The organism is Streptomyces sp. NPDC052701, from assembly GCF_040678355.1.
Classification (GTDB): Bacteria; Actinomycetota; Actinomycetes; order Streptomycetales; family Streptomycetaceae; genus Streptomyces.
In genome coordinates, this window is the sequence record NZ_JBFATO010000026.1 from 1 (window position 1) to 104,741 (window position 104,741).

At 73.8% G+C, this 104,741-nt stretch carries 85 protein-coding genes, 3 pseudogenes and 1 riboswitch; of the genes and pseudogenes, 27 read left to right on the forward strand and 61 right to left on the reverse strand.

The window, feature by feature from the left end; translation table 11 throughout:
- Positions 1-414 precede the first annotated feature (414 nt).
- A complete protein-coding gene (locus AB0L29_RS25015) occupies positions 415-864 on the forward strand; it encodes a PTS glucose transporter subunit IIA (RefSeq protein WP_365829991.1) in 450 nt (149 codons plus the stop codon).
- A gap of 78 nt (positions 865-942) precedes the next feature.
- Complete coding sequence (gene ptsP / locus AB0L29_RS25020; protein ID WP_365829992.1) at positions 943-2,613, forward strand: phosphoenolpyruvate--protein phosphotransferase; 1,671 nt, start codon at positions 943-945, stop codon at positions 2,611-2,613.
- Positions 2,614-2,681: 68 nt separating this feature from the next.
- Here the strand turns inward: ptsP and AB0L29_RS25025 are convergent, their stop codons facing one another.
- Positions 2,682-3,572, reverse strand: a complete 891-nt coding sequence (locus AB0L29_RS25025) for a hypothetical protein (protein WP_365830067.1) — start codon at positions 3,570-3,572, stop codon at positions 2,682-2,684.
- A 203-nt stretch (positions 3,573-3,775) separates the two neighbouring features.
- The gene (locus AB0L29_RS25030; RefSeq protein ID WP_365829993.1) at positions 3,776-5,743 is read right to left on the reverse strand and encodes an acetoacetate--CoA ligase; all 1,968 of its coding nucleotides are present in this window, start codon (positions 5,741-5,743) and stop codon (positions 3,776-3,778) included.
- Positions 5,744-5,955: 212 nt separating this feature from the next.
- On the opposite strand from AB0L29_RS25030, the gene AB0L29_RS25035 reads away from it, so the two are divergent.
- Entirely contained in the window at positions 5,956-8,322 is a 2,367-nt protein-coding gene (locus AB0L29_RS25035) for a glycoside hydrolase family 31 protein (protein ID WP_365829994.1), read from the forward strand.
- A 2-nt stretch (positions 8,323-8,324) separates the two neighbouring features.
- Here the strand turns inward: AB0L29_RS25035 and AB0L29_RS25040 are convergent, their stop codons facing one another.
- The gene (locus AB0L29_RS25040; RefSeq protein ID WP_365829995.1) at positions 8,325-8,861 is read right to left on the reverse strand and encodes an NUDIX domain-containing protein; all 537 of its coding nucleotides are present in this window, start codon (positions 8,859-8,861) and stop codon (positions 8,325-8,327) included.
- A gap of 739 nt (positions 8,862-9,600) precedes the next feature.
- On the opposite strand from AB0L29_RS25040, the gene AB0L29_RS25045 reads away from it, so the two are divergent.
- Complete coding sequence (locus tag AB0L29_RS25045) at positions 9,601-10,350, forward strand: MIP/aquaporin family protein (protein WP_365829996.1); 750 nt, start codon at positions 9,601-9,603, stop codon at positions 10,348-10,350.
- A gap of 21 nt (positions 10,351-10,371) precedes the next feature.
- Positions 10,372-11,892, forward strand: a complete 1,521-nt coding sequence (gene glpK, locus AB0L29_RS25050; protein ID WP_365829997.1) for a glycerol kinase GlpK — start codon at positions 10,372-10,374, stop codon at positions 11,890-11,892.
- A 106-nt stretch (positions 11,893-11,998) separates the two neighbouring features.
- Here the strand turns inward: glpK and AB0L29_RS25055 are convergent, their stop codons facing one another.
- The 4 genes from AB0L29_RS25055 to AB0L29_RS25070 all read right to left on the reverse strand — a co-directional run bounded on the left by AB0L29_RS25055 (position 11,999) and on the right by AB0L29_RS25070 (position 16,819).
- Positions 11,999-12,604: an ATP/GTP-binding protein gene (locus AB0L29_RS25055; RefSeq protein WP_365829998.1), complete on the reverse strand. Its 606-nt coding sequence runs from the start codon at positions 12,602-12,604 to the stop codon at positions 11,999-12,001.
- A gap of 472 nt (positions 12,605-13,076) precedes the next feature.
- Positions 13,077-13,472: a DUF742 domain-containing protein gene (locus AB0L29_RS25060; RefSeq protein ID WP_365829999.1), complete on the reverse strand. Its 396-nt coding sequence runs from the start codon at positions 13,470-13,472 to the stop codon at positions 13,077-13,079.
- Between the two features lie 9 nt (positions 13,473-13,481).
- Positions 13,482-13,916 (reverse strand): roadblock/LC7 domain-containing protein, encoded by a 435-nt coding sequence (locus AB0L29_RS25065; protein WP_365830000.1) that lies wholly within the window; start codon positions 13,914-13,916, stop codon positions 13,482-13,484.
- On the reverse strand, positions 13,913-16,819 hold the full coding sequence (locus AB0L29_RS25070; protein WP_365830001.1) for a nitrate- and nitrite sensing domain-containing protein: 2,907 nt from the start codon (positions 16,817-16,819) through the stop codon (positions 13,913-13,915). Before AB0L29_RS25070 ends, AB0L29_RS25065 begins: the two co-directional genes overlap by 4 nt.
- A 419-nt stretch (positions 16,820-17,238) precedes the next feature.
- Between AB0L29_RS25070 and AB0L29_RS25075 the strand changes: the two genes are divergently transcribed.
- Positions 17,239-17,880, forward strand: coding sequence for a hypothetical protein (locus tag AB0L29_RS25075; RefSeq protein ID WP_365830002.1), 642 nt, complete (start codon positions 17,239-17,241; stop codon positions 17,878-17,880).
- Positions 17,881-18,078: 198 nt separating this feature from the next.
- Here the strand turns inward: AB0L29_RS25075 and AB0L29_RS25080 are convergent, their stop codons facing one another.
- The 4 genes from AB0L29_RS25080 to AB0L29_RS25095 form a co-directional block, all read right to left on the reverse strand.
- Positions 18,079-22,713: a hypothetical protein gene (locus AB0L29_RS25080; protein ID WP_365830003.1), complete on the reverse strand. Its 4,635-nt coding sequence runs from the start codon at positions 22,711-22,713 to the stop codon at positions 18,079-18,081.
- Between the two features lie 70 nt (positions 22,714-22,783).
- On the reverse strand, positions 22,784-23,665 hold the full coding sequence (locus AB0L29_RS25085; RefSeq protein WP_365830004.1) for a hypothetical protein: 882 nt from the start codon (positions 23,663-23,665) through the stop codon (positions 22,784-22,786).
- 139 nt (positions 23,666-23,804) lie between these two features.
- A complete protein-coding gene (locus tag AB0L29_RS25090) occupies positions 23,805-25,331 on the reverse strand; it encodes a hypothetical protein (protein ID WP_365830005.1) in 1,527 nt (508 codons plus the stop codon).
- Positions 25,332-25,433: 102 nt separating this feature from the next.
- The gene (locus AB0L29_RS25095) at positions 25,434-26,129 is read right to left on the reverse strand and encodes a GntR family transcriptional regulator (RefSeq protein WP_365830006.1); all 696 of its coding nucleotides are present in this window, start codon (positions 26,127-26,129) and stop codon (positions 25,434-25,436) included.
- Positions 26,130-26,310: 181 nt separating this feature from the next.
- Here AB0L29_RS25095 and AB0L29_RS25100 point away from each other — a divergent pair, with 181 nt between their 5' ends.
- The 5 genes from AB0L29_RS25100 to AB0L29_RS25120 are packed head-to-tail and all read left to right on the forward strand — an operon-like array spanning position 26,311 to position 30,388.
- Positions 26,311-27,612, forward strand: coding sequence for an MFS transporter (locus tag AB0L29_RS25100; protein WP_365830007.1), 1,302 nt, complete (start codon positions 26,311-26,313; stop codon positions 27,610-27,612).
- Positions 27,609-28,121 carry a DUF1445 domain-containing protein gene (locus tag AB0L29_RS25105; RefSeq protein ID WP_365830008.1) on the forward strand — a complete coding sequence of 171 codons (513 nt, stop codon included), beginning with the start codon at positions 27,609-27,611 and terminating at the stop codon, positions 28,119-28,121. The genes AB0L29_RS25100 and AB0L29_RS25105 overlap by 4 nt, the downstream gene beginning before the upstream one ends.
- 19 nt (positions 28,122-28,140) lie before the next feature.
- Positions 28,141-28,899, forward strand: coding sequence for a 5-oxoprolinase subunit PxpA (locus tag AB0L29_RS25110; RefSeq protein ID WP_365830009.1), 759 nt, complete (start codon positions 28,141-28,143; stop codon positions 28,897-28,899).
- Positions 28,896-29,522, forward strand: a complete 627-nt coding sequence (locus AB0L29_RS25115) for an allophanate hydrolase subunit 1 (protein ID WP_365830010.1) — start codon at positions 28,896-28,898, stop codon at positions 29,520-29,522. Before AB0L29_RS25110 ends, AB0L29_RS25115 begins: the two co-directional genes overlap by 4 nt.
- Positions 29,519-30,388 carry a biotin-dependent carboxyltransferase family protein gene (locus AB0L29_RS25120; RefSeq protein ID WP_365830012.1) on the forward strand — a complete coding sequence of 290 codons (870 nt, stop codon included), beginning with the start codon at positions 29,519-29,521 and terminating at the stop codon, positions 30,386-30,388. The genes AB0L29_RS25115 and AB0L29_RS25120 overlap by 4 nt, the downstream gene beginning before the upstream one ends.
- Positions 30,389-30,447: 59 nt before the next feature.
- Here AB0L29_RS25120 and AB0L29_RS25125 read toward each other — a convergent pair.
- The 3 genes and pseudogenes from AB0L29_RS25125 to AB0L29_RS25135 all read right to left on the reverse strand — a co-directional run bounded on the left by AB0L29_RS25125 (position 30,448) and on the right by AB0L29_RS25135 (position 33,627).
- A pseudogene (locus AB0L29_RS25125) lies at positions 30,448-31,332 on the reverse strand (hypothetical protein).
- A gap of 183 nt (positions 31,333-31,515) precedes the next feature.
- Positions 31,516-32,934 (reverse strand): HEAT repeat domain-containing protein, encoded by a 1,419-nt coding sequence (locus AB0L29_RS25130; RefSeq protein ID WP_365830013.1) that lies wholly within the window; start codon positions 32,932-32,934, stop codon positions 31,516-31,518.
- Between the two features lie 300 nt (positions 32,935-33,234).
- A complete protein-coding gene (locus AB0L29_RS25135; protein ID WP_365830014.1) occupies positions 33,235-33,627 on the reverse strand; it encodes an ankyrin repeat domain-containing protein in 393 nt (130 codons plus the stop codon).
- A 310-nt stretch (positions 33,628-33,937) separates the two neighbouring features.
- On the opposite strand from AB0L29_RS25135, the gene AB0L29_RS25140 reads away from it, so the two are divergent.
- Together AB0L29_RS25140 and AB0L29_RS25145 are read left to right on the forward strand one after the other, a co-directional pair.
- Complete coding sequence (locus AB0L29_RS25140) at positions 33,938-34,132, forward strand: hypothetical protein (protein WP_365830015.1); 195 nt, start codon at positions 33,938-33,940, stop codon at positions 34,130-34,132.
- Between the two features lie 49 nt (positions 34,133-34,181).
- Complete coding sequence (locus AB0L29_RS25145; RefSeq protein WP_365830016.1) at positions 34,182-36,038, forward strand: hypothetical protein; 1,857 nt, start codon at positions 34,182-34,184, stop codon at positions 36,036-36,038.
- Positions 36,039-36,210: 172 nt separating this feature from the next.
- Here the strand turns inward: AB0L29_RS25145 and AB0L29_RS25150 are convergent, their stop codons facing one another.
- Positions 36,211-37,719, reverse strand: coding sequence for a PLP-dependent aminotransferase family protein (locus tag AB0L29_RS25150; RefSeq protein WP_365830017.1), 1,509 nt, complete (start codon positions 37,717-37,719; stop codon positions 36,211-36,213).
- A gap of 101 nt (positions 37,720-37,820) precedes the next feature.
- On the opposite strand from AB0L29_RS25150, the gene AB0L29_RS25155 reads away from it, so the two are divergent.
- The 4 genes from AB0L29_RS25155 (at position 37,821) to AB0L29_RS25170 (ending at position 41,299) form a co-directional block, all read left to right on the forward strand.
- Positions 37,821-38,486, forward strand: a complete 666-nt coding sequence (locus AB0L29_RS25155) for a hypothetical protein (RefSeq protein WP_365830018.1) — start codon at positions 37,821-37,823, stop codon at positions 38,484-38,486.
- Complete coding sequence (locus AB0L29_RS25160) at positions 38,483-39,250, forward strand: glycerophosphodiester phosphodiesterase (protein WP_365830019.1); 768 nt, start codon at positions 38,483-38,485, stop codon at positions 39,248-39,250. Before AB0L29_RS25155 ends, AB0L29_RS25160 begins: the two co-directional genes overlap by 4 nt.
- 49 nt (positions 39,251-39,299) lie before the next feature.
- Positions 39,300-40,646, forward strand: a complete 1,347-nt coding sequence (locus tag AB0L29_RS25165) for an MFS transporter (protein WP_365830020.1) — start codon at positions 39,300-39,302, stop codon at positions 40,644-40,646.
- A gap of 278 nt (positions 40,647-40,924) precedes the next feature.
- Positions 40,925-41,299 (forward strand): RNA polymerase-binding protein RbpA, encoded by a 375-nt coding sequence (locus AB0L29_RS25170; RefSeq protein WP_003977404.1) that lies wholly within the window; start codon positions 40,925-40,927, stop codon positions 41,297-41,299.
- A 232-nt stretch (positions 41,300-41,531) separates the two neighbouring features.
- Here the strand turns inward: AB0L29_RS25170 and fxsA are convergent, their stop codons facing one another.
- From fxsA to AB0L29_RS25190, 4 genes are all read right to left on the reverse strand, one after another.
- On the reverse strand, positions 41,532-42,107 hold the full coding sequence (gene fxsA / locus AB0L29_RS25175) for an FxsA family membrane protein (protein WP_365830021.1): 576 nt from the start codon (positions 42,105-42,107) through the stop codon (positions 41,532-41,534).
- An 86-nt stretch (positions 42,108-42,193) separates the two neighbouring features.
- Positions 42,194-43,000 carry a polyprenol monophosphomannose synthase gene (locus AB0L29_RS25180; RefSeq protein WP_365830022.1) on the reverse strand — a complete coding sequence of 269 codons (807 nt, stop codon included), beginning with the start codon at positions 42,998-43,000 and terminating at the stop codon, positions 42,194-42,196.
- A gap of 597 nt (positions 43,001-43,597) precedes the next feature.
- The gene (locus AB0L29_RS25185; RefSeq protein WP_365830023.1) at positions 43,598-45,202 is read right to left on the reverse strand and encodes an amidohydrolase; all 1,605 of its coding nucleotides are present in this window, start codon (positions 45,200-45,202) and stop codon (positions 43,598-43,600) included.
- Positions 45,203-45,249: 47 nt separating this feature from the next.
- Positions 45,250-45,690 carry an Lrp/AsnC family transcriptional regulator gene (locus AB0L29_RS25190; RefSeq protein ID WP_018548954.1) on the reverse strand — a complete coding sequence of 147 codons (441 nt, stop codon included), beginning with the start codon at positions 45,688-45,690 and terminating at the stop codon, positions 45,250-45,252.
- A 267-nt stretch (positions 45,691-45,957) separates the two neighbouring features.
- On the opposite strand from AB0L29_RS25190, the gene AB0L29_RS25195 reads away from it, so the two are divergent.
- The gene (locus AB0L29_RS25195; RefSeq protein WP_365830024.1) at positions 45,958-46,404 is read left to right on the forward strand and encodes a hypothetical protein; all 447 of its coding nucleotides are present in this window, start codon (positions 45,958-45,960) and stop codon (positions 46,402-46,404) included.
- Between the two features lie 452 nt (positions 46,405-46,856).
- Here AB0L29_RS25195 and AB0L29_RS25200 read toward each other — a convergent pair whose 3' ends face one another.
- Positions 46,857-48,029: an acyl-CoA dehydrogenase family protein gene (locus AB0L29_RS25200; RefSeq protein ID WP_365830025.1), complete on the reverse strand. Its 1,173-nt coding sequence runs from the start codon at positions 48,027-48,029 to the stop codon at positions 46,857-46,859.
- Between the two features lie 329 nt (positions 48,030-48,358).
- On the opposite strand from AB0L29_RS25200, the gene AB0L29_RS25205 reads away from it, so the two are divergent.
- Positions 48,359-49,597 (forward strand): glycoside hydrolase family 18 protein, encoded by a 1,239-nt coding sequence (locus AB0L29_RS25205; RefSeq protein ID WP_365830026.1) that lies wholly within the window; start codon positions 48,359-48,361, stop codon positions 49,595-49,597.
- Positions 49,598-49,647: 50 nt separating this feature from the next.
- Here AB0L29_RS25205 and AB0L29_RS25210 read toward each other — a convergent pair whose 3' ends face one another.
- The 3 genes from AB0L29_RS25210 to AB0L29_RS25220 all read right to left on the reverse strand — a co-directional run bounded on the left by AB0L29_RS25210 (position 49,648) and on the right by AB0L29_RS25220 (position 52,016).
- Complete coding sequence (locus tag AB0L29_RS25210; RefSeq protein WP_365830027.1) at positions 49,648-50,304, reverse strand: TetR/AcrR family transcriptional regulator; 657 nt, start codon at positions 50,302-50,304, stop codon at positions 49,648-49,650.
- A gap of 66 nt (positions 50,305-50,370) precedes the next feature.
- Positions 50,371-50,511 (reverse strand): SCO1431 family membrane protein, encoded by a 141-nt coding sequence (locus AB0L29_RS25215; RefSeq protein ID WP_365830028.1) that lies wholly within the window; start codon positions 50,509-50,511, stop codon positions 50,371-50,373.
- 143 nt (positions 50,512-50,654) lie between these two features.
- Positions 50,655-52,016 carry a peptidase C39 family protein gene (locus AB0L29_RS25220; RefSeq protein WP_365830029.1) on the reverse strand — a complete coding sequence of 454 codons (1,362 nt, stop codon included), beginning with the start codon at positions 52,014-52,016 and terminating at the stop codon, positions 50,655-50,657.
- 267 nt (positions 52,017-52,283) lie between these two features.
- On the opposite strand from AB0L29_RS25220, the pseudogene AB0L29_RS25225 reads away from it, so the two are divergent.
- Positions 52,284-52,905, forward strand: a pseudogene (locus AB0L29_RS25225) (hypothetical protein).
- 429 nt (positions 52,906-53,334) lie between these two features.
- The gene (locus tag AB0L29_RS25230) at positions 53,335-55,197 is read left to right on the forward strand and encodes an AAA family ATPase (protein WP_365830030.1); all 1,863 of its coding nucleotides are present in this window, start codon (positions 53,335-53,337) and stop codon (positions 55,195-55,197) included.
- A 25-nt stretch (positions 55,198-55,222) separates the two neighbouring features.
- Here AB0L29_RS25230 and AB0L29_RS25235 read toward each other — a convergent pair whose 3' ends face one another.
- From AB0L29_RS25235 to AB0L29_RS25280, 10 genes are all read right to left on the reverse strand, one after another.
- Positions 55,223-56,308 carry a hemolysin family protein gene (locus AB0L29_RS25235; protein ID WP_365830031.1) on the reverse strand — a complete coding sequence of 362 codons (1,086 nt, stop codon included), beginning with the start codon at positions 56,306-56,308 and terminating at the stop codon, positions 55,223-55,225.
- Positions 56,305-57,639 carry a hemolysin family protein gene (locus tag AB0L29_RS25240; RefSeq protein ID WP_365830032.1) on the reverse strand — a complete coding sequence of 445 codons (1,335 nt, stop codon included), beginning with the start codon at positions 57,637-57,639 and terminating at the stop codon, positions 56,305-56,307. The genes AB0L29_RS25235 and AB0L29_RS25240 overlap by 4 nt, the downstream gene beginning before the upstream one ends.
- 249 nt (positions 57,640-57,888) lie before the next feature.
- Positions 57,889-58,344, reverse strand: coding sequence for a PH domain-containing protein (locus tag AB0L29_RS25245; RefSeq protein WP_365830033.1), 456 nt, complete (start codon positions 58,342-58,344; stop codon positions 57,889-57,891).
- Positions 58,345-58,366: 22 nt separating this feature from the next.
- On the reverse strand, positions 58,367-59,224 hold the full coding sequence (gene hisG / locus AB0L29_RS25250) for an ATP phosphoribosyltransferase (protein ID WP_365830034.1): 858 nt from the start codon (positions 59,222-59,224) through the stop codon (positions 58,367-58,369).
- Positions 59,225-59,269: 45 nt separating this feature from the next.
- On the reverse strand, positions 59,270-59,542 hold the full coding sequence (locus AB0L29_RS25255) for a phosphoribosyl-ATP diphosphatase (RefSeq protein WP_190059787.1): 273 nt from the start codon (positions 59,540-59,542) through the stop codon (positions 59,270-59,272).
- 34 nt (positions 59,543-59,576) lie between these two features.
- Positions 59,577-60,062: a 6,7-dimethyl-8-ribityllumazine synthase gene (gene ribH / locus AB0L29_RS25260; protein WP_365830035.1), complete on the reverse strand. Its 486-nt coding sequence runs from the start codon at positions 60,060-60,062 to the stop codon at positions 59,577-59,579.
- 32 nt (positions 60,063-60,094) lie between these two features.
- Positions 60,095-61,384: a bifunctional 3,4-dihydroxy-2-butanone-4-phosphate synthase/GTP cyclohydrolase II gene (locus AB0L29_RS25265; RefSeq protein WP_365830036.1), complete on the reverse strand. Its 1,290-nt coding sequence runs from the start codon at positions 61,382-61,384 to the stop codon at positions 60,095-60,097.
- Positions 61,381-62,022, reverse strand: coding sequence for a nicotinamide mononucleotide transporter family protein (locus tag AB0L29_RS25270; protein ID WP_365830037.1), 642 nt, complete (start codon positions 62,020-62,022; stop codon positions 61,381-61,383). The genes AB0L29_RS25265 and AB0L29_RS25270 overlap by 4 nt, the downstream gene beginning before the upstream one ends.
- The gene (locus AB0L29_RS25275) at positions 62,019-62,624 is read right to left on the reverse strand and encodes a riboflavin synthase (protein ID WP_365830038.1); all 606 of its coding nucleotides are present in this window, start codon (positions 62,622-62,624) and stop codon (positions 62,019-62,021) included. The genes AB0L29_RS25270 and AB0L29_RS25275 overlap by 4 nt, the downstream gene beginning before the upstream one ends.
- A 143-nt stretch (positions 62,625-62,767) precedes the next feature.
- Positions 62,768-62,898, reverse strand: a riboswitch (FMN riboswitch).
- A 936-nt stretch (positions 62,899-63,834) separates the two neighbouring features.
- Complete coding sequence (locus tag AB0L29_RS25280; protein ID WP_365830039.1) at positions 63,835-65,064, reverse strand: ROK family transcriptional regulator; 1,230 nt, start codon at positions 65,062-65,064, stop codon at positions 63,835-63,837.
- Positions 65,065-65,191: 127 nt separating this feature from the next.
- On the opposite strand from AB0L29_RS25280, the gene AB0L29_RS25285 reads away from it, so the two are divergent.
- Positions 65,192-66,403: an MFS transporter gene (locus AB0L29_RS25285; RefSeq protein WP_365830040.1), complete on the forward strand. Its 1,212-nt coding sequence runs from the start codon at positions 65,192-65,194 to the stop codon at positions 66,401-66,403.
- Here AB0L29_RS25285 and AB0L29_RS25290 read toward each other — a convergent pair.
- Positions 66,363-66,821 (reverse strand): thioesterase family protein, encoded by a 459-nt coding sequence (locus AB0L29_RS25290; protein WP_365830041.1) that lies wholly within the window; start codon positions 66,819-66,821, stop codon positions 66,363-66,365. The genes AB0L29_RS25285 and AB0L29_RS25290 overlap by 41 nt on opposite strands.
- Before the next feature lie 164 nt (positions 66,822-66,985).
- On the opposite strand from AB0L29_RS25290, the gene AB0L29_RS25295 reads away from it, so the two are divergent.
- On the forward strand, positions 66,986-68,377 hold the full coding sequence (locus AB0L29_RS25295) for a solute carrier family 23 protein (protein WP_365830042.1): 1,392 nt from the start codon (positions 66,986-66,988) through the stop codon (positions 68,375-68,377).
- A 4-nt stretch (positions 68,378-68,381) separates the two neighbouring features.
- Here AB0L29_RS25295 and AB0L29_RS25300 read toward each other — a convergent pair whose 3' ends face one another.
- Entirely contained in the window at positions 68,382-69,515 is a 1,134-nt protein-coding gene (locus tag AB0L29_RS25300) for a glycoside hydrolase family 6 protein (RefSeq protein WP_365830068.1), read from the reverse strand.
- Positions 69,516-69,718: 203 nt separating this feature from the next.
- On the opposite strand from AB0L29_RS25300, the gene AB0L29_RS25305 reads away from it, so the two are divergent.
- Entirely contained in the window at positions 69,719-70,417 is a 699-nt protein-coding gene (locus AB0L29_RS25305) for a DUF5995 family protein (protein WP_365830043.1), read from the forward strand.
- A gap of 156 nt (positions 70,418-70,573) precedes the next feature.
- On the opposite strand, the gene AB0L29_RS25310 is transcribed toward AB0L29_RS25305, so the two are convergent.
- The 9 genes from AB0L29_RS25310 to rpe all read right to left on the reverse strand — a co-directional run bounded on the left by AB0L29_RS25310 (position 70,574) and on the right by rpe (position 81,153).
- The gene (locus AB0L29_RS25310) at positions 70,574-72,271 is read right to left on the reverse strand and encodes an NAD(P)/FAD-dependent oxidoreductase (RefSeq protein ID WP_365830044.1); all 1,698 of its coding nucleotides are present in this window, start codon (positions 72,269-72,271) and stop codon (positions 70,574-70,576) included.
- Positions 72,272-72,317: 46 nt separating this feature from the next.
- On the reverse strand, positions 72,318-73,106 hold the full coding sequence (locus AB0L29_RS25315; protein ID WP_365830045.1) for a carbon-nitrogen hydrolase family protein: 789 nt from the start codon (positions 73,104-73,106) through the stop codon (positions 72,318-72,320).
- A 572-nt stretch (positions 73,107-73,678) separates the two neighbouring features.
- Positions 73,679-74,875, reverse strand: coding sequence for an MFS transporter (locus tag AB0L29_RS25320; RefSeq protein WP_365830046.1), 1,197 nt, complete (start codon positions 74,873-74,875; stop codon positions 73,679-73,681).
- Between the two features lie 139 nt (positions 74,876-75,014).
- A complete protein-coding gene (locus AB0L29_RS25325) occupies positions 75,015-75,467 on the reverse strand; it encodes an Lrp/AsnC family transcriptional regulator (protein WP_365830047.1) in 453 nt (150 codons plus the stop codon).
- 10 nt (positions 75,468-75,477) lie between these two features.
- Positions 75,478-76,944: an amino acid permease gene (locus AB0L29_RS25330; protein WP_365830048.1), complete on the reverse strand. Its 1,467-nt coding sequence runs from the start codon at positions 76,942-76,944 to the stop codon at positions 75,478-75,480.
- A gap of 471 nt (positions 76,945-77,415) precedes the next feature.
- A complete protein-coding gene (locus tag AB0L29_RS25335) occupies positions 77,416-78,858 on the reverse strand; it encodes a GuaB1 family IMP dehydrogenase-related protein (RefSeq protein ID WP_365830069.1) in 1,443 nt (480 codons plus the stop codon).
- A 108-nt stretch (positions 78,859-78,966) separates the two neighbouring features.
- Entirely contained in the window at positions 78,967-79,320 is a 354-nt protein-coding gene (locus AB0L29_RS25340; protein ID WP_365830070.1) for a barstar family protein, read from the reverse strand.
- A gap of 24 nt (positions 79,321-79,344) precedes the next feature.
- Entirely contained in the window at positions 79,345-80,388 is a 1,044-nt protein-coding gene (locus AB0L29_RS25345; RefSeq protein ID WP_365830049.1) for a sugar-binding domain-containing protein, read from the reverse strand.
- 78 nt (positions 80,389-80,466) lie between these two features.
- Positions 80,467-81,153, reverse strand: a complete 687-nt coding sequence (gene rpe / locus AB0L29_RS25350; protein WP_365830050.1) for a ribulose-phosphate 3-epimerase — start codon at positions 81,151-81,153, stop codon at positions 80,467-80,469.
- Positions 81,154-81,368: 215 nt separating this feature from the next.
- On the opposite strand from rpe, the gene AB0L29_RS25355 reads away from it, so the two are divergent.
- Complete coding sequence (locus tag AB0L29_RS25355; RefSeq protein WP_365830051.1) at positions 81,369-83,516, forward strand: MMPL family transporter; 2,148 nt, start codon at positions 81,369-81,371, stop codon at positions 83,514-83,516.
- Here the strand turns inward: AB0L29_RS25355 and AB0L29_RS25360 are convergent.
- Together AB0L29_RS25360 and fmt are read right to left on the reverse strand one after the other, a co-directional pair.
- The gene (locus AB0L29_RS25360) at positions 83,497-84,915 is read right to left on the reverse strand and encodes a transcription antitermination factor NusB (RefSeq protein ID WP_365830052.1); all 1,419 of its coding nucleotides are present in this window, start codon (positions 84,913-84,915) and stop codon (positions 83,497-83,499) included. The genes AB0L29_RS25355 and AB0L29_RS25360 overlap by 20 nt on opposite strands.
- Before the next feature lie 108 nt (positions 84,916-85,023).
- Positions 85,024-85,956 carry a methionyl-tRNA formyltransferase gene (gene fmt, locus AB0L29_RS25365; protein WP_365830053.1) on the reverse strand — a complete coding sequence of 311 codons (933 nt, stop codon included), beginning with the start codon at positions 85,954-85,956 and terminating at the stop codon, positions 85,024-85,026.
- A gap of 326 nt (positions 85,957-86,282) precedes the next feature.
- Here fmt and AB0L29_RS25370 point away from each other — a divergent pair, with 326 nt between their 5' ends.
- A complete protein-coding gene (locus AB0L29_RS25370; RefSeq protein WP_365830054.1) occupies positions 86,283-86,828 on the forward strand; it encodes a hypothetical protein in 546 nt (181 codons plus the stop codon).
- Between the two features lie 155 nt (positions 86,829-86,983).
- On the opposite strand, the gene AB0L29_RS25375 is transcribed toward AB0L29_RS25370, so the two are convergent.
- The 14 genes from AB0L29_RS25375 to pyrR form a co-directional block, all read right to left on the reverse strand.
- Positions 86,984-89,128: a primosomal protein N' gene (locus AB0L29_RS25375; RefSeq protein WP_365830055.1), complete on the reverse strand. Its 2,145-nt coding sequence runs from the start codon at positions 89,126-89,128 to the stop codon at positions 86,984-86,986.
- A 412-nt stretch (positions 89,129-89,540) separates the two neighbouring features.
- A complete protein-coding gene (metK, locus tag AB0L29_RS25380; RefSeq protein ID WP_365830056.1) occupies positions 89,541-90,749 on the reverse strand; it encodes a methionine adenosyltransferase in 1,209 nt (402 codons plus the stop codon).
- A 238-nt stretch (positions 90,750-90,987) separates the two neighbouring features.
- Complete coding sequence (coaBC, locus tag AB0L29_RS25385) at positions 90,988-92,190, reverse strand: bifunctional phosphopantothenoylcysteine decarboxylase/phosphopantothenate--cysteine ligase CoaBC (protein ID WP_365830057.1); 1,203 nt, start codon at positions 92,188-92,190, stop codon at positions 90,988-90,990.
- A 123-nt stretch (positions 92,191-92,313) separates the two neighbouring features.
- Complete coding sequence (gene rpoZ / locus AB0L29_RS25390) at positions 92,314-92,586, reverse strand: DNA-directed RNA polymerase subunit omega (RefSeq protein WP_003988945.1); 273 nt, start codon at positions 92,584-92,586, stop codon at positions 92,314-92,316.
- 77 nt (positions 92,587-92,663) lie between these two features.
- Positions 92,664-93,221 carry a guanylate kinase gene (gene gmk, locus AB0L29_RS25395; protein WP_365830058.1) on the reverse strand — a complete coding sequence of 186 codons (558 nt, stop codon included), beginning with the start codon at positions 93,219-93,221 and terminating at the stop codon, positions 92,664-92,666.
- A gap of 58 nt (positions 93,222-93,279) precedes the next feature.
- Positions 93,280-93,603: an integration host factor gene (locus tag AB0L29_RS25400; RefSeq protein ID WP_003977346.1), complete on the reverse strand. Its 324-nt coding sequence runs from the start codon at positions 93,601-93,603 to the stop codon at positions 93,280-93,282.
- A gap of 266 nt (positions 93,604-93,869) precedes the next feature.
- Entirely contained in the window at positions 93,870-94,715 is an 846-nt protein-coding gene (gene pyrF, locus AB0L29_RS25405; RefSeq protein ID WP_365830059.1) for an orotidine-5'-phosphate decarboxylase, read from the reverse strand.
- The gene (locus AB0L29_RS25410; protein ID WP_365830060.1) at positions 94,712-95,818 is read right to left on the reverse strand and encodes a quinone-dependent dihydroorotate dehydrogenase; all 1,107 of its coding nucleotides are present in this window, start codon (positions 95,816-95,818) and stop codon (positions 94,712-94,714) included. The genes pyrF and AB0L29_RS25410 overlap by 4 nt, the downstream gene beginning before the upstream one ends.
- 51 nt (positions 95,819-95,869) lie before the next feature.
- Positions 95,870-99,178, reverse strand: a complete 3,309-nt coding sequence (gene carB, locus AB0L29_RS25415) for a carbamoyl-phosphate synthase large subunit (protein WP_365830061.1) — start codon at positions 99,176-99,178, stop codon at positions 95,870-95,872.
- Positions 99,171-100,325, reverse strand: a complete 1,155-nt coding sequence (carA, locus tag AB0L29_RS25420) for a glutamine-hydrolyzing carbamoyl-phosphate synthase small subunit (RefSeq protein ID WP_365830062.1) — start codon at positions 100,323-100,325, stop codon at positions 99,171-99,173. Before carA ends, carB begins: the two co-directional genes overlap by 8 nt.
- Positions 100,322-100,891 carry a hypothetical protein gene (locus tag AB0L29_RS25425; RefSeq protein ID WP_365830063.1) on the reverse strand — a complete coding sequence of 190 codons (570 nt, stop codon included), beginning with the start codon at positions 100,889-100,891 and terminating at the stop codon, positions 100,322-100,324. Before AB0L29_RS25425 ends, carA begins: the two co-directional genes overlap by 4 nt.
- Positions 100,888-102,174 carry a dihydroorotase gene (locus AB0L29_RS25430; protein WP_365830064.1) on the reverse strand — a complete coding sequence of 429 codons (1,287 nt, stop codon included), beginning with the start codon at positions 102,172-102,174 and terminating at the stop codon, positions 100,888-100,890. Before AB0L29_RS25430 ends, AB0L29_RS25425 begins: the two co-directional genes overlap by 4 nt.
- Positions 102,171-103,160, reverse strand: a complete 990-nt coding sequence (locus AB0L29_RS25435; protein ID WP_365830065.1) for an aspartate carbamoyltransferase catalytic subunit — start codon at positions 103,158-103,160, stop codon at positions 102,171-102,173. The genes AB0L29_RS25430 and AB0L29_RS25435 overlap by 4 nt, the downstream gene beginning before the upstream one ends.
- A 103-nt stretch (positions 103,161-103,263) precedes the next feature.
- Complete coding sequence (pyrR, locus tag AB0L29_RS25440) at positions 103,264-103,824, reverse strand: bifunctional pyr operon transcriptional regulator/uracil phosphoribosyltransferase PyrR (protein ID WP_365830066.1); 561 nt, start codon at positions 103,822-103,824, stop codon at positions 103,264-103,266.
- A 275-nt stretch (positions 103,825-104,099) separates the two neighbouring features.
- Here pyrR and bldD point away from each other — a divergent pair, with 275 nt between their 5' ends.
- The gene (gene bldD / locus AB0L29_RS25445) at positions 104,100-104,603 is read left to right on the forward strand and encodes a transcriptional regulator BldD (RefSeq protein ID WP_030166512.1); all 504 of its coding nucleotides are present in this window, start codon (positions 104,100-104,102) and stop codon (positions 104,601-104,603) included.
- 48 nt (positions 104,604-104,651) lie between these two features.
- On the opposite strand, the pseudogene AB0L29_RS25450 reads toward bldD, so the two are convergent.
- A pseudogene (locus AB0L29_RS25450) lies at positions 104,652-104,741 on the reverse strand (SpdA protein); the annotation flags it as partial.

A 104,741-nucleotide genomic window follows, 5' to 3' on the forward strand; every position in this document is an offset into this window, starting at 1 on the left:
GGCGTTGACTTTTGGCACGCTGTTGAGTTCTCAAGGAACGGACGCTTCCTTCGTACTCACCCTCGCGGGCTTTCCTCCGGGCGCTTCCCTTCGGTGTTTCCAACTCTACCAGTGTTTCTCCGTCTCTCTGACCACCGTCCTGCGGACATGCAGAAGACGACCCCGAGATAGGATCTGACAAGTTGGGTTGCTGCCGGGCGAGCCCGCCTGATCGCGTCGCTCATCCCCAAGCAGGAGTACGACTGTACAGGGGGCTGCAGAGTCGGTGCAAATCTGCAAGAGGGGTGGTCTAGACCTCTAGTCGGCAGCTATCGTGCGGAACCCGTCCTACCTGTGACATACGCTGCTGCTCAGTGTGCCGTCCGGGACGGGCAGTGACAGCCCATACAGATCTCCACCCCTGGGAGGCTTCCCATGACCACCGTGACGTCCCCGCTGGCAGGACGCGCCATCGGACTGGCAGCCGTGCCGGATCCGGTCTTCTCCGGGGCCATGGTCGGCCCGGGTACCGCGATCGACCCCGTACGCGAGCCCTCCGAGGCCGTCGCGCCCGTCGACGGAGTCATCGTCTCCCTGCACCCGCACGCGTTCGTCGTCGTGGACGGGAGCGGGCACGGCGTGCTCACCCACCTCGGTATCGACACCGTGCAGCTCAACGGCGAGGGCTTCGAACTGCTCGTGAACAAGGGCGACACCGTCACGCGGGGTCAGGCCGTCGTGCGCTGGGACCCGGCCGCCGTCGAGGCCGCGGGCAAGTCCCCGGTGTGCCCGGTCGTGGCGCTCGAGGCCACGGCCGAGGCCCTCTCCGAGCTTCGTGAGGCCGGCGACGTGAAGGCCGGCGACAGTCTCTTCCTCTGGAAGTGACGTCAGTGCCGTCGCAGGACGGCCAGTAGGACAACCAACGCGGCGGCAGGCCCCGCCGCACTAGCGGAGACGGGTGAGATGGAAGCAACGCTGCGAGGCGTCGGTGTCAGCCACGGTGTGGCGATCGGTGAGGTTCGGCACATGGGAACGGCGGTGCTCGAACCGCCGGCCAAGCAGATCCCGGCGGAAGAGGCGGAGCGTGAACAGGGGCGCGCCCGCAAGGCCGTGGAGGCTGTGGCGGCCGACCTGACGGCGCGCGGCAATCTGGCGGGCGGTGAGGCCCAGGCGGTGCTCGAGGCACAGGCCATGATGGCCCAGGACCCGGAGCTGATGGCCGACGTGGACCGCCGTATCGCGGTCGGCAGCACGGCCGAGCGCGCGGTGTACGACGCCTTCGCCGCGTACCGCGAACTGCTGGCGGGCGCCGGGGAGTACCTCGCCGGCCGCGTGGCCGACCTCGACGACGTGCGGAATCGTATCGTCGCTCGTTTGCTCGGGGTGCCCATGCCGGGCGTCCCGGACAGCGACGAGCCCTATGTCCTTGTCGCCCGTGATCTCGCGCCCGCCGACACGGCGCTGCTGGATCCCGCTCTGGTCCTCGGCTTCGTCACGGAGGAGGGCGGTCCGACCAGCCACAGCGCGATTCTGGCGCGGGCGCTCGGCGTGCCGGCCGTCGTGGCGCTGCCGGGTGCCGGCGAACTCGCCGAGGGCACGGTGATCGCCGTCGACGGCAGCACCGGCGAGATCTTCGTCAGCCCCAGCGAGGAGAAGAAGGCGCAGCTTCAGGCGGCGGCCGCCGAGCGCAAGGCGGCGCTGGCCGCCTCCGCCGGGCCGGGTGCCACGGCCGACGGGCACAAGGTGCCGCTGCTCGCCAACATCGGCGGTCCCGCGGATGTGGCGGCCGCCGTCGAGGCCGGTGCCGAGGGCGTCGGCCTGTTCCGTACCGAGTTCCTCTTCCTGGACGACAACGAGAAGGCGCCGTCCGAGGAGAAGCAGGTCGCGGCCTACCGGCAGGTTCTCGAGGCGTTCCCCGAGGGCCGTGTGGTCGTGCGGGTGCTGGACGCGGGCGCGGACAAGCCGCTGGACTTCCTGACGCCGGCCGACGAGCCGAACCCGGCGCTCGGTGTGCGTGGTCTGCGGACGCTGCTCGATCACCCCGAGGTGCTGCGCACGCAGCTGACGGCACTCGCCAAGGCGGCGGAGGGGCTGCCGGTCCACCTCGAGGTCATGGCCCCGATGGTGGCGGACCGCACCGACGCGAAGGCTTTCGCGGACGCCTGCCGTGAGGCCGGGCTGCCGGCGAAGTTCGGTGCAATGGTCGAGATCCCGTCGGCGGCGCTGCGGGCGCGCTCGATCCTGCAGGAGGTCGAGTTCCTGTCGCTGGGGACCAACGACCTCGCGCAGTACACCTTCGCCGCCGACCGTCAGGTGGGTGCGGTCTCCCGTCTGCAGGATCCGTGGCAGCCGGCGCTGCTCGACCTGGTCGCGCTGTCCGCGGAGGCGGCGAAGGCCGAGGGCAGGAGCTGCGGTGTCTGCGGCGAGGCTGCGTCCGACCCGCTGCTGGCGTGTGTGCTGACGGGTCTGGGCGTCACCTCCCTCTCCATGGGTGCGGCGTCGATCCCCTACGTCCGGGCGACGCTGGCGAAGTACACGCTGGCGCAGTGCGAGCGGGCGGCGGCCGCGGCCCGGGCGGCCGACAGTGCCGAGGACGCGCGCACCGCCGCTCGGGCGGTGCTGTCGGGCGAGTAGTCGCCCGTGGCCGGGCGACGGCCGGACCGGGAGGGGCGCTCCGCCTGGCGGGGCGCCCCTCGCGCGTTTCAGTGGTGGTGCCCCGGTGCCGGCCCCTCGTCACCGAGGTCGGGTGGCTCGCAGTAGTCGACGTTGGACTCCGGGGAGATGAGGTCCCCGGAATCGGCGTCGGTGCAGTAGGCGTCGAAGACCTCCCCGGCGGTGAGGGGGCGCAGGCCGTGGCCGCGCAGGCGCCAGCCGTAGATGCGGTCCGGGGTGCCGGGGGCGGTGGTCCGCATGACGAGGCCGCCGGGGCTGTCGGTGGCGAGGCCGACGGCCAGGACCGTGGTGAATTCGAGGGCCTCGGCCTCGTCCAGTTCGGTGATGCCGCCGCTGTCGTCGGCGTGGAGGACGGAGACGAGGGCTTCGGGGGGTCCGGAGACACTGCAGACGAGGTGCCGGTCGCCCGGTGGGGCGGTGTCGAGGATGCGTGCCAGGAGGCCGGCGGCGCGGGTGAAGGCCGCGCGGCCGATGTCCTCGCCGCAGGAGCCGCAGGTGCCGAGGCGGGCCAGGAGGGTGGCCGCGTACTCCCAGGTGACCTGGCGGACGGCCTCGTCGACGAGGTCCGGGAGGAGGTCGGCCAGGGGCCGGCCGTCGTAGGGGACGGTGGGGCCGGTCGCCGCGAGTTCCGCGGTGAAGCGTGTGCGGCTCGACGGGAGGTCGGGATCGATGCCGGTCTCCCTGCAGAACTCGGCGTACTCCTCCGGGTCGAAGAGGGCCACCGTGGTGTGGTTGCCCTGGGAGGCGCGGGTCCTCAGGAGGGCCTCCACCTGTTCGAGGTAGGTGGTGTGGTCGTCGAAGGTGAAGCTGCGGTAGCGCCGCATGGCGCGGAAGTCGTGCTCGTCGGTCAGCAGGCCGATGGTGCCGGCGATCTCGCGGCTCAGAGCGCGTCGTGTGCTCCGGTGGTCGGTGTGCGCCATGTTCTCCCCCTGTGCGCAGTCGATCAATGCTCACTCACAGTAACCGGCGGCACTGACAACGACGTCCGGGTGAGGTGGCCGTGAGCACGGTGGCCGTGAGTGGTCCGGCGCCGCGCCGAACGTGGTGCGGCCGGTCCCGGACCCGGTGGACGGGTGCGGTCCGGGACCGGCCGCGGGGGTCGTTCCCCGCCGACGGCGGGTCGTCAGGCGCGCTTGCGGGCGAGGTCCTCGTAGAAGTGCAGCAGGTCGAGGTCGTCGATGGAGCCCGGGTTGACCGCCTTCTCCAGGGGGGTGCCCTGGAGGAGGCGTTTGACCGGGACCTCGATGCGCTTGCCGGTGAGGGTGTGCGGGATGCCGGGCACTTCGATGATCTCGTCGGGGACGTGCCGGGGTGACAGCTGCTCGCGGATGGCCCGCTGGACGCGGTTCAGCAGCGCCTCGTCGAGGGCGGCTCCGGGGGCCAGGTGCACGAACAGGGGCATCCAGTAGCCGCCGTCGGGCCGTTCGACGCCGATGACGAGGGATTCCTTGATCTCGGGGAGGCGTTCGACGACTTCGTAGATGTCGGCCGAGCCCATGCGGACGCCCTGGCGGTTGAGGGTGGAGTCGGAGCGTCCGTGGATGACGACGGATCCGCGCGAGGTGACGGTGATCCAGTCGCCGTGCCGCCACACGCCGGGATAGGTGTCGAAGTAGCTGTCGTGGTAGCGGCTGCCGTCGGGGTCGTTCCAGAAGTAGATCGGCATGGACGGCATGGGATTGGTGACGACGAGTTCGCCGACCTCGTCGACCAGGGGCCTGCCGCTCGGGTCCCAGGACTGCAGGTCGGTGCCGAGGCAGGGGGCCTGGAGCTCGCCGGCGTAGACCGGGAGGGTCGGTACGGCTCCCGCGAAGCAGGAGCACACGTCCGTGCCGCCGCTGACGGAGGCGATCCACAGGTCGTCGCGGACCTCGTCGTGCAGCCAGCGGAAGCCGTCGGGGGGCAGGGGCGAGCCGGTGGTGGCGACGCACCGCACCGCGGAGAGGTCGAAGTCGCGGGAGGGGTGCACGCCCGCCTTGCGGCAGGCCATGACGTAGGCCGCCGAGGTGCCGTAGAGGGTGGCCCCGGTGCGTTCCGCGACGCGCCACTGGGCGCCGGTGTCCGGGTGGCCGGGGCTGCCGTCGTAGAGGACGATCGTCGTGCCGGTGAGGAGGCCGGAGACGAGGAAGTTCCACATCATCCAGCCCGTCGACGTGTACCAGAAGAACCGGTCCTGCGGGCCGAGGTCGCAGTGCAGGCCGAGCTGCTTGAGGTGTTCGACGAGGATGCCGCCCTGGGACTGGACGATGGCCTTGGGCAGACCGGTCGTGCCGGAGGAGTAGAGCACCCACAGGGGGTGGTCGAAGGGGACCTGTTCGAAGACGGGCTCCGTGTCGGCGGCCGTCAGGGCCGACCACTCCAGGGCGCCTTCGGGGGCCTGGGTGCCGAGCAGGGGGATGTGGACGACGGCGCGCAGGGTGGGCAGTTCGCGGCGCAGTTCGGCGACCGTGTCGCGGCGGTCGTGCTGCTTGCCGCCGTAGCGGTAGCCGTCGACGGTGAACAGGACGACCGGTTCGACCTGCCGGAAGCGGTCCAGGACGCTGCGGGCGCCGAAGTCGGGGGCGCAGGACGTCCACACGCCGCCCACGGCGGCCGTGGCCAGGAGGGCGACGACGGCCTGCGGGATGTTGGGGAGGTAGCCGCTGATCCGGTCCCCGGGGCGTACGCCGAGGGCGCGCAGTGCGGCGGCGAGGGAGCCGACCTGGCGGCGCAGCTCCGCCCAGGTGACGGGGCGCGGCTCGTGGGTCTCGTCGACGTGCAGGAGGGCCGGCTCGTCCGCGCGGGTGGCCGACGCGCGCAGGGCGTGCTCGGCGTAGTTCAGGGTGGCGCCGGGGAACCACTGTGCTCCCGGCATGGCACGGTCGCCCAGCACACGCGTGCTGGGGGTGGAGAAGCGGACGTCGAACCACTCGGTGACGGCTTTCCAGAACGTGTCCGGTTCCTCGACGGACCAGCGCTGCAGGGCCGCGTAGCCGCCGTCGGCGGGGGCGCCGTGGTGCTCGGCGGCCCAGGTCTGGAACCTGGTGATCTGCGCCTGGGCGATGCGCTGGGGATCTGGCTGCCAGAGCGGCTGCGGGTTCACGGTCGACATGGGGCGGCTCCCGGACTGTGCGCGTCGTGTGCGTCCTGCGCGCACGGGCTGGGTGTGCGCGTGACGCGGCTGACACGGACGATGCCATGTGATCGTCTTCTGCACCAGGGAGCGCCCCACATAGTCCGGGTCGTGAAGATGTGGCTCCGGCATGGGTGAACGGCAGTTGAACGATGCTCCCGCCTGGGTCGGTCAATGGCAGGGTGAGCAGCATGGACGGTCGTGACCTGGTGCGTTCGGTGAAGGCGGTTGGTTCGGTGGGGGCGGCACTGGGGGTGCGTACCGTGCGGGCCGCGTGGCGCAGGAGGCGTGCCGACGCCGCCGGGCTGCCGGAGCGGGGGAGCGAGCGCGCGCGGGTGCCCGGGACGGTGCGGGAGGCGGAGCCGGGCCCGGGCGGGGGCGTCGTCCGGTTCGGCCGTTCGGAGCTGCGGATCCTCGTCGCCGTGAACGGGGCCGTCTTCTGGGGGTGGGACGGGGCGGCTCCCGAGCCGTCGTACGCGCTGGCGGGGCGCTGTCCGGAGCCGGATCCCCGGGCGGTGCTGGAGCCGGACACGGACGGCGGCTGGCGGGTCGTGGCCGAGCGGGTGACGGTCACCGTCTCGCGGCACGGCGCGATCGAGGTGTGCACGCCCGGGGGTGTGTGCCTACGCCGTGATCTCCCGCCGCGCTGGTGGGAGCCGGCCGGCGGTGGACCGGCACGCTGGATGCAGCGGTCGGAGGTGGCCGCGGACGCGCGGTTCTTCGGGCTCGGGGGGCGCGCGTCGGGCCCTCGGCTGCGGGACGGTACGTACCGGCTGTGGAACGCCGGTCCCGGCCGTGCCTTCGGGCCCGGTGACGATCCGCTGCACCTGACGATGCCGGTGCAGTTGGTGGTGGCCGACGCGGGCACGCACCTGGTGTTCCACGACAGCTCGTGGGACGGCACGGTGACGCTGCGGGAGGGCGAGGAGGGCGCCGGCTCCGGGCACGACCGGGCCGGGACGAGCGAGCTGCGGATGGAGGGCGGTCCGCTGCGCTGCTGGGTGATGGCGGGCACTCCCGCGCGCGTGCTCCTGGCGTGGGCCTCGCTCACCGGGGCGCCCGCGCTGCCGCCCGCCTGGGCGCTCGGGCACCATCACGCGCGGTGGGGCTTCGGCAGCGAGGAGGAGGTGCGGCGGGTCGTCGCGGGCTACGAGGAGCACGGTCTGCCGCTCGACGCCGTCCACCTGGGCGTCGACCACCACGACGGGCACCGGGTGTTCACCGTCGACACCGACCGTTTCCCGAAGCTGCCGGTGCTCGCGCAGGAGCTGCGGCGGGACGGGATACGGCTGGTGTCGATCGTGAACCCCGCCGTCGAGGCGGCGCCGGGCAACGCCGTCCACGACGGCGGCGCGGCCCGGGACGCCTTCGTGCGGGACGCCTCGGAACGGGTCGTGCGGGGGGTGGCGTGGCCCGGGGAGGCGGTCTTCCCCGACTTCACGGACGCGCGCGTGCGCCAGTGGTGGGGCGGGCTGTACGAGGAGCGGCTGGAGCAGGGGTTCTCGGGCTTCTGGCACGACATGGACGAGCCCACGTCGTTCGCGGCCTTCGGCGAGTCGACGTTGCCGCGGTCGGCCCGGCACGCCCTGGAGGGGCGGGGCGGGGACCATCGCGAGGCGCACAACGTGTACGCCCTGTGCATGGCCAGGGCCGGTTACGAAGGGCTGCGGAAACTGGCGCCCAGGGAGCGGCCGTTCCTCCTCTCGCGCTCCGGGTGGGCCGGTGTGCAGCGCTACGGCGGCACCTGGTCGGGGGGTGCGGCGACGGGCTGGCCGGGGCTGCGGGCGTCGCTGGCGCTGGTCCTGGGGCTCGGGCTGTGCGGCGTGCCGTACTCGGGTCCGGACGTCGGCGGCTTCGACGGGGATCCGTCGCCCGAGCTGTACCTGCGGTGGTTCCAGCTGGGCGCGTACCTGCCGCTGTTCCGTACGCACGCGGGTCCGCGGGCGGGGCGCAGGGAGCCGTGGGAGTTCGGGCCGGAGGTGCTGGAGCACGCGCGCGGGGCGCTGCTGGAGCGCCGCCGGCTCCAGCCGTACTTCATGACGCTGGCGCATCTGGCCCGGCGTACCGGGGCGCCGTACGTGCGGCCGCTGTGGTGGTCGGCGCCCGAGGAGCGGGCGCTGCGCGACTGCGAGGACGCGTTCCTGCTGGGCGACTGCCTGCTGGTGGCGCCGGTGCTGGAGCCGGGCGTGGAGCGGCGTGCCGTTCGGGTGCCGCGGGGGCGCTGGTACGACACGGCGACGGGACGCGTGCACGAGGGGCCGGCGCAGGTGGTCGTGGAGGCGCCCTTGTCGCGGATCCCGGTGCTCGCGCGCGCGGGAGCCGTCCTGCCCGTGCGCGGGGAGGACGGCGGGCTGGAGCTGGAGGTGTGGGCGCCCGCCCGGGGCAGGACCGGGGGCGGGCTGGTGGTGCCGGACGCGGGCGACGGGTGGGACGAGCCGGAGACCGAGCGCTACACCGCCCGCTGGGAGGGCCGGCGGCTGGTCGTCGAGCGCGAGGGCGGGGACGGTGCGGGCGAGCCGCCCCACCCGGTGCGCGTCCGAGGGCTTCCGGAGGGCTGAGTTCAGATGTACCGGCCCTCGAACCAGGCCCGTACGGCCAGGGTGTGCAGGGGGAAGGCGAGCTCCTGCGGTCTGCGCAGCAGGTGCCAGCCGTCGGTCTCGTCCGTGGCGGCGGAGGGGGGCAGGCCCTCGGCGGGGCGTTCCGGGAGGAGCCCGAACAGCAGCAGGTGTCCGTCGGGGGAGCTCATCGCGTCGACGAGCCGTACGTCGCGGCTCGCCGCCTCGATCCCGGTCTCCTCCCGGAGTTCGCGGACGACCGCCCGCCGCCAGTCCTCGCGGTCGTCGATGTAGCCGCCGGGCAGGGCGGTGCCCCCGCGCGCGGGGGCGACGGTTCGTGTGACGACGACCAGGGCGGTGCCCTCCGTGTCGTACACGGGCATCAGGGCGACCGCGACGGGCAGCGGGTTGCGGTAGGCGACGGCGCCGCACGCCGGGCAGGTGCGGGGCCAGCCGGAGACGTCCTCTCCGTAGGGCGTGCCGCAGCTCGAACAGTGGGAGTCCGGCGCGGACTTGGGGTGGGAGTGCTGAGTTTCGGACACGCGGCGGACTGTATCCGATGACGGAAGCGGGGTCTGCGGCAGGCGGCGGTGCACGGCCGTGCGGTGGTCGTGGCCGGATTTCGTCGTGTTTCGTCGTGGGGGTGGCCGCCGGTGAACCGCCGGGGCGCCGGGGCGCCGGGCAGGGAGGATCGCGTTCGAACAGCGGTGTCTGTTCGCACGGCGGTGTGCGCGCCGGACCACCGTCGGACCGCCGCCCGCCCGGCCCCGCCGGGGAGGCCGCGAAGGCGCTGCGCCGGGCGAGCCGGGTAGCGGGGCGGGCGGGCCCGGGCAGGAGGTCCGCCGCGGCTCACGGGCGGCGTCCGCGCCCGCCGGGCACGCGGTGGCGGAGCCGGGCGGGGTCCGAGCGGCTGCCCGTGCGGGCCGCACCAGGTCCGGCTCGGCAGGCGCCGAGCGGCCGCACGTGCGAACCTGAGAAAAAAGCGGCCGTCCGTCCGCTCCTCAACCGTTGGCGTCGGCGACCTTGACGCCCCCTGGGCGCCGGTGAACACTTCCGGTGTCAGCCGACATCGCCGTACATACGCGGCGTATTCCGGCACCGCGCCGCAAGGGCCCTCGAGCGCCGAGACCGACTCCCACGGGCGTTCGGCTGCGACGGCACGCTCGTCACGGACGCCGGGCGGGGCGCGGGACCTCCCTGCCTTCGGCCGAAGCCGCCGTGGGAACGCACCCTGCACGAGGGCCGGGGCCGTTCGCCCCGGGCCAGGGCCTAGGAGCCGCCATGAACAACGGAGACATATTCGTCGGCGAAGTCATCGGTACGGCGATCCTCATCCTGTTCGGCGCGGGCGTCTGCGCCGCCGTCACCCTCCGGTACTCCAAGGCGCGGGCGTCGGGCTGGATCGTGATCGCCTTCGGCTGGGGGTTCGCCGTGCTGGCGGGCGCCTACACCGCCGCTCCCCTGTCCGGAGGGCACCTCAATCCGGCCGTCACCCTCGGCATCGCGATCGACACCGGCAAGTGGGACAAGGTCTGGATCTACATGCTGGGGCAGCTGCTCGGCGCCATGCTCGGTGCCGTGCTGTGCTACCTGGTGTACTTCGCCCAGTTCCGGGCCAACATCAGGGAGACGGGCACCACGGAGGGCACGGAGGAGGAACCGGTACCGACGCTCGGCATCTTCTCCACCATCCCGGAGATCCGGAACCCGGTCGCCAACCTGATCACGGAGATCATCGCGACCATCGCGCTCGTCCTGCCGCTCCTCGCCTTCGGCCTCACCGAGGGACTCGGCGCGTCCGGCAGCCTCGTGCTGATCGTCGCCCTGCTGGTCGTGGGCATCGGCCTCTCGCTCGGCGGACCGACCGGCTACGCCATCAACCCCGCGCGCGACCTCGGCCCGCGCATCGTGCACACCTTCCTGCCGATCCCGCACAAGGGCACCTCCGACTGGGGCTACGCCTGGATCCCGGTCGTCGGCCCGCTGATCGGCGGAGCGCTCGCGGGCCTCCTCTACAACGCAGCCTTCTGACACCCAGCCCAAGGGACAGCCATGACGGACAACGCCGACAAGTACGTCGCCGCGATCGACCAGGGCACCACCTCCAGCCGCTGCATCGTCTTCGACCACAACGGCGCGATCGTCGCCGTCGACCAGCGCGAGCACCGCCAGATCTTCCCCAAACCCGGCTGGGTGGAGCACGACGCCACCGAGATCTGGTCCAAGACGCAGGCGGTGGTCGCCGGAGCGGTCGCCAAGGCCGGACTGCGCGCCGAGCAGCTCAGCGCGCTGGGCATCACCAACCAGCGCGAGACCACGCTTCTGTGGGACCGCGCCACGGGCAAGCCCGTGCACAACGCCATCGTGTGGCAGGACACGCGCACCGCCGCCCTGTGCAGCCAACTGGGCGGTACGGACGGGCAGGACCGTTTCCGCGAGCAGACGGGACTGCCGCTGGCCACCTACTTCTCCGGGCCCAAGGCGGCCTGGCTGCTCGACAACGTGCCGGACCTCAGGGCGCGCGCCGAACGCGGCGAGATCGCCTTCGGCACGATCGACTCCTGGCTGATCTGGAACCTCACCGGCGGCACGGACGGCGGACGGCACGTCACCGACGTGACCAACGCCGGGCGGACCATGCTGATGAACCTGGAGACCCTCCAGTGGGACCCCTCGATCCTCTCGGCGATGAACATCCCCGAGGCCATGCTGCCCGAGATCAGGTCCTCGGCCGAGGTGTACGGCACCGCCGTGGGCCAGCTCGCCGGTGTGCCGGTCGCCTCCGCGCTGGGCGACCAGCAGGCGGCCGTGTTCGGCCAGGCCTGCTACGACGTGGGCACGGCGAAGAACACGTACGGCACGGGCAGCTTCCTGCTGCTCAACACCGGCAACCGTCCGGTGCCGTCGAAGAGCGGGCTGCTGACCACGATGGGCTACAAGATCGGCGACGAGGCGCCGGTCTACTGCCTGGAGGGGTCGATCGCCATCACGGGCGCGCTGGTGCAGTGGTTCCGGGACCAGCTCGGCATCATCCGTACCGCCGACGAGATCGAGCCGCTGGCGGCGAGCGTGGAGGACAACGGCGGCGCGTACATCGTCCCCGCGTTCTCCGGGCTGTTCGCGCCGTACTGGCGCTCCGACGCGCGCGGTGTCATCACCGGGCTCACCCGGTACGTCACCAAGGCGCACCTCGCGCGGGCGGTGCTGGAGGCGACGAGCTGGCAGACGCGTGAGGTCGTGGACGCCATGTACCAGGACTCCGGGGTGCGGATCACGACCCTGAAGGTGGACGGCGGCATGACGAAGAACAACCTGCTCATGCAGCACCAGGCGGACGTGCTCGACGTGCCGGTGGTGCGGCCCAAGGTCTCCGAGACGACCTGTCTGGGCGCCGCCTACGCGGCCGGGCTCGCCACGGGCGTGTGGAACGACCTGGACGAGCTCAAGACGCACTGGCGCAAGGACGTCGAGTGGACACCGGCCATGGAGGCGTCGGTGCGGGACCGCGAGCACCGCAACTGGCGCAAGGCGGTGGAGAAGAGCTTCGGCTGGGAGGAGGACGACGACAGGTAGGCCCCGTCGCCGGACGCGCGCGTGCGGTGCGCACCGCCGGCCCGCACCCCGGCCGGCGGGACAGGGGCCGCGGTGCGGGCGCAGGGCGGTGACGGCCCGGGGAGCGTCAGGTGGTGACGGCCCGGCGGCGGCCGGCCGTGTAGGCCATCGCGTGCTGGACGACGCCGATGAGGACCTCCTTGACCGACTCCCGGTCGCGGGCGTCGGTCGTCAGCAGCGGTACGTCCGGATCGAGGTCGAGGGCCCGGCGGACGTCCTCGGCCGGGTAGCGGGCGGCTCCCTCGAAGCAGTTGACGGCGACGAGGAAGGGGATGGAGCGCCGCTCGAAGTAGTCGACGGCGGCGAAGGAGTCCTCCAGGCGGCGGGTGTCGGCGAGGACGACGGCGCCGAGCGCGCCCTCGGAGAGTTCGTCCCACATGAACCAGAACCGCTCCTGGCCGGGTGTGCCGAAGAGGTACAGCACCAGGTCCTCGCGGAGCGTGATGCGGCCGAAGTCCATGGCCACGGTGGTGGTGCGCTTGTTCTCCACGCCGCTGAGGTCGTCGACCGGGCGCCCGGCCTCGGTGAGCAGTTCCTCGGTGCGCAGCGGCCTGATCTCGCTGACGGCGCCGACCAGCGTGGTCTTGCCCACGCCGAAGCCGCCGGCCACCAGGATCTTGAGCGTGACGGGCTCGACCGGGGGCTTGCCGCGCTCAGAACGCCCGAAGATCATCGGTCTCTTCTCCTGCTTGATGGGGGTCGGGCGACGGCGGGCCGTATCCTCCGCCGCCGGGGGTCGTGTCGACGAGGACGTCGTCGTGGGCATGCCGGGGGGACCCGGCGAGGGCGTGGAGGACGGGGGCGCCCCGCGCGGTGGCCGGCGACGGGACGCCAGGCGGCCCGGACGGCCCGGACGCGGGGCGGCTCCGGCGGCCCGGTGCGGCGGGCGAAGGGGCCCGGGCTGTCCCGGCGCGGGCGCGGGAGCCGTCCGGGAGGACGCGCGGGCCCGCCGCCGCGGCCTCGGAGGCGGGGGTCCCCGCGCTGCGCGGCCGCCGGGGCCGGCGGGGAGCCGGAGGGCGGCCCGGCAGGGGCCCGTGCGTGCCCGGCCGGCCGTCCGGGCGCGGCACGACGACGTCACGGAGCGTGCCGCCCCGATCGGCCCGGAACCGCCGGCCTGTCACGTCAGTACCCCGCTTCCACGCCGCTCACAGCGCTCGGAGGCCGTTGATCACGTCGCGCAGAATACTCTCGTCCGGCAGCTCGGCCGGGGGCACGGGCCGGTTCACGTGGACCCATTCCGCGTCGACGAGGTCTCCGACGAGGACCCGCACCACCCCGATCGGCAGGTCGAGTTCGGCGGCGAGTTCGGCGACCGACTGCGGGGTGTCGCGGCACAGCTCGACGATGTCCACGTGCTCCGGGGACAGCGTGGGGTCCGCTTCCGGATCGTCCGCGTGGGGTTCCGTGACGACCACCGCGATCAGGTCGAGGCGGTGCTGGCCCGCGCTGGTGGTGCGGCCACGCGTCATGGCGTACGGACGGACGACCGGCCCGGCCTCGTCGTCGAACCAGTGGCTTCTTCCCTGACCGTCAGCGCTCATGCCATCCCACTACCCGCCCTGGGGCAGATCGGTGCGCGGAGCCGTGCCCAGGTGCACGCCGACCCGCTTCACGAGGAGGGTCATCTCGTAGGCGACCTGGCCGACGTCGGAGTCGGCGTCCGACAGGACGGCGAGGCAGCTGCCGTCGCCCGCGGCCGTCACGAACAGGAAGGCGTCGTCGAGTTCGACGACCGTCTGCCGGACGCTGCCGGCCTCGAAGTGGCGTCCGACGCCCTTGGCGAGGCTGTGGAACCCCGAGGCGACGGCGGCCAGGTGCTCGCTGTCCTCCCGGGTCAGGTCCTTGGACACTCCCGTCGGCAGGCCGTCCCCGGAGAGCACGAGGGCCTTGCGGATGCTCGCGACGCGGTCCACCAGGTCGTCCAGGAGCCAGTTCAGCTCCCTGTTGTCGGTTGCGGTGTGGCCGGTCGCCTTCGGTGCGGTCATCGACCGTCCCCCTTAGTCGTTCCTTGTGGTGCTGTGCCGCTGTGGGCGTCGTCGCCCGCGGCGTTCTCCGCGCGGCCGCGCTGCCAGCCCCGCTGGAGGGAGGCCATGCGGCTGCGCACTTCCTCGGCGTCCCGCTCGTCGGGCTCGGCCCGCTCCCCGGTGAGCCGGCCGGGGCCCCGCTTGAGCTGCGGGGCGAGGCTGGCCTGCCGTACGCGCCGGGGCAGCGGCGCGGTACCGGAGGCGGGCTCCTGCGGTGCCGGGCCTTCTCCGGGACGTGAGCCGGGTTCCCGCGGGCCGCTCGACGCGATCGCTCCGTCCTCACGGGCGCTCCCGGGGGAGGCGGGGCCCTCCGGCCCGCCGCGGCCGCTCACGGGCTGCCCGCCGCGACGGCGGGAGGGTTGCGGGGCCGGGGATTCCGGCCCGGTCCGGCCGCCGAGCCGCCCGCGGGCGGACTCGGCGTCGCCGCGGACCGGGAGCGACGGTGCGGCCTGCGGCGGCGCGGCCTCCGGCTGCGGGCGGCCACCGTCCGTGGCGGCCTCCCCGTCCGTCCTTCCGTCCGCCCGTCCGTCCGTCCTCTCGCGCCGGGGGCGCTGCCGGGTGACCGGGCGGCCGTGCGAGCTGACCAGCTTGGGGGTGCGGCGGCGCGGCAGCGGTACCGGCGCGCTCACCTGGTCCTCCGGGTCGGCCCCGTCCGGTGCGCCTTGGGCGTCGGAGGGGCGCTGGTGCGGCTGGCGGTGCCTGGGGGCGCCGTCCTGGGCACGGGTGCGGGGCCGGCGGGGGCGGAACAGGCCGCCGTCCGCACCGTCCTCCAGCTCGTCGGAGAAGTCGCCGAGGGCGTCCAGGTCGACCGGAGCCTCCAGTTCGACCGGCCCGTCGAGGAGTGGGGCGGGCAGGCCGGGCAGCGCCACGGGCACCTGCGAGAGCGCCGCACGGCGGCTGTCGGCCGACCCGCTCTCCTTGGTGGGCCGGGGTCGGTCGAGGCGGAAACCGATGCCGTTGGTGTCCGGCGCGTCGTCCGTGAGCAGCGCGTCGGGGATGAGGACGACGGCGGTGGTGCCGCCGTACGGGGAGGGCTGCAGGGAGACCCGGACGTTCTGCCGCTGGGCGAGGCGGCTGACGACGAACAGTCCGAGCCGGTCGGTGTCGGTCAGCTCGAACTCGGGTGTCTCGGCGAGCCGGAGGTTCGCGTCCAGCAGCGCCTCGGCCGTCATGCCGAGGCCCCGGTCGTGGATCTCCAGGGTGAAGCCGTTGGCGACGCGCTCGCCCAGGACCTGCACGGCGGTGTGCGGCGGGGAGAACACCGTGGCGTTCTCCAGGAGTTCGGCCACGAGGTGGGTGAGGTCGGCGACCGCCGGTCCGGTGACGGCGATGCGGGGCAGACGGCGGACCTCGATGCGCTCGTAGTCCTCGACCTCGGCGACCGCGGCGCGCACGACGTCCATGAGCTGGACGGGTTTGCGCCACTGGCGGGAGGGCGCGGCGCCGGAGAGGATCACCAGGCCCTCGGCGTGCCGGCGCATGCGGGTGGTCAGGTGGTCCAGGCGGAACAGGTCGGCGAGTTCCTCGGTGTCCTCGGTCCGGCGTTCCATGGCGTCGAGCAGGGTGAGCTGCTTGTGCAGCAGGACCTGGCTGCGGCGGGCGAGGTTGACGAAGACCTCCGAGACGCCGGCGCGCAGTTCAGCCTGTTTGACGGCGGCTTCGACGGCGGCGCGCTGCAGGGTGTTGAGGGCCTGGCCGACCTCGCCGATCTCGTTCTTGTCATACTCCAGGCGCGGGACCTCGGTCTCGACGTCGACCTGTTCGCCCGCCGACAGGCGGCGCATCACGCTGGGCAGCCGCACACCGGACGCCTCGTGGGCCTCCAGGCGCAGCTGCCGCAGGTCGCGGATGAGGGTGCGGCCGATGCGCACGGACAGGAAGAGGGAGAACAGCACGGTGAGCAGACCGAGCAGACCGGCGACGACGGCCTTGGTGATGACGGACATCGCGACCGGGCGGACCCGGTCCTGGTAGCGGTCGGTCGCCTGGTCGTTGAGCGTGACCAGGTCGCCCAGCACGCTCTCGGCGGCGGCGTCCCAGCTCCGGGCGGTCACCGTGCGCGGGGGCTCGGAGCCGACGGAGGCGATGACGGCCTGTTCCTCCACGCGCAGGGGGGCGGTGGTGGCGCCCTTCCAGAAGCGGGTGTAGCGCTCGCGCTCCGCCGGCGGCAGGACCGGCAGGCTGACGTCGTAGAGCAGGTTGCGCTGGGCAACGAGGTAGGAGATGTCCCGGACCTCGTCGCGGGAGAGTTCGCCGACCACGAGGGCGGAACCGAGCAGGGCGTCCTCGCGGGCGAGCAGTTCGCGGGCTCGGGCCAGGTTGACGAGGGCACGGTTCTGCTTGTCCATCTCGACGCTGTCGACGCCGTCGAGGGAGGCGAGCAGGACGTAGCACGGGTCGATGAGCCGGTTGTACAGGTCGAGGGCCTGGGCCCGGGTGAGGGAGCCGTCCTCGACGCTGCGCCGCAGTTCGTCGATGCCCCGCAGGGCGTCCAGGGCCGCGGTGAGGTGCTCCCCGTCGTCCTCGTCCACTCCCTCGCGGATGTCGGGGCTCTTCGCGTTCCCCTGGATCTCGGCGATCGCGTCGTCGGTGGCGGCCCGGGTGGCGCGCAGCGCGGACAGCGCCTCCGATGCGCGGGGGTCGGCGAGGTACACGAGCGTCTGGCGCCGTTCCTGCTGCAACGCGCGGGCGACGTCCTCGACGGGGTAACCGATCTTCTCCACCAAGGACGTCACGTGCCAGAGGTGGGCCACCTCACGTCCCGTCAGCACCGTGGCGAAGGCCCAGATCCCGGTCAGGGACACCAGCGGCACGAGGAGCAGCGCCACGATCTTCCGGCGGATGGACTTCCCGCGAAAGCGCATGGCCTCCCCCAGCTCGGCCCCCCGACCGACAGGGGGTACACATGTGCATCAACAAACGGCGCGAGCCTACTACCGACGCGCGGTTATCTCGAAGACCCGTCCGGAATTCGAACCTCCGCGCCGGGCACGAGGCATGGTGAGTTGTCCGGGTATTGCGGGAGATCGCCTCCCGGAATCGGGCGGCGGACCCACCGGCCAACCTCCCGGCAGCGTTGCCCTGTTGGCTGAAATTTTTCCCTCAGCGGGAATCTTTGCGGTGCGCCGTTCGTCCTTCTTCACGGGAAACGGGGGCGGAATCGGCCACAGGAGCCGCGTCTCGCCCCTGGGCGGCGTAAAACAGCGCAAGCCGGGCAGCCGCTGGGGAGCCGGGTCTACGGACGCGGGCGATCGGTCTGCTGGCGGTGGGGAGTGACACGGTGATGGACACGGCGGAGCGGCGCAGGGCGCCCCGGGACGGCACGGCGGCGCGGGTGGGAGCGCAGCGGGGCGCCGAGGCCCCGGACCCCGGCGTTCCGGCAGCCGGACGCGGGAGGGCGAACGGGCGGGACACTCGTGCGGCCGCGGACGGCGGGGAGACGGCCGGGACGCGGAGGGCCGTTCACGAGACCGCAGCGGCGGTTGGCGGCGGGGCGCGAGCCGGTGAGGACGGCGGAGCGCACGAGGAGCCCCGCCACCGGCCGCTGTGGATCGAGGAGCCGGCACGGCGGCGCCGGCTGCCGGATCCGGTGCGGACGGCGGCCGTGCGGGCGGTGCTCATCATCGCCGTGACGCTGATTCAGGCCATGGTGGCCTTCCTGTGCGCGATGGCCGGCTCCTGGCTGGCCTTCCCCATGGTGATCAGCAGCGTGGTCAGCACGGTGGTGGCCACCTGGGGCGCGCTCGACGTGTGGGTGACGCGTCAGGTCTGGAACCAGCGCAACGGCGTGGTGTCGACGCCGAGCAGCACGGCGCGGGCCCTGCGGCGCGAGCGGCGCCGGGCCCGTCGCCGGGCGCGAGCCGCCGAGCGGACACAGACCCGTATACGCCGGCGGGGCGGAGCGGGGCAGTTGTCGCACTCCTGAGGGCCCGCCCGCTTCCCCGGGCCCACGGGTGGCCGGGGGCCCGGGGAAGCGGGCGTCTTCCACGCCACCCCGCAGGTCCCTCGTCCCGCCACGGCCTCGTGCCGTTCGGTGTGACCGCGGGGCCACCGGAACAAGCCGAGGACGGCTCCGCGGTACGACAAGCGCCGGGCCTGCCGGGGGAAAGCGCCTCGCCTCCCCTCAGGCGGTCGGCGCGGGCCGTTTGAACATCCGCGTCGCCGTGATCTCGCTGTGCACCGCCTCCTGGGCCGCGCTCTGCTGGGGCAGTCCCGGCCGGAGGTGCTCCTCCACCCGGATGTACTTCAGCCCGGCCCTGAGGTCGGCGTCGTTGCGCAACCGGATCACCAGGGGGAACTCGGCGAGGGCCGTGGTGTCGAACAGACCGGTCGTGTAGAGCAGTTGCACGCCGAGCGCGTCGGCGACGGCCCGCTGGAGCTCCAGCAGGTACGTGGCGTTGGCGCGGCCGATGGGGTTGTCCAGGAAGAGCGTGCCGGCGTGCCGGTACCTGTCCCGGCCCCGGTCGTTGCTGCGCAGTGCGGCCATCGTGCAGTACAGGGCGATGGCCGCGGTGAGCAGCTGACCGCCGGAGAACACGTCTCCCATCTGGCCGACGGGCACCCGCTCGGCGCGCAGCACGGCGTCCGGCTTGAGGATCTCGACGGCGACGCCCTTGGGCTGCAGTGCCGCCGCGACGCCGCGCAGCAGCAGGGACATGCCGTCCCGCCGCAGGTCGGAGTTCTTCCTGACGGCCGCGCGGGTCGCCTCGTCGACGACCTCGCCGAGCCGCTCGGTGAGCGTGGCCGGGTCGGGTTCCTCGAAGCGGATCCGCAGGAACTCCTGCCCGGACCATTCGCCGAGCCCTTCGGGCAGCCGGGACAGCCGCTGGGCGGAGCGGAGCGTGGCGAGGGCCGATTCGACCAGGCCGCGCAGCCGGTCCACGATCGAGTCGCGGTTGCGCTCCAGCTGCTCCAGCTCGTCGGTGAGGACGCGGAGCCGGGGGGCGAAGGCGTCCGCCCACCGCTGGGCGTGCTCGGGCAGCGCGGAGGCGGGCAGCTCGCGGATCTGCTGCCGCGCGGGGGTGCGGACCTGCTCGTAGCGCGTGGAGTTGGCGTGCCGGACGAGGACGTCGCAGGCCTCGCGCACGGCGGCCTCGGCGGCGGACAGATCGGTGGCGCAGCCGCGCAGCGACCGGCGGGTCTCGGCGGCGGACTGCCGGGCCTCCTCCAGGGTGCCCGGGTACGGCTCGGGCTCGTCCTGCTCCTCCTCGACGGTGTGCTCGCGCAGCAGGTCGCGGAGCATCGCGGCGATCTCGTCGAAGCCGCCGGCCGCGTCCTCGGCGGCCCGGTGGGCCTCCAGCAGCCCGGCGTGCGCCTCCCGGGCCTGGGCCAGCGCCTCGGTGCGGGAGGCGAGTTCGGCCGTCGCCGTGCGCAGCAGCGCCTGCGCGTGCTCGGCGTCGCGCGGTACCAGTTCCGCAGGGAGCTCGGTGTGCGCCTCGCCGTCCTCGGGCGCGTGCCGCTCGGCCTCGCCGCGCAGCCGCCCGAGCTGCTCGCTCGCGCTGGACATCCGGGTCTCCAGGAGCTGCACCAGCTCCTCGGCGCGCGCGGCGGCCGCCTGCCGGGAGGGCCCGTCGGCCCCGTCGGGCGACTGGAGCAGCTGCTCGGCCCGGGTCCGGACCTTGTTGCTCAGCCGGTCCAGCTCCGCGCGCGCCGCGCTCTCGTCGCTCTCCGCACGGGCCTGCTCGGCGCGCAGGTCGGCGCCGACGCCGACCTTCTCGTACACCTGGGAGGCGGCCCGGTAGGCCTCACGCAGGGCGGGCAGCGAGGCCTTCGAGGCCTGGGCGCCGTCCTCCGGTACGTCGTCGGGGGCGCCCGCGATCTCGGAGCGCTCGGCGCGCAGCGCCCGCGCGGTACGGCGGGCGTCGTCGGCGGCGCGCTGGGCGGCACGCCGGTCCTCGTCGGCGGCGCGGGCCCGTTCCAGGCAGGCCTGGGCGCGGGCCTCGGCCTCGGCCGCCTCGTCGGCCAGTTCGCGCAGCCTGGCCTGCCAGCCGGCGCGCTCGCGCAGCCGGAACGCGAGTCCGGCGAGGGCGTCGGCGGCGCGCCGGGCCTTCTGCGCGCTCTCCTGCCGCTCGTCCCGCACCCGCACGGCCTCGGCGGCGGCCTCCTCGGCCTCGGCCCGCGCGGTCCGCGCCTCGGCCAGCTCGGCCTCGGCCTCCTCGGCGAACGCGCGCGCGTCCTGCGCGGCCCGCGCCAGTTCGGCGAGCCGGCCGGCGGGGCAGCCGGTGCGCCAGGAGGCGAGCCGGGCCGCCAGCTCGCGGTCCTTGCCGAGCCGCGCGGCGAGCCGGCGGATCTCCTCGTCCCGCTCGGTCGCCCGGGCCCGCAGCGCGTGCCGTTCCTCGTCGGCGGCGTGCTCGTCGTGCATGGCCGGGTTCGGCGGCACGAGGAAGACGTCCCCGGTGTCCGCGTCCGGGGCCGGGGTCGGCGCGAGCAGGGCGGCGGCCGTGCCGACGGCGACGGCGGAGCGGGGCAGCAGCGCGGCCTCGCTCAGGGCCTCCCGGGCCCGCGCGTGCGAGTCCGGGTCGGTGATGATCACGCCGTCGACCAGCTCGGGCCGGGCGGCCAGCACGCGCGCGTGGTCGGCGGGGTCGACGGCCTGCGCGAGGTAGCGCCAGCCGGGCAGGGCGGGGATGCCGTGCTCGCCGAGGAACTCGACGGTGGCCAGCACGTCCGGGCCGGGCGGCAGCAGTCCGCCGTCACCGAGGGCGCCCAGGATCCGGGCGTCGTCGGCGGCGGCCGTGCGCAGCTCGAACAGCTGGCGCTCGGCGGCGGAGACGGTGTCGTCGAGCAGGCCGCGCAGGTCGTCGGCGAAGCGGTCGAGCTCCTCGGCGCTCAGTGCCTGCCCGTCGGACCGGGACCGGCCGGCCGCCTCGCCGTCCGCGGCGGGGCGGGGCCGCGGAACGGCCGTGTGCGCGTCGGAGGTCAGGCCCAGCAGCTCCGCCAGTCGTTCCTCCCCCGCCAGCGCCTCGGCGGTGCGGCGCTCCGCCTCGTGGGCGCGCTCCGCCGCCGTGGCCGCGTCCGCCGCTCGGGCGGCGGTCAGTTCCGCGCGGGTCTCGGCGGCGGCCGCCTCGCGCGCGTGCTCCGTGGCCCGGCGGGCGGCCTCGCGGGCCTGGTCCCAGGCCGCGACGGCCGTCTTCTCCGCGTCGCTGGCGGCGAGGGCCGCACGGGCCGGGTCGGCGTCGGGCGCGCTGTCGTCGAGCCAGCCGGCGCGCACCGCCTCGGCGGTCTCCTGCTCGACCTCGGCGAGGCGCTGGCGCAGGTGCTCGGCCTCGCTGCGGGCCCGCTGGGCCTGTGTGGCGGCGGCGGTGGAGTCCCGGTAGGCGTGGTCGCTGACGTCCTGCAGGGCAGCGGAGCGCTCCTCCTCCTCGTTGGCGTGGTGCTCGGCGTCCTCGGCGGCCGCGTGCAGGGCGCGCACGAGGTCGACGGCGGCCTTGGCCCGGGCGGCCAGTGCGGGGGCCGCGTCGCGCTCCGCCTCCCGGATCGCCGCGGAGACGCGCGCGACCCGGTCGGCGGCGGCACGGTGGCGCAGGACGGCCTCGGCGGCCTGCCAGGCGGAGTACAGGGTGCGCGCGTCGGCCAGCTCGCGCTTCTGCGCGGCGGCGGCCTTCTCGGCCGCCGCGAGCGCCAGGGAGGCGTGCCGGTAGGCGAGTTCGGCGGTGATCAGGGCGCTGCGCTCCCGTGCCGTCTCGGCGTGGGTGACGGCGTGCGCGGCGGTGGTGACGCGCTGGGCGAGATCGGCGGCGCGGGCGCGTTCGCGCACGCCGCGCGCGGAGAGCCTGCGCGCCAGGGTCCGCGTACGGCGTTCCGCGGCGGTGTGGATGTCGCGCGCGCGGGTGCGGGCCCCGGCGGCCTCCACGATCCGGCCCAGCAGGTCCACCGACCCGGCGGTGAAGTCCCGTTCGGCGATCAGCTCGGCGCGCCGGCCCAGCTTGCTGCCGAAGCCGCCGACCAGGTCGGCGAGTCCGTCGGTGTCGCGGGTGTCGGTGACGGCGCGCAGCAGCAGGTCGGTGAAGTCGGCGTCCTTCTTGACCGCGAAGAGGCCGGCGGCCTCGCCCTCGTCGGCGTTCATCTCGCGCTGGTAGCGGAAGAGTTCGGGGTCGAGGCCGAGCTCGCCGAGGTGCTCGGTCCAGCGCTCGTGGATCTCCTCCCAGTGCACCTCCAGGTGCGGGTAGGTCTTGCCCGCCTCGGTGAGGGCGTCCCGGAAGCCCTTCATGGTGCGGCGCCGTCCCCGGGCGCCCGACTGGCCCTCGGCGGGCGGCCGTACGGTGGTGGACTCGGCGACGGGCAGGCTGTCGAGGCTGAGGCCCGGGCCGGGCCGGAAGGAGTACCAGGCCTCGGCGAACTTCCGCGGGTCGTTGGAGACCTGCCGTCCGCGCCACTCGCTGACCTTGCCGACGACCACGCACTCGCCGGTCTGCACGTGCTGCCACTCCAGGGCCACGTGCCCGCAGTCGTCGGCGAGCAGGAACTTGCGCAGCACGCCCGAGCTGGCGCCGCCCAGGGTGTTGCGGTGGCCGGGCAGCATCACGGAGAAGATCAGTTTGAGCAGCACCGACTTGCCGCCGCCGTTCTCCAGGAAGAGCACGCCGGCGGGCGCGGGGCGGCGCGGCGGCCCGACGGGCTCCTCCTCGAAGAACTCCGCCTGTGTGGGCGCGGGGTCGGGCACCGGCTCGCCCACGCCCCGCAGGTCCAGCACGGTGTCGGCGTAGCGCGCACCGGCGGGACCGATGGAGTAGAGGCGGACCCGGGACAGCTCGTACATGGCGGACTCTCGTAAGTCTTCGGCAGGGAAGGGGGTTCGGAAGGGTGTCGGGGTGGGTGGGGCAGGTGTGTCAGGAGGTGTGGAACGGCAGGCCCGCGTCGGCCACCAGCTCCAGGTCGTCGGTGTCGTCGGCGGGCAGCAGCGTCGGCGTGCCGTCGCCGACCGGGACGATGCCCAGCTCCAGCAGCTCGGCCATCGCGGCGCTGCCGGCCATGTCGCGCACCTGGAGCTGGTAGCGGGCGGTGGTGCGGTACGTGCCGCCGTTGTCGTCGCCGGTGCGCTGGAGGAATCCGGAGTCGGTGAGGAAGGCGACGGCCTTGGCGACGATGCCGGTGGTCGAACCCGCCGGGCGGCGGGCGTCCTTGGTGGCGCCGGTGGCGCTGCGTCTGGCCCAGATGCGCCAGGCGGCCTCCAGGCCGGGCGCGTCGGTGGCCGGGTCGGTGTTCTCGCCCTGCTCGGCGGCCCGTTCCTCCAGGCGGCGGCAGGCCTGCCGCACGAAGGCGTCGACGCCGTTGACCGTGACGCGCCCGATGTAGCCGTCGTCGGCGAGGTCCTCGGGACGCGGGAACGCCAGGGCGGCGACGGCGAGGTGGGCGAGCCCGTGCAGGAACCGGTCGGTGGACTCGGCGGACGCGCGACGCGCGTAGTCCCCCATGCGCACGGCGAAGACGGAGTCCTCGGCGGCGGTCACGGCCATGCCCGCGCGCGGGGACACCTCCAGCACGATCAGGCCGAGACCGGTGGCCACGGCGTCGGCGAGCCGCGCGAAGGCCGGGTCCTCGCGGTACCGGCGCAGCAGGTCCGCGTACTCCTGGTCACGGGCGGGCTGCAGCTTGGGCTGCAGCCCGAAGGCGACGAGCCGCGCCGCGTCGGCGGCGTCGGCGGGGGTGACGGCGGCGGACACCGACGCGGCGGGGGCCTCCGGCTCGCGCCACTCGACGTGCTCGCTCACGGCTGGAACTCCTCGGGTCGGGAAAAGACGGCGACTGGCTGGGGGACGCGGGGCTGTGGCGTGTGCGGTCGCGCCGGGTGGGCGCGCCCGGCCGTCCGCGGACCGCGGTCACGGACGGCCCCGGACGCCCGCGGGGCTCTCATGCGGCTTCCGTCCTGTCCGCCGCCATGCCCGCCGCGTCCAGCAGAGCCGTCCCCACGATGAGGTCGGCCCCGCCGAACTCGGGATCGTCCAGCTCGGTCCCGTCGTCCACGGCGAACAGCAGCTTCCGCTCGCCCTGCCGGTAGGCCGTGCCGACCGGCGGACTGGCCGCGTGGATGGCCAGCAGGGCCACCAGGTAGGGCAGGTCGGGGTCCTGCGTGCGCGCGTCCGCCAACAGCCCCGACAGCCGGCGCGGCGCGTCGGCCGGCAGGTCGAGCAGCTCCATCGCCGCGGCCAGCTGCTCCTCGCTGAACCGGCTGTCGTCCGGCGTGGCGATCAGGTCGGGCTCCGGCATCTCGGCGCCCAGGTGCTCGCGCTCCGCGGGCGGGGTCAGCAGTATGTCGACGAGGTCGCCGACCCGGACGGACACCGGCGCGCGCAGCCCCGTGCCGCGCGCGAAGAACGCGTCGGTGACGCGGACCGCCCGCTCCAGCGGCAGCGGCAGGACGGGCGAGAGGAGCTGGCCGTACAGGTCCAGGCCCGAGATGCCCGCGGGTGTGGCGAAGGCCTGCCGGTCCTGCTCGGCGCGGAAGAGCGGTCCGGCCTCCAGCAGCCGGGACTGCAGCTGGGTGTGGCGGCGGATGCAGTCCTTGACGATGTCGACCAGCTCGGCGGCGCGGCGCTTGTGCCCGGGGTCCTCGGACTCGTCGCGGGCCTTGCGGATGTTGGTGAGGATCGCGTTCTCGTGGCGGTAGCGGTCGGCGACGTGGTCCAGGGCCTCGGCGATCATGTCGGGCACGGCGTTGAGCCAGTCCACCGCGCGCACGTTGCGCCGGGTCGCCTCCAGCGCCTTGCGCAGCGACTCGGAGTACTGCACGGTCCGGTACCGGGCCTGCTCGGCCGCGAGCTGCGCGTCGGCGAGCCGGCCGCGGCTGATCAGCACCTCCAGCTTGACCTCGGCGGCGATCTGGGCGCTGGTGACATCGGTGTCGAGGGCGCCGACGAGGACGTTGACCGCCTCGTCCGTCGTGCGCAGGTAGACCGTGCCGCCGGGGCCGGGGACCTCCTCTATCAGCTTGAAGTCGTAGTCGCGGCGCACGTAGGTGCCGTCCGGCCCGAACGTGCCGTACACCGCGCGGAAGCCGCGGTCGACGCTGCCGACGTTGATCAGGTTCTCCAGGACCCAGCGGGCCACCCGCTCGTGCTCGGCGGCGGGCCGCCGCGGGGCCTGGGCGGCGATGCGCGGGATCAGGCGGGCGACCACCTGGTCGTGCTCCGCGCCCGTGTCGAAGTCCATGTTGAGGGTGACGAGGTCGATGGCCGCGAGGGCGATCTCCGCCATGCCGTACACCGAGTACTCACCGGCGAGGTTGGCCTTGCGCGCGTCGAGGTCGTGCAGCGGCGCGGTGCAGGCGAGCGCGCGCAGCCGCCGCGCCAGTCCCTCGTCGGCGGCCGGCCCCTGGGCAGGGCGCGTCCCCGCGCTGAGCTGGGGCGGAACACTGTCCGTCGATGCAGGCGAAGTCACGGTGCACAGACTAGGTCCTCGGTCTGACAACGACCCAAACGGCGCAGGGGCGTCCTCGCGTCCCGGCCGTCGCACCGGCGGCGCGCCGCTCCGGCGTGCTGCCTAGCCGTCCTCCCCGACCCGCCGCCGGTACACCTCGACGACCCGCCGCAGCGAGTCCTCGAGGTAGCCGGCGAGCAGGCTCTCGGCCTCGTCCCGGTCCCCGGCCCGAAGGGCCTCTAGTATGCCGACGTTCCGGGCGATGTACGGCTCGTGGAGCCTGCGCGGCTCGTCCACGACGTGGAAGGCGAGGCGCAGTTCGGCGAAGACGCTGCGCATCAGCTCGTCGGTGCGCTCGCTGCCGGCGAGGGCCACGAGCTCCCGGTGGAAGTGGATGTTGGCCGTGCCCACCGTCTTCCAGTCGCCCTCGTCCGCCGCCCGCCGCCCCTGCGCCACGGCCCGTGCGAGCGCGTCGAGGCCGTACGGCGGCTCGCCGAGGCCGCGCACGACGGCGCACTCGACGAGGCGGCGGGTGCGGTAGATGTCCTCGACGTCCTCGACGGTCAGGACCCGGACGAAGACGCCCCGGTTCAGTTCGTGGACCAGCAGGCGTTCGTGCGTGAGCAGCCGGAAGGCCTCGCGCAGGGTGTTGCGGGAGACGCCGAGCGCGCCGCCGATGCCGTCCTCCGGCAGGCGCGTCCCGGGCGGGAAGTACCCCTCGGAGATGCGGCTCCTGAGGATGTCCGCGACCCGCTCGGCGGTGCTGGTGCGCCCGAGGAGGGCCCGGTCGCCGGCGAGGGACGTCAGCTGCTCTGCCATGCCGGAATTCAAGCGCAGATCACCAGAACGAACCAACATGAGTATTGAGGGATCGTTGAACAATCCTCTACGGTGCTTCCAGTGCCCTCCATGGCGCCGCCTTCGCACCACGGCGCCGGACCACTGCGCACGGCACGGCTCAGTCCTCCAGCACCCTCCGTCCTCCTTCTGCGAGGTGCCCATGAGCACGCCCCCTCCACCGCAGGCCCGCACCGAGGCCGCGCCTCCCGCGGCGGCCGAAGACCCCGCCGGCGACGGGGCGCTGGGCTGGCTGCGCGCCCTGGGGCCGCGCGGCCGCCGCGCCTTCGCCGGCGCGTTCGGCGGCTACGCCCTGGACTCCTACGACTACTTCACGCTGCCGCTGAGCATGGTGGCGCTCGCCGCGTACTTCGGCCTGGACAGCGGCCAGACCGGCCTGTTCACGACGGTCACCCTGGTGGTCTCGGCGATCGGCGGCGCCCTCGCGGGCGTGCTCGCGGACCGGATCGGCCGGGTCAAGGCGCTGATGCTGACGGTGATCACGTACGCGGTCTTCACGGTGGCCTGCGGTTTCGCGCCCGACTACGAGACGCTGCTGGTCTTCCGGGCCCTGCAGGGCCTCGGCTTCGGCGGCGAGTGGGCGGTCGGCGCGATCCTGGTCGCCGAGTACGCGAGCGCCGGGCACCGGGGCCGCACCCTCGGCGCGGTCCAGAGCTCCTGGGCGGTGGGCTGGGCGCTGGCCGCGATCGTGTACACGCTGGTCTTCTCCCTGGTGGACGACGACCTGGCCTGGCGCATCATGTTCTGGACCGGCGCGCTGCCCGCGCTGCTGGTGGTGTGGGTGCGGCGCAGTGTGCACGACGCGCCGGAGGCGGTCGCCGCGCGGGAGAGGAGCCCCCACAAGGGCTCGTTCGCGGCGATCTTCAAGCCCGGTCTGCTGCGCATCACGGTCCTCGCCGTGCTGCTCTCCACCGGCGTCCAGGGCGGCTACTACACGCTCGCCACCTGGGTGCCGACGTACCTGAAGACCGAGCGCGGCCTGTCGGTCGTCGGCACCGGCGGCTACCTGGCGTTCCTGATCTCGGGAGCCTTCGTCGGCTACCTGACCGGCGGCTACCTCACCGACCGGCTCGGCCGCCGGCGCAACATCTGGCTGTTCGCCCTGCTGTCGGCGCTGTGCATCCTGGCGTACGCGAACATCCCGAGCGGCGCCGACGGCCTGCTCCTGGTGCTCGGTTTCCCGCTCGGGTTCTGCATGTCGGCGATCTTCAGCGGCTTCGGGTCCTTCCTGAGCGAGCTGTACCCGACGGCGGTGCGCGGCACCGGGCAGGGCTTCACGTACAACACCGGGCGCGCCGTGGGCGCCGTCTTCCCCACGACGGTCGGTTTCCTGGCCGACAGCTGGGGCGTGGGCGGCGCCCTGGTCTTCGGCGCGGTCGGCTACGGCCTGGCGGCGCTGGCGCTGCTCGGGCTGCCGGAGACGCGTGGGAAGGAGCTGACGTGAGCCGCGCCCGCACCGGGGACCGCCCGGTGACGGCCGTCGCCCCGCAGGCGCACGCGTGGAGCCCGCACACCGCGCGCGCCCGCTTCCGGGAAGGGCTGACGGGCCCCACCGCCGGGGTCGCGGCGGGCCGCACCCAGGCCAACCTGATCTCGGTGCCCGCCGACTGGGCGTACGACATGCTGCTGTTCTGCCAGCGCAACCCCAAGCCCTGCCCCGTCCTCGACGTCACCGACGCCGGTTCCCGCACGACGGTGTTCGCGGACGGTGCCGGCCTGCGCACCGGTCCGCCGCACCGCCGGGTGCGGGGGAACGGCGGGCCGGCGGACGTGCGCGCGTACCGGCGCGGCGGCCCGGCGGACACGGTCCCGGACGGCATCCCGGTGTTCCGGACCTGCGGAGCGGCCCCGCGGGCGGCGGTGACGGTCTCCCGCCCGCCGTTCGCCCCCGCCCGCGCCCCGGGCCGGATGTCCCCCACCGACGCCCGCGAAGAGCAGGACCGCGTGGCCTGACAGGAAGCACCATGGAGTCATGACGTCGATCGATCTGAACGCCGACCTCGGCGAGGGCTTCGGCCGCTGGCGGCTCACCGACGACGAGGGTCTGCTGTCCGTCGTCACCAGCGCCAACGTGGCCTGCGGCTTCCACGCCGGGGACGCGGTCACCATGCGGCGGGTGTGCGAGCTGGCGGCCGCGCGCGGGGTGCGGATCGGCGCCCAGGTCTCCTACCGGGACCTGGCCGGCTTCGGGCGGCGCGCGATGGACGTGCCGCCCGCCGAGCTGGCGGCCGAGGTGGCCTACCAGATCGGCGCCCTGGAGGTCTTCGCCCGCGCGGCGGGCGCGCGCGTGGCGTACGTCAAGCCGCACGGCGCGCTCTACAACCGGGTCGTGCACGACGAGGAGCAGGCCGGCGCGGTCGTCGACGGCGTCCTCCTGGCGGACCGCGCCCTGCCGGTGCTCGGCCTGCCGGGCTCGCGCCTGCTGGAGCGGGCCGGCCGGGCCGGGCTGCCGGTCGTCACGGAGGCGTTCGCGGACCGGGCGTACACCGACGCGGGCACGCTCGTGCCGCGCTCCCGGCAGGACGCCGTGATCAGCGACCCGGAGGCCGTCGTGGAGCGCTCGGTGGACCTGGCCCGCTCCGGCGAGGTCACCTCCCACTCCGGGACGCGCATCGGGGTGCGCGCGCGTTCCCTGTGCCTGCACGGCGACACGCCGGGCGCGGTGGACCTGGCCCGCCGCGTCCGGGCGCGGCTGGAGTCCGCGGGGGTCCGGGTGGAGGCCTTCGCATGAGAGTCCTGCGGGTCGGCGAGGACGCCCTGCTCGTCGAGGTCTCCTCGGGCGACGAGGCCCAGGCGCTGCACGCGGAGCTGCTGCGGCGCCGCGCCCGGGGCGAGCTGCCGGTGCGCGAGATCGTGCCCGCGGCCCGCACGGTCCTCCTCGACGGCCTGGCCGATCCGGCCCGCGCGGCCCGCGACCTGGCGGCCGCCGAGGTGCCGCCCGCTCCCCCGCGCACGGGTGAGGTGGCCGAGATCCCGGTGCGCTACGACGGCCCCGACCTGGCCGACGTCGCCGCCCACTGGGGCGTGCCCGAGCGGGAGGTGGCCCGTATCCACTCCGCGACCGAGTTCCGTGTGGCCTTCTGCGGGTTCGCGCCCGGTTTCGGCTACCTCACCGGGCTGCCGCCGCGCTACGACGTCCCGCGCCGGGCCACCCCGCGCACGGCCGTCCCCGCCGGGTCGGTGGCGCTGGCGGGCCCGTACACGGGCGTGTACCCGCGCTCGTCGCCGGGCGGCTGGCAGCTGATCGGCACGACGCGCGTCGTCCTGTGGGACCACGCGCGCGTCCCGGCCGCCCTGCTGTCACCGGGCACGCGTGTGCGCTTCGTCCCGGTGGACGCCCCGGAGGCGTCATGACCGACCGCGCGCTCGCCGTCGTACGCGCCGGGGCCCTGACCACGGTGCAGGACCGGGGGCGCCCCGGGCACGCCCACCTCGGCGTGCCCCGCTCCGGAGCGCTGGACGGGCCCGCGGCGGCGCTGGTGAACCGGCTGGTCGGCAATCCCCCGGAGGCGGCCGTGCTGGAGACGACCCTCACCGGCTGCGCGGTGCGGCCCCGTTCCGCGGTCACCGTGGCGGTCGGGGGAGCGCCCTGCCGGGTCACGGTGGACGGACGCCCGGTCGGCTGGGGAGCGCCGGTGTACGTGCCCGCGGGCGCGCTGCTGGACGTGGGACCGGCCACGACCGGCGTCCGCGGCTACCTGGCCGTCTCCGGGGGCATCCTGGTCGAGCCGGTCCTCGGCAGCCGCTCGACCGACCTGCTGTCCGGCCTCGGCCCGCCGCCCCTCACGGACGGCGCCGTCCTGCCGCTGGGCACCCCGCGGGAGCCCCACGCGCGCGTGGACGCCGCCCCGCAGCCGGCGCCCCCGGCCGAGCTCGTCCTGCGCGTGACGCTCGGCCCGCGCGACGACTGGTTCACGCCGGAGGCCGTGCGCGCGTTCACCTCACGGGCGTACGAGGTCTCCCCCTCGAGCAACCGCATCGGCCTGCGCACCACCGGGCCGGCCCTGGAGCGGGCCCGCCCGGACGAGCTGCCCAGCGAGGGCATGGTGCTGGGCGCGGTCCAGGTCCCGCCGGACGGCGGGCCCGTGGTGTTCCTGGCCGACCACCCGACCACCGGTGGCTATCCGGTGATCGCGGTGGTCCGCACCGCCGACCTCCCCGCCGCGGCGCAGGCCGTGCCGGGCACGCCGGTGCGGTTCGTGCCCGTACGCCGCCGCTGACGCCCCGCATCCGTCCTCGGCCGCGCGTCGGCCGCGGCCCGGACGTCCCCCGCGCCCGTTCAGCCGTACGTCACCGCCGCGGACTCGGCCCGTGCGGGCTCCGGCCGCCGCTCCCCCACGGACGGCCGCCGCTCCCCCGCCGGCGGTGCCGCCGGCACCGCGGTGTGCGCCCGCACGTCGAGCCGGGCGCCCGTGCCCCGCGCGCGGTGACGCAGCTCGTCGGCGGCGCGTGTCAGGAGCTGCGGCAGCGGGTCGGTGCGGCGCCGGGCCCCCAGCCGGTGCCTGCGGCGGCCGGCCACCGCAGGCCCGCCGCCCGGGCCGGGGGCTCCGGCCCGGGCGAGGGCGCCGGCCCCGCCGGAGGCCGTGCTCCGCCGGCAACGCGTGGAAGCGCGGGCCAGTTGCCGGTGCCCGCGCTCACCGGGGTGCAGCCGGTCCACGCTCCACAGGGCGCGGTCGGTGATCCGGTCGCCCCCGCGGGCGTGCAGGTGCACCGCGCCCGGCAGCGCCTGCGCCGGACCGAGCCGGGCCGGCTGGGCCCGTCGCCGGAGGCCACGACACGGACACCGGGCAGGCCGCACGCACCGGCGAGGAGCCCGGCCCGCTTCTCGGGGGCGAGCCGGCCGACGTAGCCGACGGTCAGCTCGCCCTCGGGGCCTGGCCCTTGGGGGCGAGTGTCGCGGCCAGGCACCTGCTGGGCAGGGCGACGCGGGCCTGGGGATGGCCCGGGAGCGGGAGAGAGGGGACCTGAGGGTGGCCCGGGAGCGGGAGGGGAACGTGGACGACCGGGCACGGCGTGCGGGTGCCGGTCTCGCTGCCGGGAGCCGGGGCGGGGGCGACGACGGGGACGTGATCGCGGTCGGCGGGGTGCCGGGCGGTCCGGAGCGCGCGGTGGGCCACGCCGTTCACGTCGGGGGAAAGGATCCGGTCACGATGACGACGCGCATGCCGGTGGTGCCGCCGCGTCGGAGGCGCCCGCGCCGACGTGGATCTTTCCGGGCGGGGAACGTCCCGTGAGCGTTGCGCCGCGCACCCGCGCGGGTCAGGCGGCGTCCACGCCCGCCCGCCCCGCGGGTCGCCTCTCGTTCACCCGGTCGGCGCGGTTGCGCACCGGGGCCGGGACCGTGCGGTCAGACGGAGGTCTCCTCGGGACCGATCCGGCTGCGTACGGCGGTCTGGACCTCGGCCTCCTCGGCGGGATCGGCGGCGAGCCGGCGCAGCCGCTCGACCACGCGGGCGTCGCCGGTCTCGGCGTGCCGGGCGGCGAGTTCGCGGGTGGTCTCCTCGCAGTCCCAGAGGCACTCGACGGCGAAGCCGGTGGGGAAGGAGGGGTCGGTGGCGGCCAGGGCGCGGGCGGCCCGGCCGCGCAGCTGGGAGGAGGCGGTCTCGCGGTAGACGTGGCGCAGCACGGGGGCGGCACAGGCGATGCCGAGCCGTCCGGCGCCGTCGACCAGGGTCCACAGGGTCGGGGCGTCGGGGCCCTCGCCCCGTACCGCCTCCCGCAGGGCGGCGAGGACCGGTTCGCGGTCCTGTGCTCCGCCCCGGCAGGCCAGGACGCGTCCGGCGGCGGCCCCGAGGGCGTCGGGGCGGCGGGCCCAGCCGCGCGCCCGGTCGACGGCGGCGACACCGCGCATGCGTTCGAAGGCGTCGACGGCGGCCTCCACGACGACCGTCGTACCGGTGGCCACGGCGCCCTCGATCAGGTCGAGGGCGTCGGGATCGTCGCGGTCGGCGAGGTACCGCAGGGCGGTGCACCGGGCTCCCTCGGTGCCGTCCTCGGCGGCCTGGACGATCTCGGCCCGGTCCTCGGGGCCCGCCACGGCGGTGAGGCAGCGGGCGGCCGGGACGTGCAGGGCGGCGCCGCGTTCGAGGCCTTGCTGGGCCCATTCGAGGACGGCCCGCACGCTCCAGCCCGGGCGGGGTCCGGACGGTCGCATCTGCCGCTGCCAGCGGTCGAAGCTGCCGGCCTCCTGCGCGGCGCGCACCCGGGCGGCGATCGACGTGCGCGGATCGTCCGCCCACAACCGCCAGGGCCGTGGTTCGAAGGCGTCGCGGACGGCGGCGGCCAGTTCGGCCTCGCCCTCGGCGTCGGTGGCGAAGCGGGCGAGCACCGGCGCGGCCAGGGCGCGCAGGCCGGCGTCGTCGTCCCGCAAGGCGAGTTCGTCCAGGGCCCAGGCCCAGTTGGAGCCGTGGGCGGCGTACCTGCGCAGCAGTCCGAGGGCGTCCCGCCTGCCGTAGGAGGCGAGGTGGCCGAGGACGGCGAGGGCGAGTCCGGTGCGTGACTCGTCGGTGTCGAGGACGTCCTCGGCGTCGAAGAGGTGGGCCTCGATCGCGTCCAGTTCGCCGTTCAGATCGAGGTACAGGCGGGCGTAGTAGAGGGAGCGGTTCTCCACCTGCCAGTCGTGGCGGGGGTCGCGCAGCACGCAGTGGTCGAGTGCCGCGAGCGCTTCGGCGCGCGGGGCGGTGAGCGCGTGCAGCGTGCCGTCGCCGCGACCCCGCTGGAGCAGGCCGAGCAGCGTACCGCTGGGCGCTATGACCGGATCGAACATGGGAAACAGCCTCACATCAAGCGTCGACGCAACCGGGGACGTGCCTTACCTGGCCGCGTGACAACACGTCGGGGCGCCCGCCGTTTCCTGCTTGCTGTAGACCATCTTCCTCTGCCTCTCGTCGGTGGCCCTCGCGGGCCGAGTCACGGCCCGCGCGGTGCGGCAACACCTGCCCAACCATCACGTCCGTGAACCACGACGTCATGATGACCCGGCACTTCGACCTGCCGCGACCGAAATTTCGGCGGCCTCGTACCGCCTCCCCCGTTGTCCGTGTTTTTCCAGGTCAGAACGTTCGGCTCAGTGCTCGCCGAACAGTTCGAGCAGTTCCGTCCGGCCGAACATGCGCGCCGTGTCGACCGCCGAGGGCGTGCCCGCGGACGGGTCGGCGCCGCCCTCCAGGAGCGCCCTGATCACTTCCGTCTCCCCCTTGAAGACCGCCCCGGCGAGCGGGGTCTGGCCCCGGTCGTTGATCCGGTCGGCCTCGGCACCGCGGGCGAGCAGCGCGCGCACCGCGTCGGCGTGGCCGTGGTAGGCGGCGAGCATCACGAGCGAGTCGCCGCGGTCGTTGGTGAGGTTCGCCGGGACGCCCGCGTCGACGTACGCCACGAGTTCCTCGGTCCGGCCCCGCCGGGCCAGATCGAAGATCTTGGTCGCCAGCTCCACGACCTCGGGGTCGGGGGCTTCGGTCATCGGCCGGACCGCCTCTCACTACGAACACGTCAACGGTGGGGATGTCGGGGCGTACGCCCGCGAGGGGTGCGGCCGTACGGGTGAACCGCCAGCGTACTGGCTCGCGCGGCACATGACCCGATGTGCCCGAGGTAAAGATCACCGCACACGGGGCCGGACGCAAGCGCCCGGCCCGCCGGGATCGAGGACCGCACCACCGTCCGTGGGAAATCAGACTGAATTCCCTCATTTGCACCTTTTATCGTATAGATACATGCTGTGAGCCTGGAAGTACTCATGGTGACTGTCCCCCGCGAACCAGGAGAACCCCATGATCCTCTCCATCTCAGGCGTGGTCCTGCTCGGCATCATCGTCTTCCTCTTCTTCCGCAAGGACGGCCTCAAGGCCTCCCACGCGATCGTCTCGGTCCTGTTCGGCTTCTACCTGGCGAGCACGGCCCTCGCGCCGAGCATCAAGGCAGGCGGCGAGAGCCTGGCGAGCTTCCTCGGCGGCATCAAGTTCTGAGTCCCCTGCCGACGCCCCACCCGCCCGCACACACCTTCAGGAGGCAGCAGTGGCCCGGCGCCCCCTCCCCCGCATCCTGAGCAACGGCGGCGCACAGCTCGCCCGGAGCCGGGAGCTGGCCCGGACGGCGGCCTACAGCGCCACCGACGTCCTCCACCCGCTGATCACGATCACCCGCGGACTGCGCCGGCTGGCCTCGGCCGGGTGGCGCAGGTGGGCCGAGACCCCCAAGGACAGGCGCGGTGCGCTCCTCTTCGTGGTGGCCTCGATGATCCTGGCCGTGGCCCTGATGCCGTACGGCCCGCTGCTCGCCGCCATCACCCTGATGACGGCGGCGGCCTGGCAGGGCCGGGACCGCGCCCCGTCGGCGCCCGAGGGCCCCGACGGGCCCCAGGCACAGCGCCTGAAGTCGCTGTACGAGGCGCTGGTGCCGTACTTCTCCACCGCCGAGGACCCGGCGCCCCTCTACACGCACGGCGGCGAGTGGGAGAAGGCCTTCCCCTGCCACGAGTTCGACGCCACCGGGCGCATCGCGCACCTGGTCGTCGGCTACCCGGCCTACTTCCCGGACGGCGAGGCCGAGGCCCGCGCCCGGATCGAGCACCTGCTCGCCGCGAAGTCGGGCCGGGGCCGCGAGTACCACTTCGTGTGGGACGAGGAGGGCAACGAACTCACCCTCGACGTCCTGCCGCCGCTGCCCACCGACATCTGCGCCCAGCGCTTCGTCACCGCCCCCGGTGAGATCGTCCTCGGCTTCACCGATCCCATCCGGGTCCAGCGCACCCTCCCCCTCACCCACGGCACGGAACACCGCGACGTACCGCCGGTGGTCTGGCGCACGGGCATCCGCTCCACCGAGCCCCACCTGCTCGCCCTCGGCCAGCCGGGCAGCGGCACCTCGTCCCTGGTGCGCAGCATCGCCCTGCAGGCCCTCCAGCAGGGCGACGTGCTGATCGTCGACGGCGGCGGCACCGGCGAGTACGCCTGCCTGACCGGCCGGGACGGCGTGCTGGCCGTCGAGTGCGGGCCGGCCGGCGCGCTGGCGAGCCTGGAGTGGGCCGCGCACGAGACGGAGCGCCGGCTGATCGCCGCCAACCGCGCCCACCAGGCCGGTCATCCGCCGCCGGACGACACCAGGCGACCGCTGTGGATCCTGCTGGACCGCCCGAGCGCCTTCACGCACCTGGCCGCCGCCGACGGGCGCAAGGACCCGCAGTCCCTGCTCCAGGTCCCGCTGCGGCACGGCCGCCCCGCCAACGTCACCGTGGTCGTCGCCGACCAGCTGGACAGCCTCGACGCCCTCAGCGACGCGGTACGGCAGCACACCCGCGCGCGTGTCGTCCTCGGGCCCGCGACCGCCGAGCAGGTGCGGACCGTCCTGGGCGCGCCCCCGCACACCACCCCGGTCGACACCGTCCCGCCCGGCCGCGGCTACGCCCGGCTCGGCACGGGCCCCGTCCACCGCCTCCAGGTCCCGGCCGCCCCCAACCCCTACGACGACGCGACCGCCGAGACCCACCGGCAGGCGGTGCTGAGGCTGCTGCCGCCGCGCGCGACCCCGGCGGACGCGGAAACGGAAGCCCGGCAGGAGCCGGCGCAGGCGGAGCCGATCCTCGTGGAGCCCATCCCCATGGAGCCGGTCCCCGTGCAAGCGGAACCGGTGTCCACCGTGGTGGAGGGGGTGCCCGCCGGAGGCGGGGCGGCGCCCGCCGTGGCGAAGTCCGTACCTGCCCTGGCGAAGCCGGCCCCCGCCGGGACGAAGTCCGTGGCCGTCGTGGCGAGGCCCGTGCCCGCCCTGGTCGAGGGGGCGTCCTTCGAGGCGGAGCCGGAGCCCGCCGAGGCCGGGGCGGTGCCCGCCGAGACGCGGTCCGTGCCGGCCGAGACGGCGGCGACGGAGCCTTCGTAACCCGCGGCCCGCCCGTCTCCCCAGCCGCGCGGCCCTGCCCGCCCCGGCCCGGGATCCGCCCGCGCACGGCGGGCGGCCGGGCCTCCGGCCGTGCGCGGGCAGTCGCACGCACGCGTGCCGGGACCGTCGAGCCGGTCCCGGCCGCAAGCGGTCGGCACCCGGCACCCGGCACCTAGGCGACGAACGTGCGCGGCGCCTCCGCGCCTCCCGCCCCGCCCGTCTCCACCAGCCGCGCGGCCGCCGCCAGCCGCGCGGCCGCCTCCTCGGCCACCGCACCGCCCACGGTGAACGGCAGCCGCACGTACCCCTCGAACGCCCCGTCGACCCCGAAGCGCGGCCCGGACGGCACCCGCACGCCCACCCGCTCCCCCGCCTCGGCGAGCCGGGACCCCGACAGGCCCCCGGTCCGCACCCACAGCGTGAGTCCGCCCCTGGGCACCTCGAACTCCCACCCGGGCAGCTCCCGGCGCACCGCCGCCACCAGCGCGTCCCGGTTCCCCCGGGCCTGCCGGCGCCGCACGTCCACCGCCTGCTGCCAGCCGCCCGTGCTGAACAGCCAGTTCACCGCCAGCTGCTCCAGCACGGGCGTGCCCAGATCGGCGTAGGCGCGGGCCGCGACCAGGCTGCGGATCACGTCGGGGGCCGCCCGCACCCACCCGATGCGCATCCCGGCCCAGAAGGCCTTGCTCGCCGACCCCACCGTGACGACCGTCGACCCGGCCGGGTCGAAGGAGCACACGGGACGCGGCATCGCGGCGCCGTCGAGGTCCTCGTCCAGCCACAGCTCGCTCATCGTCTCGTCGGCGACCAGCACCGTCCCCGCCGACCGCGCCGCGTCCACCAGGTGCCGCCGCTGGTCCTCGTCGGCGAGCGCGCCGGTCGGGTTGTGGAAGTCGGCGACGACGTACGCGATCCGGGGCGCGGCGTCCCGCAGCACCTGCCGCCAGCGGTCCATGTCCCAGCCGGCCAGCCCCTCGGCCATCGCGACGGGCACCAGCCGGGCCCCGGCCTCGCGCATCAGCTGCAGGATGTTGGCGTACGAGGGCGACTCGACGGCGACGCGCTCACCGCGCCCGGCGAACAGATGGCAGATCGCGTCGATCGCGCCCATCGCGCCGGTCGTCACCATGATCTGCTCGGGCATGGTCGGGATCCCGCGCGCGGCGTAGCGCTCGGCGATCATCGCGCGCAGGGCGGGCAGCCCGGCGGGGTAGTCGCCGTGGGTGTGCGCGTACGGCGGCAGCTCCTCCAGGGCGCCCTGCACGGCCCGGGTCAGCCACGGCTCGGGGGCGGGCAGCGCGGCGCAGCCGAGGTCGATCATCGAGCCGAGCGCCTCGGGCGGCAGCGGCTCCAGACCGCGGGCCGGCAGCGGGTTGCCGGCCGGTACGGCCGTCCAGCTGCCCGCGCCGCGCCGCGACTCGAGGAACCCCTCGGTGCGCAGCGCCTCGTAGGCGGCGGCGACGGTGGTGCGGCTGACGGACAGGGCCAGCGCCAGCTCCCGCTCGGCGGGCAGCCGGGCGGCCACCGGCACACGCCCTTCGAGCACCAGCAGGCGGATGCCGTCGGCGAGCGCCCGGTAGGCGGGCGGGCGGCGCGTGCCCGGGCCGGCCGGCCGGTCCTGCTGGGAGCTGAGCAGCCGGGCGAGCTGCGCCGCGCCCACGGCCGAGGTCCACCGCGCCATGGAAATCAGTCCACCTTCCCCGAATTGGCCATGGATGACGCCTGTCTCCACGCCACAGGGTGTCATGCAGCAGGCCACCACCACCACACAGGGGGCACGTCTTGTCCACGCCGGAGCCCGCCCGGGGGCATCTCGCCCGACGACTGATCCAGCTCTACGCCGGTCTCACGCTGTACGGCGCGAGTTCGGCGCTCCTCGTGGAGGCGGGCCTGGGGCTGGAACCGTGGGGTGTGCTGCACCAGGGGCTCGCCGAGCTGACGGGACTGACGATCGGTGCCGTCTCCATCGCCGTGGGCGCGGTGGTGCTGCTCCTGTGGATCCCGCTGCGCCAGCGCCCGGGGCTCGGCACGGTCTCCAACGTCTTCGTCGTCGGCGTCGCCATGGACGCCACCCTCGCCGCGGTCCCCGCCGCGCACGCCCTGGCCGTACGGATTCCCCTGCTCCTGGCCGCCGTCCTGCTCAACGGCGTCGCCACCGGCCTCTACATCGCCGCGCGCTTCGGGCCGGGGCCGCGGGACGGCCTGATGACGGGGCTGCACCGGCGCACCGGCCGTTCGCTGCGCCTGATGCGGACGGCCGTCGAGGTGGCGGTCGTGGTCTCCGGTTTCGTCCTCGGGGGCACCATCGGCCCCGGCACGCTCCTGTACGCGCTGTCGATCGGCCCGCTCGCCCAGGTGTTCCTGCGGGTGTTCGCCGTCCCCCCGGCTTCCGGTGGCGGCACGGGCGTTGCCCCCACTCGGCCGGAAGGGGCGATACTGCGTCCGTGAGCCCGCGGACACGCCATCCCTATCTCGACCACCCCGGCCCCATCGCCTTCGCCCACCGGGGCGGGGCCGCGGACGGCCTGGAGAACACCGTGTCGCAGTTCCGCCGCGCGGTGCGGGCGGGCTACCGGTACATCGAGACCGACGTCCACGCCACCCGGGACGGCAGGCTCGTCGCCCTCCACGACGCGACCCTGGACCGGGTCACCGACGGCGCGGGCCGGATCGCCGACCTGACCTGGCAGGACGTGCGCCGCGTGCGCGTGGCGGGCCGGGAGCCCGTCCCCCTCTTCGAGGAGCTCCTGGAGACCTTCCCCGACGTCCGCTGGAACGTCGACGTCAAGGCGGAGCAGGCCCTGTCGCCCTTCCTGGACCTGGTCGAGCGGACCGGCTCCTGGGACCGGGTCTGCCTGGGCTCGTTCTCCGAGGCACGGCTGGTGCGCGCGCAGCGGCTGGCCGGGCCGCGCCTGGCGACGTCGTACGGCACGCGGGGCGTGCTCGGCCTGCGGCTGCGCTCCTGGGGCCTGCCGGCCGCGGTGCGCCGCACCGCGGTCGCCGCCCAGGTGCCGGAGGTCCGGTCCGGCGTCCGGGTGGTGGACCGCCGTTTCGTCCGCACCGCCCACGCGCGCGGGCTGCAGGTGCACGTGTGGACGGTCAACGACCCGGACCGCATGCACCGGCTTCTCGACCTGGGCGTGGATGGCATCATGACCGATCACATCGACACGTTGCGCAAGGTCATGGAGGACCGCGGCGTCTGGGTCTGAGCCCCGGGGCCCGACGCCTCCGGGCGTTCACGGGGAGGCGAGGGCACGGGTGGGCACCGACACCGCGCCGGCGCCGGCGGCCGACGGGGCCGCCGGACGCAGGCGCGAGCAGCACGGCTGGTACTTCTACGACTGGGCCTGCTCCGTCTACTCGACGAGCGTGCTCACCGTGTTCCTGGGCCCCTACCTGACGTCGGTCGCCGAGTCGGCGGCGGACGCGGACGGGTTCGTCCACCCCCTGGGGATCCCGGTGCGCGCCGGGTCGTTCTTCGCGTACGCGGTGTCCCTGTCGGTGGTCCTGGCCGTGCTGGTGATGCCCCTGGTGGGTGCCGCGGCCGACCGCACCGGCCGCAAGAAGCCGTTCCTGGCCGCCGCCGCCTACACGGGCGCCGCGGCCACGACGGCCATGTTCCTCCTCGACGGGGACCGCTACCTCCTCGGCGGGGCGCTGCTGGTCGTCGCCAACGCGGCGCAGTCGGTGGCGATGATGCTCTGCAACTCCTACCTGCCGCAGATCGCCCCGCCCGAGGAGCGCGACGCGGTCTCCTCCCGGGGCTGGGCGTTCGGCTACGCGGCGGGCTCGCTGGTCCTGGTCGTGAACCTGGTCCTCTACACCGGCCACGACACCTTCGGCGTCTCGGAGAGCACGGCGGTCCGCATCTGCCTGGCGGCGGCCGGCCTGTGGTGGGGCGCCTTCGCGCTCGTCCCGCTGCGCCGGCTGCGCGACCGGCGGGCACCCGCGCGGGAGGCGGCCCCGCCCGGCTTCCGGCAGCTCGCGGCGACCGTGCGCGACATGCGCCGCCACCCGCTGACGCTCGCCTTCCTGCTCGCGTACCTCGTCTACAACGACGGCATCCAGACGGTGATCTCCCAGGCCTCGGTCTACGGCTCGAAAGAGCTGGGGCTCGGCCAGTCGACGCTCATCGGCGCCGTGCTGCTCGTGCAGGTGCTGGCGGTGGCGGGCGCGCTGGCGCTGGGGCGGCTGGCCCGGAGGTACGGGGCGAAGCGCACGATCCTGGGGTCGCTGGCCGCGTGGACGGTGATCCTGGCGGCCGGGTACTTCCTGCCGGCCGGGGCGCCGGTGTGGTTCTTCGCCCTGGCCGCCGGCATCGGGCTGGTCCTCGGCGGCAGCCAGGCGCTGTCCCGGTCCCTGTTCTCCCACCTCGTCCCGCCCGGCAAGGAGGCCGAGTACTTCTCGGCGTACGAGGTGAGCGACCGCGGCATGAGCTGGCTCGGCCCCCTGCTCTTCGGGCTCACCTACCAGCTGACCGGAAGCTACCGGGACGCGATCGTCTCGCTGGTGGGTTTCTTCGTCGTCGGGTTCGCCCTGCTCGCCAGGGTTCCGGTGCGGCGGGCGATCGCCGGCGCGGGCAATCCGGTGCCCGAAAGAATTTAGCACTCGGCGCGAAAGGGCTGTAGTGTACGCGTTTGGCCTGCCAGGTGTACCGTTACTGCGCGTCAAAAATGCCGAAACGCTAGGTCGCATCTGCTAGCAGATGTGACAAACCGGGCGGCGGTGGGTACTGCACTGGTTGACAAGGCTGCGGCTACGACGGCGACGCATGACCCGGAACGGGACTCGGAACGGGAATCTTTACCGCCGACCGGACGTTGACCGGATGACGACGACAGCGACACCTGTCCTGTGGGCGACAAGCCCGGGAGGCACGATTCATGAGTGAGCGAGCTCTTCGCGGCACGCGCCTCGTGGTGACCAGCTACGAGACGGACCGCGGCATCGACTTGGCTCCGCGCCAGGCCGTGGAGTACGCATGCGAGAAGGGGCACCGCTTCGAGATGCCCTTCTCGGTCGAGGCGGAGATCCCGCCGGAGTGGGAGTGCAAGGTCTGCGGGGCCCAGGCACTCCTCGTGGACGGCGACGGCCCGGAGGAGAAGAAGGCCAAGCCCGCGCGTACGCATTGGGACATGCTGATGGAACGGCGCACCCGTGAGGAACTCGAAGAGGTCCTCGAGGAGCGTCTGGCGGTCCTGCGCTCGGGGGCGATGAACATCGCCGTTCACCCCCGGGACAGCCGTAAGTCGGCCTGATCCCGCAGCCCTTGCGAGGCTTGGGCGGGCGGTCCGGCGCACACCGGTGACCGCGGGCGCCGTACGTGCATGCACGTACGGCGCCCGCGGTCTTTCCGCGCGGTCACGAAGAGCTCCGCCCGTCACGAAGGCGCCCCTCCGGACGGCACGCCGACGCGGACGGGCGGCGGCCCGCCCCCGGCACCGCGCCGTCCGGTCTCGTCGGTCCACCGGCCGGCGACGGCGAACGGGTTCAGCGGGTCAGCGGCGGACGCGGCTCCCGCGAGGCGTCGCCCGGCTCGTCCCTGACGACCTCGCCCGGTACGACCCTGCCGTCGGGGCTGTGCATGCGGGCCTGCCGGAAGGCGTCGCCCAGCGTTCCGGGGGCGGCCTCGCGGAGTCTGCGGTCGAAGGCGCGTTCCGCCGAGCGGCTCACGGCCTTCTGGACCGGGGGCAGCAGCAGGAGCAGGCCCACCGCGTCCGAGACGAGGCCGGGGACCATCAGCAGCAGGCCGCCCAGCATCAGCAGGCCGTTGCCCTCGCCGCTCGGCTCGGTGGTGCCCGGCATCACGCCGCTCTGCTGCTGTTGCAGCGTCTTCGTGAGGTTGCGGAAGGCCCGTCGTCCCGCTCGCCTGATCACGGCCGAGCCCACCAGGAGGCCCACCGCCAGGAGCAGGAGGACCACCAGCATGTTCGACGCGCCGGCGACCACCGCCAGCAGCCAGATCTCCAGCACGAGCCACGCGGCGACGCCCAGCGGCAGGAACGTGCGCAGCCGGGAGCGCCGGGGCCGGGCAGGGTACCTGGGAAGCTGAGCGCCAGTCGTCATGCCTCCAGTGTGCCTGGACCGGCCTCAGCGCGGGATAAGGCCCGTGACCGGCCGTCGCCGGGCGGGGCTGTACGGGCCGGGGGCGGCTACGCCTTCGGCGACGGCTTGTCGTCGCGCCCCAGGACCTTGCCGACCCGCTCCCCCACGCCCCACGCCGTGACCCGCCACAGCGCCTCGACGAGGATGTCGCGGCTCATCTTGGAGTCGCCCAGTTCGCGTTCGACGAAGGTGATGGGCACCTCGACGACGTGGTAACCGGCCTTGACCGCGCGGCGGGCGAGGTCGACCTGGAAGCAGTAGCCCTGGGAGGCGACCTCGTCGAGGCCGAGGCCCTCCAGGGTCTCGCGGCGGAAGGCGCGGTAGCCGCCGGTGATGTCGCGCAGCGGCAGGTCCAGGGCCAGACGCGAGTAGAGGCTGCCGCCGCGGGAGAGGAACTCACGGGACCTGGGCCAGTTCACGACCCGGCCGCCGGGCACCCAGCGGGAACCGAGCACCAGGTCGGCGCCCTTGAGCGCGGTGAGCAGGCGGGGCAGTTCCTCGGGCTGGTGGGAGCCGTCGGCGTCCATCTCGATCAGCACGCCGTAGCCGTGCTCCAGCCCCCAGCGGAAGCCCGCCAGGTAGGCGGCGCCCAGGCCCTCCTTGCCCCTGCGGTGCAGCACGTGGACGTGGGCGTCCCCGGCGGCCAGTTCGTCGGCGAGCTTGCCGGTGCCGTCGGGGCTGTTGTCGTCGGCCACGAGCACGTGCGCGTCGGGAACGGCCTTGCGCACCCGGCGCACGATGCTCTTGATGTTCTCCGCCTCGTTGTAGGTCGGAATGATCACCAGAGCCGTGCCGAGCGGACCGAACTTCCTCTCCTGGGCTCCTGCCGCGAGAGTCCCGTCGCCGTCGTTCACTGCTGCCCCTTCATGTCCGTACGCAGGGGTCCACCATAGTGTCCTTGGCCTGCGTCGACGCGACAGGACGTGCGCAGGGTGGCGCCGGTTGCGCAAGATGCGGCCAAGAGCGTGCCTTCGGGCCCCCGGGACGGGACGGATCCGCGGGCGGATCCGCGCGCAACCGCCCGCGGATCGGCTCCGGCGGCCCGGTCGTACGGCGGATGGGGGCCCGGCGCCCTTCGGGCCGGCCCGGGATCCGCCGGCTGCGGATCGACCGAAAGCCGTTGTCTACTGGGCGTCCGGGCCCCACCCGGGTCACACCTCCCCGGCCGGCCGGAACATTCCCTCGGCGCTGCGCCGCGCTGGGCCTGGCTCCCAGTGGTGGTGCCCGGCGCGGCACACCTCCCTGACCCAGCGGCACTGCGACGAGTACGCGGATGTTCCCCGGTCGGGCGTCCGGTGGTGGACGCGGCCGAACCTACCGGCCCCCTGCCGCCGCCTGTCAACAGCCGTCCGACCTGCGCATTGTGGCTCAAAGGCCTGGTCAGCGCGGAGGATGCGCAGGTCGTGCGACAAGGATGCGGCGGGTGATCGCCACCGCGCCGTCCTCCTGGATCACTCGCCCGGGCGTACGAAGATCGTCCGTCCGCCGACCACCGTGCGCAGGCAGACGGGCAGGTCGGTGCCGGGGGTGAGGTCGGGCAGGCCCGGGGTGCCGGAGCGGGGGTCGGTCGACCAGCGGGCGACCCGGTCGTCGGGGGCTTGGACGACGAGCGCGCCGGTGCGCCACACCGCGTAGTCGGCGGGTGCCCCCGGCACCAGGACACCCGCGTCGTCGCGGCCGGCGGCCCGCCAGCCGCCGCGGGTGTGCGCGGTGAACGCGGCGCGGACGGAGACGCGGTGCTCCGGCGTGCGGTGGAAGGCGGCGGCGCGGACCGTGCCCCACGGGTCGAGGGGGGTGACCGGGCTGTCGGACCCGAGGGCGAGCGGGACGCCGGCGCGCAGCAGCGCCGCGAAGGGGTTCAGCGTCCGGGCCCGCTCGGCGCCCAGGCGCCGGGCGTACATGCCGTCCTCCCCGCCCCACAGCGCGTCGAAGGCGGGCTGGACGGAGGCGGTCAGGCCGAGCTCGGCGAAGGCCGCGACGGTCTCGGGGGTGAGCATCTCGGCGTGCTCGACGCGGTGGCGGGCGGCGCGGATCCGGGGCAGGCCCAGCTTCTCGGCGGCGGCGCGCACGCCCTGCACGACCGTGGTCACGGCGGCGTCGCCGATGGCGTGGAAGCCCGCCTGGAGACCCGCCTCGGTGCAGGCCTCGACGTGGGCGGCGACGGCGGCGGCGTCCAGGTAGGCGGTGCCGGTGTGGCCGGCGTCGGCATAGGGCTGGTGCAGGCAGGCGGTGTGCGAGCCGAGGGCGCCGTCGACGAACAGGTCGCCCGCGGCGCCGGCCGCACCGAGCTCCCGGGCCTTGTCGACGTCCCGCTCGGCCCAGTAACCGACCACGCGCGGGCCCGGCTCCTGGGCGGCGAGCCGCAGCAGGCCGGTGAAGTCGTCCTCGGAGGAGATCTCCGGGCCCGCGCACTCGTGGACGGTGCCGATGCCGAGCGAGGCGGCGTGCGCGAGGGCGGCGCGCTGGGCCTCGGCGCGCTGGGCGGGGGTGACGGCACCCAGGGCGGCGGCGCGCACGGCGTGATGGTCGTCGCCGGTGAGCGGGCCGTCCACGCGGCCGGGGCCGGCCGGGACCAGGTCGAGCAGGGCCGTGGTGACGACCGCCGAGTGGACGTCGATCCGGCTGAGGTAGAGGGGGCGTCCGCCGGTGGCCTCGTCGAGTTCGGCGCGCGTCGGCGGACGGCCGCCGGGCCACCGGGAGGCGTCCCAGCCGTGCCCGAGCAGGACCCGGTCGTCCGGGCGGGCGGCGGCGAAGTCCCGTACCAGGGCGAGGGCGGCCTCCAGGGTGGGGGCGCCGGACAGGTCGAGGCCGGTGAGCGCGAGGCCGGTGGCCGTGGTGTGCACGTGCGCGTCCGTGAACGCGGGGGTGACCAGCGCCCCGGCCAGGTCGACGACCTCGTCGACCCCGTCCGCGAAGGCGTCGGCGGCCCCCTCGGAGCCGACCCAGGCGATCTGGCCGCGCTCGACGACCATCGCGGTGGCGAACGGGTCGGCGGGGCTGTGGACCTCTCCGCGGCGGAGCAGGACCGTTTTCGGCGGGGCGGTGCGTTCACTCATGCCGGACAGTGTCGCGCCCCGCCCCGGACGCCCGGCGGGCAGGTCCGTCAGATCCGTGGCGGCCGCGCCTCGTACGGCGTCGACAGCACCACCGTGGTGCGCGTCGAGACGCCCGCCAGCGAGCGCAGCCGCGCCAGCAGTTCCTCCAGTTCGTGGGGCGTGGCCACCCGCACCTTGAGGATGTAGTTCTCGTCGCCCGCGACGCTGTGGCAGGCCTCGATCTCGGGGACGCCGGCGAGCCGGTCCGCGATGTCGTCGGGGGCGCTGGGGTCGAACGGTTTGACGGAGATGAAGGCGGTCAGCGGCAGTCCGACGGCCTCCGGGTCGACGACCGCGGCGTAGCCGCGGATGACGCCGCGCTGCTCCAGCCGGCGCACCCGCTGGTGCACGGCCGACGTGGACAGGCCCGTGGCCTTGCCCAGGTCTGTGTAGCTCATCCGCCCGTCCTTGACGAGCAGCTGCACGATCTGTCGGTCCAGCTCCTCCATGGCGCAAGAACCTACAGTGCGGCTGATCTCCGCGGATACCCGAGCAGCCCAGGTCATGCCCGGTTCGTGACGCGGGCGGAGCCGGGTGCCGGCCACCCGGCGGACAAACACCCTGCACGGGACCCCCGCGAACAGCGTGTGACGAACACCACACTCTTCGAACAGGCTCCGTGATGTTCTCGTGATTACCACCCAGGGGTGACGGGAAGTGCTTGCTGTGGTCGAGGCCGCAGCGCCTTCACGGCCCAGCCCGAGGGGGAGAATCCCATGCAGAGTCTTAAGCGCCCTGGTCGAACCGCGCCCAAGCGCCCGCAGCCGGCCGTCGCACCCGAGCCGGAGGGCGTCGAACCCGACGCCTTCGACGACGGGGACGCCGAGGAGTTCGACGCCTACGACACCTTCGAGATGTACCGGGTGATCTGCCCGGACTGCGCGCAGCCCATCGCCCTGCTGGCGGACGAGGAAGTCCTGCCGGAGCACGCGCTGTGCGCCTCGCCGTGGAACCCGTTCGGGCTCACGGTCTGCCGCGGAACCGGCCGCAGGGCCTCCGACGCCCGCCCGGCGGACGAGTCCTTCCGTCCCCAGGAGCAGGACACCGCCCTGCTGTTGACGCTCCCGCAGGGGCTGAACTGGCGGACCCAGCCCTTCTCGCACGTCGGCGGCCCGGGCTCGCGCCCCATCAGGGTCCCGGTGATGCGGCGGCACGCCGCCTGAGGACGGCTCCCGGAAGGTTCCGCCGCCCGTTTCCCGCAACCGTCCCGCACCATGACCGCGAGCTGCCGTGGTGCGGGTGAGGGGGCCCGGGCGCGCCGGATCGTCGGCCTCGCCTCCCGGGCACCGTGATTCCCCGGTGCCGCGGTGGAGGCGGCGCCGGCGGCACGGTGGGCGGGACGCCCGTGAACGCACGCCCGATTCCGGCGGCCGGTGACCTGCCCGCCCCGGTGTGCGTTGCCCGGGTATGGCTCCCACGTATTCCACGACCGGGCGTCAGCGGCGCCTGTTCGTCCCGGCTCCCGGCGAATCGGTTCCGCCCGCACCCCTGGTCCCGGATCCGCCGATCTACCGCGATCTGATGCGGACCTGGGCCGAGCGCGGCCGCACCCTGCCGGGACGCCACGATCCGGAGTGGGCACGGCTGGCGGCACCCTGGCGCGGACCCGGCCGGTTCAGCGTCCCTCCGGACCCGCGAGATGACGGGCGATGACCATCCGCTGGATCTGGTTGGTGCCCTCGACGATCTGCAGCACCTTGGCCTCGCGCATGTAGCGCTCGACCGGGAAGTCGGCGGTGTAGCCGTAGCCGCCGAGGATCTGGACGGCGTCGGTGGTGACCTTCATCGCCGTGTCGGTGCAGTGCAGCTTGGCCATGGCCGCCTGCCTGGCGAACGGCCGGCCCGCGTCGCGCAGCCGTGCGGCCGCGAGGTACAGCGCGCGGCCCGCCTCGATCTGGGTCGCCATGTCGGCGAGCATGAAGCGCAGCCCCTGGAAGTCGGCGATCGTCCGTCCGAACTGCCGGCGCTCGGTGGCGTAGCGCAGCGCCTCGTCGAGGGCCGCCTGGGCGAGCCCGATCGCGCAGGCCGCGATGCCGAGCCGCCCGGAGTCGAGTGCGGACAGGGCGATCGTGAAGCCCTGCCCCGGCTCGCCGATGCGCCGGTCGTCGCCGACCCGGACCCCGTCGAAGTGGACCTGCGCGGTGGGCGAGCCCTTCATGCCCATCTTCTTCTCGGGCGCCGCGGCGCTCACGCCCGGCGCGTCACCGGGCACCAGGAACGCGGTGATCCCGCGCGGGCCCTCCTCCCCGGTGCGCGCCATGACGGTGTAGAAGTCGGCGACCCCGCCGTGCGTGATCCAGGCCTTGGTGCCGGTGATCACCCAGTCCCGGCCCTCCCGGACCGCTCTGGTGCGCAGGGAGGCCGCATCCGAGCCGGAGGACGGCTCGGACAGGCAGTACGCGCCGAGCAGGCCGCCGCCGAGCATCGCGGGCAGGTGCTCGGCCTGCTGCTCCTTGGTGCCGTGGGCGGCGAGGGCGTAGGAGGCCAGCGTGTGCACGCTGACGCCGAGGCCGACGGTGAGGCGGGCCGCGGCGAGCTCTTCGAGCACCTGGAGGTAGACCTCGTAGGGCTGGTCGCCGCCACCGTGCTCCGAGTCGTACGGCAGGCCGAGCAGGCCGGACTCGGAGAGCAGGGTGAAGACCTCGCGCGGGAAGCGCCCGGCGTCCTCCTCCTCGGCCGCCTTCGGGGCGATCTCACGCTGCGCGATGTCGCGGACGAGCGAGATCAGGTCCCGGGCCTCGTCCGTGGGCAGTTGCCGGTCCACCGGCTGCGGGGCGCGGTCGGGCATGGCGACGCTCTCCTCCCTGTTCGGGCACTGGCGGTCTGGCCCGTGATGGGGGCGGCTCCGCCGGTCGTTCTGGTGCCTGGCCGATGCTCGCAGTTCCGGGTCTCGGAGGCTGCTGACCAGCGGCTGTGCGCTTGGAGTATGCCCGATCGGAGGCACCGAGTCACCAGTTAACGATCGCTTATTTCAGGAAAGCCCCGAGCGGTTCCCGGAGACCGGGACTGGTCCGCACCATTGACCAACTGGTCTAGTCCTCTTTACTGTTTCGGACCACCGATTCACCGCGTTCATGCCAATCGACGCGCGTTCTCCTCCCCCACCAGGAGCCCCGGATGCCCACCCCCCACCGTCCCCGCGCCCACCGCTTCCGAAGGCTCGTGTCCGCCGCGTGCTGCGCCGTCCTCGGCGCCGGCCTGCTGGCCGGCGCGGGCGCCTCGGCCGCCGCCGCACCCCCGGCCGAGGAGGCCGCCGGCTCGAAGGTCATCGGCTACTTCACCGAATGGGGCACCTACGACCGCAAGTACCACGTCAAGAACATCAGGACCTCGGGCTCGGCCGCCAAGCTCACCCACATCAACTACGCCTTCGGCAACGTCACCGGCGGCAAGTGCGCGATGGGCGACGCCTACGCGGCCACCGACCGGGCCTACACCGCAGCCGAGTCCGTGGACGGCGTCGCCGACACCTGGGACCAGCCGCTGCGCGGCAACTTCAACCAGCTGCGCAAGCTGAAGAAGCTGCACCCGGACATCAAGGTCCTGTGGTCCTTCGGCGGCTGGACCTGGTCCGGCGGGTTCGGCGAGGCCGCGAAGAACCCGGCCGCGTTCGCCCGGTCCTGCCACGACCTGGTCGAGAACTCCAAGTGGGCCGACGTCTTCGACGGCATCGACATCGACTGGGAGTACCCGAACGCCTGCGGCGCCACCTGCGACACCAGCGGCCGGGCGGCCTTCAAGGACCTGATGCAGGCGCTGCGCGCCGAGTTCGGCTCCGGCAACCTGGTCACCGCGGCCATCACCGCCGACGCCACCGCGGGCGGCAGGATCGACGCGGCGGACTACGCGGGCGCCGCGCAGTACGTCGACTGGTACAACCCGATGACGTACGACTACTTCGGCGCCTGGGACGCCGCCGGCCCGACGGCCCCGCACTCGCCGCTGACCTCGTACGCCGGCATCCCGAAGGCCGACACCCACACCTCGGCGACGATCGCCAGGCTCAAGGACCTCGGCGTCCCCGCCGCCAAGCTGCTGCTCGGCATCGGCTTCTACGGCCGCGGCTGGACCGGCGTCACGCAGGCGGCACCGGGCGGCACGGCGACCGGCCCCGCCGCGGGCACGTACGAGCAGGGCATCGACGACTACAAGGTGCTCAAGGCCAAGTGCCCGCCCACCGGCACGGTGGCCGGCACGGCGTACGCCAAGTGCGGCGACGACTGGTGGAGTTACGACACCCCGGCGACCATCGCGACCAAGATGACGTACAAGGACCAGCAGAGTCTGGCCGGGACGTTCTTCTGGGAGCTGAGCGGGGACACCGCGGACGGTGAGCTGATCAAGGCGATCGACTAGTCCGGACGCGGGGGGGGCGGCGGTCCGTGAACCGGGCCTCCGCCCCTTTCTCACGCGCCCCGGCGGGCGGGCTCCGGGGCCGGATGGGCGGGGTCCAGTTCCTCGATGGCGCGCAGGGCGCCGCCCAGCGTCTTCACCAGCAGCTCGCGCATGGTGTCGCGGGACAGTTCGGGACGGTCGATCCACTCCAGGGTGGCGCCCTCGACACCGCACACCCAGGCCAGCAGGCCCATGCGGGCCAGCGGCGCGATCTCGCTGCGGCCGTAGGCGCCCTCGGCGATGGTGGCGACCATCGCCTCGCGCACCCCGTCCCGGAGGGCGTGCACCTCGGTGTCGAAGCCGACGCCGCCGCTGACGATCGTGCGGAAGGCCGCCTGGTTGTGCTCGGCGTAGCGCAGGTAGCCGTCGATGGTGCGGGTGACCCGCTGCACCGGCGGCAGTTCGAGGCCGCTCGCCGCGAAGGTGACCAGATCGGCGACCGAGTCCTGGACGATGGCCAGGTAGTAGCCGCGCTTGGACTGGAAGTAGTAGTAGATCAGCCCCTTGGCGACATGCGCCTGGCGGGCGATGTCGTCCATCGAGAGCGCGTCGTAGGACGTGTCGGCGAACAACCTCCGCCCGATGGCGATGAGTTCGGCACGGCGCGCCGCCGAGCGCTCCGTGCCGCGCACTCTGGGGCGCACGGCAGGCTGTTGACGGGTGTTCAATTTCTGCCCTGGTCTCCTGCGGGGGGTGGGACATCCGCAGTATGGCAGGTCGGTACGTGGGTCAGGTCACAGCAGCCCGAGCCGGGTCACGAGCATCGCGAGGACCACGACGAGGACCCATCCCAGGGCGTGTTCGAGGATCTCCGGGCCGTCGTCCCGGGGACCGCCGGTACGGACGCGGGCGGCGGTGGCTGAGTTCGCGGTCATGGCTTCTCGCTGATCGTCTCGGTCGGGCGGTGGGCTCCCCCGGGCTATGTCCACTTTGCCAGCCTGAGCGGCTTGTGCGGTCGAGACGTTGGTCACACGGGAAAGGGCCCCGGCCGGTGTCCGGGGCCCGTCCGAGGGCCGGTTCAGCGCACGCCCACCGCCGCGAGCGCCGCACGCTGGCGCGGGGTCGGGTGCGCCGGGAAGTACAGGTAGCAGACGCCGCCGGTGCCGGAGGCGACCTTGCCGGAGGCGTTGTACCGCTTGGTCCTGAGCCAGATGTTCTCCCACTCGCGCCGCCGGTAGACGCGCCGCACCGCCGCGTTGTCGGGCGAGGCCGGGTCGTTGGCGATCACGTCGCCGTCCGCGGTGAAGCCGATCACGGTCATCAGGTGCCCGGCGGTGCCGTACCCCGCGCCGGTCAGCTCCTCCTTCAGGAAGGACTGGGAGGTGATGGCCGGGATGCCGGCCGCGATCAGCGTCTCCAGGTCGGTGAGGGAGCCGAGCCGGGTGACCACGCCCTGGAGGTCCTTGAAGGTGGCCGCGTAGGCGGCGTTGAACGGCCAGTTGCCGCAGCCGGCGTACTGGTGGTCGTAGGTGTGGCGGGCCGCGTGGCACACCTGCGGGTCGGTGTACGACGGGTCGACCCAGGCCAGCTGTTCCGGGGTGAGCCGGCCGCCCCAGTACTCGATGATCATCTGCGAGGAAGTCGGGCTGCACCAGGCCTCGCCGCCGTTGTCGTACTCGGGGTACCGGCCCTTGTGGATCTCCTGCGAGTAGCGCGGGACGGTCAGCTCCCCGGCGAAGCCCGGGGCGGAGGCCGGGACGGTGAAGCGGTCGGGGACGTCGGAGCCCATGACGCCGGCCCGCCACACGGTGGGCGTGGCCTTGGTCCCGGGCTTGCGGTAGAGGGTCAGCCGCAGGCGGTGGGAGACGATGCGCAGGCCCGACGCCGGGTCGTCGACGGCGAGGGTGTCCGTCCAGACGGTGCTCCTGCCGTCGCTCTGGCCGTCCACCGAGGTCCGCCTGATGTCCTGGTCGCCGGCCGCCCAGCGGCCCATCACGTACCAGGGCGAGTCGGTGCCGTCGGAGTACGTCGCCCTGAGCTCGACCTGCAGCCAGGTGCCGGCCGGGGTGCGCGCGTTCCAGGAGGGGATCACCTCGGTGGAGGGCACGGCGAGCCGGTGGACCGGGGCCGTCCAGGTCGCGTACTCCCAGGCGGCGGTCCTGCCGGTGTGCGGGTCGGTGTAGTCGGCGGTGCCCGCCGGGGCGGCGATCACGATGCCGGGGCGGGCGCCCGCGAGGGCACGGGTGCCCTTCGCCGTGCCGCCGCGCCAGTCGGTGTACGTCGTCCAGGCGCGGTTGTCGACGGGCCGGGCCGGGGCGCGGCCGAGCTCCCCGGCGTCGTTCCGGCCGCCGGCGGCCGCCGGGGCGGCGCTCCCCGCGACGGCGGCGGTGACCGCGGCGGCCAGCACGGTTCGGCGGGAGGGCTGTTCGGCTCTGCTCATGGGCGCAGGACCCCCAGGTGTCGGAGTCGGGGCGGGGCCCGTGCACGATCGGTTGCACGGGTGTGCGGCACATATGAGCACAGCCGACCGTGGGTGGCCAGCACTTCGGAGCGTGCCGCGCCCACCAATATTGGCCTCGACCAGTGGCGCGGCCCGCCGTGCGGCCCGCCGCACGCGCGCGGCGCCGCCGGGGTGCCGCCGTGGGAGTGCCGCCGTTAGAGTGCTCGCGACACGCGCCCGCTCCTCAGCACGCCCCGGGAACCAGCCATTCACGACCTCGCCTCCCGCATCCGCCGGCTTCCCCCCTCCTGCGGGCCCGTGCGACTGATCGGCGTCGACGGGCACGCGGGCTCCGGGAAGTCCACGTTCGCCGGGCTGCTGGCCGCGGCGCTGGGCGGCGCTCCGGTGCTGCACCTGGACGACATCGCCAGTCACGACCGGCTGTTCGGCTGGACGGAGCGGCTGCTGACCCAGGTGATCGAACCCTTCGGCCGCGGCGAGACCGCCTCCTGCACCCCGTACGACTGGCGGGCCCGCCGCTTCGGCCCGCCGCGCCCGCTGCCGCCCGCCCCGGTGGTCCTGGTGGAGGGGGTCGGCGCGGGACGCCGGGTACTGCGCCCCCATCTCGCGTTGCTGCTGTGGATGGAGTTGCCCCGCGAGGAGGCGTGGGCCCGGGGACGGTCGCGGGACGGGGAGGAACAGCGGGAGTTCTGGGACGGCTGGGTCAGGGCCGAAGAGCGGCACTTCGCCGAGGACCCCTCGCGGCCGTTCGCCGACCTTCTGGTGCGGCAGCGCGGCAAGGGATACGAGGTGTCCGCCGGGCCTGGTGGGACGGTCGGTCCGGACCGGACTCCTCACGCTGGGTGATGGCCCGTCGCCGTTGTGCTGACCCTGTGAAGAGGCTTGCGGTTCAACTACCGGCAGTGCTCCAACTCGGCTTGACCGGCGGGCCGTACAGGTCTTACGTTCTCAATGTGCGGCCCTTCGGAGCCGCCCGCCGACGCGAAGCCCCCGGTTGTTCCCCCGTGACCGGGGGCTTCGTTCTGCCCGCGTCCGGTTCCCCGGGTGCCGGGTGACACCGATCGCTCACCCTCGGTCACCGTACGCTGTGCGCCCCTCCGCTCCCACCTCGTCGAACGGCCCGCGACGCACCCTACGGGCGCGCCGCCGCCGCAGGTACGATGCCCTCGGTGCGACCTACGGACGGCTGCTGCGCGCACCTTGCAACTCCGGTCCGCGGCACAGCGGTTCGACCAAGGCAGCCGACGGGCGGCAGCCCGGCGGCATACCGACGGGGGCACGGTTTGTGGGGGACGTGATGGACTTCGGCACGCAGGCCCCGGCCGACCTCGCCTGGCTGCGGGGCGTGGACGCCTACACCATGGGCGCCTATCCACAGGCGGAGGAGGAGTTCCGGGCCGCCGTGCGCATGGACCCCGGGATGGCCGACGGCTGGCTCGGGCTGCACGCGCTGCGCGTCGACACCACCACCGCGCTGCTGCGGATGCACCGGCACCGGGACCGCTTCGGCGAACAGCGCGCCCGCCACCGCCGCAGCCTCAACTCCTGGTACTGGCTGGGCTGGTGGGTGCAGCCCGTCCTGGAGAGCCCGCGCGACCTGCTGCTCGCGCACGCCTCCCACTGGCTGGACGGCCGCCACGTCCCGGAGCTGGACCGAGCGCTCGCCGGGCTGCCGCCGGTCGACGCCGACCCGCAGGTCCGCTTCCTGCACGCCTGCCGCGCCTACCTGGTCAAGGACTGGGAACAGCTCGTGCGCCACACCGACCCGCTGCTCGACGACCCGATGCTCGGCATCGAGGCGGGCCTGTTCGGCGGCATGGCCCGGGTCCGGCTGGAGATGTACGGGCAGGCCGAACCGCTGCTGTCCGCGGCCCTGATGCGCTGCCGCAGCGAGCAGCCGCAGCGCAAGGAGCTGCGCTACTGGCTGGCCCGGGCCCGCGAGGGGACGGGCCGCAGTGCCGCCGCGCTCCCCCTGTACCGGGCCGTGCACCGGGTCGACCCGGCGTTCATGGACACCGCGGCCCGGCTCGCCGCGATCGCCGAGGGCGACGGGTACGACGGGTACGACGACCCCGCCGACCTCGCGGCGATCGCGCTGACCGGCGCGGGGCAGGACGCCGCGGACGGCCCCGACGGTCTCGATCCCCTCTTCGGCACGGAGGAACGCGACCTGAAGCTGTCCGCCCCCGAGCCGCCGTCCGCTCCCCTGCCGTCGATGACCGGCTCGGCGTTCCGCGAGAAGGCCGGCGCCCCGGTCCCGTCGCTGCCCACCGGGCCGACCGACCCGGCGTTACTGGAGGAGGCGCTCGCCGAACTCGAGCGCATGGTGGGCCTGGAACCCGTGAAACGGCAGGTCAAGGCGCTTTCGGCACAACTGAACATGGCCCGGCTGCGCGCCGGGCAGGGTCTGCCCGTCCAGCCGCCCAAGCGGCACTTCGTCTTCTCCGGCCCCTCCGGCACCGGCAAGACCACCGTGGCCCGCATCCTCGGCCGCGTCTTCTACGCCCTCGGCCTGCTCGGCGGCGACCACCTGGTGGAGGCCCAGCGGGCCGACCTGGTCGGCGAGTACCTCGGGCAGACGGCCGTGAAGGCCAACGAGCTCATCGACTCCGCGCTCGGCGGGGTCCTCTTCGTCGACGAGGCCTACTCCCTGTCCAACTCCGGCTACGGCAAGGGCGACGCGTACGGCGACGAGGCCCTGCAGGTGCTGCTGAAGCGCGCGGAGGACAACCGGGACCACCTCGTGGTGATCCTGGCCGGGTACCCGGAGGGCATGGACCGCCTGCTGGCCGCCAACCCGGGGCTGTCCTCCCGCTTCACCACCCGCGTCGACTTCCCCTCCTACCGCCCCCCGGAGCTCACCGAGATCGGCAAGGTCCTCGCCGCCGAGAACGGCGACCACTGGGACGACGAGGCCCTCGACGAACTGCGGTCCATCGCCGGGCACGTCGTCGCCCAGGGGTGGATCGACGAGCTCGGCAACGGGCGGTTCCTGCGGACGCTGTACGAGAAGAGCTGCGCGTACCGGGACCTGCGGCTGTCCACCTGTTCCACCGCGCTCAGCAGGGACGACCTGGCGACGCTGCGGCTGCCGGACCTCATGCAGGCGTACGGGGAGGTGCTGTCGGGCAGGGGGCCGCAGGACCCGCCGGGGCTGTGACCGGGCCCCTGCCCGACGACAGGACCTAGGTCGCCAGCGCCTGCTCGGGTTCTCCGCTCACCCGCGGCTCCGCCAGCCTCACCTCGGACACCTCCCGGTGCGCCGGATCCCGCACCTCGCCCACCAGCAGCTCCAGCACGTCCTCCAGCGCGACCAGGCCGAGCACCCTCCCGGCCGCGTCGGCGACCTGCGCCAGGTGGGTCGCGGCGCGCCGCATCACCGTCAGCGCGTCGTCCAGCGGCAGCTCCGAGCGCAGGGTCGTCATGGGCCGCCACAGCTGCTGCGGCACCGCCCGTTCGGAGTCCTCCAGGTCGAGGACGTCCTTCACGTGCAGGTAGCCCATGAAGACGCCGTTGTCCGCGGCCACCGGGAAGCGGGAGTACCCGGTGCGGGCGGTGAGCTCGACGATCTCGCCCGGGGTGACCGAGGGGCTGACCGTCACCAGCGACTCGCGCTTGAGCAGGACGTCCGTCACCGGGCGCGAGCCCAGCTCCAGGGCGTCCTCCAGGCGCTCGGCCTCCTCGGGGTCGAGGAGGCCGGCCTGGCCGGAGTCCTCCACCAGCCGGTTGAGCTGCTCGCTGGTGAAGACGGCCTCGACCTCGTCCTTGGGCTCGACGCGGAAGAGCCGCAGGATGCCCTGGGCGCAGGCGCCGAGGGCGACGGTGACCGGCCTGCACAGGCGGGCGAACCAGACCAGGCCCGGGCTCAGCCACAGCGCGGCCTTCTCCGGGGCCGCCATGGCCAGGTTCTTCGGGACCATCTCGCCGATGACGAGGTGGAAGAAGACCACGGCCGCCAGCGCGATGGCGTAGGTGAGGGGGTGGATCATCCCGTGCGGCAGATGGATCCACTCGAAGACCGGCTCCAGCAGGTGCGCCACCGTCGGCTCGGCGACCGCGCCGAGGGTCAGCGAGCAGACGGTGATGCCGAACTGGGCCGCCGCCATCATCTGCGGCAGCCGCTCCAGGCCGTACAGGACCTGCCGGGCACGGGCGGTGCCGAGCGGTTCGATCTGGCTGCGGCGGACGGAGACCAGGGCGAACTCGGCGCCGACGAAGAAGCCGTTGGCCAGCACGAGCAGCGCGGCGAACAGGAGTTGCAGGACGCTCATCGCACGGCCTCCGCCGGGGTCGCGACCGGGGCCGTCCTGACCAGGCGGACCCGTTCGGCGCGGTAGTGGCCCACCCGGCGGACCGTCAGCCGCCAGCCGGGCAGTTCGGCCCTGTCGCCGACGGCCGGGATGCGGCCGAGCAGGTCGGCGACCAGGCCGGCGACCGTTTCGTACGGCCCCTCGGGCACCTCCAGGCCGATGCGCTGCAGGGCGTCGACCCGGCAGCTGCCGTCGGCGTCCCAGGCGGGTCTGCCGTCCTCCGGCGGGGCGGCGGCGAGCTCGGGCAGGTCGTGCCCGTCGTGCTCGTCGCGGACCTCGCCGACGATCTCCTCGACGATGTCCTCCAGCGTGACCACGCCGGCCGTGCCGCCGTACTCGTCGACGACGACCGCGATGGGCTGCTCGCTGCGCAGGCGGGCGAGCAGCGGCCGGACGGGCAGGGTCTCGGGGACCAGCAGCGCCGGGCGGGCGATGCGGCCGACGGGGGTGCGCAGCCGGTCGTGCACGGGCACGGCCAGGGCGTCCTTGAGGTGGACCATGCCGACGACCTCGTCGATCCTCTCCCGGTAGACGGGGAAGCGGGACAGGCCGGTGGCCCGGGTCAGGTTGACCACGTCCTCGGCGGTGGCCGACGCCTGCAGGGCGCTGACCCTCACGCGCGGTGTCATGACGTGCTGTGCGGTCAGCTCGCCCAGGGACAGGGTGCGCACGAAGAGGTCGGCGGTGTCCTGTTCCAGGGCGCCGGCCCGGGCGGAGTGGCGGGCCAGGGAGACCAGTTCGCCGGGGGTGCGGGCGGAGGCCAGCTCCTCGGTGGGTTCGAGGCCCAGGGCGCGCACGAGCCGGTTGGCGACCGCGTTCAGGCCGGCGATCACCGGGCGGAACAGCCGGGCGAAGACGTGCTGGGGGCCGGCGACGAAGCGCGCGACCTGCAGCGGCCGGGACACCGCCCAGTTCTTGGGCACGAGCTCGCCGATCACCATCTGCACGGCCGAGGCCAGCAGCATGCCGACGACGACCGTGACGCCGGAGACGGCTCCGCCGGGGATGCCGAGCGCGGTGAACGGGCCGTGCAGCAGCTCGGCCAGTGCCGGTTCGGCGAGCATGCCGACGACGAGGGAGGTGAGGGTGATGCCGAGCTGGGTGCCGGAGAGCTGGAAGGACAGTTCCTTCAGGGACGCGACGACCCGGCGGGCGCGTCGGTCGCCCTCGGCGGCGGCCTTCTCGGCGTCCGCGCGTTCGACCGTCACGAGGCCGAACTCGGCCGCCACGAAGAACCCGTTGGCGAGAATGAGCAGGAGAGCGGCTGCCAGGAGCAGCAGGGGGATGGTCATGATGCCGCCGCCTCCGCACGGGCGCGTCCCTCGTGCATCGGGTCCGCGCTATGTCGGCAGGGGGCGGCGCAGGTACTGCAGGACGATCCGTCCATCGCCGGGGGGAGTCACTCCTCGGGTAGCAGGAACCCCTGCGCGCCCGCCGGGCGGGGCTACAGGGGCGGAGAGGCGACGGCCGCCTCTCCGCCACCAGATTAATCAAGACAGGCGCCGGCGCGGCAGGGTGGACCGCCCCGCGGTCCACCCGGGTCAGTCCCGGGGCGCCTCGGGGTCCGGGGTGGCACGGGCCTCGGCCAGGGCCCGCAGGGCGCGGGCGTCGGCGATGGCGCGCTGCCTGGCGATGCCCGGCTGGATGCCGAGCACGGGCAGGCTGGTGCCGTCGCTGAGGTCGAGGAACACCCAGGGGTCGCCCGGACGGAGGTTCACCCGGAGGATCTCGGCCCACTCCAGGCGGCGCTTGTTGGTGAGGTTGACGACGGTGACCCCGGACTCGTCGGCCACGACCTTCGGCCGGGACAGCAGGAGCAGCACCCCGGCCAGGAGGGCGGCCGTCAGGACAAAGCTGAGGCGCTCGCCGGGGCCGAGCTGCTCGAGCAGCACCGCGACCACCGTGATGACCACGAAGATCGCGACGGCGGCGGTGAGCAGGACCGCACGGGTGCGGCCCGGCCGGAACGTGACGGGCAGGGCGGGCAGATCGGACATCGCTGAACGGCTTCCCGGTGGGTCAGAGACGGCAGGCGTGGATGGCCGTGGTCAGGATGGCCCGGGCGCCGATGTCGTACAGGTCGTCCATGATGCGCTGCGCCTCCTTGGCGGGGACCATCGCGCGGACGGCGACCCAGCCCTCGTTGTGCAGCGGGGAGACGGTCGGGGACTCCAGACCGGGGGTGAGCGCGACGGCCTTCTCCAGCTGCTCGACGCGGCAGTCGTAGTCCATCATCACGTACGTGCGGGCCACCAGGACGCCCTGGAGGCGGCGCAGGAACTGCTGCACCTTCGACTCGGCGGTCTCCGCCGCGTCGGCGCCGGTGCGGCGGATCACGACCGCCTCGGACTTCATGATCGGCTCGCCGACGACCTCCAGACCGGCGTTGCGCAGGGAGGTGCCGGTCTCGACGACGTCCGCGATGACCTCGGCGACGCCGAGCTGGATGGCGGTCTCGACGGCGCCGTCGAGGTGGACGACGGAGGCGTCGATGCCGTGGTCGGCGAGGTGCCTGGCGACGATGCCCTCGTAGGAGGTGGCGACCGTCTTGCCGTTCAGGTCGGCCAGGCCGGTGACGGTGCCGGGCTTGGCGGCGTAGCGGAAGGTGGAGCGGGCGAAGCCGAGGGGGAGGATCTCCTCGGCGTCGGCGCCGGAGTCGACGAGCAGGTCGCGGCCGGTGATGCCGATGTCGAGCTGCCCGGAGGCGACGTAGATCGCGATGTCGCGGGGGCGGAGGTAGAAGAACTCGACCTCGTTGTCCGGGTCGACGATCCGCAGCTCCTTGGACTCGCGGCGCTGCTGGTAGCCGGCCTCATGCAGCATCTCCGCCGCAGGGCCGGACAGTGAACCCTTGTTGGGGACGGCGATGCGCAGCATGGGGTCGGCTTCCTTTGCGTGAGGGGGGCTGGGTGGATCTCGGGCTTACAGGTGGGCGTAGACGTCGTCGAGGGTGATGCCGCGGGCGACCATCATCACCTGGACGTGGTACAGCAGCTGCGAGATCTCCTCGGCGGCCGCCTCCTTGCCCTCGTACTCGGCGGCCATCCAGACCTCGGCGGCTTCTTCGACGACCTTCTTGCCGATGGCGTGGACGCCCTTGCCCACCAGCTCGGCGGTGCGGGAGGTGGCCGGGTCGCCGTGGGCGGCCTTGTGCTGGAGCTCGGTGAAGAGCTCCTCGAACGTCTTCTTGGACATGGTGGCGCCCACTCTACGCGGTGTGCCGGTCGACCTAACGCCACGGTTCGGATACCGAGCGGAGCGTGGCCGCGGTCGCCACCGCCGCCGTCACCGCCTCGTGCCCCTTGTCCTCGCTGGAGCCGGGCAGGCCGGCCCGGTCCAGGGCCTGTTCCTCGGTGTCGCAGGTCAGCACGCCGAAGCCGACGGGGACGCCGGTGTCGACGCAGACCTGGGCGAGGCCCTGGGTGACGCCCTGGCACACGTAGTCGAAGTGGGGGGTCCCGCCGCGGATGACGACGCCGAGGGCGACGATCGCGTCGTAGCCGCGGCCCGCGAGCACCTTGGCGACCACCGGGAGCTCCCAGCTGCCGGGGACCCGGAGCAGGGTCGGCTCGTCGATCCCCAGGTCGTGCAGGGCACGCAGGGCGCCGTCCACCAGACCGTCCATCACCTTGTCGTGCCACTGTGCCGCGACGACGGCGACCCGCAGGTCTCCGACGTCGCGGACGGTCAGTTCCGGTGCACCCTTGCCGCTCACGTTTCTCCTCAGTGCTCTCTCGCCGGGCTCTCTTACTGGTTGCCGCAGGCCGGCACGGTCGGCGTGTCCAGCCAGGGCAGGTCGTGGCCCATCCGGTCCCGCTTGGTGCGCAGGTAGCGGAGGTTGTGCTCGCCCGCCGTGACGGGCATCGGCTCGCGTCCGGTGACCTCGATGCCGTGGCGGACGAGCGCGTCGGTCTTGTCGGGGTTGTTGGTCATCACGCGCACGCTGCGCACGCCGAGGTCGTGGAGCATCCGCGCGCCGGCGCCGTAGTCGCGGGCGTCGGCGGGCAGGCCGAGTTCGAGGTTGGCGTCGAGGGTGTCGCGGCCGCGCTCCTGGAGCTCGTACGCCCGCAGCTTGGACATCAGGCCGATGCCGCGGCCCTCGTGCCCGCGCAGGTAGACCACCACGCCCCGGCCCTCCTCCTGGATGCGGGCCAGGGAGGCGTCCAACTGGGGGCCGCAGTCGCAGCGCGCGGAGCCGAAGACGTCGCCGGTGAGGCATTCGGAGTGGACGCGGACGAGGACGTCCTCGCCGTCGCCGATCTCGCCGTGCACGAGGGCGACGTGCTCGACGCCGTCGACGGTGGAGCGGTAGCCGTACGCCGTGAAGGTGCCGTGGGCGGTGGGCAGGTGGACCTCGGCCTCGCGGCGGACGGTGGGCTCGCTGCTGCGCCGGTAGGCGATCAGGTCCTTGATGGAGATGATCGTCAGACCGTGCTTGCGGGCGAAGGGGACCAGTTCGGGCAGGCGCAGCATGCGGCCGTCCTCGCCGGCGATCTCGACGATCGCTCCGGCCGGGCGCAGTCCGGCGAGGCGCGCGAGGTCGACGGCGGCCTCGGTGTGGCCGTCGCGGACCAGGACACCGCCGGGCCTGGCGCGCAGCGGGAAGACGTGGCCGGGGCGGACCAGGTCGGACGGCTCGGCGGTGCCGCTCGCCAGCAGTCGGAGCGTGGTGGCGCGGTCGGCGGCCGAGATGCCGGTGGTCACCCCGTGGGCGGCGGAGGCGTCCACGGAGACGGTGAAGGCCGTCTTCATCGACTCGGTGTTGTCCTGCACCATCTGCGGGAGGCGGAGCCGGTCGAGTTCGTCGCCCTCCATGGGGGCGCAGATCAGGCCGCGGCACTCGCTCATCATGAAGGCGACGATCTCCTCGGTCGCCTTCTCGGCCGCGATGACGAGGTCGCCCTCGTTCTCCCGGTCCTCGTCGTCGACGACCACGACCGGGCGGCCGGCCGCGATGTCGGCGACGGCCTGGCCGACGGGGTCGAGCGCGAGGTCCTCGAAGCCGTCGGTGCCGTACAGGGCGGATGCCGCTGTCATGCGGGCGCTCCTTCCGGGACGGGCTGCGAGGCCTTGCGGGAGCGCAGCCACCAGTCGCGCAGGCCCCACAGGACGAGCGCGCCGTAGATGACGTAGACGAAGCCGGAGAAGGCGTAGCCGTTGGCGAAGTTCAGCGGCACGCCGACGAGGTCGACGAGCAGCCAGGCGAACCAGAACTCGACCATGCCGCGGGCCTGGGCGTACATCGCGACGATGGTGCCGACGAAGATGTAGGCGTCGGGCCAGGGGTCCCAGGACAGGGCCGGGTGGGCCTTGAAGAGCAGGGCCACGGCGACCGTGCCCGCGGCGGCCGCGGCGGTCATCGCCGCGCGCTCGCGCCAGGTGGCGAACCGTACGGCGATGTGGCCGTCCTCGGCCTGTCCCCTGCCGCGGTTCCACTGCCACCAGCCGTACAGCGCGACGACCATGACGACCACCTGCTTGCCCGCGCTGCCGGTCAGGTGGCCGAAGAAGGCCGCGAAGAGGACGAGCCCGGCGAGGAACTGCACCGGCCAGGTCCACAGGGAGCGCCGCCAGCCGAGGGCGAGGGCGGCCAGGCCGAAGAGGTTGCCGACCATGTCCGACCACAGGATGTGCTGGCCGAACAGCGTGAAGGCCTCGGAGTTGAGCCAGTTCACCGGAGCGCCCCCGCACCGGCCGCCATGAGCCGCTCGACGTACTTGGCGACGACGTCCACCTCGAGGTTGACCGGGTCGCCGGGCTGCTTGCGGCCGAGCGTGGTCAGGGCGAGGGTGGTCGGGATGAGGCTGACCGTGAAGTGGCCGGAGCCGGCCTCGACGACGGTGAGGCTGATGCCGTCGACGGTGATGGAGCCCTTCTCGACGACGTAGCGGGCCAGGTCCTCGGGGAGGGAGATCTTGACGATCTCCCAGTGCTCGGACGGCGTGCGTTCCAGGATCTCGCCGGTGCCGTCGACGTGGCCCTGCACGATGTGCCCGCCCAGGCGCTCGCCCACGGCCATGGGGCGTTCGAGGTTGACGCGGGAGCCGACGGTGAGGGCGCCGAGGCTGGAGCGGTCGAGGGTCTCGGCCATCACGTCGGCGGTGAACTCGTCGCCCTCGTGTTCGACGACGGTGAGGCAGACGCCGTTGACGGCGATGGAGTCGCCGTGCTTCGCACCCTGGGTGACGACGGGGCCGCACAGCCGGAAGCGACAGGCGTCGTCGAGGGTTTCGACGGCGGTGACCTCGCCCAGCTCTTCGACGATTCCGGTGAACACTTCCCGGGTCCTCCTGCCTCTTCGGGCACGGACTCCGGGGCTGCCGATGACGGCAGAAGGTACGGGCAACGGCACCGGAGGCGACGCCGGACGGAGTTCGCCCCAGGCGAACCGGTACGGCGGCGCGCACGTGTGCCCGCCCGCCGCGCACTGCCTCCCATCCGGACTTTAACCGTCGGTCCAGGAATTTCACCTGGTCAACCGGCCGCTGGAGGCGACCGGGTCGCGGACTGTAACCGCCGGTTCGGACTTTCACCGACCCCGGAGTGCGCTGCTGCTGATACAGAGCCAGTGTGCCACGCCTGATCGATGTCCATACGGGCGGGGAATGTGGGGTGCCTCACAGGGCGTGCGCCCGAGCTCACCGGGCGGACGGGGCCCGCAACTCCCGCTCGTCCGGCGGGGCTTGAAGGCCGCGCCCGCTGGTCCGTACCTATTGACGCTTTGGTCTAGTCCTCTCTAGGGTCTGCGCAACCCCGCAGACCGGCCCGGCGGCGGTGACGACGGCCCTTGCCCGCCGTCGGGCCTTCCACCCGGCCGCGGCGACCGCTCCGGCAGGGCGGCACGCGCGACGCCCGCCACCGCCGACGGGTCAGAGCCCCACCGCCCCGGTGCTTCGGACCGGCCTGTCGGAGGACCGGCCGGTATGAGGACCGGCCGGTCGGATGCCGGCTCCGGGACGGAGGCCGAGGACGTCGTCCAGGACGCGTGCCTGCGCTTCAGCCGCCGCCGGCCGCACGGAGATCGAGCCCGGGGGCCCGGCTCGCGAGGTCGTCACCCACCCTTGTCCCGGCCGCCCGGCCGCCGCCCGCGCCCGCCGCGAGGGCCACGCCGGGCGCCGTCCGCCGGAGCCGGCGGTCGCCTCCGACGGCACGCTCGGCCCGCCGGAGCCGTCGGAGCGGCGCGCCGCCGTGTCGCCTCGCCGGGCGTGCAGGACCTGAGCGGGGTCGGCTGCCCTCAACCGGCCCGGCGGGCGACACGCTCGTCGGCGTGGCGGCGTTCGAGGTGCGCGACGGCCCGGTCGCCGGCGTGCGGGCGGTGGTCACCCCGGACAAGCCGGGGTCCTTACGGCGCCGGCTCACGCCGCGGTGAGGTCCGTACGACGTCGGTTCACGCCGCGGTGGGGTCCCTGGCGCCGCGGCCGCGCGGCCCGGGGCGGCCGGGTGCGCACCGGTGAACGGGGACGTCACCACCGCGCCCCGCCGCGGCGCTACCGCTCCGGAGCGCCGAACAGCTCCTCCTGCGCGCGGTCCCGGGCGGTGAGCAGGGCACCGCGCAGGACCGCGCCGCCGCCCAGGGCGCCCGGCCGCACCTCGGTGGGCAGTGGTGACATGCGGGCGACGCGCTCCCGCACGCGGGTGGCGAGCGCCTCTCCGCCCGCCTGCCCGATCTCCCCGCCGAGCACCACGCACCCGGGGTCGAGGACCGCGACGACCGAGGCGACGCCGACGGCGACGCGGCCGGCGAGGGCGTCGAGGAAACGGGCCGCCGCACCGGGGTCGGGCAGGCCGGTGCCCGCGGCCACCGGCTCGGACCCGGAACCGGCCGCCGCGGCGGCGGCCCGCACCAGTCCGGCCGCGACGGGTTCCCCCGGAGCCGTGGCCGTCATTCCGTGCTCCTTTGCGAGCCGCGCGACCGCCGCCGCCCCCGCCAGGGAGTGGAAGCCCCCCTCGCAGTCCGTCGCCGACGGCAGCACGTCCGTGCCCGGCACCGGCAGGAAGCCGATCTCGCCCGTACCGCCGGAGGCGCCGCGGCGCAGGGTGCCGTCGAGGACCACGGACGCGCCGGTGCCGTGGCCCAGCCACAGCAGCACGAACGTGTCGCGGTCGCGGGCGGCGCCGTCGCGCTGCTCCGCCAGCGCGGCGAGATTGGTCTCGTTCTCGACGCTGACCCGCGCCTCGGGCAGCCGCTCCTGGAGGGCGGCCACCAGGCGGCGGTGCCACCGGGGAAGCCCGGTGGAGACGCGGAGTTCGCCGGTGGCCGGGTCAATCAGGCCGGGCGCGCCGATGCCGACGGTGTGCAGCCGGTCGGCCCCCGCCTCCTTCACCACCCGTTCGACCAGCGCCACCGCCTGCTCGACGGCGGGTCCGGTCCCCCGCTCATCGTCGATGGCCAGGGAGGCCTCCGCGAGCACCCGGCCGACGAGGTCGGAGACGACCACGGCGACGCCCTCGGTGCGCACGTCGAGGGCGGCCAGGTGGGCCCGGTCGGCGACGATCCCGTAGAGCTTCGCGTTCGGTCCCCGGCGCTGCTCCCCGGACTCCCCCACCACCGCGATCAGACCGGAGGCCGTCAGGCGTTCCACGAGGTCGGCGACGGTCGGCCGGGACAGTCCGGTCAGCTGCTTCAGCCGCCCCGCCGTCAACGGGCCCTCCTGCTGGAGCAGACGCAGGGCGAGCCGGTCGTTAATGGCCCGGGCGGTGCTCGGGGATGCGGGCATGCCGGGATCCTCCCAGATCGACGGGACCGCACGGACGGTCTCCCGCCCTCTTTCTATCAGGCAGGCTTCCTGATAGTTTACGGCGGCGGTCCGGCGAGGGGGCCGGACTCCAGAAAGGGCGGGGCGCATGAGTGCAGTGGTTCACGGGCAGCGCGAGGTGAGGCGCGCCCGGTACGCCGTGGCGGCCGTCTTCGCCGTGCACGGCGCGGTCACCGGTTCGTTCGCCACCCGCGTGCCCTGGATCCAGGACCACGCCCAGGTGAGCGCGGGCCAGCTGGGCCTGGCGCTGGCCTTCCCCGCGCTCGGCGCGTCCGTGGCCATGCCGCTCGCGGGCAGCGTCAGCCACCGTTTCGGCGCCCGCAACGCCCTGCGCGGTCTGATGGCCCTGTGGACGCTCTCGCTCGTCCTGCCCTCCCTCGCCCCGAACCTCCTCACCCTCTGCCTGGCCCTGTTCACCTACGGCGCGACGGCCGGCATGGCGGACGTGGCGATGAACGCGCTGGGCGTGGAGGTCGAGAACCGTCTCGGCCGGTCGATCATGTCCGGTCTGCACGGCATGTGGAGCGCGGGCGCCCTGATCGGCTCGGCGGCCGGCACGCTCGCCGCGCACCTCGGCGCGGACGCCCGGCTGCACCACGTGCTGGCCGCCGCCGTGCTGACGGTGCTCGGCGTGGCCGCGTGCGCCTGGGTGCTCGACCTGCAGCCTGCCGAGGACGAGGAGCCGCCGCCGCGGTTCGCCCTGCCGCCCCGCTCCGCGCTGCTCATCGGCGCGATCGGGTTCTGCGCGGTGTTCGCGGAGGGCGCGAGCCTGGACTGGTCGGCGGTCTACCTGCGCGACCGGCTGGAGACGTCCGCCGGTCTCGCGGCCGCCTGCACCACGGGCTTCACGCTCACCATGGCCCTGGCCCGGATCGCCGGGGACAAGGTGGTGGACCGCTACGGCGCCGTGCGGACCGTCCGCGCGAGCGGCGTCCTCGCGGTCCTCGGCGGACTGATGATCGTGGTGGCGGGCCATCCGGCGGTGGCGATGGGCGGGTTCGCGCTGATGGGACTGGGCATCGCGGTGGTCGTGCCGCTGTGCTTCGCCGCGGCGGGCCGCAGCGGCACGAACCCCAGCCTGGCCATCGCGGGCGTCGCGACCATCACGTACACCTCGGGCCTGATCGCGCCGAGCGCGATCGGCCTGCTGGCCCAGGCGGCCAGCCTGACGGTGTCGTTCTGCCTGGTGACGCTGTTGTCCTGCGGTGTGGCGGGGTTCGCGGGCGTCCTGCGCCCCGGCGAGCGCGACCGGGGGAAGGTCAGCCGGCCGGACGCAGCAGTTCCCGGCCCACGGCCCTGAACGCCTCGCTCCACGGCGCCGGGCGCAGCGTGCCGGCGTCCAGCCGGACCAGCACCCGGGTGCCGTGGGCGTAGGTGGTCGCGCCGTCCGCCGAGCAGAACCGGAAGCCGTACGTCAGCCCGGTCGTGCCGAGCCGCTCCAGCCACAGGTGGACGGCGTACGCGCCCGGCCGGGTGACCGGCGCCTCGTAGGTGATCCGCAGCTCCTTCACCGCGTTGCAGGCGTCGCCCGCCGCCCCCCAGTCGCCCTCGAAGCGGAAGCCGTGCTGCTGCCACAGCTCGGCCCAGGCCCGCTCGACCATCAGCGGGTAGCGGGCGTTGTGCAGCAGTCCGAGCGCGTCCAGGTCGTCGAAGTGGACGGTGACGGGGATCAGCCGGCCGTACGACAGGGCGGGGGCGATCGGGGCTTCGGCGGTCACGGGCGGTACTCCTGGGACGTACGGGATGGATGCCGCGTACATCGAAGTGCGGCGCGCCCATCCTAGGCGGACGTCCCCAGCGGACGCTCAGGTGTGCGAAGCACGCCCCGCCTGCCCCGACAATGGTCCGGACGAGCTGCCCGCACGACGAAAGCGACACCCTCATGGATCTCGGCGTCCGCTGGACACTGCACGGCGACGGACGCACCCCGGCGCCCGGCGCGGTGGTCCGCCCCGACGAACGGCTCTCCTGGCCCCGCACGGCCGGGCTCGGCGCCCAGCACGTGGTGGCGATGTTCGGGGCGTCCTTCGTCGCCCCCGTCCTGATGGGCCTGGACCCCAACCTGGCGATCATGATGTCGGGCGTGGCCACCGTCGTCTTCCTCCTGGCGACCCGGGGCCGGGTGCCCAGCTACCTGGGCTGCTCGCTCTCCTTCGTCGGTGTGGCGGCGGTGATCCGCGCCCAGGGCGGCACCAGCGCCACCGTCACCGGCGCGGTCCTCGTCGTCGGTGCCGCGCTGTTCCTCGTCGGGCTCGCCGTGCAGCGGTTCGGGGCGCGGATCATCCACGCCGTGATGCCGCCGGTCGTGACCGGCGCGGTCGTGATGCTGATCGGCTTCAACCTGGCGCCGGTCACGGCCTCGACGTACTGGCCGCAGGACCAGTGGACGGCCCTGCTGGTGATGCTGTCCACCGGTCTGGCGGTGGTCTGTCTGCGCGGCTTCTGGTCGCGTATCGCGATCTTCCTGGGACTGGTCCTCGGGTACGGGATCTCCTGGGTCTTCGACCGGGTCTTCGGGAAGATCCACTCGGTGGACGGCAGCGGGAAGGTCACCGACCACTGGCGGCTGGACCTCTCCGCGGTCGGCCGGGCCGACTGGATCGGCCTGCCGTCCTTCCACGGCCCGTCCTTCGAGTGGTCGGCGATCCTGGTCGCGCTGCCGGTCGTCATCGCGCTGGTCGCCGAGAACGCCGGGCACGTCAAGGCGGTCGGCGAGATGACCGGCGAGCCGGTGGACGACAAGCTGGGCACGGCGATCTCGGCCGACGGCGTCGGCTCGATGCTGTCCACGGCGGTCGGCGGACCGCCCACCACCACCTACTCCGAGAACATCGGCGTGATGGCCGCGACCCGGGTCTACTCGACGGCCGCGTACTGGGCCGCCGCCGGTTTCGCGCTCCTGTTCGGCCTGTGCCCGAAGTTCGGCGCGGTCGTGGCGGCGATACCGGGCGGGGTGCTCGGCGGCATCACCGTCATCCTGTACGGCATGATCGGTCTGCTCGGCGCCCAGATCTGGATCAACGCCGGGGTCGATCTGCGCAACCCGCTCAACCTGGTGCCGGCCGCCGCGGGCATCATCATCGGCGTCGGCAACGTCACGATGGAGTTCACTGACACCTTCTCGCTGAGCGGCATCGCGCTGGGCACCGTGGTCGTGATCACCGGCTACCACGCGCTGCGCGCCTTCGCCCCCGCCCACCTCAAGGCGCAGCGGCCGCTGCTGGACGAGGGCACCAGCTCCTACGACGAACCGGAGCGGCGCACGCGGCCGTGACGGCTCAGCGCGCCAGGTCGTAGGCGTAGGACGCCGTGAAGGTGCCCGGCGTCCCCTTGCAGCCGTCCGACTCCCCGGGCAGTTTCACCCACAGGTAGGCGTCGATCCGGTCCTCGCCGGTGCCGAGGGTCGGGGCGCGGCCCAGCTTGCGGCCCGCCGGGTCGCACCAGGCGCCGTCGGGCGGGGCGCCGTTGCCGTTGCGGCTGGTGTCGATCACCGCGCCGAGCCCCTGCGGGCCGCCGAGGGCGTCGAGGACCTGCCGGTCGTAGGCGATCTCGTCGTCGGTGGTGTGGAAGTTGGACACGTTGCTGAAGACGCCGTCGGAGGAGTCGGCCGAGGCGGCACCGGCCTGCCGGAGCAGCGCCGCCTGCTCGGCGGGCGTGTTCCAGCCGGAGTGGCCCGCGTCGAAGTAGACCCGCGTCCTGGGACCGGCCTCCTTCAGGACGCGGCCGGCGCGGGCCAGCGAGGCGAAGCGGTCGGCGCGCCGGGCGCCGGAGAGGCACGCGGACTGGGCGACGGAGTCCGGCTCCAGGATCACCACGACCTCCTCGGAGCCGAGCCCGGCGGCGAACCGGTCGATCCAGGCGTCGTACGCGGCCAGGTCGGGCGCCCCGCCCCGGGAGTGCCCGCCGCAGTCGCGGTCCGGGATCGCGTACGGCACGAGCACGGGCACGCGGCCCTGCGCGGCGGCGCCCGAGGTGACCGAGCGGACCCGGTCGGTGATGGTCTCCGGCGTGAAGTCGGCGAACCACACGGCGGCCGGCCGGTCGGCGATCCGGGACTCGATGACCGCCCGGCGCGGGTCGTCCGGGTGGGAGCGGACCCAGTCGAGCACGTGGGATTCGGGGTGGCGGTAGAGCCGGGCCGGGGCGTCGGCCGCCCGGCGTTCCGGCCGCTGCTGCTGCCCGGTCCTGGCGGGCGAGGGCCGGGCACTCGCCTCCCGCTTCGACGGACCGGGCGCGGGAGGGGCGGACCCGATGGCCGGCGGGGAGGCCGAGGGCGCCCCGGGCAGCGGCGCCGGGCGCGGCGGGGCGGTCGCCTCCGGCCGGGCCCGGACCGGGCCGCGCCCGTCGTCGTACGCGGAGATCACGCCGGTCACGGCCCCCACCGAGACCACCGCCGAGGCCACCGCGACCATGGCCGCGCGCCGGGCGGCGCGCCTGCGCTCGGCCCGGCGGGCGGCCAGGCGCCGGGCACGTTCGCCTGCCACGCTGTCGCTCCCCCTGTGCCGTGGCCGCTCCCCCGCGGCCCCCGTCCCCCGCGGCGGGCGCGTTCCCCCGTTCCGGGGAAGCACCGGGCCCGCCGCCTGTCCGGCCAGCCTAGAGCTGCGACCCTGCCCCCATGGCGCGATGCGAACAAATCAGCACCCCCGTCGACACGGCCGTCGACGCCGTCATCGCCCGTATGCGCGCCCTCGACGCGGCCCTTCCCGCCCGGGACGGCCTGGCGGTGTTCAACCGCGTCTACCTCGCCGTCACCGAGGCGGTGGACCGGTGCGTCGACACCGGCGGGTTCGCGGACCCGGGGGCGGCGGTCACGCTGGACGTGCGGTTCGCGGAGCGCTACCTGGCCGCGGTCGACGCGGCGGTGGACGAGCGGCCTTTGCCGGCCTGCTGGCGGCCGCTGTTCCGGTTCCGCCGCCATCCCGGGGTACGTCCGCTGCAGTCCGCGCTGGCGGGCATCAACGCGCACATCGGCCACGACCTCGCGCTCGCCGTCGTGGACGCCTGCCGTACGCTCGGCTGCGAACCAGCGGCTCTGGAGGACGAGTTCGACCGCGTGGGCGATCTCCTCGTCTCGCTGGAGGAGCGCATCCGCGAGGAGCTGATGCCGGGGCTCGACCTCCTGCGGGTCGCCGATCCGCTGACGCACCTGCTCGGCGCGTGGAGCCTGGAGCGTGCCCGGGGCGCCGCCTGGACGGCGGCCCGGGCGCTGTGGGCGCTGCGCGGGATGCCGGACGTGGCCGGGGAGTTCACCGCGCACCTGGACGCGGCGGTGGGCCTGGCGGGGCGCATGCTGCTCACCCCGCTGCCGGACTGATCCGCCGGGGCCCCGGGAGCCACGACGGCGCCGGGAGCCACGACGGCGCCGGGGACCCGCGGCGGGCCCGTGCCGGCCCGGACCGCCGGCCCTCCCGGGGCGGCGTCGCCGCGCCGGTGTACGGCAGGGCGCGGGCGGCCGGGGTCCGGACCCCGCTCAGTCCTCGGGGAGTTCCACCGGCGCGATCTCGTCGTACACGTCACCGGGGCCCGGGTTGGCCGGGTCGGTCTCCCCGCCGAAGTGGTGCATGACGCCCCAGACCGCGTTGAGCGCGGTCTGCACGGCGCCCTCGGCCCAGCCGGCCGTCCAGGAGATGTCGTCGCCGGCGAGGAAGATGCCCCGCTTGTCCTCGGGCAGCCGGTCCTGCATGAAGTGCGTGAACAGGCGCCGCTGGTAACGGTAGTGGCCCGGCAGGTTGGCCTTGAACGCGCCCATGAAGTAGGGCTCGTTCTCCCAGGAGACGGTCACCGGGTTGCCGATGATGTGCTTCCGGATGTCGACCTTCGGGTAGATCTCGCCGAGCGACTTCAGCATGACCTCCATCCGCTCGTTCGCAGACAGCGGCAGCCACTTCAGGCTGTCGTCGCACCAGGTGTAGGACAGGCAGATGACGGCCGGCTTGTCCGGGCCGTTGTCCAGGAGGTAGGTGCCGCGGGTCATGCGGTCGGTGAGCGTCATCGACATGACGTCCCGGCCGGTCTCCTCGTCCTTGTCGAGCCAGAACGGCCGGTCGACGGGGACGAAGAGCTTGGAGCTTTCCATGTAGTGGGTGCGCTCGATCGCCGTCCAGTGGTCGATCGGGAAGAGCGAGTCGTCGCACTGGATCTTGGACAGCAGCATCCAGGACTGGGCGGTGAAGACGGCCGCCCGGTAGGTGCGGATGTCGCCGCCCGCATCGGTGACGGTGATCTGGTTGCCCGCGGCGCGGTGCAGCCGGGTCACGGCCGGTCGCGGCTCGCCGTTCACGTGCAGCGACTTCAGCGAGGTCCCGTACGGCCAGTGGACGATCTTCTCCGGCTCGCGCTCCCACAGCCGCAGCGGCAGCTGCTGGGAGCCGCCGACGATGCCGCGGTGGTGGTCGTCGGCCTCGGTGTAGACGACCCGCAGGATCTCCAGGATCGAGTTGGGGAAGTCGGTGTCCCAGCCGCCGGTGCCGAAGCCGACCTGGCCGAAGATCTCGCGGTGCCGGAAGGACTTGAACGCCTCGGAGTCGCACAGGAAGCCGTAGAAGGTCTGGTTGTCGAGCTTCTCGACGAGCCTGGACCAGATCGCGCGGATGCGCGGGACGTCCCGCTCGCGCAGGGCGCGGTTCATGTCGGAGAAGTCGGCGCCCTCTTCGAGGCACCTGTTCCAGGCGTCGGCGACGTCCCGGTAGACCTGCGGCAGGTCGTCGATGGTCTTGGCGTAGTGCGACTCGCCCTTGAGGTCGACGACCGTCGAGGGCGTGGCCTCCGCGAGGGGGTTGGGGAACGGCCTGGTCTCCAGGCCGACCAGGTCGATGTAGTGCTGGAGCGCCGTGGAGGACGGCGGGAAGCGCATCGCGCCCATCTCGGCGGTGAGCGAGGGGTCGCAGCCCTCGAAGCCGACGGTGCGCAGCCGGCCGCCGATCTGGTCGGCCTCGTACACGACGGGCTTGAGGCCCATCTTCATCAGCTCGTACGCGGCGACGATGCCGGACAGGCCGCCGCCGATGACCGCGACCTCGGTGCCGTGCTCGGTCGCGGGGATCTGCCCGAGACCGGCCGGGTGGGCGAGGTAGTCGTCGTACGCGTACGGGAAGTCCGGGCCGAACATGGTGATCGGCGGCTGCTGCTCGTCTGCGTGCTCGACCGCGTTGGGCACCGTGGACGTCATGGGGTACGGACTCCTTGCACGAAAAGCTGAGGGGGAGCGGGGAGATTCAGACGAGGGACCCGTACAGGCCGGGGCGCCGGTCCCTCAGGTACGGGTTGGCCTCGCGGGACGCGGCGAGGAAGACGGGGTCGGCGTCGGCGACGACCAGTTCCTCGGCGCGGCCGGCCCGGGTGCGGGCGATGCCGTCGGGCCCGGCGAGGGTGGACAGCCCCACGAACTCGAACTCGCCCTCCGCGCCGGCCCGGTTGACGTACGCGACGTACATCTGGTTCTCGAAGGCCCGCACCGGCACGAGGGACTCGGCGACGAACTGGAACGGGTGCATCTGCGCGGTCGGCACCAGCAGCAGGTCGGTGCCGGCCAGGGCGTGGGCGCGGACGTTCTCCGGGAACTCGACGTCGTAGCAGATCATCAGGCCGACGGTGAGGCCGCCCAGCTCAGCCTGGACGACCGGCTGGTCGCCCGGGGTGAAGTGGTCGCGCTCGAAGCAGCCGAAGAGGTGCGTCTTGCGGTAGTTCGCCAGGCGGGTGCCGTCGGCGGAGATCAGCTGGGCGGAGTTGTACACCGTCTCGCCGTCGCGCTCCGGGTAGCCGTAGGCGATCGCGACGCCGTGCCGCGTGGCGGTCTCGGCGATCGCGTCGGCCGCGTCGCCGTCGGCGGGTTCGGCGAGGCGGGCGATGTCGTCGCCGATCGCGTACCCGGTCAGGAACATCTCCGGTGCGGCGAGCAGCCCGGCGCCCGCGGCGGCGGCCCGGCCCGCGGCCTCGTCGAGGACCTTGAGGTTCTCGGCGGGGGATCCGGGGCGGCCGGAGCTCTGGAGCAGGGCGGTGCGCATGCGTGTTCCTCATCGGTACGCGGGGGTTCGGGGGCCAGATAGACGGTACGGGCGGCGGGCTCGGCCGGACAAGGAGGAGCCGTTGCGCGCTGGCGGGCGAATCGTTGCGTCCGCCGGGGCCCGGGCGGCGATTCGTTGCGCGCCCTGCGGCGCGAGGCCGCCGCGCTCACCGGCACCGCGAAGCCGTACCGCTCGGCCGGGGACGGCATCGCCTTCTCCCTCGACGCGCGCCCCGCGCCCCGCGCCGCGGGGCGCGGGGCGCGGGGCGCGGAGGACCCGATGACGGGACACGGAGGACCCGATGGCGGGCAGGGGCGCCGGGACGAGGGGCAGGGCCGGCGGCCTGCCCACCGGCGGCGAGGCGGCCGTCGTCCTCGGGGCCGTCACCTCCTGCGACCCGCCCGGCGCCAGGGGCGGGCGGGCCGGCAGCACCGTCCACGGCGTCGGCCGGCGGGACCGGCTCGGTCGCGGCCGGGCCTCGGCCGCCGCCCCGGCCGCCGCGAAGGACCCGCCCGAGTGCGTGGGCGTGGGCCCGGCGCCGTCCGAGAAGGCGAAGCGTGGCACGGGCGGCTTCAGGGCCGTCCCCTGGCAGCCCGGGCTCCGGCCGCCAGCAGCAGCGCCGTCACCAGGTAGGGCACCGCGAACCACGCGAACGCGGTGCCGTGCGCGGTGGCCGACCCGGCCACCGCGTACGAGCCGTACACCACGACGGTGGCCAGGCCGGTGCCCAGGCCCGCCACCGAGGTCAGGGTCGCCCTGCCGGTGTCGTCCAGGCGCCGCTGCAGGCGGGCGTCGGCGAGCACGGTCGCCAGCTGGAAGCCGCCGAAGGCGAGCGCGACGAGCCCGAGGCCGGCCGGGGTGCCCGCCGCCGCGCCCGCGGCCAGGGCCAGTGCGGCCAGCGCGAGCAGCCCGGCGAGTCCGGTCGTGCCGAGGCGTTCGCCCGCTCCGGCGAGCAGTCCGCCCACCGTGGCTCCCGTCCAGATCAGCAGGAGCAGGTACGGGACCGTCTCGTCGGACACGCCGGTGTCCCGGACCAGCAGCGGGGTGTACTCGTCGAGCGTGCCCCACACGGCGGTCACGGCCGGGACGAGCAGGAGCGCCCCGCGCACCGGCCGGTCCGTGCGGACGCGGGCGAGTCCGGCCCGCAGGGTCGCGGCCCAGCCCTCGCCGCCGGCCCTGGCACCGCGGTGCTCGGGGAACCGGGTCGCCGCCGCGGCGGCCAGCAGGCAGGTCAGCACGCTGGCCGCGCCCACGGCCGGGTAACCGCCCAGCTCGAGGACCGGCCCGGCGAGTCCCATCGCCGCCATCACGCCCAGCAGGCCCGCCGCCCGGGCCCGGCCCATCACGCGGGCGTACCGGCCGGCCGCGCCGAGCCGGTCCAGTTCGTCGTGGACCAGCGCCTCCAGGGCGCCGGAGCCGAACGCCTCCCCCGCGCCCCACAGCACGAAGCCGAGCGCGAAGGCCTGGTAGGAGGGGTGGAGCACCCACAGGGCGAAGGCGGCGGCGGTGAGCAGCGGGCCGAGCCACAGCAGCAGGCGGCGCGAGACGGCGTCGGCCCAGGCGCCGGAGGGCACCTCGAGGACCAGGCCGGTGACCGACCACAGGGCGAAGAGGGAGGAGATCTGCCACACCGACAGACCGGTGTCGGCGAACAGCAGCGCGTACACCGGGTAGAGCAGGACGAGGTCGTGGAGGAACGCGTAGCCGTACAGCGTGGCCGTCAGCCGCCGGACACCGGTGGCCGGCACACGCGTGGGTGAGAGTGTCATGAGGCCTTCTCGCAGGGACGGATCGGACGCCGGGGGGACGGCGTCCGAGGCGGCCCCCGCGAGGAGGCACGGCTGCGGGATCAATGTCGCCAGGTCATGGCACCGATGCTAGACCGGGCGGGCGGGAGAGCGCCGGGAATTAAGCGGGCGACCCGGAGGAGAAGCGCCGCAGCAGCGGCGACAGGACGAGCACGGACTTGGTCCGTTCCACGAACGGCTCCCCGGCGATCCGCTCCAGGACCCGTTCGAAGTGCCGCATGTCGGAGGCGAAGACCTGGGCGATCGCGTCCGCGTCCCCGGTGACGGTGGACGCGGCCACGACCTCCTGGTAGCGCTCCAGGCCCCGCTGGATGGTCTCCGGCGAGGTGTTGCTGCGGCAGTAGATCTCGACGAACCCCTCGGTCTCCCAGCCGAGGGCCGCCGGGTCGACGCGGACGGTGAAGCCGGTGATGGCCCCGGTGGCCCGCAGCCGGTCCACGCGCCGTTTCACGGCGGGCGCGGACAGGCCGACGAGCTGGCCGATGTCCGCGTAGGAGCGGCGGGCGTCCTCGGCGAGGGCGTGCACGATGCGTTCGTCGAGATCGTTCAGCACAGTGGGTCGGTCACTTCTCGGATGGTGCCAGTCGGGAACGGCGGTAGCCGTACACGAAGTAGAACACGAGTCCGGCGGCCATCCAGAACCCGAAGACCACCCAGGTCACGGTGTCGAGGCTGAACATGTTGTACGCGCAGAACAGGAAGCCCAGGACCGGCAGCACCGGGCCGAACGGCACCTTGAACGTGCGCTCCAGCTCCGGCCGCCGGCGGCGCAGCACGACGACCGCGATGTTGACCAGGGCGAAGGCGAAGAGCGTGCCGATGCTGGTGGCGTCGACGAGCTTGCCGAGCGGGATCAGCGCGGCGAGCGCTCCGCAGAACAGGGAGACGATCACGGTGTTGAGGCGGGGGGCGCCGGTCTTCGGGTGGACCTTGCCGAGCGCCTTGGGCACCAGGCCGTCGCGGGACATCGCGAACAGGATGCGGGTCTGGCCGTAGAGCACGGTGAGCACCACGCTGGCGATGGAGATGACCGCGCCGAGCGCGAGCAGGGTGCCCCAGAAGCCCTGGCCGCTGACGTCGTTCATGATCGCGGCGAGGGAGGCGTCGGAGCCCTCGAACTTCGTCCAGTGCCAGGCGCCGACGGCGACGCCCGCGACGAGCACGTACAGCGCGGTCACGATGATCAGCGACAGCATGATCGCCCGCGGCAGGTCCTTCTTGGGGTCCTTGGCCTCCTCGCCGGCGGTGGAGGCGGCGTCGAATCCGATGTAGGAGAAGAACAGCGTGGCACCGGCGGCGCTGACCCCGGCCATGCCGAGCGGCATGAAGTCGGCGTAGTTGCCGGACTTGAAGCCCGTGAAGCCGACCGCGCAGAACAGCACCAGCGCGGCGATCTTCACCGCGACCATGATCGTGTTGGCCCGGGCGGACTCCCGGACACCGCCGAGCAGGAACACCATCGCCAGCAGCACGACGATCAGGGCGGGCAGGTTGACGACGCCGCCCTCGCCGGGCGCCGAGGACAGGGCCGCCGGGATGGTGACGCCGATCGTGCCGTCGAGCAGTTCGTTGAGGTACTCGCCCCAGCCGACCGCGACGGCGGCCACCGACACGCCGTACTCCAGCACCAGGCACCAGCCGCAGACCCAGGCGACCAGCTCGCCCATCGTTGCGTACGCATACGAGTAGGAGGAGCCGGCGACCGGGATGCTGCCCGCCAGTTCGGCGTACGACAGGGCCGAGAACAGGGCCGTGAGACCGGCGATGACGAACGCCAGGGTGACCGCGGGGCCGGCCTCCGGGACGGCGTCGCCGAGCACCACGAAGATGCCGGTGCCGAGCGTGGCGCCGATGCTGATCATGGTGAGCTGCCACAGCCCCAGGGAGCGCCTCAGGCTGCCTCCCTCACCCTGGCCGCCCTCCGCGACCAGGCGTTCCACGGGCTTGCGGCGCATCAGCCGCGCACCGATGCCGGGGACCGCCCGGCCTGTCCGAGTGCTTTCCTGCGGGGGTGCGCCCTGGTCGAGCACGCGCGGCTCCTTCGTCGCTGCCGGTCGGTGCGGCGGGGACCGGCGGCGACCCGGCGGAAAGCCGGAACCCACCGAGCGGGGTCCCCGCCACGCCACGTACAGCGCAGAACCCTATGAGCGCGGCGTTGCCCCCGTAATGCAGCAACCTTGCGCATCGGCGCAAGATCATTGCGTTCCTCGGCGCGGGGTGGATGTTCGTTGCGCGGGGACTGCCGACCGTTGCACGCGGGCCTGGCCGGCGCGGGTGTCCGGCGGGTCCCGCGCCCGGCCGGGCGGCGGGGTGGGCGCTCCGCGGGCCTCCTGGCGCGTGGCCCGGCGGGGATGGGGGGACGCGGCTCCGGCGGAGCGGGCGCGCCGGCCGGGCGGCGCCGCGCCGGCGGCCCGGCGGACGGCGGTCCGCGTGCCGGGAGGCGGTGGCACGGGAACGGCCCCCGGGGGAAGACCCGGGGGCCGTTCGCGAGGCGGCGGGCGTCAGTTCCAGCTGGCGTGCAGCGGCTTGCCCTCCGCGTAGCCGGCGGCGCTCTGGATACCGACGACGGCCTTCTCGGCGAACTCCTCCAGACAGGCCGCACCGGCGTAGGTGCAGGAGGAGCGGACGCCCGCGATGATCGAGTCGATCAGGTCCTCGACGCCGGGGCGGGCCGGGTCGAGGAACATGCGCGAGGTGGAGATGCCCTCCTCGAACAGAGCCTTGCGGGCCCGGTCGTAGGCCGACTCCTCCGAGGTGCGGTTGCGCACGGCCCGCGCGGACGCCATGCCGAAGGACTCCTTGTACGGCCGCCCCTGCGCGTCGTGCTGGAGGTCGCCCGGGGACTCGTGGGTGCCCGCGAACCAGGAACCGATCATCACGTTGGAGGCACCGGCCGCGAGCGCCATCGCCACGTCGCGCGGGTGGCGGACGCCGCCGTCGGCCCAGACGTGCTTGCCGTGCCTCCTCGCCTCGGCCGCGCACTCCAGGACCGCGGAGAACTGCGGCCGGCCGACACCGGTCATCATGCGGGTGGTGCACATCGCGCCGGGTCCGACGCCGACCTTGACGATGTCGGCGCCCGCCTCGATCAGGTCGCGCACGCCCGCGGCGGCGACGACGTTGCCCGCGACGACCGGCACCCGCGGGTCGAGGTCGCGCACCAGCTTCAGGGCGCTGAGCATCGACTCCTGGTGGCCGTGCGCGGTGTCGACGACGAGCGTGTCGACACCCGCGTCCAGCAGCTGCCGGGCCTTGCCGGCGACGTCGCCGTTGATGCCGACGGCGGCGGCGACGCGCAGCCGCCCCCGCGCGTCGGTGGCCGGCGTGTACAGGGTGGCGCGCAGGGCGCCCTTGCGGGTCAGGATGCCGGCGAGCGTGCCGTCTTTGCCGACCGCGGGCGCGTAGCGCCGGTTGGCGTGGTCGAGCGTGTTGAAGGCCTGGCGCGGGTCCATGTCCGCGTCGATCAGCAGCAGGTCGCGGGACATGACCTCGGCGAGCTGCGTGAAGCGGTCCACGCCGGACAGGTCGGAGTCGGTGACCACGCCGACCGGCCTGTGGTGCTCGTCGACGACGACACCGGCGTTGTGGGCGCGCTTGGGCAGCAGGGCGAGTGCGTCGGCGACGGTCTGGTGGGGGGCCAGGACGATCGGCGTGTCGAGCACCAGGTGGCGGCTCTTCACCCAGGAGATCACGTCGGTGACGACGTCGATCGGGATGTCCTGCGGGATGACCACGAGACCGCCGCGGCGGGCCACGGTCTCGGCCATCCGGCGCCCGGCGACGGCGGTCATGTTGGCGACGACGAGCGGGATGGTGGTGCCCGTGCCGTCCGGCGAGCCGAGGTCCACGTCCTGGCGCGAGCCGACCGCGGAGCGGCTGGGCACCATGAAGACGTCGTCGTACGTCAGGTCGTGGGCGGGCTGGATGTCGTTGAGGAAACGCACGTGCTGCACATCCCAGTCGATCAAAGGTGGCCCCCGGACAGGTCAGCCAGGGGGAAAGAGCACGTACTTCATTCTCCCACGCCGGGCGGCCGGGCGGCCCCCAGCGGATCATCCAGGCTGGTCAGGGGCCTGTTCGGAGGATCCTCCAGGGCCGAGGGTCACGAAGAGCCCCGCGCCGCGGTCCGTGGCCTCGGCGAACACCTCCTCCGCGACCCGCCACTCCTCGGGCCGCGCCTTCGCGTAGGCCCGCCAGCCCCGGACGACGACCAGCAGTCCCCGCTCCACGGATCCGTCGGGCCAGAAGGACGGGTCGGACAGGCAGTCGGCCAGGGCGTCCCAGTTGCGGCCGAACCACTCGGGCAGGCCGAGGGCCCGGGCGCAGCGGTCCATGAGGCCCGCCTCGTCCGTGACCCCGCCGAGGTCCAGGGTGACCACGACCCGGCCCGCCGGGTCGTCGGCCACCCCGTACGTCCTGCCGGCCACCCGTCAGACCCCGTCCGGGTCGGCCCGGTTGAGCGCCGGTTTCGGTGCCGGCCCGGCCGTCAGCAGGTAGTCCGCGGCCGAGGTGTCCGTCACCAGGCTGGTGACGAGCCCGGAGCGCAGCACGGCGTCGATCGCGGGCCCCTTGCGCTGCCCGCCGGCGATCGCGACGACCTCGGGGATGCGGCGGAGCTGGTCGGCCTTGACGGTGATGCACCGCTCCCCCAGGTCCCGGCCGACCCGGCGTCCCTCGGCGTCGAAGAGGTGCGCGGACATCTCGGCGGCGACGCCGAGGGAGGCGTAGTGCGCGCGCTCCTCGTCGCTGAGCATGTCGTGCACCGTGGAGATGCCCGGCTCCCAGGAGCCGATGGAGACGCAGGCGACGGTGACCTTGTCGAAGTACTCGAAGGCCCGGGCGATGCCGGTCTGGTGCCGCAGCGCCGTCGCGGTGGCCGCGTCGGGCAGCAGCATCGGCGCGTAGATGGGGTGCGCGTCCCCGCCCGACACCTGGGCGGCGCGGCGCACCGCCTCCACCGAGCCGCGTTCGGCGGTCCCGGCGTCGTACACGCCCGTCAGCTGCACCACCGTGCAGGGCGGCAGCTTGTCCAGGGCCGCCGCCATGTGGATGGTGGAGCGGCCCCAGGCCAGGCCCAGCACGTCCCCCTCGTTGACCAGTTCGCCGAGCAGGTCGGCGGCCACCTCTCCCAGGTTCTCGGGGTCGGGTGTCTCCTCGGCCTCGGCCGGGGACTCCACCACGACGGCGTGCCTGAGGCCGTAGCGGGCGCGCAGCGCGTCGGAGCGCTCGGCGTCCAGCTCGGCCGGGACACGGATCTCGATGCGCACGAGGTCCCGTTCGAGGGCGGTCTCCAGGACCCGGGCCACCTTGAAGCGGCTGACGCCGAACTCCTCGGCGATCTGGATCTTGGACTTGCCCTCGAGGTAGAAGCGGCGGGCCATGGCCGCCGCCTGGACCAGCTCAGCGGGTCCCATCCGCATGGCTGACCGGCCCGCCGACATACCCGACACGGCGATCTCCTCACTACTGTTCACACTCTGGATTCGCCGTTCATCCTTGCAGATCCGGCGCCGTCGATCAGCCCTGATGGGAGCCGTTCACGTTCTGGTGGTTCAGTGGTCGCACACCCAGGACGCCTGGGCGGTGGCGGCCTCGGCCCGGGTGCGCAGCGCACGGACCGCCTCGGCCGGGTCGGAGGCGCCGTAGACGGCGGATCCGGCGACGAAGACGTCGGCTCCGGCCTCGGCGCACCGCTCGATGGTGGAGGCCGAGACCCCGCCGTCGACCTGGAGCCACAGCTCCAGGCCGTGCTTGCTGATCAACTCGCGGGTCCGGCGGATCTTCGGGAGCATGATGTCGAGGAAGGCCTGCCCCCCGAAGCCCGGCTCGACCGTCATGATCAGCAGCATGTCGAGCTCGGGGAGCAGGTCCTCGTACGGCTCGACGGGGGTCGCGGGCTTGAGCGCCATGGAGGCGCGGGCGCCCTTGGCCCGGATCTCCCGGGCGAGCCGGACCGGTGCGGCGGCCGCCTCGACGTGGAAGGTGACGGAACCGGCCCCCGCTTCCACGTACTGGGGCGCCCACCGGTCGGGGGCCTCGATCATCAGATGGCAGTCCAGCGGGGTGTCCGTCGCACGGGCGAGCGACTCCACGACCGGCACGCCGAGCGTGAGGTTGGGGACGAAATGGTTGTCCATGACGTCGACGTGGAGCCAGTCGGCTCCCTCCACCGCCTTCGCCTCGTCCGCGAGACGCGCGAAGTCGGCGGACAGGATGCTGGGGTTGATCTGCACGGCCATGACCCAAGACTGCCATGCCCCGCGGGGGTGAGCGGCATCGGTGCCGGGGAGAACCGGTCCGCCGCGGGCCGCGGGCCGTCCGCGGCCGGGCGTGCGGCTCCCCGCGTCCCGCACGGGGCGTTGCCGTCCCCGCCGTACTGGGCATTCCCGTCCCCGCCACACGGGGTGTTCCCGTCCCCGCCGCACGGGGCGGTCCGGCGGCTTCGGGCGCGGCCATGACACCGGGGAAAGGGGCCGCCCGCCTGGTCTGCGGGCGGCGCGCGAAGTGGCTGGTGCTGGTGGTGTGGCTGGCGGTGCTCTTCCTGGCCGCGCCCCTCGCCCAGAAGCTCACCGACGCGCAGGACAACGACGCGGCGTCCTGGCTGCCGGGGTCGGCGGAGTCCACCCAGGTCCTGGAGATCTCCGAGGACTTCCGCCCCGGACAGATCCCGGCGATCGTCGTCTACGCCCGTGACAGCGGTCTGACGGAGCGGGACCGGGCGCGGATCGCCGCGGACGTGGCGGAGCTGAGGCGGTTGCGCGAGCACGGCGTGCGGGGCGCGGAGGTCCGGGGCCCGCTCCTCGACCGGCGGACCGGCCCGCGCGCGGCGCAGGTCTTCGTTCCGATCACGATGGACGAGAAGGGCTGGGAGCGGATCGCGCCCGCCGTCGGCTCCGTCCGGGACGACGTCGGCGCGGGCGGCGGCGGCCTGGCCGTGCACGTCACGGGGCCGGGCGGCACGTCCGCGGACTTCGCGGAGGGCTTCGAGGGCATCGACTCGACGCTGCTGTTCTCGGCGATGGCCGTCGTGATCGTGATGCTGCTGATCACCTACCGCAGTCCGACCCTGCTGCTGGTCCCGCTGCTGGCGGTGGTCTGCGCGCTGTTCGCCGCCCAGGCCCTGATCTACCTGCTGGCCGAGCACGGGGGCCTGACGGTCAACGGCCAGAGCGCCGGCATCCTGACGGTCCTGGTCTTCGGCGCGGGCACGGACTACGCCCTGCTGCTGGTCGCCCGCTACCGGGAGGAGCTGCGCCACCACCGGGACCGGCACGAGGCGATGGCCCTGGCGCTGCGCCGCGCGGGCCCGGCGGTGCTGGCCTCCGGCGCGACCGTCGTGCTGAGCATGCTGGTGCTGCTGGCCGCCGAGATGAACTCCACCCGGGGCCTGGGCCCGGTCGCCGCGATCGGCGTCGCGGTCGCCCTGCTGGCGATGCTGACCCTGTTCCCGGCGCTGCTGGTGATCGTCGGCCGCTGGATCTTCTGGCCGGTGATCCCGCGCCTCGGCGACCCCGACCCGGCCGAACGCGGCCTGTGGGCCCGCACCGGCCGCCGCATCGCCCGCCGCCCGCGCCTGGTCTGGGGCGTCACGGCCCTGGTCCTGGCCGTCTGCTCGCTGGGCCTGGTCCAGCTGCGCGCCGAGGGCATCGGCAACGCGGACGCGTTCACCGGGAAGCCCGACTCGATCACCGGGCAGGAGGTGTCCGGGCGCTACTTCCCGGCGGGCAGCGGCGACCCCCTGGTCGTCGTCGGCAACCAGGCGCAGGCCCGGCAGGTGGGCCGCGCGGTCGCCGCCACCCGGGGCGTCGTCCCCGGGTCCCTCGGCCCGCCGCCGGGCGCGAAACCGTCCTTCGAGGGCTGGGTGCTGTTCGAGGCGACCCTGACCGCCCCGGCGGACAGCGAGGCCGCCAAGGAGACCGTGCTTCGGGTCCGGGACGCGGTGCACGCGGTGCCCGGCGCCGACGCCAAGGTGGGCGGCGGCACGGCGGCCCTGCTCGACATGGACAAGGCGACCACGCGCGACAACATGCTGATCATCCCGCTGGTGCTGGTGGTCGTCCTGCTGATCCTGTGCGCGCTGCTGCGCGCCCTGATCGCCCCGCTGCTGCTGATCGGGACGGTGATCCTGTCGTTCACCGCGGCGCTCGGCATCAGCGCGCTGGCGTTCCGGTACGTCTTCGGCTACGCGGGCGAGTCGACGGACTTCCCGCTGTTCGTCTTCGTCTTCCTGGTGGCCCTCGGCATCGACTACAACATCTTCCTCACCACGCGCATCCACGAGGAGGCCCGCCGCCGGGGCACCCGCCCGGGCGTGGTCACGGGCCTCGCCGCCACGGGCGCGGTCATCACCTCCGCCGGCCTGGTCCTGGCCGGCACCTTCGCCGCGCTCGGCACGCTCCCGATGGTCGCCTTCGCCGAGATCGGCTTCGCGGTCGCCCTCGGCGTGCTCCTGGACACCTTCGTCGTGCGGTCGGTGCTGGTCACGTCCCTGTTCCTGGACGTCGGCCCGAAGGTGTGGTGGCCGCACCGGCTGGCCCGGGAGGACGGCGGCGCAAAGGCCGGCCGGACGCCCGGCGCCGGGGTCAGCCGGTCCGGCGGATGAGCGCCAGGTACATCGCGTCGGTCCCGTGCAGATGCGGCCACAGCTGTACGTCGGGCCCGTCGCCCAGATCCGGCACGCCGGGCAGCAGCGGCCGGGCGTCGAACAGGTCAGCCCGCGGGAACTGCTTGAGCACGTCGGCGACGACGGCCCGGGTCTCGGCGAGGTGCGGCGAGCAGGTCGCGTAACCGACGACCCCGCCGACCCGCACCGACTCCAGAGCGGTCCGCAGCAGCCCGCGCTGCAACGGAGCGAAGCCTTCCAGGTCCTCCGGGCGGCGCCGCCAGCGCGCCTCGGGGCGCCGGCGCAGCGCCCCGAGCCCGGTGCACGGCACGTCGACCAGCACCCGGTCGAAGCTGCCGGGCCGCCAGGCCGGCCGCGTCCCGTCGGCGGCGATGACCTGGTACGGCCCCGGGTTGCCGTCCAGCGCCCTGGCCACGAGTCCGGCCCGGTGCACCTGCTTCTCGGACGCCACGAGGACGGCGCCCCGCCGGGCCGCGAGGGCGCCGAGCAGCGCGGCCTTGCCCCCCGGTCCGGCGCAGCCGTCCAGCCAGCGCCGGTCGGGCCCGTCCAGGGGCGCGTTGGCCAGGGCCAGCGCGACGAGCTGGCTGCCCTCGTCCTGCACGCCCGCGCGCCCGTCCCGCACGGCCGCGACGGCGCCCGGCTCACCGCCCTCGGCCAGCCGCACGGCGTACGGCGACCAGCGTCCGGGCACGGCGGCCTCCTCGCCGAGCAGTTCGTCGGTCGTGGCCCGTCCGGGCCGGGCGACCAGGGTCACCTCGGGCCGCTCGTTGTCGGCGCGCAGCAGCTCCTCGATGCCGTCGCGTCCGCCGCCGAGGGAGTCCCACAGGGCGGAGACGATCCACCGCGGGTGCGAGTGCACGACGGCGAGGTGGTCCTCGGGATCCTCGTCGTAGGGCGGCGCCACCCGCTCCAGCCACCCGTCGAGGTCGTCCTGCGCGACCTTGCGCAGCACGGCGTTGACGAACTTGGCCCGCCCGTCGCCGAGCACGACCCGCGCCAGCTCGACAGTGGCGGACACGGCGGCGTGCGTCGGGATCCGCGTCCCGAGGAGCTGGTGGGCGCCGAGGCCGAGCACGTCGAGCACGGGCGGGTCGACCTCGCCGAGCGGCCGGTCGACGCAGGCGGCGACGACCGCGTCGTAGGTGCCCTGCCGGCGCAGCGTCCCGTACACCAGCTCGGTCGCGAGCGCCGCGTCCCGGGCGTCGAAGTCGCCCTTGTCCCGTGCCTTGCGCAGCAGCGGCGGCAGGACGAGGTTGGCGTAGGCGTCCCGTTCGTCCACGGCCCGCAGGGCCTCGAACGCGAGGATGCGGACGGGGTCCTTCTTGGGCCGGCGGTAGGGCTTGCCGGGTCTGCGGGGACGACGGGGCTGGTCGCTCACGGAAAAGGTGCTCCGGGTGTGGGGTGAAGTGCGCTGTCCAGCCTACGTCGTCGGGGCGGGGCGGTACGCGGCCGGGAGGCCCGGTGCGCGGTGCGGCCCCGCGAGGGCTCAGCTCCCGAGCCGCTCGTCCTCGGCGATCCGCACGCCACGCGCCCAGTCGGCCGCCTTCATCGGCTTCTTGCCCTGGGCCTGCACCCACAGCAGCTCCACGGCGTACGAGCCGGTGCCGACGTACACGTTGTTCTTGCCGGCGTGCAGCTGTCCGGGGGCGAGGTCCGTCCGCCCGGGCACGGGCGCGACCTGGAGCAGCTTGAACCGCTCGCCGCGGAAGGTGGTCCAGGCGCCGGGAGCCGGGGTGCAGCCGCGCACCACCCGGTCGACGCGCAGGGCCGGGGCGCTCCAGTCGAGGTGCGCGTCCTCGACGGTGACCTTCGGGGCGAGGCTGACGCCCTCGGCCGGCTGCGGTACGGCCTTCAGGGTGCCGTCCTCGATCCCGTCCATGGTCGCCGCGAGCAGCCCGGCGCCGGCGAGGGCGAGCCGGGTGAGCAGGTCGCCGCTGGTGTCGGTGGGCCGGATCTCCTCGGTGACCGTCCCGAAGACGGGCCCGGAGTCGAGCCCCTCCTCGATCAGGAAGGTGGAGGCGCCCGTGATCTCGTCCCCGGCCATGATGGCGTGCTGCACGGGCGCCGCCCCGCGCCAGGCGGGCAGCAGCGAGAAGTGCAGGTTGACCCAGCCGCGGGCGGGGATGTCGAGGGCCGCCCTGGGCAGCAGGGCCCCGTAGGCGACGACGGGGCAGCAGTCGGGCCCGATCTCCCGCAGCCGCTCCAGGAACTCCGGGTCCCTCGGCCTGACGGGCTTGAGCACCTCGATCCCGGCCTCCTGCGCCCGCTCGGCGACGGGTGACGCGACCATCCTGCGCCCTCGTCCGGCCGGCGCGTCGGGCCGCGTGACGACGGCGGCCACCTCGTGCCGCCCGGAGGCGAGAAGAGCGTCCAGGGCGGGAACGGCGACCTCGGGGGTACCGGCGAAGACGAGCTTCATGGGGTGGTTCGGGCCTCTCGGGCGGGGGTTGACGACGGGCGACGCCCAAGTCTATGGGCCACCGCGGCGGGAGAGCCGTCGACGGCGGACGGGCCCCACCGGAGAGCCGGTCCTCCCGGCCCGCCGGGAGGACCGGCGCGCGGGCGGGAGACGGAAGCGGCGAAGCCGGGGCGAGCCGGCAGCGCCCCCCGCAGGCGCACGCATATGCCCACGCGCCCCCACACCGTGACCCGCGGAGCGCATCCGCGTTGGTCAAGGAAGAGTTGACCACAGCGGGCCGCGATCGCGGCCCGATTCCTTTCAACGCCGGTTCGAGAGGCTTGTTCATGGCCGACCACGCAACTCACGACGCCCAGGCTCGGGCCAGCCTGCACTTGCTGGTGCGGGACATCGAGCGGGTCCGCCGGCAGGTGGACGCGCTGCGTACGCTCACCGCCCAGTTGGGCAACGTCTACCGCCCGCGCCGCTCCGGCCCGTCCACGGGCTTCGTCGTCTACGGACGCGCCCCCGCCCCGACGGTGCGTCTCGCCCAGGAACTGCGGGACAGCGTCGAGACCCTGGTCACGGCCGCCGTGGACTTCGACCGCTCACTCGGCTTCTCGTGGGACGCGGTGGGCTCCGCGCTCGGAGTCACCAAGCAGGCGGTCCACCGCCGTTACGGCGCCCGCCGGGCCGCCGCCCAGGCGCCCGCCGCCGAGGCGGAGCGCGCGCCGGAGCCGTCGGGCACCCGCACGGTCAACGTGGGCACCGGCATCTCCACGGTGCCGGCGGTCCCCGCGGCCCGCTCGATGCCGACGCAGCCGACGGCGGGCAGCCCCGCCCTGCGCGACGAGGTGAGACCGACCGCCTTCCCCAGCCCGCGCAACGGCTGACACGACGCCGTCCGGCGGCTCCCGCCTCCTGCCCTCCCGGCGCGTCCGGGAGGGCAGCGGCATGCGCGGGCCGGACCACGCACCGGTGCACGCGCGCGAGCACACGGGCACGAGCACGGGCACGGGCACGGGCACACGGCTGAACGGCCCGTGCCTCACCCGATGTCGGGCGGATCGATCCGCACCCAGACCGCCTCGCCGCCGCGGGCCGTCCGCGCCGCCTGCGCGGCCTTCAGCGCACCGGCCAGCGCGGCCCCCCGTCCCGGCGGCACCCGCACCAGCGCCCGGTCCCAGCGCTCCCCCGGAGGCGGCGCGCCCGGCCGCCGCGGCCGCCCGGGCCGGGTGACGGGCAGCGGCACGGGCCCCAGCACCTCGGCCCCCGCGGGCAGTTCGACGGCGCGGAGGAAGTCGGCGACGGCCTCCGCGGGCCCCGACACGGCCGCCATCCGTGACACCGGCGGAAAGCCCAGCTCCGCCCGCTCGGCGAGTTCCCGCACCGCGTGGCCGACGGGGTCCCACCGCACCAGCGCCTGCACGGGTCTGAGCGTCGGCTCGGCGACCACGACCACGGTCCCTCCCGCCCCCTGCGGCCGGACGAGCGAGGCCGCGCCGATCCACCGCCGCAGCGCGTCCTCCCCCGCCCGCAGATCGGGCCGCCCGAGCATGGCCCAGCCGTCCAGCAGCAGTGCCGCCGCGTATCCGCCCTCGGCGACGGGCTCCGCCCCGGGTGTGCTCACGACCAGGGCCGGCGTCCCCGGCACCGTGTCGAGCACATGCTCGCGTCCCGAGGTCCGCACCGGTACGGCGGGGAACGCCCGCCCCAGTTCCTCGGCGGTCCGCCGCGCCCCCACCACCGAGGCCCGCAGCCGGAAGGACCCGCACTCCGGGCAGTGCCAGCCGCTCTCCTCGCGCCCGCACCATCCGCACCGCAGGGCCTCGCCGTCCGGCGCCTCCAGCGGCCCGGAACAGTGCCGGCAGCGGGCGGGCGCCCGGCAGCCGGCGCACGCCATCCGCGGCACGTACCCCCGCCGCGGCACCTGGACCAGCACGGGTCCGTGCCGCAGCCCGTCCCTGACGACCTGCCAGGCGAGAGTCGGCAGCCGGGCGGCCCGGGCCGCCTCGTCCCGTGCGAGGTCCCCGTCGCCCACGGTCCGCACGAGCGGAGCGACCGCCCGCACCTGCTCCCGCGGGGCGACGAGCGGCCGGGCCCATCCGCTCTCCACGAGCTGCGCGGCCTCCACCGTGCAGCTCCGGCTGCCCAGCAGGAAGCCGCACCTGTCCTGCGCGGCCCGCAGCAGCAGCACGTCCCGGGCGTGGGGCTGCGGTGCGTGCTGCTCGCTGTGGCTGTCGTCCCCGTCGTCCCAGACGGCGACCAGTCCGAGATCGCGCACGGGCGCGAACATCGTGGCCCGCGTCCCGATCACGGCCCGTACGGCGCCCCGGCGCACCGCCAGCCACTGCGCGTACCGCTTCTCGGGCCCGGCGTCGGCGGTGAGCACCGCGTGCCGTCCCTCCCCCAGCAGCGAGGTCAGCGCGGCGTCGACCCGCGCGACCGCCCGCCCGTCGGGCAGCACGGCGAGCGCGCCGCGCCCGGAGGCCAGGGTCGCCGCGAGGGCCCGGGCGAGCTCCTCGCTCCACTCGGGGCCCGGCAACGCGTTCCACACGGCTCGCGGTGCGCCCCCGCAGGCCAGCGACTCCAGGAAGGCGGCCCCGTGCTCGTACCGCGTCCAGGTGCCCGGCGCGGGCGCGTCCGGAGGCGGCAGCGGCGCGGGCGAGGGCCGCCGCTCCGCCCGGGCGTTGCGCGGGGGTACGGCCAGTTGCAGCACGTCGGCGAGGCTCCCCGCGTACCGGTCGGCGACGGCCCGGGCCAGCCCCAGCAGTTCCTCGCTCAGCACCCGCTCGGGCGACACGACCTGGGCCAGCGCGGCCAGCGGCCCGGAGTAGTCGGTCTCGGCGAGCCGCTCCACGAGGAACCCATCGATCAGCCCTCCGCCCTCGCGCCGCCCTTCCCGCACCCGGTGCCGCCCGGCACCGAACCGCACGCGCACGCGCACGCCGGGCTGCGCGTCGGCGTCCATCTCCGCGGGGACGGCGTAGTCGAAGTACCGGTCCAGGTGCAGCACACCCTTGTCGACCAGCACCCGCGCAACGGGCAGTTCCCCGGCGAGCGCGGCGCCCCGCCAGGTCCGGGGCTTGGCCTTCGGCGCCCTGGCCTTGCGCACGCTCTCCCGGATGAGCGCGAGCTGCTCGGGCGCCGCACTGTCCGCGCCGCCGCCCGCCTGACCGTCCTCGCTGCTCACGCTTGCATTCTTACCAAACGCCACCGACAACCGGCGGCGCCCGGAAGCCTCGTCGGCGACGGCTCGCACACTGCCTCGGACCGCTCGGCCACGCCGCCGGGTACGCCCGGCCGGCGGCGGGATCCGGACCCGCGGGGGCTCCTGGAGTCCCGGAGCACCCGTCCCTCCGGCACCGGGCACCCGGTGCCGGTCCTCCCGGGATCACGGCGGCGGCAGGCGGCACCGCCGGCCGCACACGCGAGGCGCGCTCCACCGGAGTGCCGCGGGCCCGCGCACCGGGAGATCACCGGCCCACGGCCCGGTCGCGCCGACCGCGAGCCGTCTGCCCGGAGGTTCCGGACGCGCTCGGGCCCGGCCGCCCCGAGGGACGGCCGGGCCCGACGACGCACGCTCGTGGGAGCTCCTGCGGGACTTACAGCCCCGCAGCCTTGCGCAGGGCGTCCACGCGGTCGGTGCGCTCCCAGGTGAAGTCGGGCAGCTCGCGGCCGAAGTGGCCGTACGCGGCGGTCTGGGCGTAGATCGGGCGCAGCAGGTCGAGGTCGCGAATGATGGCGGCCGGACGCAGGTCGAAGACCTCGTCGATCGCCTTCTCGATGCGGTCGATGTCGACCTTGTGGGTGCCGAAGGTCTCCACGAACAGGCCCACCGGCTCGGCCTTGCCGATCGCGTACGCCACCTGCACCTCGCACCGCGAGGCCAGACCCGCGGCCACCACGTTCTTCGCCACCCAGCGCATCGCGTACGCCGCCGAACGGTCCACCTTGGACGGGTCCTTGCCGGAGAACGCGCCGCCGCCGTGGCGGGCCATGCCGCCGTAGGTGTCGATGATGATCTTGCGGCCGGTCAGGCCGGCGTCGCCCATCGGGCCGCCGATCTCGAAGCGGCCGGTGGGGTTGACCAGCAGGCGGTAGCCCTCGGTGTCCAGCTTGATGCCCTCGTCGAGCAGCGCCTTCAGCTCCGGCTCCACGACGAACTCGCGGATGTCGGGTGCCAGGAGCGACTCCAGGTCGATGTCGCTGGCGTGCTGCGAGGAGACCACGACCGTGTCCAGGCGGACCGCCTTGTCGCCGTCGTACTCGATGGTGACCTGCGTCTTGCCGTCCGGGCGCAGGTAGGGGATCGTGCCGTTCTTGCGCACGTCCGACAGGCGCTTGGACAGGCGGTGCGCCAGGAAGATCGGCAGCGGCATCAGCGTCGGCGTCTCGTCCGTCGCGTAGCCGAACATCAGGCCCTGGTCACCGGCGCCCTGCCGGTCCAGCTCGTCGTCGTCGCCCTCGACCCGGGCCTCGTACGCCGCGTCCACGCCCTGCGCGATGTCCGGGGACTGCGCGCCGATCGACACCGACACGCCGCAGGAGGCGCCGTCGAAGCCCTTCTTGGAGGAGTCGTAGCCGATCTCGAGGATCTTGCTGCGGACGAGGGTCGCGATGTCCGCGTAGGTCTTGGTCGTGACCTCGCCGGCCACGTGCACCAGGCCGGTCGTGATCAGCGTCTCGACGGCGACCCGGGAGGTCGGGTCCTCGCGCAGCAGCGCGTCGAGAATGGTGTCGCTGATCTGGTCAGCGATCTTGTCGGGGTGACCCTCGGTCACGGACTCCGAGGTGAACAGGCGACGGGACACAACGCTCCCTGGGGTTGCAGCGGCTGCTGGCTGATCATTGGCGGACGGCGGGGGCTGCACCCGGCGCCGTCCGTGGAACAGTTTATCGGTCGCGCTTGGGCCGCGGGTCCCCTGTCTCGCCTCTCGGGAGCGCTGTGACCTGCGGCACGGGCATTCTGCCCAATTCCGAGCGGCCTTGGCCAGAGGCGCCACGCAGGGAGAGGCGAGGTTTCGCAGGGCCGTCGGACGCGTGCGCCTCTCACCGCAGGCGCTCGGCCACCAGGTCCCACACGGTTTCGGCCAGGGCCTCCTTGGGTCCGTGCGGCACGGGGGTCTCGCTGCCGTCGGAGCCCAGCACCACGGCCTCGTTCTCCTCGGAGCCGAACGTCTTGCGCTCCCCCACCTCGTTCACCACCAGCAGGTCGCAGCCCTTGCGCTTCAGCTTGGCGCGGCCGTTGGCGAGCACGTCGTCGGTCTCGGCGGCGAAGCCGACGATCACCTGTCCGGGGCGCACACGGTCGGCGGAGATCTCCGCGAGGACGTCCGGATTCCGCACCAGCGCGATGGGCTCGGGGTCCTGGTCGTCCTTCTTCTTGATCTTCCCGGTCGCGTAGGCGGCCGGACGGAAGTCCGCGACGGCCGCGGCCATGACGACGGCGTCGGCGTCGGCGGCGGCCTTCAGCACGGCCTCCCGCAGCTGCACGGCCGTCCCGACGGGGACGACGTCCACGCCCGCCGGGTCGGGCAGGGCGGTGTTGGCCGCGATCAGCGTGACGCGGGCGCCCCGGGCGGCGGCGGTGCGGGCGAGGGCGTAGCCCTGCTTGCCGGAGGAGCGGTTGCCGAGGAAGCGGACCGGGTCGAGGGGCTCACGGGTCCCGCCGGCGCTGACGACGACGTGCCGCCCCGCGAGGTCGGGCCCGGTCGCGCCCCGGGCCAGCACCCGGCGGCAGACCTCGAAGATCTCGGCGGGGTCGGGCAGGCGGCCCTTGCCGGTGTCGGCGCCGGTCAGGCGGCCGACGGCCGGTTCGACCACGATCGCGCCGCGGCGGCGCAGGGTCGCCACGTTCTCCTGGGTGGCCGGGTGCTCCCACATCTCGGTGTGCATGGCGGGGGCGAAGACGACCGGGCAGCGGGCGGTGAGGAGGGTGTTCGTCAGCAGGTCGTCGGCGAGGCCGTGGGCCGCCTTGGCGAGCATGTCGGCCGTGGCCGGGGCGACGACCACCAGATCCGCGTGCTGCCCGATGCGGACGTGCGGGACCTCGTGGACGTCGTCCCACACCTCGGTCGAGACCGGGTTGCCGGAGAGCGCGGACCAGGTGGCGGCGCCGACGAAGTGCAGTGCGGAGGCGGTGGGGACGACCCGGACGTCGTGTCCCGACTCCGTCAGCCGCCGCAGCAGCTCACAGGCCTTGTACGCGGCGATGCCGCCGCTGACCCCCAGAACGACCTTCGGCTTGTCCACCGTCTCTCCCCGGACCTCGGCTGGTGTGCGCCGTGAGCGGCGCACCCCCCCATGAGACACCACAGGCCCGGCAGTCGTGCTGCCGGGCCTGTGGAAAAGTCAGCTGCGAGCTGAAGATATTACTTACTGCGCCGGGCCCTCGACGGCCTCGGAGGTCAGCAGCCCCGCGTTGATCTCGCGCAGGGCGATCGAGAGCGGCTTCTCGTGCACGTGGGTGTCGACGAGCGGACCGACGTACTCGAGGAGACCCTCGCCGAGCTGCGAGTAGTACGCGTTGATCTGGCGGGCCCGCTTGGCCGCGTAGATCACGAGGCTGTACTTCGAGTCGGTGGCCTCGAGGAGCTCGTCGATCGGCGGGTTGATGATGCCCTCGGGCGCGGAGATGGAAGAGGACACGCTCTACCTTCCGATGGATGGGAAAGAATCAGTCGGGCTGGTCGGGACGATCGGTCCCGCAGGACGACCAGTCTCGATCACACAACGTCCATCAAGGCTAGCAGCTCGCGCGCCACGTCCTCGACGGAGGTGTTGACCAGGGTCACGTCGAACTCCGGCTCGGCCGCCAGCTCGGTCTTCGCCGCGTCCAGCCGCCGCTCGATCACCTCGGGCGACTCGGTGCCCCGGCCGGTGAGCCTGCGCACCAGCTCCTCCCAGGAGGGAGGGGCCAGGAACACCAGCTGGGCCTCGGGCATGGACTCGCGGACCAGACGGGCACCCTGGAGGTCGATCTCGAGGAGTACCGGTTCCCCGGACTCCAGCCGCTCCAGCACCGCCGCACGCGGCGTGCCGTAGCGGTTCCCGGCGAACTCGGCCCACTCCAGCAGCTCGCCGTTGGCGATCAGCTTGTCCATCTCGTCGTCGGTGACGAAGAAGTAGTGGACTCCGTGCTGCTCGCCGGGGCGGGGCTTGCGGGTCGTCGCCGACACCGAGAGCCAGACCTCGGGGTGTTCCTTGCGCATATGGGCGACGACCGTGCTCTTGCCGACCCCCGAGGGGCCGGAGAGCACGGTCAGCCGCGGACGTTCACTCATGCAGCGATTATTCCAGCAATCCCGGGGTGCCCGGGACTTTCCTGCCGGAGGACCCGGTTCAGGAGCCGGTGCTGCCGAACTCGCGCTCCAGGGAGGCGATCTGGTTGGAACCGAGGCCGCGCACACGACGGCTCTCGGAGATGCCGAGTCGCTCCATGATCTGCTTGGCGCGGACCTTGCCCACGCCCGGCAGGGACTCAAGGAGGGCGGAGACCTTCATCTTGCCGATGACGTCGTTCTCCTGGCCCTGCTTGATGACCTCGTGAAGAGAGGCGCCGGAGTGCTTGAGTCGATTCTTGACCTCGGCCCGCTCCCGGCGAGCCGCGGCGGCCTTTTCGAGCGCGGCTGCGCGCTGTTCAGGGGTAAGGGGCGGAAGAGCCACGCCTACGTCACCTCGGATGTCGAACTGTCGGATACGGACCGGTGAGGAACCTAGTCGCCCCACACCTGGGGAGCCACGAGCAACACGCTTGCCCGTTCACTCTCGTCGGAGACTAGCGGCCATCTCCGCCAGAGTCAGCGAGAACAGCGGAAAAGTCCAGGTCAGCCTCCGTCAGGACGGACATTGAGGACATAATGCCCCCGATTTGAGAATGTATCCAGGCTCGGGTGGGTCCCGAGCCCCTCCCCGAGGGACCCGGAACGCGCTCAGGCCGACGTCACCGCGCGCCGGATCTCCTCCGCGAAGCGTTCGGCGGCGTCACGCAGCGCGACGACGTCGGGACCGTGGCGCAGCACACCCCGGCTGACGTTCGGCACGACGTTGCGCACGGCCGCCCCGAAGACCTGGGGCAGGTCGGCCGGCGTGGCCCCCTGGGCGCCGATGCCGGGCGCCAGGAGCGGACCGCCCGTGTCCAGGTCGTGGGACGACAGGTCGCCGAGCGTGGCGCCGACCACCGCGCCGAAGGAGCCCAGCGGCTCCTCCCCCGCGTTCTCGGCGGCCAGGTGCGCCAGCACGGTCGCCGCGACGGTCCGCCCGTCGGCCCGGACGGCGTGCTGGACCTCGCCCCCCTCCGGGTTGGAGGTCAGGGCCAGCACGAACAGTCCGGTGCCGCTCTCGCGGGCCAGCGCGACGGCCGGGCTCAGCGAGCCGTAGCCGAGGTACGGCGAGACGGTCAGCGCGTCGGAGAACAGCGGGGCGTCCTTGTGCAGGAAGGACTCGGCGTACGCGGCCATGGTCGAGCCGATGTCGCCGCGCTTGGCGTCCATCACGACCAGCGCTCCGGCGGCCCGCGCCTCGGCCACCGTCTTCTCCAGCACGGCGACGCCGCGCGAGCCGAAGCGCTCGAAGAAGGCGCTCTGCGGCTTGAGCACGGCGACCCGGTCGGCGACCGCCTCGACGACGGTGCGGCTGAACCGCTCCAGGCCCGCCACGTCGTCGTTCAGGCCCCACTCCGTGAGCAGGGACGCGTGCGGGTCGATGCCGACGCACAGCGGGCCGCGCTCGTCCATGGCCCGGCGCAGGCGCGCGCCGAAGGGTTCGAGTCCGCTCATGCCGTCTTCCTCACGTCGGCGCCCACCGCGTCGGCGAGCGTGGCGTACGGGCTCGTGCGCAGCCGTGCGGCGAGCCCCTTGTGGATGGCGCGGGCCCAGAAGGGCCCCTCGTAGACGAACGCGCTGTAGCCCTGCACCAGCGTGGCACCGGCCAGGATGCGCTGCCAGGCGTCCTCGGCGTTCTCCACGCCCCCGACGCCCACCAGGGTGATCCGGTCGCCCACGCGCGCGTACAGGCGGCGCAGGACCTCCAGGGAGCGCGCCTTGAGGGGCGCCCCGGAGAGGCCGCCGGTCTCCTCGACCAGGGCGGGGTCGGACCGCAGGCCGAGGCCCTCGCGCGCGATGGTGGTGTTGGTGGCGATGATGCCGTCCAGGCCGAGCTCCACGGCCAGGTCGGCGACCGCGTCGACGTCCTCGTCGGCAAGGTCGGGCGCGATCTTCACCAGCAGCGGGACGCGCCGCGTGGTGACGGCCCGGTCGGCGGCCTCGCGCACGGCGCTCAGCAGCGGGCGCAGTGCCTCGGTGGCCTGGAGGTCGCGCAGCCCCGGCGTGTTCGGCGACGACACGTTCACCACCAGGTAGTCGGCGTGGGGCGCCAGCCGCTCGGCGGACTTCACGTAGTCCTCGACGGCCGCCTCCTCCGGGACCGCCTTGGTCTTGCCGATGTTCACGCCCACGACGGTCCGGAAGACCGGCGTCCGGGAGGCCAGTCGGGCGGCGACGGCCAGCGACCCCTCGTTGTTGAAGCCCATCCGGTTGATCAGCGCCCGGTCGGCGACCAGCCGGAACAGCCGCTTGCGCGGGTTGCCGGGCTGCGGCTCCCCGGTCACGGTGCCGATCTCCACGTGGTCGAAGCCGAGCATCGCCATGCCGTCGACGGCCGCGGCGTTCTTGTCGAAACCGGCGGCGAGCCCGAAGGGGCCGTGCATCCGCAGGCCGAAGGCCTCCGTGCGCAGCTCCTTGTAGCGGGGCGCCAGCACGGCCGCGGCGAAGGTGCGCAGCACGGGGATGCGCACGGCCAGGCGGATCCAGCGGAAGGCCAGGTGGTGGGCCCGTTCCGGATCCATCCGCTGGAAGACGAGACGGAAGAAGGTCTTGTACATGGTGTCCTCGTGAAGAGGGGGACACCGTTTCCGGTGTCCCCCTCGGGGCTGCTAGTCGCGGGCCGCGGTCAGGAATTCCGCGTGTTCCTGGAGCGAGCGCACGCCCACGTCGCCGCGGTTGAGGGCGTCGATGCCCTGGACCGCCGCCGCGAGCGCCTGGACGGTCGTCAGGCACGGCACGGAGCGCGCCACGGCCGCCGTGCGGATCTCGTAGCCGTCCAGGCGGCCGCCGGTGCCGTACGGGGTGTTGACGATGAGGTCGACCTCGCCGTCGTGGATGAGCTGGACGATGGTCTTCTCCCCGTTGGGGCCGGGGCCCTCGGACTGCTTGCGCACCACCGTGGCGTTGATGCCGTTGCGCTTGAGCACCTCGGCCGTGCCGGAGGTGGCCAGCAGCTCGAAGCCGTGGGCGACCAGCTCGCGCGCCGGGAAGATCATCGAGCGCTTGTCGCGGTTGGCGACCGAGATGAAGGCGCGGCCCTTGGTGGGCAGCGGGCCGTAGGCACCCGCCTGCGACTTGGCGTACGCCGTGCCGAAGACGGAGTCGATGCCCATGACCTCGCCGGTGGAGCGCATCTCCGGGCCGAGGACGGTGTCGACGCCGCGGCCGTGGATGTCGCGGAAGCGCGACCACGGCATGACGGCCTCCTTGACGGAGATCGGCGCGTCGAGCGGGAGCTCGCCGCCGTCGCCGTTCCTGGGCAGCAGGCCCTCCGCGCGCAGTTCGGCGATGGTCGCGCCCAGCGAGATCCGGGCGGCGGCCTTGGCCAGCGGCACCGCGGTCGCCTTCGAGGTGAAGGGGACGGTGCGCGAGGCGCGCGGGTTGGCCTCCAGCACGTAGAGGATGTCGCCGGCCAGCGCGAACTGGATGTTGATCAGGCCGCGCACCCCGACACCGCGCGCGATGGCCTCCGTGGAGGTCCGCAGCCGCTTGATGTCGAAGCCGCCCAGCGTGATCGGGGGCAGCGCGCACGCCGAGTCGCCGGAGTGGATGCCGGCCTCCTCGATGTGCTCCATCACACCGCCGAGGTACAGCTCCTCGCCGTCGTACAGCGCGTCGACGTCGATCTCGATCGCGTCGTCGAGGAAGCGGTCGACCAGCACCGGCCGGGAGGGGCCGATCTCGGTCGACTCGGCGATGTACGACTCCAGCCGGGCCTCGTCGTACACGATCTCCATGCCGCGTCCGCCCAGGACGTACGAGGGCCGCACGAGCACCGGGTAGCCGATCTCGTCGGCGATGGCCTTGGCCTCGGCGAAGGTGGTGGCGGTGCCGTGCTTGGGGGCCGGGAGGCCGGCCTCCTTGAGCACGCGGCCGAAGGCGCCGCGGTCCTCGGCGGCGTGGATGGCCTCCGGGGAGGTGCCGACGATCGGCACGCCGTTGTCCTTCAGGGCCTGCGACAGGCCCAGCGGGGTCTGGCCGCCGAGCTGGACGACGACGCCCGCGACGGGACCGGCCTGCTGCTCGGCGTGGACGATCTCCAGCACGTCCTCCAGCGTCAGCGGCTCGAAGTACAGCCGGTCGGAGGTGTCGTAGTCCGTGGAGACGGTCTCCGGGTTGCAGTTGACCATCACGGTCTCGTAGCCCGCGTCCCTCAGCGCGAAGCAGGCGTGGACGCAGGAGTAGTCGAACTCGATGCCCTGGCCGATGCGGTTCGGGCCGGAGCCCAGGATGATCACCGCGGGCTTCTCGCGGGACGCGACCTCGGTCTCCTCGTCGTAGGAGGAGTAGAAGTACGGCGTCTTCGCGGCGAACTCGGCGGCGCAGGTGTCGACCGTCTTGTAGACCGGGCGGATGCCGAGCGCGTGCCGGACCTCGCGGACGACGTCCTCGCGCAGGCCGCGGATCTCGCCGATCTGCTGGTCGGAGAAGCCGTGCCGCTTGGCCTCGGCGAGCAGCTCGCGGGTCAGCTCGGGCGCCTCGGCCAGCTCGTCGGCGATCTCCTTGATCAGGAAGAGCTGGTCGACGAACCAGGGGTCGATCTTCGTGTACTCGAAGACCTCCTCGGGGGTGGCGCCCGCGCGGATGGCCTGCATGACGGTGTTGATCCGGCCGTCGGTCGGGCGGACCGCCGCGCGCAGCAGCTCGTCCTTGTCGCCGGTCTCGCCGACGAAGGTGAACTGGCTGCCCTTCTTCTCCAGCGAGCGCAGCGCCTTCTGGAAGGCCTCGGTGAAGTTGCGGCCGATGGCCATGGCCTCGCCGACCGACTTCATCGTGGTGGTGAGGGTGGAGTCGGCCTGCGGGAACTTCTCGAAGGCGAAGCGCGGGGCCTTGACGACCACGTAGTCGAGGGTGGGCTCGAAGGAGGCCGGGGTCTCCTGCGTGATGTCGTTGGGGATCTCGTCGAGGGTGTAGCCGACGGCGAGCTTGGCGGCGATCTTGGCGATCGGGAAGCCGGTCGCCTTGGAGGCGAGCGCCGAGGAGCGCGACACGCGCGGGTTCATCTCGATGACGATCACGCGGCCGTCGGCCGGGTTCACGGCGAACTGGATGTTGCAGCCGCCGGTGTCGACGCCGACCTCGCGGATCACGGCGATGCCGATGTCGCGCAGGATCTGGTACTCGCGGTCGGTCAGCGTCATCGCGGGCGCCACGGTGATCGAGTCGCCGGTGTGCACGCCCATGGGGTCGAAGTTCTCGATGGAGCAGACGACCACCACGTTGTCGTGCTTGTCGCGCATCAGCTCCAGCTCGTACTCCTTCCAGCCGAGGATGGACTCCTCCAGGAGCACCTCGGTGGTCGGGGAGAGCGTGAGCCCCTGGCCGGCGATGCGGCGCAGCTCCTCCTCGTCGTGGGCGAAGCCGGAGCCGGCGCCGCCCATGGTGAAGGAGGGGCGGACGACGACCGGGTAGCCGCCGAGCTCCTCGACGCCGGCGAGGACCTCGTCCATGGAGTGGCAGATGACCGAGCGGGCGGACTCGCCGTGCCCGATCTTCTTGCGGACCTCCTCCACGACCTCCTTGAACCGGTCGCGGTCCTCGCCCTTGTGGATGGCCTCGACGTTGGCGCCGATCAGCTCGACGCCGTACTTGTCCAGCACGCCGTTCTCGTGCAGGGAGATCGCGGTGTTCAGGGCCGTCTGGCCGCCCAGGGTGGGCAGCAGCGCGTCCGGGCGCTCCTTGGCGATGATCCTCTCGACGAACTCCGGGGTGATCGGCTCGACGTAGGTGGCGTCGGCGATCTCCGGGTCGGTCATGATCGTCGCCGGGTTGGAGTTCACCAGGACGACCCGCAGGCCCTCGGCCTTCAGGACCCGGCACGCCTGGGTGCCGGAGTAGTCGAACTCGGCGGCCTGGCCGATGACGATCGGGCCGGAGCCGATGACCAGGACGGACTGGATATCGGTGCGCTTAGGCACGCTGGCCCTCCATCAGGGAGACGAAGCGGTCGAACAGGTAGGCGGCGTCGTGCGGGCCGGCCGCCGCTTCGGGGTGGTACTGGACACTGAAGGCCGGCTTGTCGAGGAGCCGGAGCCCTTCCACCACGTTGTCGTTGAGGCAGACGTGGGAGACCTCGGCGCGGCCGAAGGGGGTCTCGGAGACCCGGTCGAGCGGGGCGTCGACGGCGAAGCCGTGGTTGTGCGCGGTGACCTCGACCTTGCCGGTCGTGCGGTCCTGCACCGGCTGGTTGATGCCGCGGTGGCCGTACTTCAGCTTGTAGGTGCCGAAGCCGAGCGCGCGGCCCAGGATCTGGTTGCCGAAGCAGATGCCGAACAGCGGGGTGCCGCGCTCCAGGACGCCCCGCATGACGGAGACGGGGTGGTCGGCGGTGGCGGGGTCGCCGGGGCCGTTGGAGAAGAACACGCCGTCGGGGTTCACGGCGTACACGTCCTCCACGGTCGCGGTCGCCGGGAGCACGTGCACCTCGATGCCGCGCTCGGCCATGCGGTGCGGGGTCATGCCCTTGATGCCGAGGTCGACGGCGGCGACGGTGAACTTCTTCTCGCCGATCGCGGGGACGACGTACGGCTCGGCGGTGGCGACCTCGGCGGACAGGTCGGCGCCCGTCATCTGGGGAGCCTCCTGGACGCGGGCCAGCAGCACGGCGTCGTCCTGGACGGCGTCGCCGCTGAAGATGCCGACGCGCATGGCGCCGCGCTCGCGCAGGTGGCGGGTGAGCGCGCGGGTGTCGATGCCGCTGATGCCGACGACGCCCTGGGCGGCCAGCTCCTCGTCCAGCGTGCGCCGGGAGCGCCAGCTGGACGGCACGCGCGCGGGGTCGCGCACCACGTAGCCGGAGACCCAGATCTTCGCGGACTCCATGTCCTCGTCGTTGACACCGGTGTTGCCGACGTGCGGGGCGGTCATGACGACGACCTGGCGGTGGTACGACGGGTCGGTCAGGGTTTCCTGGTAGCCGGTCATGCCGGTGGAGAAGACCGCCTCGCCGAAGGTCTCCCCCACGGCCCCGTAGGCACGGCCGCGGAAGATCCGGCCGTCCTCCAGGACGAGTACGGCGGGAGACGCCTTCCTTCGCGTAGCGGTCCCCTGGCTGGAGGTCGTCATCGTTCGGCGCCTTCCGTCGTGTCGGTCTTGGTCAGGGAGTTGATGGCGTCGACCCACTCGTTGTGCTCGGCCGCCCGGTCGGAGCGGAAGCCGGAGTCGATCAGCTTGTCGCCGTGCGCCCAGGTCACCACGAGCAGGCCGCCCTCGGTGAGGACCTTGCCGGCGATGCCCTTGTCGAGCCGGGCCCCGCGCAGCGCGGCCGCGGGGACGAAGAAGTCGCTCGCGCCGGGGCGTACGACGTCCAGTCCGGCGTCCGTCAGGGTGAGGTCGGCCCGGCTGCGGGTGCCGAGGCCGTGCGCCACGATGCGGTCCAGCCACTGCCCGGCGGTGGTGGAGCCGTGGTAGCGGCCGCTCAGGGTCAGTTTCGCCGGGCCGGGGTCGTCCGGCGCGCCGGGGAGCGGGGGCAGGTCGCCCTGGAGGGTGCCGCGCCACTTCCAGCCCTCGCGCATCAGCCAGTAGACGAGCGCGACGAAGAGGGCGAGGCCGACCACCCAGCCGATGCGGGCGGCCCAGTCGGTGACCTCGGCCGATTCCTTCTCGGCGGCCAGCAGGATTACAGGTGTCACGTAAGCTTCCCGTCGACGAGCGTGGCCTTGCCCCGCAGCCACGTGTGCGTGACACGGCCCGGCAGCTCGCGGCCCTCGTACGGGGTGTTGCGGCTGCGCGAGGCGAAGCCCGCGGGGTCCACAGGGCCACGGTATGCCGTGTCGACGAGGGTGAGGTTGGCGGGCTCACCTGCCGAGACGGGACGGCCGTGCCCGGTGGCCCGTCCGATCCGCGCGGGCTTGAAGGACATGCGGTCGGCGACGCCGGCCCAGTCCAGCAGACCCGTGTCGACCATGGTCTCCTGGACCACCGACAACGCGGTCTCCAGGCCCACCATGCCCATGGCGGCCGCGGCCCACTCGCAGTCCTTGTCCTCGTGCGGGTGCGGGGCGTGGTCGGTGGCGACGATGTCGATGGTGCCGTCGGCGAGCGCCTCGCGCAGCGCCATGACGTCGCGCTCGGTGCGCAGCGGCGGGTTCACCTTGTAGACCGGGTTGTACGTGCGCACCAGCTCGTCGGTGAGGAGCAGGTGGTGCGGGGTGACCTCGGCGGTGACCCGGATGCCGCGGGACTTGGCCCAGCGGACGATCTCCACGGACCCGGCGGTCGACAGGTGGCAGATGTGGACGCGGGAGCCGACGTGCTCGGCGAGCAGGACGTCCCGGGCGATGATCGACTCCTCGGCCACCGCCGGCCAGCCCCCGAGCCCCAGCTCGGCGGAGACGACGCCCTCGTTCATCTGGGCGCCCTCGGTCAGCCGCGGCTCCTGCGCGTGCTGCGCGACGACGCCGTCGAAGGCCTTCACGTACTCCAGGGCCCGCCGCATGATCACGGCGTCGTGGACGCACTTGCCGTCGTCGGAGAAGACGGTCACCCCGGCGGCCGACTCGTGCATGGCGCCCAGCTCGGCGAGGTTCCGCCCCTCCAGGCCGACGGTGACGGCGCCGACGGGCCGCACGTCGCAGTAGCCGTGCTCCCGGCCGAGCCGCCAGACCTGCTCGACGACGCCGGCGGTGTCGGCGACCGGGAAGGTGTTGGCCATGGCGAACACGGCGGTGTAGCCGCCGGAGGCCGCCGCGCGCGTGCCGGTCAGCACGGTCTCGGAGTCCTCGCGGCCGGGCTCACGCAGGTGGGTGTGCAGGTCGACCAGGCCCGGCAGCAGCACCTTGCCGCCGGCCTCGACGACCTCGGCGCCCTCGGCCGCCAGACCGGTGCCGACGCGGGCGATGGTCTCGCCGTCGATCAGCACGTCCTGCGGCTCGCCGCCGAGCACCTTCGCACCGCGGATCAGGATCTTGCTCATCGGTCTTGCTTCTCCTCGGTGGTACGGGGGTGGGTGGCGGCGGGTTCGTTTCCGCCCAGCAGCAGGTACAGCACGGCCATCCGGATGGAGACGCCGTTGGCGACCTGCTCGACGACGGTGCAGCGGTCGGAGTCGGCGACCTCGGCGGTGATCTCCATGCCGCGGACCATCGGACCGGGGTGCATCACGATGGCGTGCTCGGGCATCCGCGCCATGCGGTCGCCGTCCAGGCCGTAGCGCCGCGAGTACTCGCGCTCGGTCGGGAAGAAGGCGGCGTTCATGCGCTCGCGCTGCACGCGCAGCATCATCACGGCGTCGGACTTGGGCAGCGTGCTGTCCAGGTCGTAGGAGACCTCGCAGGGCCAGGTCTCGATGCCGACCGGCAGCAGGGTGGGCGGGGCGACGAGGGTGACCTCGGCGCCGAGGGTGTGCAGCAGGTCGACGTTGGAGCGGGCGACCCGGCTGTGCAGCACGTCGCCGACGATCGTGATGCGCTTGCCGGCGAGGTCCCGGCCGATCCCCGCGTCGCGGCCGACGAGCCGGCGGCGCATGGTGAAGGCGTCCAGCAGGGCCTGGGTGGGGTGCTGGTGGGTGCCGTCGCCGGCGTTGACGACGTGGGCGTCGATCCAGCCGGAGTTCGCCAGCCGGTAGGGGGCGCCGGAGGCGCCGTGCCGGATGACCACGGCGTCCACGCCCATGGCCTCCAGCGTCTGGGCGGTGTCCTTCAGGGACTCGCCCTTGGACACGCTGGAACCCTTGGCGGAGAAGTTGATGACGTCCGCGGACAGCCGCTTCTCGGCGGCCTCGAAGGAGATCCGGGTGCGGGTGGAGTCCTCGAAGAAGAGGTTGACGATCGTGCGGCCGCGCAGGGTCGGCAGCTTCTTGATCGGCCGGTCGGCCACCCGGGCCATCTCCTCGGCGGTGTCGAGGATCAGGACGGCGTCGTCGCGGGTGAGGTCGGCGGCCGAGATGAGATGACGCTGCATCTGTCAGGCTCCGTAGGGCAGTTCATTCGGGAGATTTCAGGCAACCGGGAGCGCGTCGGGGCACACCGGGCCGGCGCACGGCGGCGGCCGCGCACCCGGGTTGCTACTGGGCGGTCTGCTTCACGCCGAGCAGCACGGTGTCGCGACCGTCCTCCTCGGCGAGCTGGACCTTGACCGTCTCCCGCAGCGACGTGGGGAGGTTCTTGCCGACGTAGTCGGCGCGGATGGGCAGTTCGCGGTGGCCGCGGTCGACGAGGACCGCGAGCTGCACCGCGCGCGGGCGCCCGATGTCGTTCAGGGCGTCGAGGGCGGCGCGGATGGTACGGCCGGAGAAGAGCACGTCGTCGACGAGGACGACCAGCTTGCCGTCGATGCCGTCACCGGGGATCTCGGTGCGGGCGAGCGCCCGCGGCGGCTGCATGCGCAGGTCGTCGCGGTACATGGTGATGTCGAGCGAGCCGACCGGGACCTTGCGCTCGGTGATCTTCTCGAGCTTGACGGCGAGCCGCTGGGCGAGGAAGACGCCTCGGGTCGGAATGCCGAGGAGCACCACGTCGTCGGCGCCCTTGGCGCGCTCGACGATCTCGTGGGCGATGCGGGTCAGCACCCGCGCGATGTCGGGGCCTTCGAGAACGGGCCTCGCATCGGACGCTTGCGTGTCCATATGAAACGGACCTCCTTCTCCGCCTCACGGGACGGACCTTAAAGGACGTCGGGATTGCGCCATCTACGGTAGCAGGCCCGTACGGCCGCCCAGATCACCCCCCTGACACTCTTATTTCACCCGAATGGCCCAGCGCATCGCTGTTACCACGGAAGAGTCGGTGCGGACCATTCGGCTTGACGCGACAGAGTAACGCTGCGTAACCTCACAGTGAGTTACCAGCCGCGCGGCCTGGCACCCACGCCAGACGCGTCGACACAGTGCCGGGGAGCTATATGTCCAGCGAATACGCCAAACAGCTCGGGGCCAAGCTCCGGGCGATCCGCACCCAGCAGGGCCTTTCCCTCCACGGTGTCGAGGAGAAGTCCCAGGGACGCTGGAAGGCCGTCGTGGTGGGTTCGTACGAGCGCGGCGACCGCGCCGTGACCGTGCAGCGCCTCGCGGAGCTGGCGGATTTCTACGGCGTTCCCGTGCAGGAGCTGCTTCCGGGCACCACCCCCGGGGGCGCGGCCGAGCCGCCGCCGAAGCTGGTCCTGGACCTGGAGCGGCTGGCCACGGTGCCGGCCGAGAAGGCGGGTCCCCTGCAGCGCTACGCCGCCACCATCCAGTCGCAGCGCGGTGACTACAACGGCAAGGTGCTCTCGATCCGCCAGGACGACCTGCGCACACTCGCCGTCATCTACGACCAGTCGCCCTCGGTCCTCACCGAGCAGCTGATCAGCTGGGGCGTGCTGGACGCGGACGCGCGCCGCGCGGTGGCCTCCCACGAGGAGGGCTGACTGCACCACAGGCCCACTGCGGGCTGAGCAGAAACGTACCGCCGGGGTGGCCGGGTCGGCGGGGGTGTGGACCAGGAGGGTTCCGCCGAGGAAGGCCAGCGCGGGCCAGCCGGCGACGAGGATGCGCAGCCAGGCGGG

Bases quoted from the DNA above. Each gene is read 5' to 3' on its own strand.
- AB0L29_RS25430 (WP_365830064.1), bottom strand. From the start codon at position 102,174: ATGAGCAAGATCCTGATCCGCGGTGCGAAGGTGCTCGGCGGCGAGCCG.
- AB0L29_RS25245 (WP_365830033.1), bottom strand. From the start codon at position 58,344: ATGTCCGATCTGCCCGCCCTGCCCGTCACGTTCCGGCCGGGCCGCACC.
- carA (WP_365830062.1), bottom strand. From the start codon at position 100,325: ATGACGACCTCCAGCCAGGGGACCGCTACGCGAAGGAAGGCGTCTCCC.
- AB0L29_RS25130 (WP_365830013.1), bottom strand. From the start codon at position 32,934: ATGTTCGATCCGGTCATAGCGCCCAGCGGTACGCTGCTCGGCCTGCTC.
- glpK (WP_365829997.1), top strand. From the start codon at position 10,372: ATGACGGACAACGCCGACAAGTACGTCGCCGCGATCGACCAGGGCACC.
- AB0L29_RS25110 (WP_365830009.1), top strand. From the start codon at position 28,141: ATGACGTCGATCGATCTGAACGCCGACCTCGGCGAGGGCTTCGGCCGC.
- AB0L29_RS25025 (WP_365830067.1), bottom strand. From the start codon at position 3,572: ATGGCGCACACCGACCACCGGAGCACACGACGCGCTCTGAGCCGCGAG.
- AB0L29_RS25310 (WP_365830044.1), bottom strand. From the start codon at position 72,271: ATGACGTCCACGGTGCCCAACGCGGTCGAGCACGCAGACGAGCAGCAG.
- AB0L29_RS25320 (WP_365830046.1), bottom strand. From the start codon at position 74,875: ATGACACTCTCACCCACGCGTGTGCCGGCCACCGGTGTCCGGCGGCTG.
- AB0L29_RS25190 (WP_018548954.1), bottom strand. From the start codon at position 45,690: ATGGAGGAGCTGGACCGACAGATCGTGCAGCTGCTCGTCAAGGACGGG.
- pyrR (WP_365830066.1), bottom strand. From the start codon at position 103,824: ATGGACACGCAAGCGTCCGATGCGAGGCCCGTTCTCGAAGGCCCCGAC.
- AB0L29_RS25285 (WP_365830040.1), top strand. From the start codon at position 65,192: ATGAGTGCAGTGGTTCACGGGCAGCGCGAGGTGAGGCGCGCCCGGTAC.
- AB0L29_RS25075 (WP_365830002.1), top strand. From the start codon at position 17,239: ATGGACACGGCGGAGCGGCGCAGGGCGCCCCGGGACGGCACGGCGGCG.
- AB0L29_RS25230 (WP_365830030.1), top strand. From the start codon at position 53,335: ATGGACTTCGGCACGCAGGCCCCGGCCGACCTCGCCTGGCTGCGGGGC.
- pyrF (WP_365830059.1), bottom strand. From the start codon at position 94,715: ATGAGCGGACTCGAACCCTTCGGCGCGCGCCTGCGCCGGGCCATGGAC.
- AB0L29_RS25300 (WP_365830068.1), bottom strand. From the start codon at position 69,515: ATGGTCGCGGTGGCCTCGGCGGTGGTCTCGGTGGGGGCCGTGACCGGC.
- AB0L29_RS25370 (WP_365830054.1), top strand. From the start codon at position 86,283: ATGGCCGACCACGCAACTCACGACGCCCAGGCTCGGGCCAGCCTGCAC.
- AB0L29_RS25215 (WP_365830028.1), bottom strand. From the start codon at position 50,511: ATGACCGCGAACTCAGCCACCGCCGCCCGCGTCCGTACCGGCGGTCCC.
- AB0L29_RS25240 (WP_365830032.1), bottom strand. From the start codon at position 57,639: ATGACCATCCCCCTGCTGCTCCTGGCAGCCGCTCTCCTGCTCATTCTC.
- AB0L29_RS25265 (WP_365830036.1), bottom strand. From the start codon at position 61,384: ATGACAGCGGCATCCGCCCTGTACGGCACCGACGGCTTCGAGGACCTC.
- AB0L29_RS25220 (WP_365830029.1), bottom strand. From the start codon at position 52,016: ATGAGCAGAGCCGAACAGCCCTCCCGCCGAACCGTGCTGGCCGCCGCG.
- AB0L29_RS25060 (WP_365829999.1), bottom strand. From the start codon at position 13,472: ATGAGCGCTGACGGTCAGGGAAGAAGCCACTGGTTCGACGACGAGGCC.
- AB0L29_RS25200 (WP_365830025.1), bottom strand. From the start codon at position 48,029: ATGCCCGACCGCGCCCCGCAGCCGGTGGACCGGCAACTGCCCACGGAC.
- AB0L29_RS25135 (WP_365830014.1), bottom strand. From the start codon at position 33,627: ATGACCGAAGCCCCCGACCCCGAGGTCGTGGAGCTGGCGACCAAGATC.
- AB0L29_RS25035 (WP_365829994.1), top strand. From the start codon at position 5,956: ATGGACGGTCGTGACCTGGTGCGTTCGGTGAAGGCGGTTGGTTCGGTG.
- AB0L29_RS25150 (WP_365830017.1), bottom strand. From the start codon at position 37,719: ATGGCGCGGTGGACCTCGGCCGTGGGCGCGGCGCAGCTCGCCCGGCTG.
- fxsA (WP_365830021.1), bottom strand. From the start codon at position 42,107: ATGACGACTGGCGCTCAGCTTCCCAGGTACCCTGCCCGGCCCCGGCGC.
- AB0L29_RS25055 (WP_365829998.1), bottom strand. From the start codon at position 12,604: ATGATCTTCGGGCGTTCTGAGCGCGGCAAGCCCCCGGTCGAGCCCGTC.
- AB0L29_RS25295 (WP_365830042.1), top strand. From the start codon at position 66,986: ATGGATCTCGGCGTCCGCTGGACACTGCACGGCGACGGACGCACCCCG.
- AB0L29_RS25045 (WP_365829996.1), top strand. From the start codon at position 9,601: ATGAACAACGGAGACATATTCGTCGGCGAAGTCATCGGTACGGCGATC.
- AB0L29_RS25255 (WP_190059787.1), bottom strand. From the start codon at position 59,542: ATGTCCAAGAAGACGTTCGAGGAGCTCTTCACCGAGCTCCAGCACAAG.
- AB0L29_RS25080 (WP_365830003.1), bottom strand. From the start codon at position 22,713: ATGTACGAGCTGTCCCGGGTCCGCCTCTACTCCATCGGTCCCGCCGGT.
- AB0L29_RS25140 (WP_365830015.1), top strand. From the start codon at position 33,938: ATGATCCTCTCCATCTCAGGCGTGGTCCTGCTCGGCATCATCGTCTTC.
- AB0L29_RS25305 (WP_365830043.1), top strand. From the start codon at position 69,719: ATGGCGCGATGCGAACAAATCAGCACCCCCGTCGACACGGCCGTCGAC.
- AB0L29_RS25435 (WP_365830065.1), bottom strand. From the start codon at position 103,160: ATGCAGCGTCATCTCATCTCGGCCGCCGACCTCACCCGCGACGACGCC.
- AB0L29_RS25195 (WP_365830024.1), top strand. From the start codon at position 45,958: ATGCAGAGTCTTAAGCGCCCTGGTCGAACCGCGCCCAAGCGCCCGCAG.
- AB0L29_RS25030 (WP_365829993.1), bottom strand. From the start codon at position 5,743: ATGTCGACCGTGAACCCGCAGCCGCTCTGGCAGCCAGATCCCCAGCGC.
- AB0L29_RS25100 (WP_365830007.1), top strand. From the start codon at position 26,311: ATGAGCACGCCCCCTCCACCGCAGGCCCGCACCGAGGCCGCGCCTCCC.
- fmt (WP_365830053.1), bottom strand. From the start codon at position 85,956: ATGAAGCTCGTCTTCGCCGGTACCCCCGAGGTCGCCGTTCCCGCCCTG.
- AB0L29_RS25170 (WP_003977404.1), top strand. From the start codon at position 40,925: ATGAGTGAGCGAGCTCTTCGCGGCACGCGCCTCGTGGTGACCAGCTAC.
- AB0L29_RS25280 (WP_365830039.1), bottom strand. From the start codon at position 65,064: ATGCCCGCATCCCCGAGCACCGCCCGGGCCATTAACGACCGGCTCGCC.
- AB0L29_RS25120 (WP_365830012.1), top strand. From the start codon at position 29,519: ATGACCGACCGCGCGCTCGCCGTCGTACGCGCCGGGGCCCTGACCACG.
- AB0L29_RS25205 (WP_365830026.1), top strand. From the start codon at position 48,359: ATGCCCACCCCCCACCGTCCCCGCGCCCACCGCTTCCGAAGGCTCGTG.
- AB0L29_RS25065 (WP_365830000.1), bottom strand. From the start codon at position 13,916: ATGACCGCACCGAAGGCGACCGGCCACACCGCAACCGACAACAGGGAG.
- AB0L29_RS25315 (WP_365830045.1), bottom strand. From the start codon at position 73,106: ATGCGCACCGCCCTGCTCCAGAGCTCCGGCCGCCCCGGATCCCCCGCC.
- AB0L29_RS25070 (WP_365830001.1), bottom strand. From the start codon at position 16,819: ATGCGCTTTCGCGGGAAGTCCATCCGCCGGAAGATCGTGGCGCTGCTC.
- hisG (WP_365830034.1), bottom strand. From the start codon at position 59,224: ATGCTGCGCATCGCCGTCCCCAACAAGGGTTCACTGTCCGGCCCTGCG.
- AB0L29_RS25185 (WP_365830023.1), bottom strand. From the start codon at position 45,202: ATGAGTGAACGCACCGCCCCGCCGAAAACGGTCCTGCTCCGCCGCGGA.
- gmk (WP_365830058.1), bottom strand. From the start codon at position 93,221: ATGAGTGAACGTCCGCGGCTGACCGTGCTCTCCGGCCCCTCGGGGGTC.
- AB0L29_RS25095 (WP_365830006.1), bottom strand. From the start codon at position 26,129: ATGGCAGAGCAGCTGACGTCCCTCGCCGGCGACCGGGCCCTCCTCGGG.
- ptsP (WP_365829992.1), top strand. From the start codon at position 943: ATGGAAGCAACGCTGCGAGGCGTCGGTGTCAGCCACGGTGTGGCGATC.
- AB0L29_RS25015 (WP_365829991.1), top strand. From the start codon at position 415: ATGACCACCGTGACGTCCCCGCTGGCAGGACGCGCCATCGGACTGGCA.
- AB0L29_RS25410 (WP_365830060.1), bottom strand. From the start codon at position 95,818: ATGTACAAGACCTTCTTCCGTCTCGTCTTCCAGCGGATGGATCCGGAA.
- bldD (WP_030166512.1), top strand. From the start codon at position 104,100: ATGTCCAGCGAATACGCCAAACAGCTCGGGGCCAAGCTCCGGGCGATC.
- rpe (WP_365830050.1), bottom strand. From the start codon at position 81,153: ATGGCCGTGCAGATCAACCCCAGCATCCTGTCCGCCGACTTCGCGCGT.
- AB0L29_RS25355 (WP_365830051.1), top strand. From the start codon at position 81,369: ATGACACCGGGGAAAGGGGCCGCCCGCCTGGTCTGCGGGCGGCGCGCG.
- AB0L29_RS25235 (WP_365830031.1), bottom strand. From the start codon at position 56,308: ATGAGCGTCCTGCAACTCCTGTTCGCCGCGCTGCTCGTGCTGGCCAAC.
- AB0L29_RS25115 (WP_365830010.1), top strand. From the start codon at position 28,896: ATGAGAGTCCTGCGGGTCGGCGAGGACGCCCTGCTCGTCGAGGTCTCC.